Source organism: Pantoea sp. WMus005 (genome assembly GCF_013415305.1).
GTDB lineage: Bacteria > Pseudomonadota > Gammaproteobacteria > Enterobacterales > Enterobacteriaceae > Pantoea > Pantoea rara.
In genome coordinates this window covers 114,273-229,615 of sequence record NZ_JACBXU010000006.1, presented here as the reverse complement: position 1 = coordinate 229,615, position 115,343 = coordinate 114,273, and the positions used below count along the sequence as shown (strand labels likewise).

The 115,343-nt window shown below is 56.1% G+C and carries 92 protein-coding genes, 5 tRNA genes, 1 other RNA gene and 1 pseudogene (1 of these 99 only partly in view); 22 read left to right on the top strand and 77 right to left on the bottom strand.

Annotated elements, in window-relative coordinates; translation table 11 throughout:
* A protein-coding gene (locus tag HZZ01_RS19290) for an IMPACT family protein (RefSeq protein ID WP_179899051.1) crosses the window boundary here: on the bottom strand, positions 1 to 151 show its start. Its footprint begins 467 nt before the window's first position; 151 of the gene's 618 nt are visible here — the first part of the coding sequence; its start codon is at positions 149 to 151; its stop codon lies beyond the left edge, outside the window.
* On the bottom strand, positions 151 to 1,482 hold the full coding sequence (gene pepQ / locus HZZ01_RS19285; protein ID WP_179899050.1) for a Xaa-Pro dipeptidase: 1,332 nt from the start codon (positions 1,480 to 1,482) through the stop codon (positions 151 to 153). The genes HZZ01_RS19290 and pepQ overlap by 1 nt, the downstream gene beginning before the upstream one ends.
* A 187-nt stretch (positions 1,483 to 1,669) precedes the next feature.
* Between pepQ and fadB the strand changes: the two genes are divergently transcribed.
* On the top strand, positions 1,670 to 3,853 hold the full coding sequence (gene fadB, locus HZZ01_RS19280; protein ID WP_179899049.1) for a fatty acid oxidation complex subunit alpha FadB: 2,184 nt from the start codon (positions 1,670 to 1,672) through the stop codon (positions 3,851 to 3,853).
* A gap of 10 nt (positions 3,854 to 3,863) precedes the next feature.
* Complete coding sequence (fadA, locus tag HZZ01_RS19275) at positions 3,864 to 5,027, top strand: acetyl-CoA C-acyltransferase FadA (RefSeq protein WP_179899048.1); 1,164 nt, start codon at positions 3,864 to 3,866, stop codon at positions 5,025 to 5,027.
* An 80-nt stretch (positions 5,028 to 5,107) separates the two neighbouring features.
* On the opposite strand, the gene fre is transcribed toward fadA, so the two are convergent.
* Entirely contained in the window at positions 5,108 to 5,809 is a 702-nt protein-coding gene (gene fre / locus HZZ01_RS19270; RefSeq protein WP_179899047.1) for an NAD(P)H-flavin reductase, read from the bottom strand.
* A gap of 41 nt (positions 5,810 to 5,850) precedes the next feature.
* Positions 5,851 to 7,335 carry a 4-hydroxy-3-polyprenylbenzoate decarboxylase gene (gene ubiD, locus HZZ01_RS19265; protein ID WP_179899046.1) on the bottom strand — a complete coding sequence of 495 codons (1,485 nt, stop codon included), beginning with the start codon at positions 7,333 to 7,335 and terminating at the stop codon, positions 5,851 to 5,853.
* A 239-nt stretch (positions 7,336 to 7,574) separates the two neighbouring features.
* Here ubiD and rfaH point away from each other — a divergent pair, with 239 nt between their 5' ends.
* Positions 7,575 to 8,063, top strand: a complete 489-nt coding sequence (rfaH, locus tag HZZ01_RS19260; RefSeq protein ID WP_008926459.1) for a transcription/translation regulatory transformer protein RfaH — start codon at positions 7,575 to 7,577, stop codon at positions 8,061 to 8,063.
* Here rfaH and tatD read toward each other — a convergent pair.
* The 10 genes from tatD to udp all read right to left on the bottom strand — a co-directional run bounded on the left by tatD (position 8,060) and on the right by udp (position 17,469).
* Positions 8,060 to 8,842, bottom strand: a complete 783-nt coding sequence (tatD, locus tag HZZ01_RS19255; protein WP_179899045.1) for a 3'-5' ssDNA/RNA exonuclease TatD — start codon at positions 8,840 to 8,842, stop codon at positions 8,060 to 8,062. The genes rfaH and tatD overlap by 4 nt on opposite strands.
* An 88-nt stretch (positions 8,843 to 8,930) precedes the next feature.
* Entirely contained in the window at positions 8,931 to 9,689 is a 759-nt protein-coding gene (tatC, locus tag HZZ01_RS19250; RefSeq protein ID WP_179899044.1) for a Sec-independent protein translocase subunit TatC, read from the bottom strand.
* Entirely contained in the window at positions 9,689 to 10,312 is a 624-nt protein-coding gene (gene tatB / locus HZZ01_RS19245; protein WP_179899043.1) for a Sec-independent protein translocase protein TatB, read from the bottom strand. The genes tatC and tatB overlap by 1 nt, the downstream gene beginning before the upstream one ends.
* Positions 10,313 to 10,315: 3 nt before the next feature.
* On the bottom strand, positions 10,316 to 10,570 hold the full coding sequence (gene tatA, locus HZZ01_RS19240; protein ID WP_136196620.1) for a Sec-independent protein translocase subunit TatA: 255 nt from the start codon (positions 10,568 to 10,570) through the stop codon (positions 10,316 to 10,318).
* Between the two features lie 109 nt (positions 10,571 to 10,679).
* A complete protein-coding gene (ubiB, locus tag HZZ01_RS19235; RefSeq protein ID WP_179899042.1) occupies positions 10,680 to 12,317 on the bottom strand; it encodes a ubiquinone biosynthesis regulatory protein kinase UbiB in 1,638 nt (545 codons plus the stop codon).
* Positions 12,314 to 12,919 (bottom strand): SCP2 domain-containing protein, encoded by a 606-nt coding sequence (locus HZZ01_RS19230; protein WP_179899041.1) that lies wholly within the window; start codon positions 12,917 to 12,919, stop codon positions 12,314 to 12,316. Before HZZ01_RS19230 ends, ubiB begins: the two co-directional genes overlap by 4 nt.
* Before the next feature lie 11 nt (positions 12,920 to 12,930).
* Positions 12,931 to 13,689 (bottom strand): bifunctional demethylmenaquinone methyltransferase/2-methoxy-6-polyprenyl-1,4-benzoquinol methylase UbiE, encoded by a 759-nt coding sequence (ubiE, locus tag HZZ01_RS19225; RefSeq protein ID WP_008926452.1) that lies wholly within the window; start codon positions 13,687 to 13,689, stop codon positions 12,931 to 12,933.
* 75 nt (positions 13,690 to 13,764) lie between these two features.
* Positions 13,765 to 15,264 carry a DNA recombination protein RmuC gene (gene rmuC / locus HZZ01_RS19220; protein WP_179899040.1) on the bottom strand — a complete coding sequence of 500 codons (1,500 nt, stop codon included), beginning with the start codon at positions 15,262 to 15,264 and terminating at the stop codon, positions 13,765 to 13,767.
* 85 nt (positions 15,265 to 15,349) lie between these two features.
* Complete coding sequence (locus HZZ01_RS19215; protein WP_179899039.1) at positions 15,350 to 16,618, bottom strand: tetratricopeptide repeat protein; 1,269 nt, start codon at positions 16,616 to 16,618, stop codon at positions 15,350 to 15,352.
* 89 nt (positions 16,619 to 16,707) lie between these two features.
* On the bottom strand, positions 16,708 to 17,469 hold the full coding sequence (gene udp, locus HZZ01_RS19210; protein ID WP_179899038.1) for a uridine phosphorylase: 762 nt from the start codon (positions 17,467 to 17,469) through the stop codon (positions 16,708 to 16,710).
* A gap of 304 nt (positions 17,470 to 17,773) precedes the next feature.
* Here udp and HZZ01_RS19205 point away from each other — a divergent pair, with 304 nt between their 5' ends.
* A complete protein-coding gene (locus HZZ01_RS19205; protein WP_179899037.1) occupies positions 17,774 to 18,607 on the top strand; it encodes a dienelactone hydrolase family protein in 834 nt (277 codons plus the stop codon).
* 52 nt (positions 18,608 to 18,659) lie between these two features.
* Here the strand turns inward: HZZ01_RS19205 and metE are convergent, their stop codons facing one another.
* Positions 18,660 to 20,930, bottom strand: a complete 2,271-nt coding sequence (gene metE, locus HZZ01_RS19200) for a 5-methyltetrahydropteroyltriglutamate--homocysteine S-methyltransferase (RefSeq protein WP_179899036.1) — start codon at positions 20,928 to 20,930, stop codon at positions 18,660 to 18,662.
* Positions 20,931 to 21,074: 144 nt separating this feature from the next.
* On the opposite strand from metE, the gene metR reads away from it, so the two are divergent.
* Entirely contained in the window at positions 21,075 to 22,001 is a 927-nt protein-coding gene (gene metR, locus HZZ01_RS19195) for an HTH-type transcriptional regulator MetR (RefSeq protein ID WP_179899035.1), read from the top strand.
* Between the two features lie 83 nt (positions 22,002 to 22,084).
* Positions 22,085 to 22,564, top strand: a complete 480-nt coding sequence (locus HZZ01_RS19190; protein WP_179899034.1) for a DUF1456 family protein — start codon at positions 22,085 to 22,087, stop codon at positions 22,562 to 22,564.
* Between the two features lie 321 nt (positions 22,565 to 22,885).
* Here HZZ01_RS19190 and HZZ01_RS19185 read toward each other — a convergent pair whose 3' ends face one another.
* Positions 22,886 to 23,746 carry a carboxylate/amino acid/amine transporter gene (locus HZZ01_RS19185; protein ID WP_179899033.1) on the bottom strand — a complete coding sequence of 287 codons (861 nt, stop codon included), beginning with the start codon at positions 23,744 to 23,746 and terminating at the stop codon, positions 22,886 to 22,888.
* 375 nt (positions 23,747 to 24,121) lie between these two features.
* Between HZZ01_RS19185 and glpT the strand changes: the two genes are divergently transcribed.
* Positions 24,122 to 25,462 (top strand): glycerol-3-phosphate transporter, encoded by a 1,341-nt coding sequence (gene glpT / locus HZZ01_RS19180; RefSeq protein WP_179899032.1) that lies wholly within the window; start codon positions 24,122 to 24,124, stop codon positions 25,460 to 25,462.
* A gap of 47 nt (positions 25,463 to 25,509) precedes the next feature.
* Here the strand turns inward: glpT and yigL are convergent, their stop codons facing one another.
* Complete coding sequence (gene yigL, locus HZZ01_RS19175; RefSeq protein WP_179899031.1) at positions 25,510 to 26,310, bottom strand: sugar/pyridoxal phosphate phosphatase YigL; 801 nt, start codon at positions 26,308 to 26,310, stop codon at positions 25,510 to 25,512.
* A gap of 52 nt (positions 26,311 to 26,362) precedes the next feature.
* The gene (pldB, locus tag HZZ01_RS19170) at positions 26,363 to 27,355 is read right to left on the bottom strand and encodes a lysophospholipase L2 (RefSeq protein WP_179899030.1); all 993 of its coding nucleotides are present in this window, start codon (positions 27,353 to 27,355) and stop codon (positions 26,363 to 26,365) included.
* Between the two features lie 112 nt (positions 27,356 to 27,467).
* On the opposite strand from pldB, the gene rhtB reads away from it, so the two are divergent.
* Complete coding sequence (gene rhtB / locus HZZ01_RS19165) at positions 27,468 to 28,091, top strand: homoserine/homoserine lactone efflux protein (protein WP_003854387.1); 624 nt, start codon at positions 27,468 to 27,470, stop codon at positions 28,089 to 28,091.
* Positions 28,092 to 28,160: 69 nt separating this feature from the next.
* On the opposite strand, the gene HZZ01_RS19160 is transcribed toward rhtB, so the two are convergent.
* The 4 genes from HZZ01_RS19160 to pldA form a co-directional block, all read right to left on the bottom strand.
* A complete protein-coding gene (locus tag HZZ01_RS19160) occupies positions 28,161 to 28,970 on the bottom strand; it encodes a DUF1460 domain-containing protein (RefSeq protein WP_179899029.1) in 810 nt (269 codons plus the stop codon).
* A gap of 211 nt (positions 28,971 to 29,181) precedes the next feature.
* Positions 29,182 to 29,805 carry a threonine export protein RhtC gene (rhtC, locus tag HZZ01_RS19155; protein WP_179899028.1) on the bottom strand — a complete coding sequence of 208 codons (624 nt, stop codon included), beginning with the start codon at positions 29,803 to 29,805 and terminating at the stop codon, positions 29,182 to 29,184.
* Between the two features lie 12 nt (positions 29,806 to 29,817).
* On the bottom strand, positions 29,818 to 31,647 hold the full coding sequence (gene recQ / locus HZZ01_RS19150; protein ID WP_179899027.1) for an ATP-dependent DNA helicase RecQ: 1,830 nt from the start codon (positions 31,645 to 31,647) through the stop codon (positions 29,818 to 29,820).
* A gap of 24 nt (positions 31,648 to 31,671) precedes the next feature.
* Complete coding sequence (gene pldA, locus HZZ01_RS19145; RefSeq protein WP_136196090.1) at positions 31,672 to 32,550, bottom strand: phospholipase A; 879 nt, start codon at positions 32,548 to 32,550, stop codon at positions 31,672 to 31,674.
* 194 nt (positions 32,551 to 32,744) lie between these two features.
* On the opposite strand from pldA, the gene HZZ01_RS19140 reads away from it, so the two are divergent.
* Both HZZ01_RS19140 and rarD read left to right on the top strand, forming a co-directional pair.
* Positions 32,745 to 33,215 carry a thioesterase family protein gene (locus HZZ01_RS19140; protein WP_179899026.1) on the top strand — a complete coding sequence of 157 codons (471 nt, stop codon included), beginning with the start codon at positions 32,745 to 32,747 and terminating at the stop codon, positions 33,213 to 33,215.
* A gap of 23 nt (positions 33,216 to 33,238) precedes the next feature.
* Positions 33,239 to 34,144, top strand: a complete 906-nt coding sequence (rarD, locus tag HZZ01_RS19135) for an EamA family transporter RarD (protein WP_179899025.1) — start codon at positions 33,239 to 33,241, stop codon at positions 34,142 to 34,144.
* Here rarD and HZZ01_RS19130 read toward each other — a convergent pair.
* From HZZ01_RS19130 to HZZ01_RS19090, 10 genes are all read right to left on the bottom strand, one after another.
* Entirely contained in the window at positions 34,109 to 35,167 is a 1,059-nt protein-coding gene (locus HZZ01_RS19130) for an AbrB family transcriptional regulator (RefSeq protein WP_179899024.1), read from the bottom strand. The two genes, rarD and HZZ01_RS19130, sit on opposite strands and share 36 nt — an antisense overlap.
* A 97-nt stretch (positions 35,168 to 35,264) precedes the next feature.
* Positions 35,265 to 36,218 carry a magnesium/cobalt transporter CorA gene (gene corA, locus HZZ01_RS19125; RefSeq protein ID WP_179899023.1) on the bottom strand — a complete coding sequence of 318 codons (954 nt, stop codon included), beginning with the start codon at positions 36,216 to 36,218 and terminating at the stop codon, positions 35,265 to 35,267.
* Between the two features lie 178 nt (positions 36,219 to 36,396).
* Positions 36,397 to 36,453, bottom strand: coding sequence for a YsgD/CorL family protein (gene ysgD / locus HZZ01_RS21215; protein ID WP_369690086.1), 57 nt, complete (start codon positions 36,451 to 36,453; stop codon positions 36,397 to 36,399).
* A gap of 67 nt (positions 36,454 to 36,520) precedes the next feature.
* Positions 36,521 to 38,683 carry a DNA helicase II gene (gene uvrD / locus HZZ01_RS19120; RefSeq protein ID WP_179899022.1) on the bottom strand — a complete coding sequence of 721 codons (2,163 nt, stop codon included), beginning with the start codon at positions 38,681 to 38,683 and terminating at the stop codon, positions 36,521 to 36,523.
* A 155-nt stretch (positions 38,684 to 38,838) separates the two neighbouring features.
* Positions 38,839 to 39,555 carry a 5-amino-6-(5-phospho-D-ribitylamino)uracil phosphatase YigB gene (yigB, locus tag HZZ01_RS19115; RefSeq protein WP_179899021.1) on the bottom strand — a complete coding sequence of 239 codons (717 nt, stop codon included), beginning with the start codon at positions 39,553 to 39,555 and terminating at the stop codon, positions 38,839 to 38,841.
* Entirely contained in the window at positions 39,552 to 40,457 is a 906-nt protein-coding gene (gene xerC, locus HZZ01_RS19110) for a tyrosine recombinase XerC (protein ID WP_179899020.1), read from the bottom strand. The genes yigB and xerC overlap by 4 nt, the downstream gene beginning before the upstream one ends.
* Positions 40,454 to 41,158 carry a DUF484 domain-containing protein gene (locus HZZ01_RS19105; protein ID WP_179899019.1) on the bottom strand — a complete coding sequence of 235 codons (705 nt, stop codon included), beginning with the start codon at positions 41,156 to 41,158 and terminating at the stop codon, positions 40,454 to 40,456. The genes xerC and HZZ01_RS19105 overlap by 4 nt, the downstream gene beginning before the upstream one ends.
* Positions 41,155 to 41,979: a diaminopimelate epimerase gene (gene dapF, locus HZZ01_RS19100; RefSeq protein WP_179899018.1), complete on the bottom strand. Its 825-nt coding sequence runs from the start codon at positions 41,977 to 41,979 to the stop codon at positions 41,155 to 41,157. The genes HZZ01_RS19105 and dapF overlap by 4 nt, the downstream gene beginning before the upstream one ends.
* Before the next feature lie 28 nt (positions 41,980 to 42,007).
* Complete coding sequence (locus HZZ01_RS19095; protein WP_179899017.1) at positions 42,008 to 42,208, bottom strand: lipoprotein; 201 nt, start codon at positions 42,206 to 42,208, stop codon at positions 42,008 to 42,010.
* A 147-nt stretch (positions 42,209 to 42,355) separates the two neighbouring features.
* Positions 42,356 to 44,914 (bottom strand): class I adenylate cyclase, encoded by a 2,559-nt coding sequence (locus HZZ01_RS19090; RefSeq protein WP_179899016.1) that lies wholly within the window; start codon positions 44,912 to 44,914, stop codon positions 42,356 to 42,358.
* Between the two features lie 317 nt (positions 44,915 to 45,231).
* Here HZZ01_RS19090 and hemC point away from each other — a divergent pair, with 317 nt between their 5' ends.
* The 4 genes from hemC to hemY are packed head-to-tail and all read left to right on the top strand — an operon-like array spanning position 45,232 to position 49,256.
* Positions 45,232 to 46,173: a hydroxymethylbilane synthase gene (gene hemC / locus HZZ01_RS19085; protein ID WP_179899015.1), complete on the top strand. Its 942-nt coding sequence runs from the start codon at positions 45,232 to 45,234 to the stop codon at positions 46,171 to 46,173.
* The gene (gene hemD / locus HZZ01_RS19080) at positions 46,170 to 46,898 is read left to right on the top strand and encodes a uroporphyrinogen-III synthase (protein WP_179899014.1); all 729 of its coding nucleotides are present in this window, start codon (positions 46,170 to 46,172) and stop codon (positions 46,896 to 46,898) included. Before hemC ends, hemD begins: the two co-directional genes overlap by 4 nt.
* A gap of 25 nt (positions 46,899 to 46,923) precedes the next feature.
* Positions 46,924 to 48,057: a uroporphyrinogen-III C-methyltransferase gene (gene hemX / locus HZZ01_RS19075; protein ID WP_179899013.1), complete on the top strand. Its 1,134-nt coding sequence runs from the start codon at positions 46,924 to 46,926 to the stop codon at positions 48,055 to 48,057.
* A 2-nt stretch (positions 48,058 to 48,059) separates the two neighbouring features.
* A complete protein-coding gene (gene hemY / locus HZZ01_RS19070; RefSeq protein WP_179899012.1) occupies positions 48,060 to 49,256 on the top strand; it encodes a protoheme IX biogenesis protein HemY in 1,197 nt (398 codons plus the stop codon).
* A gap of 754 nt (positions 49,257 to 50,010) precedes the next feature.
* Here the strand turns inward: hemY and HZZ01_RS19065 are convergent.
* The 17 genes and pseudogenes from HZZ01_RS19065 to trxA form a co-directional block, all read right to left on the bottom strand.
* Positions 50,011 to 50,087, bottom strand: a tRNA-Pro gene (locus tag HZZ01_RS19065).
* A 20-nt stretch (positions 50,088 to 50,107) separates the two neighbouring features.
* A tRNA-Leu gene (locus HZZ01_RS19060) sits at positions 50,108 to 50,194 on the bottom strand.
* A 16-nt stretch (positions 50,195 to 50,210) separates the two neighbouring features.
* Positions 50,211 to 50,286 (bottom strand) — tRNA-His (locus HZZ01_RS19055).
* A gap of 98 nt (positions 50,287 to 50,384) precedes the next feature.
* Positions 50,385 to 50,461, bottom strand: a tRNA-Arg gene (locus tag HZZ01_RS19050).
* 158 nt (positions 50,462 to 50,619) lie between these two features.
* A complete protein-coding gene (gene wecG / locus HZZ01_RS19045) occupies positions 50,620 to 51,360 on the bottom strand; it encodes a lipopolysaccharide N-acetylmannosaminouronosyltransferase (protein WP_179899011.1) in 741 nt (246 codons plus the stop codon).
* A gap of 24 nt (positions 51,361 to 51,384) precedes the next feature.
* On the bottom strand, positions 51,385 to 52,728 hold the full coding sequence (gene wzyE / locus HZZ01_RS19040; protein ID WP_179899010.1) for an ECA oligosaccharide polymerase: 1,344 nt from the start codon (positions 52,726 to 52,728) through the stop codon (positions 51,385 to 51,387).
* Entirely contained in the window at positions 52,725 to 53,792 is a 1,068-nt protein-coding gene (locus HZZ01_RS19035) for a TDP-N-acetylfucosamine:lipid II N-acetylfucosaminyltransferase (RefSeq protein ID WP_179899009.1), read from the bottom strand. The genes wzyE and HZZ01_RS19035 overlap by 4 nt, the downstream gene beginning before the upstream one ends.
* On the bottom strand, positions 53,789 to 55,039 hold the full coding sequence (gene wzxE / locus HZZ01_RS19030) for a lipid III flippase WzxE (RefSeq protein ID WP_179899008.1): 1,251 nt from the start codon (positions 55,037 to 55,039) through the stop codon (positions 53,789 to 53,791). The genes HZZ01_RS19035 and wzxE overlap by 4 nt, the downstream gene beginning before the upstream one ends.
* Complete coding sequence (gene rffA, locus HZZ01_RS19025) at positions 55,039 to 56,169, bottom strand: dTDP-4-amino-4,6-dideoxygalactose transaminase (RefSeq protein ID WP_179899007.1); 1,131 nt, start codon at positions 56,167 to 56,169, stop codon at positions 55,039 to 55,041. The genes wzxE and rffA overlap by 1 nt, the downstream gene beginning before the upstream one ends.
* Entirely contained in the window at positions 56,156 to 56,863 is a 708-nt protein-coding gene (gene rffC / locus HZZ01_RS19020) for a dTDP-4-amino-4,6-dideoxy-D-galactose acyltransferase (RefSeq protein WP_179899006.1), read from the bottom strand. Before rffC ends, rffA begins: the two co-directional genes overlap by 14 nt.
* A pseudogene (locus tag HZZ01_RS19015) lies at positions 56,841 to 56,960 on the bottom strand (glucose-1-phosphate thymidylyltransferase 2 RmlA2); the annotation flags it as partial. The pseudogene HZZ01_RS19015 and the gene rffC, both read right to left, overlap by 23 nt.
* Before the next feature lie 83 nt (positions 56,961 to 57,043).
* Positions 57,044 to 58,303: a UDP-N-acetyl-D-mannosamine dehydrogenase gene (gene wecC / locus HZZ01_RS19010; RefSeq protein WP_179899005.1), complete on the bottom strand. Its 1,260-nt coding sequence runs from the start codon at positions 58,301 to 58,303 to the stop codon at positions 57,044 to 57,046.
* A complete protein-coding gene (gene wecB / locus HZZ01_RS19005) occupies positions 58,300 to 59,430 on the bottom strand; it encodes a non-hydrolyzing UDP-N-acetylglucosamine 2-epimerase (RefSeq protein ID WP_292985190.1) in 1,131 nt (376 codons plus the stop codon). The genes wecC and wecB overlap by 4 nt, the downstream gene beginning before the upstream one ends.
* 10 nt (positions 59,431 to 59,440) lie before the next feature.
* Positions 59,441 to 60,490 (bottom strand): ECA polysaccharide chain length modulation protein, encoded by a 1,050-nt coding sequence (gene wzzE, locus HZZ01_RS19000; RefSeq protein WP_179899003.1) that lies wholly within the window; start codon positions 60,488 to 60,490, stop codon positions 59,441 to 59,443.
* A gap of 30 nt (positions 60,491 to 60,520) precedes the next feature.
* On the bottom strand, positions 60,521 to 61,600 hold the full coding sequence (gene wecA / locus HZZ01_RS18995) for a UDP-N-acetylglucosamine--undecaprenyl-phosphate N-acetylglucosaminephosphotransferase (protein WP_179899002.1): 1,080 nt from the start codon (positions 61,598 to 61,600) through the stop codon (positions 60,521 to 60,523).
* A gap of 280 nt (positions 61,601 to 61,880) precedes the next feature.
* On the bottom strand, positions 61,881 to 63,140 hold the full coding sequence (rho, locus tag HZZ01_RS18990) for a transcription termination factor Rho (RefSeq protein WP_099257334.1): 1,260 nt from the start codon (positions 63,138 to 63,140) through the stop codon (positions 61,881 to 61,883).
* A 351-nt stretch (positions 63,141 to 63,491) separates the two neighbouring features.
* Positions 63,492 to 63,824, bottom strand: a complete 333-nt coding sequence (gene trxA / locus HZZ01_RS18985; protein ID WP_003851963.1) for a thioredoxin TrxA — start codon at positions 63,822 to 63,824, stop codon at positions 63,492 to 63,494.
* A gap of 117 nt (positions 63,825 to 63,941) precedes the next feature.
* On the opposite strand from trxA, the gene rhlB reads away from it, so the two are divergent.
* Both rhlB and gppA read left to right on the top strand, forming a co-directional pair.
* Positions 63,942 to 65,234, top strand: coding sequence for an ATP-dependent RNA helicase RhlB (gene rhlB / locus HZZ01_RS18980; RefSeq protein ID WP_090966423.1), 1,293 nt, complete (start codon positions 63,942 to 63,944; stop codon positions 65,232 to 65,234).
* A 6-nt stretch (positions 65,235 to 65,240) separates the two neighbouring features.
* Entirely contained in the window at positions 65,241 to 66,725 is a 1,485-nt protein-coding gene (gene gppA, locus HZZ01_RS18975) for a guanosine-5'-triphosphate,3'-diphosphate diphosphatase (RefSeq protein WP_179899001.1), read from the top strand.
* Between the two features lie 50 nt (positions 66,726 to 66,775).
* Here gppA and rep read toward each other — a convergent pair whose 3' ends face one another.
* Complete coding sequence (rep, locus tag HZZ01_RS18970; RefSeq protein WP_179899000.1) at positions 66,776 to 68,797, bottom strand: DNA helicase Rep; 2,022 nt, start codon at positions 68,795 to 68,797, stop codon at positions 66,776 to 66,778.
* A 75-nt stretch (positions 68,798 to 68,872) separates the two neighbouring features.
* Between rep and ppiC the strand changes: the two genes are divergently transcribed.
* The gene (ppiC, locus tag HZZ01_RS18965; RefSeq protein WP_179898999.1) at positions 68,873 to 69,154 is read left to right on the top strand and encodes a peptidylprolyl isomerase PpiC; all 282 of its coding nucleotides are present in this window, start codon (positions 68,873 to 68,875) and stop codon (positions 69,152 to 69,154) included.
* Here the strand turns inward: ppiC and HZZ01_RS18960 are convergent, their stop codons facing one another.
* Positions 69,155 to 71,215, bottom strand: coding sequence for an AsmA family protein (locus HZZ01_RS18960; protein WP_179898998.1), 2,061 nt, complete (start codon positions 71,213 to 71,215; stop codon positions 69,155 to 69,157).
* A gap of 63 nt (positions 71,216 to 71,278) precedes the next feature.
* The gene (gene pdeH / locus HZZ01_RS18955; protein WP_179899058.1) at positions 71,279 to 72,052 is read right to left on the bottom strand and encodes a cyclic-guanylate-specific phosphodiesterase; all 774 of its coding nucleotides are present in this window, start codon (positions 72,050 to 72,052) and stop codon (positions 71,279 to 71,281) included.
* Between the two features lie 280 nt (positions 72,053 to 72,332).
* Between pdeH and HZZ01_RS18950 the strand changes: the two genes are divergently transcribed.
* Both HZZ01_RS18950 and HZZ01_RS18945 read left to right on the top strand, forming a co-directional pair.
* Positions 72,333 to 73,265, top strand: a complete 933-nt coding sequence (locus HZZ01_RS18950; RefSeq protein WP_179898997.1) for a sugar kinase — start codon at positions 72,333 to 72,335, stop codon at positions 73,263 to 73,265.
* Positions 73,266 to 73,789: 524 nt separating this feature from the next.
* Complete coding sequence (locus tag HZZ01_RS18945; protein ID WP_179898996.1) at positions 73,790 to 74,662, top strand: alpha/beta hydrolase; 873 nt, start codon at positions 73,790 to 73,792, stop codon at positions 74,660 to 74,662.
* Between the two features lie 2 nt (positions 74,663 to 74,664).
* Here HZZ01_RS18945 and HZZ01_RS18940 read toward each other — a convergent pair whose 3' ends face one another.
* The 8 genes from HZZ01_RS18940 to bcsR form a co-directional block, all read right to left on the bottom strand.
* A complete protein-coding gene (locus HZZ01_RS18940; RefSeq protein WP_179898995.1) occupies positions 74,665 to 76,155 on the bottom strand; it encodes a pitrilysin family protein in 1,491 nt (496 codons plus the stop codon).
* Between the two features lie 245 nt (positions 76,156 to 76,400).
* Positions 76,401 to 77,690, bottom strand: a complete 1,290-nt coding sequence (locus HZZ01_RS18935; RefSeq protein ID WP_179898994.1) for a dicarboxylate/amino acid:cation symporter — start codon at positions 77,688 to 77,690, stop codon at positions 76,401 to 76,403.
* Positions 77,691 to 77,915: 225 nt separating this feature from the next.
* Positions 77,916 to 79,922, bottom strand: a complete 2,007-nt coding sequence (gene hmsP / locus HZZ01_RS18930; RefSeq protein ID WP_179898993.1) for a biofilm formation regulator HmsP — start codon at positions 79,920 to 79,922, stop codon at positions 77,916 to 77,918.
* A 116-nt stretch (positions 79,923 to 80,038) separates the two neighbouring features.
* The gene (bcsC, locus tag HZZ01_RS18925; protein WP_179898992.1) at positions 80,039 to 83,506 is read right to left on the bottom strand and encodes a cellulose synthase complex outer membrane protein BcsC; all 3,468 of its coding nucleotides are present in this window, start codon (positions 83,504 to 83,506) and stop codon (positions 80,039 to 80,041) included.
* Positions 83,499 to 85,787, bottom strand: a complete 2,289-nt coding sequence (gene bcsB / locus HZZ01_RS18920) for a cellulose biosynthesis cyclic di-GMP-binding regulatory protein BcsB (RefSeq protein WP_179898991.1) — start codon at positions 85,785 to 85,787, stop codon at positions 83,499 to 83,501. The genes bcsC and bcsB (HZZ01_RS18920) overlap by 8 nt, the downstream gene beginning before the upstream one ends.
* 4 nt (positions 85,788 to 85,791) lie before the next feature.
* Entirely contained in the window at positions 85,792 to 88,395 is a 2,604-nt protein-coding gene (gene bcsA, locus HZZ01_RS18915) for a UDP-forming cellulose synthase catalytic subunit (protein ID WP_179898990.1), read from the bottom strand.
* Entirely contained in the window at positions 88,392 to 89,123 is a 732-nt protein-coding gene (gene bcsQ, locus HZZ01_RS18910) for a cellulose biosynthesis protein BcsQ (RefSeq protein ID WP_179898989.1), read from the bottom strand. The genes bcsA (HZZ01_RS18915) and bcsQ (HZZ01_RS18910) overlap by 4 nt, the downstream gene beginning before the upstream one ends.
* Positions 89,123 to 89,320, bottom strand: a complete 198-nt coding sequence (gene bcsR / locus HZZ01_RS18905) for a cellulose biosynthesis protein BcsR (protein ID WP_179898988.1) — start codon at positions 89,318 to 89,320, stop codon at positions 89,123 to 89,125. The genes bcsQ (HZZ01_RS18910) and bcsR overlap by 1 nt, the downstream gene beginning before the upstream one ends.
* Before the next feature lie 202 nt (positions 89,321 to 89,522).
* Here bcsR and bcsE point away from each other — a divergent pair, with 202 nt between their 5' ends.
* Genes bcsE through bcsG form a run of 3 tightly spaced genes read left to right on the top strand, consistent with a single transcriptional unit; the run spans position 89,523 to position 92,913 of the window.
* Positions 89,523 to 91,058 (top strand): cellulose biosynthesis protein BcsE, encoded by a 1,536-nt coding sequence (gene bcsE, locus HZZ01_RS18900; protein WP_179898987.1) that lies wholly within the window; start codon positions 89,523 to 89,525, stop codon positions 91,056 to 91,058.
* Complete coding sequence (gene bcsF, locus HZZ01_RS18895; protein WP_179898986.1) at positions 91,058 to 91,246, top strand: cellulose biosynthesis protein BcsF; 189 nt, start codon at positions 91,058 to 91,060, stop codon at positions 91,244 to 91,246. The genes bcsE and bcsF overlap by 1 nt, the downstream gene beginning before the upstream one ends.
* Positions 91,246 to 92,913 carry a cellulose biosynthesis protein BcsG gene (bcsG, locus tag HZZ01_RS18890; protein WP_179898985.1) on the top strand — a complete coding sequence of 556 codons (1,668 nt, stop codon included), beginning with the start codon at positions 91,246 to 91,248 and terminating at the stop codon, positions 92,911 to 92,913. Before bcsF ends, bcsG begins: the two co-directional genes overlap by 1 nt.
* 114 nt (positions 92,914 to 93,027) lie before the next feature.
* Here bcsG and HZZ01_RS18885 read toward each other — a convergent pair whose 3' ends face one another.
* From HZZ01_RS18885 to HZZ01_RS18805, 17 genes are all read right to left on the bottom strand, one after another.
* Positions 93,028 to 94,035 carry a glycosyl hydrolase family 8 gene (locus HZZ01_RS18885; RefSeq protein WP_179898984.1) on the bottom strand — a complete coding sequence of 336 codons (1,008 nt, stop codon included), beginning with the start codon at positions 94,033 to 94,035 and terminating at the stop codon, positions 93,028 to 93,030.
* An 8-nt stretch (positions 94,036 to 94,043) separates the two neighbouring features.
* Complete coding sequence (gene bcsD / locus HZZ01_RS18880; RefSeq protein WP_179898983.1) at positions 94,044 to 94,487, bottom strand: cellulose biosynthesis protein BcsD; 444 nt, start codon at positions 94,485 to 94,487, stop codon at positions 94,044 to 94,046.
* Positions 94,487 to 98,302 (bottom strand): cellulose biosynthesis protein BcsC, encoded by a 3,816-nt coding sequence (locus HZZ01_RS18875; protein ID WP_179898982.1) that lies wholly within the window; start codon positions 98,300 to 98,302, stop codon positions 94,487 to 94,489. Before HZZ01_RS18875 ends, bcsD begins: the two co-directional genes overlap by 1 nt.
* Before the next feature lie 11 nt (positions 98,303 to 98,313).
* Positions 98,314 to 101,343: a cellulose biosynthesis cyclic di-GMP-binding regulatory protein BcsB gene (bcsB, locus tag HZZ01_RS18870; RefSeq protein ID WP_179898981.1), complete on the bottom strand. Its 3,030-nt coding sequence runs from the start codon at positions 101,341 to 101,343 to the stop codon at positions 98,314 to 98,316.
* Complete coding sequence (bcsA, locus tag HZZ01_RS18865; protein WP_179898980.1) at positions 101,340 to 103,451, bottom strand: UDP-forming cellulose synthase catalytic subunit; 2,112 nt, start codon at positions 103,449 to 103,451, stop codon at positions 101,340 to 101,342. Before bcsA (HZZ01_RS18865) ends, bcsB (HZZ01_RS18870) begins: the two co-directional genes overlap by 4 nt.
* A 52-nt stretch (positions 103,452 to 103,503) precedes the next feature.
* Positions 103,504 to 104,307 (bottom strand): cellulose biosynthesis protein BcsQ, encoded by an 804-nt coding sequence (bcsQ, locus tag HZZ01_RS18860; RefSeq protein ID WP_179898979.1) that lies wholly within the window; start codon positions 104,305 to 104,307, stop codon positions 103,504 to 103,506.
* A complete protein-coding gene (bcsO, locus tag HZZ01_RS18855) occupies positions 104,298 to 104,873 on the bottom strand; it encodes a cellulose biosynthesis protein BcsO (protein ID WP_179898978.1) in 576 nt (191 codons plus the stop codon). The genes bcsQ (HZZ01_RS18860) and bcsO overlap by 10 nt, the downstream gene beginning before the upstream one ends.
* A 518-nt stretch (positions 104,874 to 105,391) precedes the next feature.
* Positions 105,392 to 106,414 (bottom strand): dipeptide ABC transporter ATP-binding subunit DppF, encoded by a 1,023-nt coding sequence (gene dppF, locus HZZ01_RS18850; RefSeq protein WP_179898977.1) that lies wholly within the window; start codon positions 106,412 to 106,414, stop codon positions 105,392 to 105,394.
* Positions 106,404 to 107,390 (bottom strand): dipeptide ABC transporter ATP-binding protein, encoded by a 987-nt coding sequence (gene dppD / locus HZZ01_RS18845; protein WP_003851998.1) that lies wholly within the window; start codon positions 107,388 to 107,390, stop codon positions 106,404 to 106,406. The genes dppF and dppD overlap by 11 nt, the downstream gene beginning before the upstream one ends.
* 12 nt (positions 107,391 to 107,402) lie before the next feature.
* Positions 107,403 to 108,305 (bottom strand): dipeptide ABC transporter permease DppC, encoded by a 903-nt coding sequence (gene dppC, locus HZZ01_RS18840; protein WP_013359639.1) that lies wholly within the window; start codon positions 108,303 to 108,305, stop codon positions 107,403 to 107,405.
* Between the two features lie 9 nt (positions 108,306 to 108,314).
* Entirely contained in the window at positions 108,315 to 109,334 is a 1,020-nt protein-coding gene (dppB, locus tag HZZ01_RS18835; RefSeq protein ID WP_136197060.1) for a dipeptide ABC transporter permease DppB, read from the bottom strand.
* A 171-nt stretch (positions 109,335 to 109,505) separates the two neighbouring features.
* Positions 109,506 to 111,116, bottom strand: coding sequence for a dipeptide ABC transporter periplasmic-binding protein DppA (gene dppA, locus HZZ01_RS18830; protein ID WP_179898976.1), 1,611 nt, complete (start codon positions 111,114 to 111,116; stop codon positions 109,506 to 109,508).
* An 858-nt stretch (positions 111,117 to 111,974) separates the two neighbouring features.
* Positions 111,975 to 112,104: non-coding RNA, RtT sRNA (locus HZZ01_RS18825), on the bottom strand.
* A gap of 34 nt (positions 112,105 to 112,138) precedes the next feature.
* Positions 112,139 to 112,215, bottom strand: a tRNA-Pro gene (locus HZZ01_RS18820).
* A 125-nt stretch (positions 112,216 to 112,340) separates the two neighbouring features.
* Positions 112,341 to 114,032 carry a kdo(2)-lipid A phosphoethanolamine 7''-transferase gene (gene eptB / locus HZZ01_RS18815; RefSeq protein ID WP_179898975.1) on the bottom strand — a complete coding sequence of 564 codons (1,692 nt, stop codon included), beginning with the start codon at positions 114,030 to 114,032 and terminating at the stop codon, positions 112,341 to 112,343.
* Between the two features lie 319 nt (positions 114,033 to 114,351).
* The gene (locus tag HZZ01_RS18810; protein WP_179898974.1) at positions 114,352 to 114,780 is read right to left on the bottom strand and encodes an organic hydroperoxide resistance protein; all 429 of its coding nucleotides are present in this window, start codon (positions 114,778 to 114,780) and stop codon (positions 114,352 to 114,354) included.
* 95 nt (positions 114,781 to 114,875) lie between these two features.
* Positions 114,876 to 115,340, bottom strand: a complete 465-nt coding sequence (locus tag HZZ01_RS18805) for a MarR family winged helix-turn-helix transcriptional regulator (protein WP_179898973.1) — start codon at positions 115,338 to 115,340, stop codon at positions 114,876 to 114,878.
* Between the last annotated feature and the right edge of the window lie 3 nt (positions 115,341 to 115,343).

The window sequence follows — 115,343 nt, the reverse complement described above, 5'->3', positions numbered from 1 at the left end:
GGGCGGCAGGATGCTCGCTTTTAACCTGCTGGACAAACGCGCGCGCGGCCTCTGCACCCTCGGTGTGCGCCAGTAGCGTAATGAAGCGACTCTTTTTGATTGTCTCCTCACTGCTGCTCACTGGCACAGCGGGAATGTCAAAGGCCTCCATCAGGCCAGATGCAGATCGCGGGTCATGTTCTCAACGCGATGCGCATGGATCACCACGTTATCCTCGATACGAATCCCGCCATAAGGCCGAAGCGCATCAATGGCCTGCCAGTTAAAGTGCTGACTGAAACGGCCTGCACGCAGCGGCGTCAGTAACGAGTCAATAATATAGAAGCCCGGCTCAATGGTTAATACCATGCCCGGTTGCAGCACGCGGGTACAGCGAAGATAAGGATATTGCGCTGGCGCGGCGAGATGGGTGCCCTGCTCATCCTGCATAAACCCGGCAACGTCATGTACCTGCAGACCCAGCGGATGCCCCAGGCCATGTGGCATAAACGGACCGGTCAGATCTTCAGCCACCAGCGCTTCTTCGCTGATTCCCTGAACCAGCTCAAACTTCAGCAACATCTTCGCAATACGCTGATGCATCTGAAGATGATAATCGGTGTAGCGTACGCCTGCTTTCAGCGTGGCTATCAGGGCCAGCTCTTCAGCGTTCATCGCCTCAACCATTCTGGCATAGAGCGAACTGCTCTGCGCAGCATAGCTGCGGGTCAAATCAGCGGCGTAACCAAGATACTCAGCGCCCGCATCAATCAAAAAGCTATGGCGTTTCGCCGGTGGCTGATGATCCAGCCGTGTGTAGTGCAGCACCGCAGCGTGTTCATTCAGCGCAATGATATTGCCGTAAGGCACATCGGTATCGCGATGACCGGTCGCGGTCAGATACGCCTGATTGATATCGAACTCGCTTAAGCCTGCCGAGAACGCCTCTTTCGCTGCGCGATGACCGGCAACCGCCAGCTTCTGCGCCTGGCGCAGGCAGGCAAGTTCATAATCTGTTTTGATGCTGCGATGGAAATGCAGGAAGTCGATCACCGCTTTGGGATTGATATTGCCGGAGGGGATACCGAGCTGCGCCGCACGCGCGTTGACCGGGCCAATGTAGGCGACATTATCACGCTGGGCAGGCAGTAACTGCGCAATCTCATCCGCATTTTTCAGGCCGACAACCTCGACATCTCCGGTCCAGAAGCTATCCGGCAACGGTTCAACGTTATGCCAGTAATCCACCGGAGAGTAGAACCACAGTTTCGGTTTGTTCACACCATCAATCCAGAGCCAGCAATTAGGCACCTGCGTCACCGGCACCCAGGCCTTGAACTGCGGATTTACCTTAAACGGATAGGTGTGGTCATCCAGAAACACCGTCAACAACTCACCGGAATGGATCAACATCGCATCCAGTTTGTTGCGTGCCAGCACCTGCTGCGCCCGTTGTTGCAACGTGGCGATATGCGCGTGATACAAGGTCTTCAGTGAATCCATTGACGTCTCTCCAGTGTCGCGAAATGGCCGCAAGTTTAGCATACCCCTTGCGCAGATGCCGAAGTCGGCGGAGCTGTGATCTTGTTAGCAAATAAACAAAGAGCAGTTTGCAAATAATTAACATCGCTCCCACACTCACGATCATCTGGTATGACCAGATCACCTTTCGCGGTTTCAGGAGACGCACATGCTCTACCAAGGCGCTAACCTTACTCTTCACTGGCTGGACGATGGCATCGCCGAGCTGGTTTTTGACGCTACAGGCTCGGTCAACAAGCTCGATACGCAAACTGTCGCCAGCCTGGGCGAGGCCATTGCGGTGCTGGAGCAGCAGCCAGAACTGCGCGGCCTGCTGTTAAGCTCCGCCAAACCGGCTTTTATTGTGGGCGCGGATATCACCGAGTTCCTTTCTTTGTTTGATGCACCGACCGAAAAACTGAGCCAGTGGCTGAGTTACGCCAACAGCATCTTTAACCGTCTGGAAGATTTGCCAGTACCGACTCTGGCCGCCATTGACGGCTATGCGCTGGGTGGCGGATGCGAATGCGTACTGGCAACCGATCTGCGTATTGCTACTGCGGACGCCCGTATTGGCCTGCCGGAAACGAAACTCGGCATCATGCCCGGCTTTGGAGGCAGCGTGCGATTGCCGCGTCTGCTGGGGGCCGACAGTGCGCTGGAAATTATTGCAGCGGGCAAAGATGTCGATGGCAATGCTGCCCTGAAACTCGGTCTGGTCGATGCGGTGGTGGCTCGCGAGAAACTGCGCGAGGCGGGTATCACGATGCTCAAAGCGGCCGCCACTGATGGCAGCTGGCGTGCGCGCCGGGCACCGAAACTGGCTCCGCTGAAACTCAGCCCGATTGAAGCAGCCATGAGCTTCACGATTGCAAAAGCGATGGTGCTGCAGACCGCAGGTAAACACTATCCCGCTCCGCTGATGGCAGTAAAGACTATTGAAGCGGCGGCCAGTCTTGGCCGTGATGATGCGCTGAAACTTGAAACCGCGGCATTTGTGCCGCTGGCGCAGTCTGATGAAGCCCGCGCACTGGTCGGCATCTTCCTCAACGACCAGTATGTGAAAGGCCTGGCGAAAAAGCGCGGCAGCGAAAGCGGCGCACCGTCTCAGGCGGCGGTACTGGGCGCAGGCATTATGGGTGGCGGCATCAGCTACCAGTCTGCGTGGAAAGGCGTGCCGGTCAGAATGAAAGATATTAACCCACAGGCGTTAACGCTGGGAATGAATGAAGCCAGCAAGTTACTTAATAAGCTGCTGGAGCGCGGCAAAATCGACGGCAACAAACTGGCCAGTGTGATCGCCACTATTCAGCCCACACTGGATTACGCCGGTTTTGACCAGGCCGATGTGGTGGTGGAAGCGGTGGTTGAGAACCCGCTGATCAAAGCTAAAGTGCTGGCAGAAACCGAACCGCATCTGCGTGAAGACGCAATTCTGGCCTCCAATACCTCGACCATTCCTATCAGCCAGCTGGCGCAGGCGCTGCAACGCCCGGAAAACTTCTGTGGCATGCACTTCTTCAATCCGGTGCCGCGTATGCCGCTGGTTGAAGTGGTTCGTGGCGAGAAAACCAGTGAAGCGACGCTGAGTAAAGTGGTGGCCTGGGCCAGTAAAATGGGCAAAACGCCGATCGTGGTGAATGACTGTCCGGGCTTCTTTGTGAACCGGGTGCTGTTCCCCTACTTCGCTGCTTTCAGCCTGCTGCTGCGCGACGGCGCTGATTTTCGTCAGATTGATAAAGTGATGGAAAAACAGTTCGGCTGGCCGATGGGTCCCTCATGGCTGCTGGATGTGGTAGGCATCGATACCGCACACCACGCGCAAAGCGTCATGGCGGATGGTTTCCCGGATCGTATGAAGCATGACTATCGCGATGCGATAGACCTGCTGTTTGATGCCGGTCGTTTTGGCCAGAAAAATGGCAAAGGCTTCTGGCGCTGGGAAGAGGATAAAAAGGGCAAACTGAAGAAAGTGCCGGATGCAGAGGTGGATACACTGCTGCAACAGGTCTGTCAGCCTGCGCGGGTCTTCAGTGACGAAGAGATTCTGAACCGCATGATGCTGCCGATGCTGAATGAAGTGGTGCGCTGCCTGGAAGAGAAGATTATCGCTTCGCCGGCAGAGGCGGATATGGCACTGGTCTATGGCCTCGGCTTCCCGCCGTTTCGTGGTGGTGCTTTCCGCTACCTCGATACCCTGGGCAACAGCAATGTGGTCGATCAGGCCCGGCGCTACAGCACGCTCGGCGGCCTGTATGCCCTGCCTGCGCTGCTGGTGCAGAAAGCCCATCAGCATGAAAGCTGGTATCCCGCCGCCAAACCGATTGATGAAGCCGCGCTGAAAAGCGCCTGAGGGCAAGAAGATGGAAAATGTGGTGATTGTTGATGCGGTGCGCACGCCAATGGGACGTTCAAAAGGCGGCGCTTTTCGTAACGTGCGCGCTGAAGATCTCTCTGCGCATCTGATGCGCGAAATTCTGAGCCGCAACCCGGCGGTGAACCCGGCCTCGCTCGACGATATCGTCTGGGGCTGCGTACAGCAGACGCTGGAACAGGGATTTAATATCGCGCGTAACGCCGCGCTGCTGGCCGAAATTCCGCACTCCGTACCGGCCACTACCGTCAACCGGCTGTGTGGTTCTTCCATGCAGGCGCTCCACGATGCGGCCCGCGCCATTATGGTTGGCGATGCGCAGTGCTGCCTGATTGGGGGCGTGGAGCATATGGGACACGTGCCGATGAATCACGGTGTGGACTTTCATCCCGGCCTCGGCCGCACCGTCGCTAAAGCCGCGGGCATGATGGGCTTAACCGCCGAGATGCTGGCGCGTATGCACCATATCAGCCGTGAGCAGCAGGATGCGTTTGCCCTGCGTTCGCACCAGCGCGCATGGCAGGCCACTCAGCGTGGGGATTTCGCGACAGAGATTGTCGCCACCTATGGTCACGACAGCGACGGCATTCTCAAACGCTATGATTTCGACGAGGTGATCCGCGAGGAGACCAGCGCCGAAGGACTGGCGGCGCTCAAACCTGCCTTTGATCCGGTGAATGGCACCGTCACGGCGGGAACGTCGTCGGCGCTGTCAGATGGCGCGGCCGCCATGCTGATCATGAGTGAATCACGTGCCCTTGAACTGGGGCTGACGCCACGCGCACGTATCCGCAGCATGGCAGTGGTCGGCTGTGATCCGTCAATCATGGGCTACGGACCGGTACCGGCCAGCAAACTGGCATTGAAACGCGCTGGACTGAGCGTCAGTGATATCGACGTGTTTGAGCTGAACGAGGCCTTTGCCGCGCAGACACTGCCCTGCATCAAGGACTTAGGTTTGCTGGAGATGATGGATGAAAAGGTCAATCTGAATGGCGGCGCGATTGCTTTAGGCCATCCGCTGGGCTGCTCCGGTGCGCGCATCAGCACTACGCTGCTGAACATTATGGAACGACGCGATGCCCGATTTGGTCTCGCCACCATGTGCATCGGACTGGGTCAGGGTATCGCGACCGTATTCGAACGTCTGTAATACGTTGAGTCTTACTTTGTCAGATTTACCCGCCGTAAACCGGCGGGTTTTTTCTGTCTGCTACAGGCTGCTACCGGAAATCAGATAAAGGCAAACGCATCGCCATACATCTGTGTTTCCACTGCGCCACGCTCGGCACAAAAACGATCGCGGGCAATCTTCGCCATCTCAAAACGTCCGGCGATGTAGATCTCATGCTCGCTCAGCGTGCTGAAGTCCTGCATCACGGCCGTCAACACCGTGCCTGAACGACCCTGCCAGCCCGCTTCTGGCTGCTCGACGACCGGAATTACTTTCAGATTCGGGTGCTTCACCGCCAGCGCATCCAGCTCGTCCATATCGTACAGATGCTTGAGTTCACGTCCGCCCCAGTAAATGGCGATATCGCGCTCTGGCTGTTCTGCCAGTGCAGTAAGCAGAATGGAACGGGCATAGGAGAAACCGGTACCGCCTGCAATCAGTATCAGCGGTTTTGTGCTCTCTTCGCGCAACCAGGCATCACCATGGGGCATATCAACCGTGATCTGGCGGTCGTTACGGATGCGATCCATAACGGCCATGGCATAGAGGTTAAGATCGGACGCCCCGATATGCAGCTCAATGATATCTTTTTCCATCGGCGTTGAGGCCAATGAGAACGGACGCTTATCGCGCTCATCCATCACTACCATCAGATACTGTCCCGCGCGAAAACTGAATTCCGCTTCAGGGATCAGGCGAACGCGATAGACCGTGTCGGTAATCGCCTCAACTGAAGTTACTTTACAGCTTAACGTTGTCATGCGTTCCCTCTGTCGGGTCGTCTTTATGGTTGTGCTCGCCATCAACGCTGTGGCGGCTGATCTAAAATACCTAGCTCATCCCAGATAGCATCAATGCGCGCGGTGACCGCAGGATCTTTAACAATAGGGGTACCCCATTCACGCTGCGTTTCACCTGGCCACTTGTTGGTCGCATCCATCCCCATCTTCGATCCCAGCCCGGAAACAGGCGAGGCGAAATCGAGATAGTCGATCGGGGTATTTTCCACTAATACCGTATCGCGGGCCGGATCCATACGCGTGGTGATCGCCCAGATCACGTCGTTCCAGTCACGCGCATTAACGTCATCGTCACACACAATAACAAATTTGGTGTACATGAACTGCCGCAAAAACGACCAGACGCCAAACATGACACGTTTGGCATGCCCTGCGTACTGCTTTTTAATGGTCACAACCGCCAGGCGGTATGAGCAACCTTCAGGCGGCAGATAGAAGTCCACGATCTCCGGGAACTGCTTCACCAGAATCGGCACCAGCACTTCATTCAGCGCCACACCCAGCACCGCAGGTTCATCCGGTGGACGGCCAGTGTAGGTAGAGTGATAAATAGGCTTATGGCGCTGCGTAATGTGCGTCACCGTAAACACCGGGAAGCTATCTACTTCATTGTAGTAGCCTGTGTGGTCACCGTAGGGTCCTTCCGGTGCCATATCGCCCGCTTCGATATAGCCTTCCAGCACAATTTCCGCGCTGGATGGCACTTCAAGATCGTTCGAGAGGCATTTCACGACTTCGGTTTTATTGCCGCGCAGCAGCCCGGCAAACGCATATTCTGACAGCGTATCCGGCACTGGCGTGACGGCACCCAGAATGGTGGCGGGATCGGCACCCAGCGCCACCGACACTGGAAAACGCTCGCCCGGATGCGCTTTCGTCCACTCCAGAAAATCGAGCGCGCCGCCACGGTGCGACAGCCAGCGCATAATCAGGCGATTTTTGCCAATCACCTGCTGCCGGTAGATGCCGAGATTCTGCCGCTCTTTGTGCGGCCCGCGCGTCACGGTCAGTCCCCAGGTAATCAGCGGTGCCGCATCGCCAGGCCAGCACTTCATCACTGGAATACGCGTCAGATCGACTTCATCGCCGCTGAACACCTCTTCCTGACAGGGTGCATTGCGCACGCGTTTAGTCGGCATGTTCAGGACCTGCTTAAACTGCGGCATCTTATCGAACAGATCCCGGAAGCCTTTTGGCGGCTCCGGCTCTTTCAGGAAGGCCAGCAGTTTACCCACTTCACGCAGTGCGCTGACCTCCTCCTGGCCCATGCCCATTGCCACGCGCTTTGGCGTACCGAACAGATTGCACAGTACCGGCATGTCATACCCTTTCGGGTTTTCGAACAGCAGAGCGGGGCCACCGGCACGCAGGGTGCGGTCGGCAATTTCGGTCATTTCCAGTTCAGGGTCAATCGACTGGGTAATGCGCTTTAGCTCACCGCGCTGTTCGAGCAGCGCGAGAAAGTCTCTTAAATCATGATATTTCATGCGGCTTTAGCTTTCCGGCCAGAGTGAATCGGCCATTATAGGTCTGATTAAGCGGATATGCTGAGGTTTATACGGCAGCCTGTTAAGCTGATAGCCTTTTCCCGCCCCTGTTCTGCTGCCAGCTGCCATGTTAAGAAAAGTCTCAGTTTATTTTCTCTGCGGGACGCTTTACCCTGCCCCTGCGCTATAACTCTGGCAACAGGTTTGCTATTCTTAGCGTCCATTCAATGGGAGCAGTTATGGAATCCTGGTACTTACTCTATTGCAAACGTGGACAGCTATTGCGCGCGAAGGAGCATCTGGAGCGGCAGGAAGTGCATTGCCTGAGTCCGATGATCGCTCTGGAAAAAATCGTGCGCGGCAAACGCACCACGGTGAGTGAGCCACTCTTTCCAAACTATCTGTTTATCGAATTCGATCCGGAAGCGATTCACACCACGACGATCAGCAGCACGCGCGGTGTCAGTCACTTCGTGCGCTTCGGCACCACGCCCGCGACCGTGCCATCGGCCGTGATTGAAGCACTGGAGACCGACGTCCCACAGATTCTGCTTGATCCTGAGACCCCCCAAAGCGGCGATGAAGTGGTCATCACCGAAGGAACGTTTGAAGGGTTGCGCGCTATCTTTGCCGAACCGGATGGTGAAACACGCTCGATTCTGTTGCTTAATCTGCTCAACAAGCAGGTAATGCGCAGCGTGGATAACAAGCAGTTCCGCAAGCTTTAAGCCAGTCTGAACAACGTCCGCGCATTCTGATCGATGCGGGTCGCCAGCTCGTCGACATTCTCGCCACGCCATGTCGCCACCTGATGCACAATATGCGGTAAAAAGCAGGGTTCATTCCGGCGTGAGGTCGGGCGTGGACGCATATCGCGCGGCAGCAGATAAGGCGCATCGGTTTCCAGCAACAGACGATCGGCCGGAATCAGTGGCAGCATTTCGCGCAGCTCCAGACCACGACGCTCATCGCATACCCAGCCCGTAATCCCTACCGATAATCCCATGGCCAGACAGGCTTCCAGTTCGTCACGCGTGCCGGTGAAGCAGTGGATCACTGCACCTGGCAGTTTTGACAGCCAGGGTGCAAGCACTGCAGCGAAACGCGCATGGGCTTCACGGCAGTGAAGAAACACCGGCATATTGAGTTCCGCCGCCAGAGCCAGCTGCGCGTCAAATGCATACTCCTGCTGCTCATGCGCCGACAGATTGCGGTTGAAATCGAGTCCGCACTCACCGATAGCCACCACTTCCGGTTTTTCAGCCAGGCGACGCAGGGTGCTGGCAATTTCCGTGGACCATTCGCTGGCATGATGAGGGTGAATGCCTGCGGTGGACCAGCAGAAGTCAGGTTGAGCTTCAGCCAGTCGCTGAGCATGCTGGCTCTCCAAGGCATTCGTGCCAGTAATAAGCATCCCGGTGACGCCCGCATCACGCGCGCGTTTAACCACCTTTTGCCGGTCGGAGGCGAATTGCGTGCTGGTCAGGTTTACACCGATATCAAACATAATTTTTCCCACTGTTTATAAACAAAAACCGCCCATCAGGGCGGTTTGGCTTGATCGCTTCCCGCCTGTGCGGGTAACGCTGTCAGCATCAGGAGTCGCTGTTCTCGTCCTCATCCTGTGACCGGCGGCCTTTACCCACATAGTAACGGGAAAAGAATACGCCGACTTCAAACAGGCAGTACATCGGAATAGCGAGCAAAGTTTGGGAAAAAACATCCGGCGGTGTGAGCATCATCCCGACAACGAAAGCGCCGACCAGAATATAGGGACGTTTCTTCTTCAAATCTTCCGGGTTGGTGATTCCGGTCCAGCAGAGCAACACAATCGCCACGGGTACTTCAAACGCCACACCAAATGCCATAAACAGCGTCATGACAAAATCGAGGTATTTGGCAATATCCGTTGCGACGGTGACGCCGATGGGGGCGGTCTTGGTGAAAAAACCAAATGCCAGCGGGAAGACCACAAAGTAGGCAAAAGCGACGCCGAAATAGAACAGGAATGTGCTGGAAAAGAGCAGTGGCATAACCAGCCTGCGCTCATGCCGGTAAAGCGCCGGGGCGACAAACGCCCAGACCTGATAGAGGATAACCGGCACCGCAAGAAATACCGACACAATGATAGTCAGCTTAATTGGGGTGAAAAACGGTGAGGCCACATCGGTCGCGATCATGCTGGAACCGACCGGCATCTGGCTGATCAGGGGTGCCGCGACCAGCTGGTAGATGTCATTGGCGAAGAAAACCAGCACCAGAAAAATCGCTAATACCGCGATGATGCAATTCAGTAGTCGCTTACGCAGCTCAATCAGATGACTGATGAGCGGTTGGGTATCTTCAACGGCCATTATCGTTCATCACTTGCAGAAGAGGAGGGTGCGGAAGTACGCGCAGAATCTGTCGGTCTGGCAACATCAGCAGCGGGTACCTGTGCCGGCGCACTGGCCACGGCAGAGGGTGCAGCAGAAGGTTTTACAGCCGTGCCAGAGTCTGAAACGGGAGCGGGTGCCTGTGGCGGGGCGCTGGCCTGATGTTCTGCAGTAGCCGGCGTCGCCGAAAGCTCAGCAGTGTCAGGCTCAGATGCGTGCACCGCCTCAGAAGTACGCTCAGGCGCAGGCCTGTGCTGGGCTGAATGAATGGTGTTTGCCTCGTCTTCCTCTTTTTCAATGTCGATGCTCTGACTGACCGAGCGTTTCATTGAATCCGCCGTTTTACGCAGCTCTTCCATCGACTCTTTCAGCTCAGGTGAGAGCGTGCCGCGGCTCGCTTCCTCCACCTTTTTCAGGCTATCCTGCAGCTCCTGCAGCTTGAGCTCCTGCGCGAGCTCATGTTGTACATTGGCTGCCAGCGAACGAATCGCCCTGATCCAGCCGACTACGGTTTTCACCGCAACCGGTAAACGTTGCGGGCCGAGTACAATCAGCCCGATAACGAACACCAATACCAGTTCACTAAAACCAATATCGAACACGGTTTACACCTGCTTGTCGTTCTTGGCGTCTTCTTTGGTAGCCGAAGTTTGCTGTTTATCAGCCAGCGTTTTAGCCGCGAAGTCAGCATCCTGCTCTTTCGGTTGATCCTTTTTATCATCCTCGTCACCCATGGCTTTTTTGAAGCCACGAATCGAAGACCCTAAATCTGAACCCAGATTACGCAATTTATTGGTACCGAACAGAAGTACAACAATGACGGCAATGATTAACAATTGCCAGATACTGATACCGCCCATGATATAGCCTCTAATATTCTGTGAAAACGATGAGGTAATGCACCACAGAGAGCCCTTTTCAACCGGGCCTGAGCCAGCGACATTACCTTTTTTTAGACGGACGTGACAATCAGTTTGTCTTACGCCAGCCGATTAACCAGGAGACGATTCCCGCTGCCATCAAGACAGCCGGGAAAAAGTCCCAATCCGGTCGGGTGAGCAGCACGGCCGTTCCGCTTAACAGCAACGTTGCACCGACACCAAACAGGTAACGCGCCTGATGATGGCGGACGCGCTGCGCGTTCATATCGCCCACTAATTTATCGACACTGTGCCGTAAAAGTTTGTGCTGGCGCAGGCTGTCGTAAAAGAGTTCTGGCAACTCGGGCAGCTTCTCAGCCCAGAATGGCGCTTTCTCTTTCACCGCACGAATAATGGCAGGCAAACCGACCTGATCCTTAATCCACTCTTCCAGGAACGGCTTGGCCGTCTTCCACAGATCGAGCTGCGGATAGAGCTGACGGCCAATGCCTTCCACATAAAGCAGCGTTTTTTGCAGCAGGACCAGCTGCGGCTGCACTTCCATATTGAAGCGGCGTGCGGTGTTAAACAGGTTCAGCAGCACATGCCCAAAGGAGATTTCAGCAAGCGGTTTTTCGAAAATCGGTTCACAGACCGTACGAATCGCAAACTCGAAATCTTCAACGTTGGTATCGGGCGGTACCCAGCCTGAGTCAACGTGCAATTCCGCAACCTTACGGTAGTCACGGTTGAAGAAGGCGATAAAGTTTTCCGCCAGATAACGCTTATCTTCTTTGTTCAGCGAACCCACGATACCGCAGTCAATGCCGATATATTGCGGGTCTTCCGGACGTTCGTAGCTGACAAAGATGTTGCCCGGATGCATATCCGCATGGAAGAAACTGTCGCGGAAGACCTGGGTGAAGAAGACCTGCACGCCACGCTCAGCCAGCAGCTTCATGTTTACGCCATGACGTTCCAGGGTAGCAACATCTGAAATCGGAATGCCATAGATACGCTCCATTACCATCATGGTTTCGCTGCAATAGTCGGAATAGACCTCCGGCACATAGAGCATGCGGCTATCTTCAAAATTCCGGCGCAGTTGAATGGCGTTGGCCGCTTCACGTAGCAGGTTTAGCTCATCAAGCAGGGTTTTCTCATAATCGCGCACCACCTCGACCGGACGCAGACGGCGGCCATCCGGCAGCAAACGTGGAACCCAGCGTGCCAGGCGATAGATCAGCCTCATGTCCGCTTTAATCACCGGCAAAATATCGGGGCGAATCACTTTGATCACCACTTTCTTGCCCGTCGATTTCAGCGTGGCGGTGTGAACCTGCGCAATAGATGCCGACGCCAGTGGTTTAATATCAAAATCATCAAACCAGGTTTCAATCGGCGCACCCATTGAGGCTTCAATCTGCGCTTTAGCTTTGACGCCATCGAAGGGCGCAACCCGGTCCTGCAGGATCGCCAGTTGATCGGCGATCAGCGGCGGGAAGAGATCCCGACGGGTCGACAGCATCTGGCCAAACTTGATCCAGACTGGGCCCAGTTGCTCCATCGCCATGCGCATACGTGCGCCGATGGGCTCATGCTGATGCAGATTCGGGATCCAGAAAACAGAGCGACGCCACAGGCGAAACAGGAAAGTGAGGCGTGTCTGAGGTATCAGTTCATCAAGGCCATAGGTCAGGAACACCTTCATGATCAGATATAATCGGCGGATCTCTCCAAAACTCATTTTGCCTCCAGCTGCGCCAGACGCGCATTAAGCGCTTCAAGCGAACGTTCCATCGCGTCGACCTCCTCAGAAAACCAGGCTAATTCCAGTGAGCCAGGCGCAACACGCCACTCTTCGGTTAAGGCCTGTCCGAGATAATCCTGGCGACGCTGCACTTCACCTTTGAAAAAACGGAATGCCTGTTGAGAGCGCTGGCTGATGCCCTGTGCGGCGATATCGCCCACCCAGGGCGCCAGGTACTCTGCCGGATCCAGCTCTGCCAGATCCATCAGCGCGGAGAATTGCTGCACTACCTGCAGATCGCCTTCAACCTGCAGCTCACCGCTGCGTATCAACGGCGTCAGCTGCTGGCGATCGCGCAACTTCGGCAGGGTTTTCAGCGAGGTGATCACTGTGCAGTCACTGCGATCCTGCCAGTCCGCTAACACATCCAGTTGCTGTTCACTGAAGACCAGCACCAGCGGATAAGAGAACTCATCCAGGCGCAGCGTCAGCACTTTGCCATTCAGGCGCTGGCGCGCCGGTTTCAGGCCGCGATCGCGATAGAGAATACGGTTCAGCGCCGTTTCCAGGCCCGCGGTAATCAAGGGCGTCAGATTCATTACCATCTCACTCAGAACTTAAATCCACGATGCAGCGCGACAATGCCGCCGGTCATATTGGAGTAAGTGGTATTTTCAAAACCGACATCGTTCATCATCGCTTTCAGGGTCTCCTGATCGGGATGCATGCGGATCGATTCGGCCAGATAGCGATAGCTCTCTGCATCCTGCGCCACCAGCTGTCCGATACGCGGCAGAATGTGGAACGAGTAAGCGTCATACGCTTTGCTCAGCGGATCCAGTACAGGCTTAGAGAACTCCAGTACCAGCAGACGTCCGCCCGGCTTAAGGACGCGGAACATAGAGGCCAGCGCCTTCTCTTTTTCCGTGACGTTGCGCAGACCAAAGGAGATAGTGATGCAATCAAAATAGTTATCGGGGAAAGGCAGAGCTTCTGCGTTGGCCTGTACGTAACTCACATTGCCAACCACGCCCTGATTGCGCAGCTTTTCACGGCCCATCTTCAGCATGGAGCTGTTGATATCAGCCAGGACAACCTGACCCGTTTCGCCCACCAGGCGAGAGAATTTAGCGGTCAGATCGCCGGTACCGCCGGCCAGATCTAACACGCGCTGACCGCGACGTACGCCGCTGCTGTCAATGGTAAAACGCTTCCAGATACGATGAACGCCAAACGACATCAAATCGTTCATCAGGTCATATTTTGCCGCTACGGAGTGAAACACGTCCGCGACTTTGTCAGCTTTTTCGCTTTTGGCGACCGTCTGAAAGCCAAAATGGGTAGTTTCCTGCTGTGATTCATCTGCCATCGGTTTTACCTGCTCCACAAACAATACTTCCCGAAGTGTATCAGAGTCACGGAAGCCAGGCACGCTGCGCCCGTACTATTCGTGGAGGCGTCTCACATGCTGCTCACTCTCATCTGCATCCCTGTCGTCATCTGCATCCTCATCCGCCCGATTTTCCGGCATAGCTCGTTCCGCCAGTTGCGGGTTGATGGGCCGTTTGATCTCCACGCCCAGTGCGCGGAATCCTTCCGTCTGCGCAATCAGGTTGCCGCGCCCTTCTGCCAGCTTTTTCATCGCCTCGCGATAGCTGTTCTGCGCCTTATCAAGACTGTGGCCAATGCCGCTCATGTCATCGACAAACAGCCGCATTTTGTCATAGAGCCGGGTGGCCCGATCGGCAATACGCTGCGCATTGCGGCTCTGATGCTCATAGCGCCACAGATTATTAATGGTCCGCAACGCCACCAGCAGCGTGGTAGGGCTGACCAGCATGATGTTCTGCTGCAGCGCCTCGCCAATCAGCTCAGGCTGGCGGTCAATCGCCAGCAAAAAGGCGGGTTCAACCGGAATAAACATCAAAACATAATCCAGCGATCGTAAGCCGGGCAATTGCTGATAGTCCTTTCGTCCCAGCAGGCGAATGTGTGCCCGCATGGCAGCGACATGCTCCTGAATCGCCTGCTCACGTTCAATCTCATCATCCGCATTAAAGTAGCGCTCATAGGCCACCAGCGTCATTTTGGCGTCTACCACCACATCTTTGCCCTGCGGCAGACGCACGATCACATCCGGCTGCATCCTGCCCTGCTGTTCTGACTGAATGCTCACCTGGGTTTCATATTCGTAGCCTTCGCGCAGCCCGGAGGCTTCCAGTACCCGGCTCAGCACGACTTCACCCCAGTTGCCCTGGATTTTATTGTCGCCCTTCAGCGCTTTGGTCAGGTTAAGGGCCTCCTGCGCCATCTGCGCATTCAGCTGCTGTAACTGCCGGATTTCATGGGTCAGGGTGTGCCGTTCGCGCGCTTCTGCGCCGAAGCTCTCATGCACCTGACGACGAAAGCCATCAAGCTGCTCACGCAGCGGACCAATCAGCCCGTCCAGGCTCTGGCGGTTCTGTTCATCGACGCGACGGCCGCTGTTTTCGAAAATACGGTTGGCGAGGTTTTCAAACTGAGCGCTGAGGCGTTGTTCGCTGTTGGTCAGCAGTCGCTGTTTCTCTTCAGCGGCAAAACGGGTCTCTTCAAGGCGGATGGTCACTTCGCGCAACTCCGCTTCCTGCGCGCTGTTGACCTCCAGCTGATTGCGCAGTTCACGATTGAGCTGTTCACTTTCATTGCGCCAGTAATCAAGCTGTTGCAGCCGCTCATTGGCGCCGCTCAGCGCGCCGTGAAGCTGACGCAGTTCCTGCTCACGCTGCTGCGTCTGCTGCTGAAGCTGCTCGATTTGCTGCTGCTGGCGCTGTTGCGCCTCTTCCTGCAGACGGCGCTCGGTCTGAAAACTGGCGACCTGATGACCGGCCCGTAACTGTGCCAGCATCCAGCCAATCCCTAACCCGGCAAGCGCCAGACAGGCGCTGATGATGATGTGCTGATCCATGATTTCCCCGTGACTCAGGCTGCTGAGGGAAAAGGTAGAGTCGCACTGTATGAATGTCCAGACAATTTTAGCCAGACTCAGCGTCTTACAGAGCCGCCACCGTCAGCTTTCCAGCCTGCCACTCATCAATCAGGAAAAACGGCATCGGCAGCAGCCATTCACCTTTTTTAACCTGTGCCAGATAGTGCCAGGTTGTTTCGCCGGACGTGATCGCGACACGCTGTCTGCTTCCCTCCGCGGCGCTGGATTTGCCGGTCATACTGGCAAAGCCTGCATTACTGCCAACGTGGAAATGCGGCGTATTCCAGCGCACAGGCGTATGGTCAGGCCACGGCTGGGCCTGATGAAACTGAAACAGCTCATCATGGCTCAGGAGGCTTTCACGCACCGTCGGCCACAGCGCAAGCTTAAGGAAATACTGATCGGTGAAGCGTTCGCTTCCCTGATAATGCGCAATGAAATCGCGCATCGCCTGTTCCACACCCCGGAAAACGCCGTGACAGCCGCCCCACATCCCTGCCAGCAGCAGTTCGGTATGGGAGAAGTAGTCACGCATATGGTGGAACCAATAAGGTGACACCAGCCAGGCGTTAACCGCCGCGGCTTCGCGCTCCGAGAGCAGCGAGTCAGCATCGCGCACGATAAAGCGCTTCACCGCCGGATCGTCGAGCACCAGAAAACGCCACAGGGTTGGATACACGATTTTTTCGTGAGACATATCGACCAGCTGGACGTGCGGCTGGTCAAGGCGCTGCCAGACATGCTGCGGCACGCTCTCATCCAGGTAGATGCGACAGACCCAGCCCGGATAGAGCTCAGGGGCGACTTCGACGTTTTTAATCAGGGTTTCACAGTAGCGCGGCTGGTCGCCATACAGGCAGAAGGCGATGACATTCTGCTGCGGCTGACTGAGATCGACAGGCTCAGGTTGTGGAGCGGGAAACGCCATGCGCTGTCCCTGACTGAAACGCGCATCAGAACGCATCAGAGACGCCAGACCGTAACGGGCGACCTCTTCTTTTTTATTCAGCCAGCCACACACTTCGGTCAGGCCATCCAGCCAGGTTTCAGAGGCTGTAGCCTGCACAGCGGGCGGTGACTGATAAATCTTCTGGTAGATTTTGTACGCTTTATTATGCTGACCCAGACGCAACAGACAGAGCGCGTAGTCGCTCAGCACCTGCATCTGATTTGGCATTGAGCGCAGCACCTCTTCGCAGCATTGGGCTGCCAGCGCATAGTCGCCCTGTTGCATGGCGGCACGGAAACGTTCGGCGCTGCGTTCCAGCCGGGCACTGAGTGCGGCAGGATTAGCGCCGGGGAGAGGACGTCGGACAGGAATGGTGTTGCGCATAAACACTCTCAGGTTTAACTGATGATACGCGCCGTTAACGACCAGCAGCAGGTTTTGAGTCTGGACAAAAACCTGCTGCCTGACGCGGCTTACAGCAAGCGACGCGCCGCTTCGACCACAATCTTCACTGCGTCACTTTCTGTCTGTTTCATGGTGACCGCATCCGGGATCTCTTTCTGCGTGCGGTTCACTATCACGCCCGCCACCATGCCGGCTCGCAGACCCTGGCTGGCGCACATGGTTAACAGTGTAGCGGATTCCATCTCATAGTTAAGCACGCCCATTTCCTGCCACTCTTTCATCGAACCTTTGAAGCGACTGACGACACGACCTGAGACGGTGTCGTAACGCTCCTGGCCCGGATAGAAAGTGTCAGAAGAGGCGGTGATACCGATATGGGTCTTTGCGCCACAGGCTTCTGCGGCGGCAACCAGTGCAGTGGTACAGGCGAAATCTGCCACTGCCGGGAATTCCATCGGCGCAAAATGCAGGCTGGCACCGTCCAGGCGAACAGATGCGGTCGTCACCAGTACATCGCCAACATTGATATGTGGCTGGATCGCGCCAGTGGTTCCGACACGCAGGAAGGTGCGCACGCCGAGCTGTGCCAGCTCTTCCACGGCAATCGACGTTGAAGGACCGCCAATACCGGTTGAGCAGATCACAACGGGTTTACCCTCAATTTTTGCCAGCCATGAGGTAAATTCACGGTGTGAGGCGAGATGCGTGGCATCGTCCATCAGTCCGGCAATTTTCTTCACACGCTCCGGATCGCCCGGCACAATCGCCAGGGTGGCGCCCTGCAGATCGGCTTTAGTCAGGCCAAGATGGAAAACGTCAGACTGTGTCATTTTTCAGACTCCTGTTAAGGGAAGGTAGCGCGCCACTTTACGCCAGCACGCCCGATAAATATGTGACAACATTCACTTAAGAAAATGAAAGTTACATTTCTCGCCAGATTAATTGTGACTGATATCACACAATCACATCTTCCTTGTCCGGATAGCCCTTCGCGAGGCTGTGTCTGGGTCAGCGCAATGTTAAAGAGGTGGATGATTTTATTCGCTGCTGATTCTGTTACCCGACACCTGGCGCGCAGGCTTAACAGCCAGGCTATAGTTACGTGATTGCGCAAATGCTTGCACGGAGAGAATAATGAAAACCAGTGATAATATGACACAAAAACCGGCGACGAGCGGCTTTGCCCCTGCCGTGCAGCCCACCGCCTCTACGACCATCATCACCGAAAGCCCGGCCATTCACTCAGGTGAAACCTCAGTGCCAAGCCAGGGCGAAAACATGCCGGCATTTTTTGCAAAGCCCCACGCAGCAGAAGGCCCGTTGCCTGTCGTCCTGGTGGTGCAGGAGATCTTTGGTGTGCATGAACACATTCGGGATATCTGCCGCCGTCTGGCACTGGAAGGCTATCTGGCGATCGCGCCCGAGCTCTATTTCCGCGAGGGCGATCCTTCTGAATATAATGATATCCCGACGCTGTTCAGCGAGCTGGTCAGCAAAGTGCCTGACACCCAGGTGCTGGCAGACCTCGATCATGCCGCTAACTGGGCGGCACGCAATGGCGGCGATATCCGTCGCATGGGCATCACCGGTTTTTGCTGGGGTGGCCGCATCAGCTGGCTCTACGCCGCGCATAACCCACAGCTGCGCGCTGCAGTTGCCTGGTATGGACGACTGACCGGTGAGCGCACGCTGAAGCAGCAGAAGCATCCTATTGATATTGCGGTCGATCTGAGTGCACCGGTGCTAGGTTTGTATGGTGGCCAGGATGACGGCATTCCACTGGAGAGCGTCGAGCAGATGCGCCAGGCGCTGCATGCCGCCAATGCGACCGCCGAGATCATCGTCTACCCCGAAGCGGGACATGCGTTTAATGCTGATTACCGTCCGAGCTACCATGCTGAATCAGCGAATGATGGCTGGCAACGCATGCTGGCCTGGTTCAGGCAGTATGGTGTGGCATCAGAATAGATGAAAACAGGGGCGCTTCTGCGCCCCTGTTTTTTGCCACCATACCCCTTTCCTACGCCGTCTCACCACGCAGTTTCTTCGCCGCCGTCACCATATTCGCCAGCGCCTGACGTGTCTCCGTCCAGCCTCGTGTCTTCAGACCGCAGTCGGGGTTTACCCACAACCGCGCTTCCGGAATTCGTTTCGCCGCCTTCAGCAACAGCGCTTCTATCCACGCCACGCTGGGCACATTAGGCGAGTGAATATCATAGACGCCGGGGCCGATTTCATTCGGATACTCGAAATCTTCAAACGACGCCAGCAGGTCCATGTCAGATCGTGAGGTTTCAATCGTGATCACATCGGCGTCCAGGGCTGCGATGGCGTCCATAATGTCGTTGAACTCGCAATAACACATATGCGTGTGAATCTGGGTTTCATCCCGTGCGACCGCCGCATTCAACCGGAATGCTTCCACCGCCCAGTTCAGGTAGGCCGCCCACTCAGACTGATGCAGCGGCAGACCTTCACGCAGTGCCGGCTCATCAATCTGAATAATCCCGATGCCCGCCTTCTCCAGATCTTCCACTTCATCGCGCAGCGCCAGGGCGATCTGCTTCGCGATGATTTCACGTGACACATCTTCACGCGGGAATGACCAGCAGAGAATCGTCACCGGTCCGGTCAGCATCCCTTTTACCGGTTTGTCAGTCAGCGACTGGGCATAACGGGCCCATTCCACGGTGATCGCCTCCGGACGGCTGATATCGCCGATAATGACGGGCGGTTTCACACAGCGAGAACCGTAACTCTGCACCCAGCCATTCTGAGTAAAGACAAAGCCGTCCAGATGCTCACCGAAGTACTCAACCATATCGTTACGTTCTGCTTCACCATGCACCAGCACATCCAGCCCCAGCCGTTCCTGCTCGGTAATCGCCTGTTTGATGTGCTCCGCGATGCCTGTGCGATAATGGTTACTGTCGAGACGACCCTGCTTAAAGTCGAGGCGCAGGCCGCGAATTTCCGTGGTCTGTGGAAAAGAGCCGATGGTCGTGGTGGGCCATGCAGGCAGATTGAAACGCTGACGCTGCAGCACTGCCCGTACCGGGTATGCGCTCAGGCGTTCACAGTGCTGTGGCGTGATGGCCTCCAGACGCTGGCCCACCGCCACATTATGCACGCGGCGGGAGTGAGCACGGGCGCGCACCGGTTCGCTCCAGGCGTCCAGCGCCGCCGCATCATTGTTGTTAAGTGCCTGACTCAGCAGTGAGAGCTCGGTACATTTCTGCAGCGCAAACGCGAACCAGCTTTTGACTTCATCATCCAGGCGGGTCTCGACGCCGAGGTCGATCGGGCTGTGCAGCAGCGAGCAGGAGGAGCCGATCCACACCTGTTCACGCTGGGTGATCAGCGGTTGCAGACGACTAAACCAGCGGCTCAGATCGGCACGCCAGACGTTACGTCCGTTGATCACACCAAGCGATAGCAGCCAGCTGGCGGGGAGTTGCTGATTCAGCTGCTGAATATCATCACGGCCATGGACCAGATCGACATGCAGGCCCTGCACCGGCAGCTTACGAATCACATCAATATTCTGCCCGATGCTGTCAAAGTACGTGGTCAGCAGTAGCTTGCTGTGGCCCTGCAGTGCGTCATAGGCCAGCTGAAAAGCGTCGCGCCACGTTTGCGGCAGTTCCAGCGCCAGGGCGGGTTCATCAATCTGAACCCATTCGATGCCGCGCTTTGCCAGCGCCGCCAGCACCTGCTGATAGACCGGCAGAATCGCCTCCAGCAGCGACAGACGTTCAAACGGCTCGCCTTTGACTTTACCCAGCCATAGATACGTCACCGGCCCCAGCAGCACTGGCTTGATCTTGTGGTCCAGTGCCAGCGCCTCATCGACCTCGTCCAGCAGCTGAGTCCAGGTCAGTTTAAATGTCTGGCCCTGGATAAATTCCGGCACGAGATAGTGATAGTTAGTGTTAAACCATTTGGTCATTTCTGCCGCCGCCGCAGGCTCGCCAGTCGGGGCGCGACCGCGCCCCACGCGAAACAGCGTATCCAGATCAACGGTGCCCTCCTGGTTCTGATGACGCGCAGGCACATTGCCCAGCATCAGGCTGGTGGTCAGCACATGATCATACCAGGCGAAATCGCCAACCGGCAGCAGATCGACGCCCGCCTCTTTCTGATGTTGCCAGTGTCGCGCTCGCAGTTCGCGGCCCGTCGTCATTAGCGCCTGCTGCGTGCTGTCGCCCGCCCAGTAACTCTCCAGTGCTTTTTTCAGTTCACGGTGCAGGCCAATTCGGGGAAAGCCGAGGGTATGGTTGAGGATAGTCATGTGCTGTTCTCCAGATAATCTTTCACTTTGGCTTAAATGGGCAGCCAAAGATGTTTAGCCGTCCAGATGTTTACACTGCTATACTCTGCGGGTACTGTATGTTGCTCAAGCGCAATATGTTCACTTTCGATGTGAAGGACTCTCATGATCGAACTCAAGCACCTGCGGACGCTTCAGGCTCTGCGCAATACGGGATCGCTGGCGGCAGCAGCAGCCCAGCTTCATCAGACGCAATCGGCGTTGTCTCACCAGTTCAGCGATCTGGAGCAGCGGCTGGGATTCCGCCTGTTCGTGCGTAAAAGTCAGCCCCTGCGCTTTACGCCGCAGGGCGATATTCTGCTGCAGCTGGCAGAGCAGGTGCTGCCACAGATTCAGCAGGCTTTGCAGGCCTGCCATGAGCCGCATCAAACCACGCTGCGGGTGGCGATTGAGTGTCATAGCTGCATTCAGTGGCTGACCCCGGCGCTGGATAAATTCCGTCAGAGCTGGCCGCAGGTGGTGATGGATTTTAAATCGGGCGTGACCTTTGATCCCCAACCCGCCCTGCAACAGGGTGAGCTGGATGTGGTGCTGACCTCCGATATTCTGGCGCGCTCTGGCCTGTTCTACTCACCGATGTTCGATTATGAAGTGCGGCTGGTACTGGCGACGGATCACCCGCTGGCGCAGGTTGAGCAGATTTCGCCGGAAGATCTGGCGGATGAGGTGTTAATGATCTATCCGGTGCAGCGTCAGCGTCTGGATATCTGGCGCCACTTTCTGCAGCCCGCAGGCGTCAGTCCGGCCCTGAAAAGTGTGGATAATACTCTGTTGATGATTCAGATGGTCTCGGCACGGATGGGCATTGCCGCGCTGCCCCATTGGGTGGTGGAGAGTTTTGAGAAGCAGGGTCTGGTCGTGACCCGCACGCTGGGCGATGGCCTCTGGAGCCGTCTTTATGCCGCCGTACGCGAAGGGGAACAGCGTCAGCCGGTGCTGGAAGCCTTTATCCGCTTTGCGCGTCAGCACGCCTGTGAGCACCTGCCTTTTGTGCGCGATGCCGCGCTGCGCGGAGCCGTGTTACAGCGGTAATCCGACCGGCACAAACCTGCGCGAACGCGGACGAAATCCCCTATAATGCGCAGCCTGTCGACTGACCATGAGAAGATCTCACCATGACTAACAATGATATTCTGCGCAGCGTGCGCTACATGCTCAATCTGAGCGATGCCAAAATGGTGGAGATTTTTGCGCTGGCGCAATGTGACGTACCGGTAGCGGATATTCAGGCGTGGCTGAAAAAAGATGATGATGCGGCGTTCCGTCCCTGCCCCGATGTGCTGATGGGCTATTTCCTGAATGGCCTGATCTTCTACCGTCGTGGTAAAAGCGAAGATGCACCTGCGCCGTCGATTGAGCGCAGGATGACGAACAATATCTTCATGAGAAAACTGCGCATCGCTTTTGATCTGAAAACCACCGACATTCCTGATGTCCTGAAGCGCGTGAACTTTACCGTCTCACAGGCTGAGATTGGCGCAATTTTCCGCAAACCGGACCATAAAAACTATCGCGAATGCGGCGACCAGATTCTGCGTAACTTCCTGAAGGGGCTGGCGATGATTCAGCGCCCTAAGAGTGAGAAACCAGCCTGAGTTCGTGCTTTCCAGTCGGAAACGGCGGGTTGCTGCGTAAAGACGGCGTGAATCCATCCCTGGCGCCTCGACCGCCGCATTCTTGCGGCGGACGCTTTACTTCTCAACCCGCCTTCCCCTCCTTCATATTCCTTACGAAACCCTGGTTTGGCAGCGATGATGCTGTGAAGTCTCCAGGGCTGGCACGTCAGAAGAGCGAAGCGTCCGGGCCAGGGATGGCCCGGACGATCCACAGGGATGTGAGATTTCTTCGCGATCGGACGCGCCAGCCCGGGAGGCCGCAGTCCGGCTACAGCAACGGTTTGTCCCAGCACCCAATGATTACCGGTCACTACGCCCCACCACCCAGCGCTTATGCACCCACAGCGAGGCGAGGATCACCAGCGCGCCTGCAATAAAGCTCGGCCAGTGCGGTTTCTCCTGCCAGATAGCCAGATTCACCAGCAATCCGGCGGGAACGTGCATGTTATTCATAATGCCCAGCGTGCCAGCATCGACCTGCGTCGCACCGTAGTTCCACATAAAATAGCCGAGACCGGAAGCGGCGATGCCCAGCCAGACCAGAATGCCCCACTGCAATGAGGTGGTCGGCAACTTCTGCGGATTGCCCCAGGCACACCAGGCGATCACTGCAATTAACACCGCACCCAGATAGAACCAGGAGAATGCCGTGTGCTGCGGCATAGGACGGGTCTCCTGCAAACGCTTATAGCCCACCATTCCCGCCGCAAAGCAGATGTTTGCCAGCTGTACTAATAGCAGGCCAAACCAGAAATGATCGCTGACTTTGTCATAGCGAATAATGGCTGCGCCAGCCACCGCCAGCAGGGCGCTGAAAATATAGCCGATGCGCAGCGGACGACGGCTGATCAGGTCATAAATCAGCGTCACATAGAGCGGCGTCATCACCGTAAACAGCAGGAACTCTGACACGCTAAGATAGAGGTAAGCTTCGAAGCTCAGCAGATACATCACTCCCAGCTGCAGCATCCCGACCAGCATATAAAGCAGCAGCGTTGAAGGGCGATGGCCACGCCAGCGCAGGAACGGTAAAAACACCAGCGCAGCCAGCGCCAGACGCATCAGTACAGAGAACCAGCTGTCTACCTGCCCGGCAAGATATTCGCCAATCAGGCTGAACGAAAAGGCCCACAGAATGGTGGTAATAATCAATAAAAACACGGCGACGACCCTGAAATGAACAGGCTGTCAGTGTAAACAATGTGCCACTTTCAGGCTGTGAAATCTGGTTGACATGTGATTATAAACCAGGCAATCAGAAGGTCTGCTGGATAGACTGCTTACGCTCGGTGACATAACTGTCGACGTAATGGATTTTCAGCCAGATAAAATGCGCGAAATAATCCATGGCGTGATCACTTTCGCTACAGAATGTAATAAAACTGTAACAAATGTGTCATTCATCACAGTACCGTTGTGCAACTAACACTATTCTTTGCGCGAAATGGAACATTCTGTATCCATTTTGTTCTGCTCTTTTCCTGCCCCAACCTGCTGGGAATTAAAAACCATAATGTGCCCTGGAGGGCCTCACTGATGCTGAGCATTTTTAAACCTGCACCACGTCAGCCGCAGGTGGCGGAGGATCACGTTGATCCGCTCTACCGTCGCCTGCGCTGGCAAATTTTCATCGGGATCTTTTTTGGTTACGCGGCCTACTACCTGGTCAGAAAAAACTTCGCACTCGCCATGCCCTATCTGGTGGAGCAGGGTTTTTCACGCGGCGATCTCGGTTTTGCACTGTCCGGCATCTCCATTGCCTACGGCTTTTCAAAATTCATCATGGGCTCGGTCTCTGACCGATCAAACCCGCGCGTATTCTTACCGGCTGGCCTGATTCTGGCAGCAGCAGTGATGCTGATTATGGGATTCGTTCCCTGGGCCACATCCAGCATCATGGTGATGTTTGTGCTGCTGTTTATCTGCGGCTGGTTCCAGGGCATGGGCTGGCCACCCTGTGGACGTACCATGGTTCACTGGTGGTCGCAGAAGGAGCGCGGCAGGATTGTCTCGGTCTGGAACTGTGCGCATAACGTGGGCGGCGGTATTCCGCCGCTGCTGTTCCTGCTCGGCATGGCCTGGTTCAACGACTGGAAAGCAGCACTCTACATGCCAGCGTTTGGTGCGATTGCCATTGCAATTCTGGCCTTTGCGCTGATGCGCGATACGCCGCAATCCTGCGGTCTGCCGCCAGTTGAAGAGTATAAAAACGACTATCCGCCTGACTACGATGCCAGCCACGAAGAGGAGCTGACGGCAAAACAGATCTTCATGAAGTATGTGCTTCCGAATAAGCTGCTGTGGTACATCGCACTCGCCAACGTCTTTGTCTACCTGCTGCGCTACGGCATTCTCGACTGGTCGCCGACCTATCTACGCGAAGTAAAACACTTCACGCTGGATAAATCGTCGTGGGCCTACTTCCTGTATGAGTATGCGGGGATTCCGGGCACGCTGCTGTGCGGCTGGATGTCGGACAAAGTCTTCCGCGGTAATCGCGGTGCGACCGGGGTGTTCTTTATGACACTGGTGACCATCGCGACCGTGGTCTACTGGCTCAACCCGGCGGGCAATCCTGGCGTCGACATGGCCTGTATGATCGTGATTGGCTTCCTGATCTACGGTCCGGTGATGCTGATTGGTCTGCACGCGCTGGAACTGGCACCGAAAAAAGCGGCGGGAACGGCCGCGGGCTTCACCGGCCTGTTCGGCTATCTGGGTGGATCGGTCGCGGCCAGCGCCATTGTCGGTTACACCGTCGATTATTTCGGTTGGGATGGCGGCTTTATGGTAATGATTGCTGGCTGTGTACTGGCAGTTATCCTGCTGTTACTGACCATGGTCAGCGAACATAAGCACAAAAAGACCCTTGCCTGACGGCATGTAAAAAGGGCCGGGTAACCGGCCCTTTTTACGCTGACGGCTTAAGCCAGATAGAGCGTGCGAAGCGTCTGCGGCACCGCATCATCGGCATTCGAACCAATCACCTCCAGCGCTGGCAGTGTATCTTTCAACCGCTGATGGGCATTCTGCATGATATAGCCCTTACCCGCCATGCTCAGCATCTCCACATCATTCATGCCGTCGCCAAAGGCGATGCAACTTTCCAGCGTGTGGCCCAACGTTTTCGCCACGGCTTCGAGCGCATGCCCTTTCGATACGCCGCCCGCCATCACTTCCAGACAGGTCGGCAGCGAGAAACTGACATTAACCCGATCGCCCCAGCGAGCTTCAATCGCCTGCTCCATCGGAATCAGATGCTCGGGATTTTCGCAGGTGAAGAAGACCTTGCTGATGTTATCGGTTGGCAGCAGACCCGGCTCATAGACCTGATAGTTGAACACCGACTCACGGAAATAGTCCTGTTCCGCCGGGCTTGAGCGGCTGACAAACCACTCATCGTCGCGGTAAACGTGCGTCAGAATATCGCTGTGATGATATTGCAGGCCAAACAGATCGCTGGCGATATCCTCATCCAGATTATGGCTGAACACCAGCTCGCCCGCAGCGTTGTGCACGCGCGCACCGTTTGAGGTGATCATATAGGCCGGAATCGCCAGGCTGTCGCGCATCTGTCCGACATCAATATGATGACGGCCAGTGGCGAACACAAAGTGAATATCTTTCGCGACCAGTTGTTGCAGCGTTTCACGCGCAAAAGGGGTCAGACGATGTTCGGGGGAGAGCAGCGTGCCATCCAGATCGGATGCAACGATGTGATACATGAAAACCTCGGGTATTTGATTCTGCCGGCTTTAACCGGTCGGATATATAACGTCAGTGGTGCGATGAAAAGAAGTCGACCACTGCATTGAGTGCTTCAGCGCGCATCTCGTCCTTTTCAAACAGGATCTCATGACGCGCACCGTCGATCACCCGTGGCTTATTGCCCTCACACGGATGACCCGCCGCTGCCATCGCGGCGCAAAAAAGGTCCTGCGAACGATTGTCGACCACCCGATCATCGCTGGCCTGTAACAGCAGCAATGGCGTGGTGATCTTATCAACCTGACTGATAATGTTCCGACCCGCATGGACGCCTTCGCGTACCCAGTGATAAGTCGGTCCGCCCACGCGAATCGCCGGATCGTCCGCATAAAAACGCAGGTTTCGCCGGTAACGCTCGGTGCTGTGCGTCAGCCGGTTAATACCAAACGGATGCGCGCGCCAGCGTCCGGTGCCCAGCGCATAGCCATCGCGCATGGCCGGACGTTTCTCCGCCCAGTCCAGGATCCGATGGGCAAGGAATGAGGGCAACGGCAAGGCAATGCCAAACATCGGTGCCACTAACGCTGCCGCATGAAATGCCTGCGGCTGGCGTGCCAGAAACAGCGTTAATATTGCGCCGCCCATCGAGTGAGCCAGCGCATAGCGCTGCTGGTAATGGCCGCTGACGATCTCTTTCAGATAGAGCGTCTCAAGATCGTCGACATAATGGGTAAATTCCGCTACGTGACCACGGTGTGTATCTTCCAGCAGGCGATCGGAACGCCCCTGACCACGATGGTCCAGAATCACCACATCAAATCCACAGTGAAACAGATCGTACGCCAGCTCAGGATATTTTATGTAACTCTCGATGCGTCCCGGCACAATCAGGATCACACGCTTGTGTTGCGGTGATGTGAAGCGGACATAGCGCAGCGTCAGATTACCCACACCGGTAAACTCACGCTCTTCACGGCTGTGCCAGAAATCGAGCAGCGGCCCGGTGGCGAAGGCAGCAAACGCTTTTTCCCGTCGCAGCCAACTGGCTTTATGTTGATTCATTCGCCCTCCTGATGACCGGATACAGAGTCCTGCATGCCCTGCGCAGGCCATAGCGCCGCGCTTATTTCTGGCGTATTGTGTCACAATTCCGCTACTAAAGAGAGCCTGACCCATGACCATCGAATGGTGGCTGACCTACCTGCTTACTACCACAATCCTGAGCCTGTCGCCCGGTTCCGGCGCAATCAACACCATGAGTACCGGTATCAGCCACGGCTATCGCGGCACGGTAGCGTCCATCTCCGGTTTGCAGGTCGGCCTGGCACTGCACATCGTGCTGGTCGGTATCGGTCTGGGCGCGCTGTTTTCTCAGTCGCTGCTGGCATTTGAAATTCTGAAATGGGCCGGTGCAGCCTACCTGGTCTGGCTGGGTATTCAGCAATGGCGCTCCGCGGGTGGCATCGATCTGGATGCGGTCGCCAAAGCGATGCCGCGTCGTCGCCTGTTCAAACGCGCCGTACTGGTTAACCTGACCAACCCGAAAAGTATCGTCTTTCTGGCCGCCCTGTTCCCGCAGTTTATCCAGCCGCATCAGCCGTTGTTTATGCAGTATCTGGTGCTGGGCGTAACCACCGTAGTGGTCGATATCATCGTGATGATTGGCTACGCCACGCTGGCCACACGCATTGCTGGCTGGATTAAAGGCCCAAAACAGATGAAGTTAATGAACCGTATTTTCGGTGGGCTGTTTATGGCTGTGGGCGCGCTACTGGCCAGTGCCAGAAAGATCGCTTAAGACCTTATACGCCGACACACTGAGGTCGGCGCAAACACTTCCTGTTTAATCCCTTCTTCCCAGGTGCAGCTACGGCGCAGTCAGTGGCACTGCACGCAACACCATGATGCCAGGCTTCGACCGCATATATTCCCTGAATGGCGCATCGACAACTTTGCGATTAGCAGCCAGCGAAGAGGCGTTCCTGAACCACAACCGGCCATCATGTCGGACGGCAATCCCGGAATGTGAGACATCCAGCCCCTGAGCAGTGGTGTAAACCCCAATATAATCGCCGGTCTGGATCTGCTTCAGCACCTGCAGGGTTATCGCGCGGGCCGGAATGTAAGTTATGCGACGTGGAATCACCCCCAGACCGGGCAGCCGTTCTTTTCCGCTGGTCTCACGATTCAGTTGCTTCACCACCGTCACCGCATCCGGGCTAAGCGTGCGGGTGATGTCATCGGCATTGCGCGGGCTCTCAGCGAACCAGTCCGTAAAAAAGTGGCGACGTTCCAGGTAGCTGACTTTACCACCCGCGTAGCGGGTGCGAATCAGGTTAGCTTCAAAGCTGGCGCGATCGTGGCTGCGGCTCAGCGCCTGAACGTAATCAAGCAGCGTGAAACAATCTACTCCGTTGAAATTTATCACCAGCGCTTCTGGCGTATCGGGCGAGCCGATCAGCGTATCCGCCTGGTAAGGTGTCTCGAGAAAAGTGGCTGAGATCTGGTTAATCCTTTCACCCTGTGGCTGAGCTGACGTCCCAGGTGCCTGCGCCAGTATAGCCGACACACTGTCCCTTTTCGCCGGAACAGGGGCGGGGGAATGGGCAGCATCAGGCGAGGCGCAGGCGCTGATGCAGGCCGTGATTAACAGCAGTAACAGGGGTTTTACTCTCATCATCATCTCCATGAAAAATAGTCCGTCGGTACGACCATACCGGAGGTGATGTTTTCTTTAATTAACGAATGATGACTATTTATCTGCGGTTGCGACAGAGAGGCATCAGCAGGCGCAGAGTGTGACAGTCGTCACACAGGCGACGTTCAGAGAGAGGCGACAGCGCGTGACATTTCTGCCGGATGCGCAATGCGCTCTCCGGCATAAGGGCTCAACGGGAAATAATGAGGTGGATACCAAAACCGGCAAACAGGACGCCTGCCATGCCATCAACCCATTTCGCCAGTCGCTGATACCGGGTGCGGATCCACGGCAGTGCAAAGATGGCCGCCACCAGAGTAAACCAGGCAAAGGTTTCACCGACAATCAGCAGGAACAGACCCCAGCGCTCAGCCGAACCGACATCGTCGCCGACAAACAGCGAGAAGACGCTGCCGAAGTAGATAATCGCTTTGGGATTCGACAGGTTGGTCAGCAGGCCCTTGAGGAAGCTCATTCCACGTTTCGGCAACTCAACTACCGGCTCATCCTGTTGCGGCTGTTTATGACGCTGACGTGCCGAGCACATCAGCTGCCAGCCCATCCACAACAGATAAAGTCCCCCGCCGACCATGATGATCTGGTGCAGCCAGGCCATTTTTTCCAGAATCAGATGTAGCCCCATCAGTGCCACGCCCGCCCAGACCACGATGCCAAGCGTAATGCCCAGCACACCCATCATCGCCTCCTTGCGTGAGCGGCTGGCGGCAGTCTGTGACACAAAAAAGAAATCGGGGCCGGGGCTCATCAGCGCCACCAGATGAACCAGCGCCACGGTTGCGAATAACATCAGCATGGTTGGTGTCCTTTATTCGTCATCATCAAGATGCTCTTTGATCATCACCAGGAAAGGTTTGCCAAAGCGCTCCAGTTTGCGGTGACCCACGCCGTTGACGCTGAGCATCTCCGACGCGCTGACCGGCATCTGTTCTGCCATCTCTATCAGTGTGGCGTCATTGAACACCACGTAAGGCGGAATATTCTCTTCGTCGGCGATCGCTTTACGCAGCTTACGCAGCTTGGCAAAGAGTTTGCGATCGTAGTTGCCACCCTGAAACTTCGCCGGACTATTGCTTTTTGTTTTCGCGGTGATTAAACGCGGCACTGCCAGCATGAGAGGCACTTCACCGCGCAGCACCGGGCGTGCTGCTTCGGTCAGCTGTAGCGCTGAGTGCATAGCAATATTCTGCGTCACCAGCCCCAGATGGATTAACTGGCGTAACACGCTGACCCAGTGTTCATGGCTCTGATCTTTGCCCAGCCCATAGACCGGCAGTTTGTCATGGCCCTGCTCACGGATACGCTGATTATTGGATCCGCGCAGCACCTCAACGATATAGCCCATACCAAAACGCTGGCCTACGCGGTAGATGCCGGAGAGCGCTTTTTGCGCTTCAACCAGACCGTCATAACGTTTAGGGGGATCGAGACAGATATCGCAGTTGTCACACGGCTGCTGGCGACCCTCACCAAAGTAGTTCAGCAGCACCAGACGACGGCAGGTCTGTGCTTCGGCAAACGCGCCCATCGCGTTGAGCTTGTGGCGCTCAATATCCTGCAGCGGTCCCGGCACTTTCTCTTCCAGGCATTTACGCAGCCAGGCCATATCGGCCGGGTCGTAGAGCATCATCGCTTCGGCTGGCAGGCCATCACGTCCGGCTCGTCCGGTTTCCTGATAATAGGACTCGATGTTGCGCGGAATGTCGAAGTGGACCACAAAACGGACGTTGGGCTTGTTGATGCCCATGCCAAAGGCCACCGTCGCCACCACGATTTGCAGATCATCACGCTGGAAAGCTTCCTGTACCCGGCCACGCTGTTCGCTGTCGATTCCGGCATGGTACGCCCCGACGCTGAACCCCCGGCTTTGCAGTCGCGCAGCGGTGTCTTCCACCTTCGCCCGACTGTTGCAGTAGATGATGCCGCACTTGCCGCGCTGATCCTGAACGTAACGCAGCAGCTGATCGGTGGGCTTGAATTTCTCTACCAGCGTGTAGCGAATATTGGGCCGGTCAAAGCTGCTGATCTGGATCAGCGGATCCTGCATATGCAGCAGGTTAACAATGTCGTTGCGGGTGGTTTCATCGGCGGTCGCGGTCAGCGCCATCACCGGTAATTCCGGGAAGCGTTGACGCATCTTCCCAAGCGCGCCATATTCCGGGCGGAAATCGTGGCCCCACTGAGAAATACAGTGCGCTTCATCCACCGCCAGCATCGCCGGTTGCCAGTGCGCCAGACTTTCCAGGAAATTATCCATCATCAGGCGTTCAGGGGCGATATAGAGCAGCTTAACCCGACCCGTACGGCAGTCAGCCATCACCGCCTGCTGCTGATCGCGCGTCATGGTGGAGTTGAGATAGGCTGCCGCCACGCCATTCGCCAGCAGCTGATCGACCTGATCTTTCATCAGCGAGATCAGCGGCGACACCACCAGCGTCAGCCCCTCGCGCACCAGCGCCGGGATCTGATAACAGAGCGATTTACCGCCGCCGGTGGGCATGACCACCAGACAATCGCGCCCGCTCAGCGCCTCATTAATGATCGTCTGCTGACCGGGACGAAAATGCTGGTAGCCGAAGGTATCCTGCAATACCTGCTGCGCCAGCGCTTCCTGATTAAGAACTGCCGAGGTTGCCACGCGATTCCTGTCTTACGTTAGGGATTAAAACAAGTCGTTAAGTGTTACACCCACACCCAGACGCGTCTGGCGATGGTTGTAATCGATCAGTGATTCACCGTAACCGCTAAATACCTGAGTATAGAAGCGGACATGCTCACTGATAGGATAACTCCAGCCCATCGTCGCGCCGCCATAACCGCTGTTCCAGTTATAATTGCCTTCGACGCTGAAGATACTGTCGCCGAGCCGGTAGCCCACTTTGGCACGGTAGTAACCCATATATTTGGTGATATCAGGGTTATCATCGCTGCTCTCCCCTTCCGGGATGCGATACCAGGGTTTGATTTCCGCCAGGAAGTTACCGTTTTCTGCCATCAGACGTGCATAGACGCGGTTCCAGCTACGTGAGGTGGGATCGCTTCGTCCATTAGATTGGTGATTCAGACCCAGTTCGATATCACGCAGTGTCCAGCCACCCAGCGAGTAGTCGGTCGCCCAGCCCAGGAAAATCTGCGGCTCATAGTTGGTCTCACGGAAGGGCGAGGACTCCGCGCTATTCGACAGCTGCCACCAGGAGCGCTGGGTGTAAGAGGCTGCCAGCACCGAGTTGTCGCCCAGAATACCGCGCCACAGTGGAAACGCCAGGCTGAGCTGGAATTTCACTTCATCTTTGCGGGCATTCTCTCCCCAGTTATAGGAAGAGATCGCCTCTTTATTAAGGTCGCTGGTATAGGTGTAGAGCAGATAGTTGTTCTCGTAAGGATAGAGAACAAACGGGTTATCATGCTTCTCAAGCAGGTTAGCAATAATGCTGCCCTGCACCTGTGGCGCGTCGTGAACCTCTTTAATCCGGGCTTCATCCGCCTGCGCCAGTGCAGGAAATATCAACATTGCCGCCAGCAAGGCGCGATGCTTACGCATATAATTCTCCGGTGAGCAGCTGCGTATCAGAATAACTGAAAGGGTGTCGTAAAAAGCAGGCCATTCTACACGCAAATGGCAGTGAGCATGAGTGCTGATTTCTTAAACTGGAAACACCCTCGCAGGCGGAATAGAATACACAACTCGTTTATGTTACGCGCCCCTCTGGCCCGATTTTTTCAGGACACATCATCATGTCATCACCCGTGCTGACACAGCAGGACGCTCGCCAGCTCGTCGGCGAAATTTTCGTTTATCACATGCCGTTTAATCAGGCACTGGGCCTGGAGCTGATGCGTCTTGATGCAGACTACGCAGAAATTAGCTTCAATAACAAAACCATGCTGGTAGGCAACCAGGCGCAGCAGATTCTGCACGGTGGCGTTATCGCATCGGTGCTGGATGTCGCCGCGGGTATGGTCTGCGTCAGTAATGCGCTAACGCGTCAGGAGAGCATTACTGAAGCCGATCTGCGCCAGCGTCTTTCGCGTATGGGCACCATTGATATGCGTGTTGACTATCTGCGTCCCGGACGCGGCGAACGCTTCACTGCGACCAGCAGCCTGCTGCGCGCCGGTAACAAAGTCGCCGTGGCTCGCGTAGAGCTGCACAATCAACAGGGCGACTATATCGCTACGGCTACCGCCACCTATCTTATCGGCTAATCATGCCACTGAATGGAACGCATATGGATACGCAACAAACCCGCCAGGGCGTTGGCTTTGCACTGGGTGCTTACTTTATCTGGGGCATCGCACCCGCTTATTTCAAGCTGGTGAAACAGGTTCCCGCGACAGAAATCATGACGCACCGGGTGATCTGGTCTGCACTCTTTATGCTGTTACTGATTACGCTGAGCCGCAGCTGGCCAGGCGTTCGCAGCGTGCTGCGCCAGCCTAAAAAAGTGCTATTGCTGGCGCTGACGGCCGTAACGATTGGCGGCAACTGGCTGCTGTTTATCTGGGCAGTCAACAATCAGCATATGCTGGAAGCCAGCCTGGGTTACTTTATTAACCCGCTGATTAACGTGGTGTTCGGCATGCTGTTTCTGCGCGAACGTTTTCGCCGCCTGCAGTGGCTGGCCGTGCTGCTGGCAACCGTCGGCGTGCTGGTGCAGCTGTGGCAGTTTGGATCATTACCGATTATTGCGCTGGGCCTGGCGCTGAGCTTTGCCCTCTACGGTCTGATGCGCAAAAAGATTCAGGTCGATGCGCAGAGCGGCATGTTGATTGAAACCCTGTGGCTGTTTCCGCTGGCGGCAATTTATCTGTTTGGCTTTGCCGACAGCGCCACCAGCCATTTATCCGCTAATCCGCTGAGTCTCAACCTGAAGCTGATCGCGGCCGGCATTGTCACCACCATTCCGCTGATGCTGTTTGCGGCGGCCTGCAGCCGGCTGCGCCTCTCCACTGTGGGCTTTTTCCAGTACCTCGGTCCGACGCTGATGTTTGTGCTGGCAGTGGTGTTTTACGGTGAAACCATCACGCCAGACAAGCTGGTCACTTTTGCCTTCATCTGGCTGGCGCTGCTGGTGTTTGTCTGCGATGCAGTGGCATTTTCATTCCGTTCCCGTTCCCGTGCGCGCGTAGCGTGAAATAAAGCGCGCTAAAGCCGGGCCGGTCAGCAGGATGGTAAAGAGACGCAGGGTCTGCATCGCCATCACAAACGCCATGTTGACCTGGGTTCCGGCCGCAATAATCGCCACCGTGTCCAGTCCGCCTGGACTGGTGGCGAGATAAGCCGTCATCAGATCGATACCCAGCATGTGCGTCAGCATCCACGCCAGCCCGCCACACAGCAGCATCAGCCCGAAGATGGAAGCCAGCATCTGCGGCAGCGTGCGCAGTGCCAGCAGAAAGATCGGACGGGTGAAACGCAATCCCACGCTCCAGCCAATCAGCGCATAGGCCACAGCCAGCAGCCATTCCGGCACCTGTAATACCGCCATATGACTGCTGTTCAGTGCCGCACCCGCCAGCGCGGGCAGCAGCAGCGCGCCAGAAGGAATGCGCAGTCGTGTGCCCAGCCACGCGCCCGTCAGCATCACGACCAGGGTAATAGTAAAGCCGCGATTCAGCGCGGGGAACCAGAGCGGCGAAACACTGTGGGCTTCATCGCCCAGTCCGATGCGCGCCACCAGCGCGGCCGCTGAGGCAACAAACAGCACCCGAAGATACTGCATAAAAGCGACCAGCCGGACGTCAGCTCCAAAGTCCCCCGCCATCGCCACCATGGCCGATGCACCGCCGGGCGACGACCCCCAGGCACCGGTCGGGCCAGGCAGATGACTGAAACGTACCAGCAGAAAACCGGACAAGCCGCTGGCCGCCAGCGTCAGCAGTAGCACCGCCAGCACGATCGGCCAGTCCTGAATCAGTGGTGTCAGAATCGAAGGCGACAGGCTCTGGGCAATCATGCAGCCCAGCACGGCCTGAGCAAGCAGAAAGAACCGTCTGTCAATGCGCAGCGTAGCACCCGACAGCCCCATCACCACACCCACAATCATCGGTCCCAGTAACAGCGCGGCGGGCACATGGAAATAGTGCAGCACCGCACCCAGCAATACGGAGATAAGCAGCAGCAGCGTCCACTGCGCACGCAACGAAAAAGCGTCCATAAGAAGTTAATTAATTGTAAAAACAGGAGGGTCAGAGTACGCAGAAATCGGGACGGGAGCCAGCAGAACGGGCCATCTGAGATGGCCCGTGGCTTTTTTAAAGCCAGTTTTTACGCTTGAAGTAGAGATAAGGCGCCAGTCCGGCCAGAATCATCAGGCCGATAGCCGCAGGATAACCGAAGCTCCATTTCAGTTCCGGCATAAACTCGAAGTTCATCCCGTAGCTGGAAGCGACCAGCGTTGGCGGCAGAAACACCACGGAAACCACCGAGAAGATCTTGATGATGCGGTTCTGTTCGATGTTGATAAAGCCCATCGCCGCCTGCATCAGGAAGTTGACCTTCTGGAACAGTGATTCGTTATGCGGCAGCAGCGATTCGATATCGCGCAGAATTTCCCGCGCCTGCTCCAGCTGATTGCCCGGCAACCGCGCTTTACGCACCAGGAAGTTCAGGGCACGCTGAGTATCCATCAGGCAGAGACGTACTTTCCAGCCGATATCCTCCAGTTCCGCGAGCCGCGACAGCGCCTGATCGTACTCTTCGCCCTGCTGACCTTCCATGATCACCCGGCTGAGTTTCTCCAGCGCGCTATAAATGTTTTCAATTTCGTCCGCCAGCTGTTCGATTTTGGTTTCAAACAGGTCGAGCAGCAACTCAAAGGCATTGCCGTCGATGAGGGTCTGGTTACGGGCGCGCATGCGATAGAGGCGGAATGCAGGTAGTTCACGTTCGCGCAGCGTGTAGAGGCGGCCTTCACGGATGGTGAACGCCACGGTGGAGTTACCGGCGTGGTCGTCAGCATCTTCATAGAAGAAGAAGGAGTGGATATGCAGACCGTCTTCATCTTCGAAGAAGCGTGCCGAAGCCTCAATATCTTCCAGCTCAGGCCGTGTTGCCAGGCTCTGACCCAGCTCCGATTGTACGCGGTTACGTTCGCCCTCTTCCGGCTCGATAAGATCGACCCAGACGGAGGTAGTCAGTTTGTCGTTTTCGTCTTCCAGCTCCAGTCGCGTCAGGCGGCTGTGATCCAGTTTAAATGCGCTCAGCATAGCAATACTCCCCATTGCAGACTAAATGGGACAAGGCAGTCCGCCGTTCCTCAACATGGAACGTACGGCCTGAACACGGAAACAGAGTTTCAGAGATAAATCAGTGCTGACTCGTGCGACGGAATCAAAAAGGGAGGTCGCTGATAACCGCTAAGGCTACCCGCGTAAAGAGGTAGCCTTAGATGTTATTCCTGGTATCCAGGTCATTGAGCCAGCATCGACTGGGCGTGTCCAAGGCATTGTCCTCTCATGATAATAGTGGGCGCATGTTACGCTGAGACGAAAAAGCCGTCAACCGGACGCTAAATCGTTTCCAGCTTCGCGTAAGCCGCCACCAGCCACTTGATTCCCTGCCCCTGAAACGCCACCTGCAGGCGGCTGTGCTCACCGCTGCCTTCCAGATTAATGATGGTGCCTTCGCCAAATTTCGCGTGATGAACACGCTGACCCAGCGCGAATCCGCTGTCATTTTTGGTCACCGGAGCACCCATACGCTGATGACTTACCGGACGGCTCACGCTGGCGCGCAGACGCACTTCTTCGATGCACGCTTCGGGCAGTTCGCCGATGAAACGGGAAGGCCGGTGATACACTTCCTTACCATAGAGTCGGCGGGTTTCAGCGTAGGTCAGTGTCAGCTTCAGCATGGCACGGGTCACGCCGACATAAGCCAGACGACGCTCCTCTTCCAGGCGACCGCCTTCATCCAGCGACATCTGGCTCGGGAACATCCCCTCTTCCATGCCGACGATAAAGACCTGACTGAACTCCAGCCCTTTTGCCGAGTGCAGCGTCATCAGCTGAACCGCATCCTGCCATTTGTCTGCCTGACCTTCACCCGCTTCCAGCGCCGCATGAGATAAGAAGGCCTGCAGTGGCATAAGATCTTCATCTTCATCCTGATAGCTGAACTGGCGTGTCGCCGTCACCAGTTCCTCAAGGTTTTCAATACGCGCCTGGCCTTTCTCACCTTTTTCCTGCTCATACATCAGCCACAGACCAGAATCTTTGATGACCCGGTCGGTCTGAACATGCAGCGGTAAATCGGCCGTTTCGGTAGCCAGTGAATCGACCAGCTCACAGAAGCGTTGCAGCGCAGATGCGGCACGGCCAGCCAGCGCGCGGCTTTGCAGCAGTTCGCGCGTTGCCTGCCACAGCGTCATCTGACGCTCACGTGCCGTCTGACGCACCACGTCGAGCGTACGATCGCCCACGCCACGTGTCGGGGTGTTTACCACGCGCTCGAATGCCGCGTCGTCATTGCGGTTCGCCATCAGACGCAGATAGGAGAGCGCATCTTTGATCTCCTGGCGTTCGAAGAAGCGCATGCCGCCATAAATACGGTACGGCATACTGCTTTGCAGCAGCGCCTCTTCCAGCACACGCGACTGGGCGTTGCTGCGATAGAGAATGGCGCAGTCGTTGAGCGCGCCGCCGTTCTCCATCCAGACCTTGATGCGGTTAACCACAAAGCGTGCTTCATCAAGCTCATTAAAGGCGCAATAGATAGAGATCGGTTCGCCATCGCTGCCTTCGGTCCAGAGCTCTTTACCCAGACGGCCATTGTTGTTGGCGATCAGGGCGTTGGCAGATTTCAGGATGTTATTGGTTGAGCGGTAGTTCTGCTCCAGACGGATGGTTTCCGCGCCGGGGAAGTCCTGCAGGAAGCGCTGAATATTCTCGACCTGTGCACCGCGCCAGCCGTAGATCGACTGGTCATCATCGCCCACGATGATGACACGACCACTGTCGCCTGCCAGCATCCGAATCCAGGCGTACTGAATGTTGTTGGTATCCTGAAACTCATCCACCAGAACGTTGGTGAAACGCTCGCGGTAGTGATTAAGGATGTGCGGTTTGTTGAGCCACAGCTCATGGGCGCGCAGCAGCAGCTCGGCGAAGTCGACTAAACCGGCACGGTCACAGGCTTCCTGATAGGCCTGGTAAATGCGCAGCCAGGTCTGCTCAATGGGGTTGCCGTAACTTTCAATGTGCTTTGGCCGCAGGCCTTCATCTTTTTTACCGTTGATGTACCACATGCCCTGACGTGCAGGCCACTGCTTGTCATCCAGGTTCATGGATTTAATCAGGCGCTTGAGCAGACGCAGCTGGTCTTCACTGTCGAGAATCTGGAAATCCTGCGGCAGACCGGCGTCAAGGTGGTGGGCGCGCAGTAAGCGGTGCGCCAGACCATGGAAGGTCCCGATCCACATTCCGCCCTGACTGGTGCCGATCAGATGCTCGATACGGTGACGCATCTCCGCGGCCGCTTTGTTGGTAAAGGTCACCGCCATAATCGAATAGGGTGAGCAGTTCTCCACGGACATCAGCCAGGCAATACGATGCACCAGCACCCGCGTTTTACCACTGCCCGCACCTGCCAGCACCAGCAGGTTACTGCGCGGAGCCGCAACGGCAGCGCGCTGATTGTCATTCAAACCATCGAGCAGTTCAGAAACGTCCATAAGCACCGTTTACCAGAGAAAAAGCGTCGTCGTCGCGCTGTTTATTCCACCTGCCGCAAGGCATTATCACTGCCAGTCAGGCGGCAACACAGATGCCGGAAAAAGTACGGCGGCAAGGCAGAAAAAAAGGAGACGACTGGATAAATTTACAGCCATTATAGCAGTGAGGTGAGTGATGCCAACCGCGAAATTTCGACATGCGGCAACAGGCGCGCAGCCGGGATATGCATCAGGTTGCCCTGCCGCAGGTTTATCCAGCAGGCCTGTAATCCGCAGCGCAGTGAACCCGCGACATCGGTGGTGAGGTCATCACCCACATGCAGAATATGGTGTGGTGCGATATCAAGGCGTTGCGCGGCAAGCTGATACATATCCTGCCACGGCTTAGCGCGTCCATCCGGCCCGGCCCGCAGCGTAAACTGAAAGTAATGCGCAATACCCATTTTTTCAGGGCAGGCATTACCGTTGGTGACCGCCACCAGCGGGATTTTTTCCGCCAGCACTTTCAGCGTCTGATGCGTCTCATCCGGCATCTCGACCTGACTCCGCCACGCATGGAAGACCGCCATTACGTCTGCTGCACCCGCTGTCGCTTCAGCGGCAGAGAGGCCGACATTCAGCATCGCCAGCTCTACCGAACGGCGTCGCCACTCCGAAACATCATGATAGATTTCAGGCTCACGCTGCAGCAATTCGTCACGCAACTGCTGATAATCCTGCGGCGTGAAGTCACGCAGCGCCGGATGATAGGCCTGCAAAGCGGCATGGGATTCAAGGGTGGTGCGACGGATCACCGGGTAGTTATCGTAAAGCGTGTCATCAAGGTCGAAGGTCATGGCTTTTATGGCCGACAGCGGACGATAAAACTTCATTCGTTCTTTCCTCGTTTGGCGCGGGGATGCGCAGCGTCATACACCGAAGCCAGATGCTGGAAGTCGAGATGGGTGTAGATCTGGGTCGTCGACAGATTTGCATGCCCCAGTAACTCCTGCACGGCACGCAGGTCGCCGCTGGATTCCAGCAGATGCGTGGCAAAAGAGTGTCGCAACTTATGTGGATGGATATGGCTCGCTACACCCTGTCTGATGCCCCATTCGGCAAAGCGCTTCTGCACGTTTCGTGGCGAAATGCGGTTGCCGCGCGTCGACAGAAACAGCGCATCATCCTGACCGCCGAACGTTTCACGCAGCGGCAGCCAGTGCTGGATCCAGGTGACCGCCGTGCGGCCAATCGGCACCCGGCGCTCTTTGCTGCCCTTACCCACGACCCACACTTCACCGGAATCGAGATCGACATGGCGGCAATCCATATTTACCAGTTCAGAGAGACGCAGACCGCCACCATACATCACTTCCAGCATCGCCCGGTCGCGCACCGCCAGCGGATCGTCAAGGTCGATCTCCAGCAGCTGATTCACTTCATCAACATCGATATTTTTAGGAAGATGGCGCGCTTTACGTGGCGTCATTACCCCTTTGGCAGGATTAGCGGAGAGCAAACCCTGACTCACCTGCCAGTCGAGAAAACTCCGGAGAGCGGAGAGGCGCAGCGCAAGGCTGCTGGCAGAGAGGCCGGCGCGACGGCTGCGTGCCGCCATACTGCGTACCTGCGCTGGTTCCAGTGATGTCCAGCTGCTGAGCTTCATCTCATCCGCAATCGCCAGCAGCGCGGCAAGCTGTCGCGCATAGCTGCTCTGGGTTAACGGACTAAGCTGGCGCTCCACTTTCAGGTAGCGCAGAAATCCATCGACGGCTTCCTGCAGCGTGCTGCTCATGCGCGTTCAACCCAGCGGGAAAGCAGACCAGGCATCATCTGTGACAGGTACTGTAACAGCAGTGTCCCCATGCCCGATTGGTAGTGCTGGCTATCGCGACTGCTGAACACCAGCACGCCGAGATCGCCCTCTTCGCCTATCAGCGACATGGCAACCGAACCGATCGCTTTGGCCTGCGGCAGCAGCAGCAGCAGTTCCGGCCCATTAATATTACCGAGATAGTGATGCTGGTTGCCGAAGCGCTGAATACGCAGCGGTTCAAACGCCTGACGCGACAGGCTCAGTTGAAAGAAATCGGAGGGTGCGCCCAGCAGCCATTTATCGCTGAACAGCCGCACATTGGCACCCGCCAGGCCCAGCTCGCGCGCCCAGCGATGCAGGCGGTTGAGCATATCCTGCAGCGAGTCAGCTGCGGCCAGATGGCTTTCCAGCGAAAGCAGACGGTCAAACAGTTCGTGGTTCGCGCTGGCCTGTTCCATCAGCAGGGTGATCTCTTCTTCCAGCTGCTGGATGTGGTTGCGTTGCCGTGCCATATGCCACTCGACCAGTGAGACGCTGCCGCGCACCGGGTGCGGCACGGCCATCTGTTCAACTTCGCGGGCATTGCGAATGAAGAAATCGGGATTCTGCCGCAGATAATGACTGACGGCCTGATCGTCCAGCAGAACCGAGGTGTCAGCCTGCTCTTCGATATTTTTCATAGATGAATAAACCCATCGTAGACGTGTGTCGCAGGTCCGGTCATGTAGAGCGGCTGACCGGCACCTTTCCAGGAGATATGCAGCGTGCCGCCGGGCAGATCGACACGGACGTCAGGTGCCAGAATGCCCTGCTGAATGCCGCATGCAACGGCAGCACAGGCGCCACTGCCGCACGCCTGTGTTTCACCCGCTCCGCGTTCGTAGACGCGCAGGCGGATATGTTCGGGATTGATGATCTCCATAAAACCGACATTGACGCGATCCGGAAAACGTTCGTGGCTCTCCAGAATCGGGCCCAGCAGTTCAACCTGGGCGGTTTTAACACTCTCCACCTGGATGACGCAGTGGGGATTACCCATCGACACCGCACCCATCATCACCGTCTGCTCGGCCACGCGCAGAAGATAAAGATTTTCGGCTTTGTTCGCGCGGAACGGCACCTGCTGAGGCTCAAAGTTGGGCTCGCCCATGTTCACGCGCACCTGATCGTCAGGCGTCACAGTCAGGACCATGCGGCCATTCTGGGTGCTGACCCGGATATCGGTTTTGTTAGTCAGCCCTTTAAGCTGAACAAAGCGGGCAAAGCAGCGCGCGCCGTTGCCGCACTGGGCCACTTCACTGCCGTCGGCGTTGAAAATGCGATAGTGGAAATCGAGATCGGGATCGTAAGGCGGTTCAACAATCAGCAGTTGATCAAAACCAATCCCCTGATGGCGATCGGCCAGCCGACGGATCAATTCCGGTGAGAAGAAGACGTTTTGTGTCACCGCATCCACAACCATAAAATCGTTGCCGAGACCGTGCATTTTGGAGAACTGCATTTTTTGCTCCGCCGGATAAGCCATCAGATTAGTTCGCTTGTGAGCCTGAATTACCGGTAACCAGCCCACCCACATCGGCTTTAGTCGCATCCGCTTTCTGGCGTTCGGTCGGCGCTTGTTGTTTCTTCGGCTGATCCTTCGGTGGGAAGTAGAGCGGTCCTTTCAGACCACAACCTGCAAGGCTGGTTACTGCCAGTGTCATGGCCAACAGGCTTATTACTTTCTTCATTCTTTATGCTCTTCATGTCCTTTACCTGGATGCTTATCATCGCAGTTGAAGGTGGAAAAGCAACAGGAAATCCCCGCTAATAGCGTGAACCGGGTGACAAGCCAGAAAGATAGCGGCTACCTGCAGAACGCAGGCAGCCCGTCAGCATCAATGCACCTGATAGCGCGGTTGATAGTCGCCGTTGTCGTTGTCAGGCTGCGTCGTACACAGCTGCGTCAGCGTCTGACTACGGAACGGAATGACCTGGAAGCGCTCACCCGTGTTCACAATCTGATAGAACTGCGGCAGGTTGAAGTTGATAAAGCTCGATCCATAGGTAAAGCGATCGTGTGATGAAGAGTAGAAGCGGCTGACGTCGCGCACCAGCTCCTCCTTGCTGCCTTCACAGTGATGATAGACCTCAACCCGATTAGTCTCATCGAGAATATAGATATTGAAGCCGCGCTCATCCGTGGTGTTTTCAAAGAAGAACTGAATGATGCCTTCGCTGGCATAGCCGTTGACCACCGGTGGCAGTGGCGTCTGGTTCGTTTCGACCTTGATCGACAATCCGTGCAGTTTGTTGTTAGAAATCGCGCCATAAAATTCCACCGCGTTTTCCAGTTTCTGCACAGAGACACTCATGCGTTCAAAGAACAGGCCCCAGGTTTCGCCTGCCATGCGCAGCGCTTTAAAGCGGCCTGGCTCCTGACGTGTGCTGGAGAGACGCAGCTCAATGCACTCTGAGACCAGCTGCTGCACGCGCGTGCGGATCAGGCCGCGCAGATGCTGGCTGTAACAGAACACTTCCACCGTATCCGGCGGTGCGGCATCCTGATGCATCTTGCCGAGAATGGTTTTCAGCCCTTCGATCATCGCCTGTTCACCGCTGAAGTGCAGTGTACGCACCTCATTCCAGGAGTTGCGATAGAGCAGATCGATACTGCCAATCAGACACTGCTGCTGCTGGCCAAAGCTAAAGACATCCAGTTTGCGGAAGTCGAAGTGCACCACCTGATTGCGGAAGGCTGCCGTCGGATCGTGCTCAAGGTTAACAATAATCGCCAGGTGACGTATTTCGCACGGGCTGTAGAGCGCTTTTGGTGTCGGCGAAGGCAGACGCAGCGGGAAATGGCTGGAAACATCGTTAACCAGCTCCTGCAGACGCGCCAGATCGCAAATCTCATTGCCTTTAATATGCAGCCGGGTTTTGCGGGTCAGCAGACCATTGAACCACGCCCACGCCACCAGCTTGTTCAGGTAGCGGTTATATTCCAGCGGCTGATGGCTGATGATCGAATTCATATCCGGTGCCTGGTTATAGAGATACCAGCCGGAACGGTTGGCACGGCCAGGCGGCACATGAATAAAGGTCAGATTCGGTTCAGAGAGATCAGGCGAAATCTGCGGATTTACCAGCGTCACTTTGCCCGGCAGCGCTTCAAATGCGGCATACAGTTTACGGGTCAACACACCGATATCCTGCGGGCTGGCGCTGACGCTTAAGTTATTGCGACGGGCAAAACGGATCAGGTTGCGATAGCTCTGCATCATCGCATCCAGCAATTCGTTATGGGCTTCACGTACCCGCTCGATTTTCCACTCGGCACGGTTGTCCAGAATGGCGATCTTCTCTTCGTTCCAGCCCCACTCTTTTACCAGCTGCGATAAAATTTCACGACGCCAGCCGGTGCGATGCTGATGATCTTCGGTGCTGAGCTTTTCACACACTTTGAGATAGAAGCAGCGACGCACCAGGTCAAGGCGCGGCTGATCGTCAACGCTGGTCAGGTAGTGCGTCACGCGCTCCAGCATCATGCAATAAGGATCCAGTCCAAAGCAGATGATTTCACCGTCGTGCAGGCGCTGTTTGATATCCATCGCCAGCAGCTGCGTGTTCGGGTATTCCCAGCTGTAGGCTTCCAGCAGCAGCGTTTTCAGCACGGCTTTATAAGGCGAGTCGATGCTTTTATAGAGCTGCCACAGGCTGGCACCGAAATACTCTTCGGCTGATAGCGTGCCGAGGCCGCCCAGATCCAGCCACTCATTAGGCGTCAGCACGCCTTTGGCGTACAGCGACATCACATAGTCGTCGTAATGATGCTCTTCTTCGCCAGGCACCATATTCCACAGGATGCGTTTGCCCGCCATACGAACCGCGGTACGATAAAACTCATCCAGCAGTAAAATGTGTTGGGTTGAGCCGCAATCTTCACCGCCCAGGCTGCCGCTTTCATTGTGACGGAAGCGGTTCTCATCAATCAGGAAGAAACTGACTTCCACGCCCATTGAAACGCACCACTTTTGCAGCAGCGTGCATTTGCGCTGCAGATTCAGGCGCTCTTCATTATCAAGCCAGGATTGATGGCAGACCCAGATATCGAGATCCGAGACGCTGTTCTGGCCGACCGAGGAGGTACTGCCCATGGAATAGATCGCCGTGATCGGCATTTCGCCTTTCGGCGCATCAGCGTGGCGCAGGTCGCTGTCGCCGGTAAGATCGGCCAGCAACTGGCGCTGATTTTCATCAGGCGTGTAGAAGCTGATGCCATGTGGAACGCTACCTTCAAGGTAACCCGGCATCTGAGGATGTTGATAATGTAATAAGGTTGGCAGCAGACTGTAGACGCGCTGGAAAGCGGGTCCCATGGCAGCCAGCGCACGATCAACGCGCAGCTGGTTAATTGCATCCAGTCTCTGTTTCAGTGTCTCAATGTAGAGGTACAAGACGTTTCGCCTGATTGTCCCAGTGTTTAAGCACCCTGTTTCCACGCTCTGCCGCTTATTAAAGTAAAAAAGTGGGCAGATAATTGCTGGAAACGTGATCAATCTAACACTCGCCAGATTGACCGTAAAGAAAGTTGCGCTACTTAACAGTTTAGCACGTTCTTACCAGCTTCCCGCCTTTTCAGCACTGGTTCCCACGTTATGGCTTGATAAACCGGGCCTGAAACCACGCGCAGGCCGTTTTCAATCCGTTGAAACTGACAGTATTCACCCAGAGATGATAGGATATTCAGTGAACGATAAAAATGGTTAACAGCATGTTAGACAAAATTTTCAGAATTGCTACAAGACAAAGCCCGCTCGCATTATGGCAGGCACATTATGTACAGCAACGCCTCATGAGTGCCCATCCGGGATTGCGCGTTGAGCTGGTGCCTATGGTCACGAAAGGTGACATTATCCTTGATACGCCGCTGGCGAAAGTGGGCGGCAAAGGGCTGTTTGTCAAAGAGCTTGAGCTGGCGATGCAGGATGGCCGTGCCGATATGGCCGTGCACTCAATGAAGGATGTGCCGGTCAGTTTTCCTGAAGGTCTGGGCCTGGTGACCATCTGTGAGCGCGATGATCCGCGCGATGCGTTCGTTTCTCATCATTATGACTCTATTGACGCGCTGCCACAGGGCGCCATTGTTGGCACATCCAGTCTGCGTCGTCAGTGCCAGATTAGCGCGCGCCGTCCGGATCTGGTTATCCGCTCGCTGCGAGGCAATGTCGGCACCCGCCTCGGCAAGCTTGATGCCGGTGAGTATGACGCGATTATTCTTGCCGTCGCCGGGCTAAAACGTCTGGGACTGGAAGACCGCATTCGACAGGCAATGCCTGCCGAAGTTTCTCTGCCCGCCGTGGGTCAGGGTGCAGTTGGCATTGAATGCCGTCTGGACGATAGCGTCTTAATTAACCTGTTACGGGCGCTGAATCACGATGACACCGAAGTCTGTGTCAGAGCGGAACGCGCCATGAATACCCGCTTAGAGGGCGGCTGCCAGGTGCCCATCGGCAGTTTCGCGGTGCTGGAAGGCGATGACCTCTGGCTGCGCGGCATGGTCGGCGCACCGGATGGCCAGGTGATGGTCAGCGGCGAACGCCGTGGTCCACGCGCGCAGGCAGAACAGATGGGCATTTCACTGGCCGATGAGCTGCTGAATGGCGGCGCCCGTGAAATCCTGAAAGAAGTTTACCAGGGGCAGCCGCCGACATGACCATCCTGGTGACGCGCCCGGAACCCGCAGCGGCAGAGCTGGTGTCACGCCTGCATGCCCTTGGCAAACAGGCGTGGAGCCTGCCGCTGATTGAGTTTTCGCCGGGCGCTGACCTCGCCTCTCTGCCCCAGAAGCTCGCCGGACTTCGTGCTGGCGACCTCGTCTTTATCCTTTCTCAGCAGGTTATTCACTACGCACAGCACGCGATCAAAGCATGGCCTACTGAGCTGGACTATTATGCAATTGGTCGTAGCACTGCGCTGGCGTTTCACACCGTCAGCGGACAGCAGGTGACCTGGCCTCATGCTCATGAAACCAGTGAGGAATTGATCAAAATAAACACGCTTCAGCAGATTGCCGGTAAGCGTGCGTTGATCCTGCGTGGCGATCCCGGTCGCGAATTACTGGCAGAGACATTAACCCGGCGAGGGGCTGAGGTCACGTTTGCTGCCTGTTACCAGCGCTGCCAGAAGCATTATGATGGGCCAGTCGAAGGCCGCCGATGGCGCAATCGCGGTGTCTCTGTGCTGGTGGTGACCAGCGGTGAAATGTTACAACAGCTCTTTTCGCTCTTCCCCGCAGTTGATCGCGAGGAATGGCTGCTCCACTGCCGGCTGATTGTCGTCAGTGAACGTTTGGCTACCCTGGCCGCTGGATTAGGTTGGCAGGATATTCAGGTAGCCGATGGTGCCGATAACGATGCGCTGCTGCGCGCGTTACGCTGAACTTTAACAATGGGATGTGCCACATATGACGGAACAAAAAGACTCCTCCGCCATGGTTGAAGAAACCACCCCAGCGGTCGACCGCTCTCCTTCCAGCAACAGCACACCAGCGCGTAATGCGAAAAATGGTGGCATGGTGTTGGGAGCCGTTGCGATTGTCATTGCGCTGGCGATTGGTGCGGGTTTATACCTTAACGGGAAACATCAGGCTGATTTACAGGCACAAACCAATCAGAAGCTGAGCGATCAATTAAGCGCGTTGCAACAGCAGTCCAGCAGCGATAAGCAGCAGCTGACACAGCAACTGAGTGGCGCTGAAACCGCGTTGCAGACTGCCCAACAGCAGCAGAGCGCATCAGCAAAAGAGCTGGAAACCCTGCGTGAAAAAGTGGCCGTCATCTCAGGTAACGACGTGCGCAGCTGGTTGCTGGCACAGGCGGACTATCTGGTGAAACTGGCGGGCCGTAAACTCTGGAGCGATCAGGATGTCACGACCGCCGCTGCACTGCTGAAAAGCGCCGATGCCAGCCTGGCCGATATGAATGATCCCAGCGTAATGAATGTGCGTCGTGCGCTGACTCAGGATATCAGCAACCTCTCTTCCGTTACGCAGGTCGACTACGACGGCGTGATCCTCAAGCTGAATCAGTTGTCGAACAATGTCGATAATCTGCGTCTGGCCGATAATGACAGCGATGATGCGCCGATGGACAGCGATGGCGGCGAACTCTCAGGTTCCGTGCGCGAATGGCGTCAGAACCTGGTGAAAAGCTGGCATAACTTTATGGATGATTTTATTACTATCCGCCGCCGCGATAACACCGCACAACCGCTGCTGGCACCGAATCAGGATGTTTACCTGCGTGAGAATATCCGCTCGCGTCTGCTGATTGCTGCTCAGGCCGTACCGCGCCATCAGGATGAGATTTATAAACAATCGATCGACACCGTGTCCGCCTGGGTGCGCGCCTGGTACGACACCAATGATGCCGCCACTAAAGCCTTCCTTGCTCAGCTGGATGAGCTGAGCCAGCAGAATATCAATATGGATCTGCCGGATAACCTGGAAAGTCAGCCATTGCTGGAACAGCTGATGCAAACCCGCGTGCGGAACCTGTTAGCGCAACCGTCTGCCGCTGCTAATCAGCAGGGAGGCTAAGCATGCTTAAGGTATTTATCCTCTTTATCCTGCTGATTGCGGGCGTCGTGCTGGGACCCATGATTGCCGGTCATCAGGGCTATGTGTTGATTCAGACCGATAACTGGAATATCGAAACCAGCGTTACCGGCCTGGTGATTATCCTCATCCTGAGCCTGCTGGTGATTCTGGCCGTGGAATGGCTGCTGCGCCGCGTGCTGCATACCGGAGCACGTACCCGTGGCTGGTTTACCGGACGTAAACGCCGCCGCGCCCAGCGTCATACCCAGTCGGCGCTGATGAAGCTGGCAGAAGGCGACCACCGTCAGGTGGAAAAACTGCTCTCTAAAGATGCCGATCACGCCGATGTGCCGGTAGCCAACTATCTGCTGGCAGCCGAAGCCGCCCAGCAGCGTGGTGATGAAATTCGTGCCAATCAGCATCTTGAGCGTGCTGCTGAGCTGTCGGAAAGCAACACCATCCCCGTGGAAATTGCCCGCGCACGTATTCAGCTGGCCCGTAACGAAGATCACGCTGCACGTCACAGCATTGACCGATTGCTGGAAGTCGCTCCGCGTCACCCTGAAGTGCTGCGCCTGGCCGAACAGGCTTATGTCCGCACTGGCGCCTGGAGTGCACTACTGGATATTCTGCCTGCTATGCAGAAGTCACAGGTTGGCGATGAACTGCATCGCGATGCATTACAGCAGCAGGCCTGGCTGGGTCTGATGAATCAGGCGATGGCAGACCAGGGCAGTGATGGCCTGAAGCGCTGGTGGAGCACGCTGAGCCGCAAGACCCGTCAGGATACGACCCTGCAGGTAGCTATGGCGGATCATCTGATTGAGTGCAACGATCACGACACCGCGCAGTCGATCGTACTGGATGGACTCAAACGTCATTATGACGATCGTCTGGTGTTGTTGATGCCTCGCATCAAAAGCGGTAATCCGGAAGCGCTGGAGAAGGCATTACGCCAGCAGATCAAACAACATGGCGCAACGCCGTTGCTGCACAGTACGCTGGGACAGTTGCTGATGCGTCATGGCGAATGGCAGCAGGCGGCTGACGCGCTGCAGCAGGCGCTGGCACAGCGTCCGGATGCCTTCGATTATGCGTGGCTGGCAGATGTGTATGATCGCCTGCATCGTCCGGAAGAGGCCGCGAAAATGCGCCGTGAAGGATTGCTGCTGACGCTGAAGAATAATCCTAACGTCTGATATTTCAGACAGGATAAAGCCGGGCTCGCCCGGCTTTTTTGTGCCTGCAATCTGCCAACCTGTTTTTGCAGGCAAAAAAAACACCTGCCATTGGCAGGTGTAAGATCAGGTCGGTAAGACAACCGGGAGGTACCTGACTCAACGTGGTGTCTGTTAACCCTGTAAGACTTACGCGATACAGGCAGGCAGACAACAGGTACCTAAAATTGGCTCTGCATCATTCCCAGGTTTATGTCGCATCAGCAAACATAAGAGGTGGAATGAGCATCTACAGCAGAAGTATTGCACAAGCCGTGCCAGGTTAAGGTTTATTTTTAAAGTTACTATAAATCAACAGCTTAAGTTGATCGCTAAATCTTTCTTCAGCGACTTACGGCAGAAAGTGTCGGTATCAGGTGACAGTAGGCATTTTCTCTGTCTCTGAATGGAGACAGCAAGGTCGGTTTCTCTGTGAACTCAACAATAACAATGACTTATTTGTCGGCAATTCACGACGCTGTCGCTCCTGCTCGTATTGCGAACGGAATCAAAGCATCGTAACTCTGGTTACAATGGATAAGCTCACAAGCTGCCCGCGCTCACCGCTGTACGGGCTTCAGGGAGTATAGGCCTTTCCGATCTGACCGTGTTCTCTAAGCAGGTTCGCACTGATAGCAACGCTATCTGGCTGTACCCGGCCCAGCCTCCTTCGGCGGTCCTTATCCTCTTTTCTGCAGACGAAAAAAAACCCGTCTTTTCAGACAGGTTTCTAAAATGGTCGGCGAGAGAGGATTCGAACCTCCGACCCACTGGTCCCAAACCAGTTGCGCTACCAAGCTGCGCTACTCGCCGATTTTTTTAACTGTTTTGCCTGGTGCGAAGAGAGGGACTTGAACCCTCACGTCCGTTAAGACACTAACACCTGAAGCTAGCGCGTCTACCAATTCCGCCACCTTCGCGTTTCCCAGCAAAATCTGGGGTGGCTAATGGGACTCGAACCCACGACAACTGGAATCACAATCCAGGGCTCTACCAACTGAGCTATAGCCACCACAATACTTAATGTCACAAGTTTAAAACCTGCAGCATTTAAATCTCTACTGCCAACCGCGGTAAATCAACCACCGAAGCTCATGCGCACAAACGATATGGCGCGCCCGACAGGATTCGAACCTGAGACCTCTGCCTCCGGAGGGCAGCGCTCTATCCAGCTGAGCTACGGGCGCGTAGCGCCGTTGCGGATGTGCATACTAGAGATAAGCGCCCACTGTGTCTAGTGCTTTTTAAATAAAAAGACGCGTTTGATTACGCTTTGTGCACTTTCTCGACAAATAGTGCATTTCCTCACTCACAACGCCTAAAAATGCGGCATTTATCAGCAATATCAGAGATCGCCGCGCCAGTGATAGCGCAAATATTTAAGCAGTTTTAATTGCCTGCGCAGGCGGCTCGGCTGTCGAATCAGACGATAGAGCCATTCCAGCCCCAGTCGCTGCCAGATTTTAGGGGCGCGCTTCACATGGCCGGTGAAAACATCGTACGTTCCGCCCACGCCCATATAGAGCGCTTCAGGCCAGTGCGCACGGCACGCCAGCATCAGCAGCTCCTGACGTGGCGATCCCAGCGCTACGGTCACCAGCTTCGCGCCGCTGGCTGCAATTCGGGCAAACAGCGCATCCTGATCGGCTGGCGCAAAATAGCCATCCTGCGCCCCGACAATATTCACATTCCACTGTCGGCGTAACTTATTACAGGTCTCATCCAGCACCTGCTGACGGCCGCCGATTAGAAACACCGGCGTCCCTTCCCGCCCGGCGCGCTCCATCAGCGCTTCCCATAAATCTGCACCCGCAATGCGCTGCACTGACGCCTGCGGATACTTTTTACGAATCGAACGCACAATGCTGATGCCATCGGCGTAGGCATATTCCGCCTGCGCCAACAGCGTGCGTAATCCCTCATCCCGCTCAGCGGTCAGGATTTTCTCCGCATTAATAGCGACTAAAATACCGCTGCGAACGCGCTGCGGCGGCATCAGAAAATTTACCGCCGACGGCATGTTTTCGAAGCCATACAAATCAACGCCGCGAATACGGTACTGCGGCGTCTCAGTTAACGTTTTCATATCTCTCATCAATCCAGAGGTTAATCAGAGCGGGCTGTGCAAAACCCGCCTGCTGCGGTCGCGAATTAAGCCTGCGCGATCAAGAAACCAGAAAAGTAATTTAGCCATGCCCAGACAGGCAGCAAAAATGATACAGAAAAACACTACGCGAGAGCCGAATGCATCAAGACCTTCGCGAGCCAGTACGATCATGTTAAACACCGCGCCAAAACAGAAGCTTTGCAGGATGGCGCCCGTGTACCGGTTGGTTTCAAGGCAGCCACGCTGGTAGATCGCATCAAAGGCTTTAATAATCATCCCTACCGCAACGGCACCGAGTGGAATTGCCCAGACGCCGCCCATCACCACCAGTGACCCGATTAGTGTGGGTGAAATCGCCAGACCAGAATGGTTGTTCAGCACGTCCCAGGTGAAGTAGTTCGCACTGTTTAATACCGCCAGTGGCCGATCCGGCCAGAGCCAGGATGGAATGAAAACGTAGAAATCACGCCACAGCGGTGCCAGCCCCTGAAACTCAATGCGGGCGTAGTTATCCAGCAGCAGGGCGAGATTCTCCCACGGCGAGAAAGTATCACGCGTCAGATAGAGGAAGGTATAAAACGCTTCATCACCCATTACGTCGAGGTTATAGCGGCGCAGCGCCAGCCAGAACATCCCCGCAATCGCCAGTACGCCCGCTGTTGCCAGCATCCACAATGTGATCCAGCCACGGGTAATCCCGATGAACAGGAACAGGGCAAACGCAATAATGATATTGGCGCGGGTGCCGCCCACCAGTGCGTAGGTCAGCAAACCGAAGGCAACCGTTACCACCAGGAACAGCAGCCAGTTGCGGCGCGTCGGACTCAAAAAGTAGGGAATCAGCATCGCCGGGATAAAGAAATAGAAGAAGCGCTTGAGCGCCACACCCGACACTTCGCTGGAGAAAATCTGGTTATAGGCGGTCAGACGGAACAGCAGAAAACCGTTGTGAATGAAGAACACCGTCACGGTTCCCAGCGCCACCAGCGCCAGAATTATACAGGTCAGGTGGGTTTCAACCCGATTCATCTGCAGCCAGGGCTTCGCAGGAGGCGCACTGGCAGGTTTCAGACGCACTTTATAACTGACGTAATAAATGGCGTAAAACGCCGTCGCCGACAGCAGCGCCTCCAGCAGATTCTCCACCGGCACCACCTCAACATTAAAGCGAAACACCAGCACGGAGGTCAGTGGGAAGCCGAAATAAAAGGTCAGTAAGAACAGCAGCGTGAAGAAGAGATGGAAGTTAAAACGGACGCGCTTAAACTCTCGCCAGGTCAGCGTCAGAATAAAAACCAGCGACAGCAGATAGACCACCAGCAGGCCACCAAACTGCATCAGACTCATGACAATTCCCCTTCGCTGAGCTGTAACGCTGCCCGCCAGCCTGCCAGATAAGCCGGCGCAAAAAAGGCGATTGCCTGTTTATCACAGCGCATCAGTTGACGGCGAGCCTCGGCGATCACTGCGGGCGACAGCGTGTCTTCGCTGAACAATACCGGAAGCTGCTGTTCTGCTACATCACGCCAGAACGGATTTTTGCGGGTCAGTATAAACGGCACGTTGGCCTGGATCAGCAGACAGAGTGTTCCCACCCCCTGCTGACGCTCAAACATAAAATAGCCGACATGGCAGCGCGCCAGCAGCGCTAAGTAATCATCAAAGGCCAGATTTTCCCGCATCAGATTCACCTGTCCGTTCGGGAAGAGCGCCTCTGCTGCGGACTGAATCTGGCTGATGTAAGCCTCATTGCCTGGCGGATAGCCTAGCGGCACCTCGATACGCACCTGCTCGCCAAACTGCGCGTGAATCGCTTTTAAGCCTTCGATGTGCCGGTTACTCGGATCGCCCGAGTTGCCCAGCAGCAGCGTAAACGGCTCTGACGGCGCAGACTCAACGGCGGTGGCGGGCATTCGGGTCGGGAAATAAAGCAGTGAACCGGGAACGCGGCGATGACGCTGCTGGTAATGATGCAGGTCGCCACGGGTCGCGAAAACCTGTGCAACCCGCCCCTGCGCTATACGACGAACCAGATAGAACAGGCGAAACTTCAGGCTGCGCGAATCTTCATAGAGATCGGCGCCCCAGACATGCCAGAAAAGCTGTGAACGGCGCAGCCTGCCGCTGAGTAATGCCAGCCAGATCCACGGATTAAACTGACCGTGACAGAAAAAACGCTGCTGACGATTTCTGGCTCGCTGCAGCAGCGCCTGCGACAGCGCTTTCTTGCTGGTGAAGCACTCGATCTGCAACGCACTGAACGGAGCAAGGCTCTCAGGCCGCTGGGTCACCACCATAAAATGACGTGGCGAAGCCACAGGCTGCTCAACGCTAAGTACATCGTTGAAAAAGCGCAGCACCGTAAGATTGTGGTGGGGGATGTCCGATCCTAAAACGTGAATTAAAGTCATTTTTTCCGGCAGTAAACAATAAAAGCGCCACAGCACAAGGTGAAGTAAGCCATATAGGTAAACATATAGGCCTGCGCCGCACCCGTCGCGCCCTGTAACGGGATCAACCAGCGTGAAAACAGGGTCAGCAACAGAAACTGGCTGATCTCAGTCAGAACATAAAAGCGCAGTGAGGCTTTGGCGATAACCAGATATCCGAAAACATAGGCACCGACTTTAAAAACATCGCCGCACAGCTGCCAGACAAAGAGATCGCGCATCCCACGAAATGCCTCAGAGAACAGCAGGCTGATGGCAAAATCCCGCAGCACCCAGACGCCAAAGCTGGCAACCGCCACGGCGGGCAGTACAAAGCGCAATGCACGGCCAATCTCACGCGCGATGTCGCGTTTATTGTCGAGCCGCGCCAGCGTCGGCAGCAGCCAGACGCTAAACGTCGCGGTAATAAACTGCAGATAGGCATCGGAAATGCTGGTGACGCCCTGCCACAATCCGACCTGCGCCCATCCTTCCTGCTCTGCCAGCAGGTTACGCATCAACACCCAGGCGACCGGCAGGGTCACGGCCGTGATCAATGCCATCAGGGTATATTTTGCCAGATTGCGTGCCAGCTCAGGATGCCATTGCGGGCGCAGCCAGCTCAGCGGCAGCGGCGCGCGACGTTTCAGCATCATCAGCGCAGGCGGCAGCAGCAAGGCTGGCACCAGCGCGAGGCCAATCAGCGCTCCCTGATAACCCCCCAGCCACCAGCAGAGTACATAGCCCGCCACGCCAGTCAGGCTGCCGAGAATCAGTGCCAGCGCATTACCGCGCGCGTCGCGGTAGCCCTTCAGCAGCGCCAGGGTAAAGTTGGCCCAGGCGATACCGAGCTGAAGAAAGGCGACGACGCGGATGACACCCTGATAGCGGTCGTGGCCAAACAGCGCGGTGCTGACAGGTGCTGCCGCCAGCAGAAACAGCAGCGCCAGCACGCCAGAAAAGCCAAGCACCATGGTCGATGCCGTGCCCACCATCGCCCGCAATTGACCGGGCTGCTGCTGATACTGCGCCACATAGGTAGTAACGCCGTTAAAAATGCCCGCGCCCGCCAGCACACCCAGCACGGTGATCAACTGACGGAAATTCCCCGCCTGGCCGACCCCCTCAGGTCCGAAGCTGATCGCCAGCAACTTGACCACCAGCAGACCGGCCACAATTTTTACCAGCGTAGACGATGCGGTCCACACTGAGGCTCTGGCTAATGACATCAGGAAAAGAAGCTCAGCAGTGAGCTGATAACCGTGCTCTGGTTATTGTCGGACAGGTTATAAAACAGCGGCAGGCGCAGCAGACGTTCACTTTCCTGCGTGGTATAGCGGTCGTCGCCGACAAACTGCGAGAAACGCTCACCAGCTGGCGAACTGTGCAGCGGAATATAGTGGAACACCGTCAGTATCTCGGCTTCTTTCATCCAGTTGATCAGCGCCTGGCGATCGTCCTGATCGCGCAGTTTGATGTAAAACATGTGCGCATTGTGTTCACAGCTGGCGGGGATCACCGGCAGGCTGATTCGACCCTGAGCCGCCAGCGGCTGGAGTGCCTCATAATAGCGCTGCCAGATGCGTAACCGCTGCTGGTTGATGCGCTCAGCGGCTTCCAGCTGCGCCCAGAGGTAGGCCGCCTGCAGATCGGCCATCAGGTAGCTCGACCCCATATCGCGCCAGGTATATTTATCGACCTGACCCCGGAAGAACTGGCTGCGGTTAGTGCCTTTTTCCCGCACAATCTCGGCGCGCTCGACCAGGCCGGCGTCGTTGATGAGTGTCGCGCCACCTTCGCCACCGGCAGTGTAGTTTTTGGTTTCGTGGAAACTGAAGCAGCCAATGTGACCGATGGTGCCAAGCGCGCGCCCTTTGTAGCGTGACATTACCCCCTGCGCTGCATCTTCAATCACAAACAGGTTATGCCTGGCCGCCAGCGCCATAATGGTGTCCATTTCACAGGCCACGCCTGCGTAATGCACTGGCACGATGGCGCGGGTTTTTTCAGTGATGGCGGCTTCGATTAGCGTTTCATCAATGTTCATAGTGTCCGGGCGCACATCGACAAACACGATGCGCGCGCCGCGCAGTACAAAGGCGTTGGCGGTTGAGACAAAGGTGTAGCTCGGCATAATGACTTCATCGCCAGGCTGCAGATCGATTAACAGCGCCGCCATCTCCAGCGAAGCGGTACATGAAGGCGTCAACAGCACTTTTTTGCTGCCAAAACGCTGCTCCATCCACTGCTGACAGCGACGGGTAAATCCGCCGTCGCCGCACAGCTTGCCGCTGTTCATCGCCGACTGCATATACTCGATTTCTGTGCCCACAATCGGGGGCGCATTAAATGGAATCATGACCTTTCCTGTAAAACCAGTAGGCAGTGCTGTCGAGCCGGGCACCGCTGCGTAAATAGAGGCGCATCGCCGTGAGATTACTGAGCTGTGTAGCAACCCGAAGCTGAGCCAGCTGTCGTACCCGCGCCCAGTCCGCCGCCGCCAGCAGCAGTCGCTGACCCAGTCCCTGGCCCTGTGCGTCAGGCAGCACGCCCAGCAGACCAATGCGGGCATCGCCGTCCACCGCGCGCAGCGACACAAATCCCTGCAGCTGACCGGTGGCGTCACTGGCTACCAGGCACTGATCGTCAAACGTTCCACGCACCGCATTCTCAATCCACTGCGCATAGAAGCGTCCGCTGGCGTCTGGCGCATACCAGGGCGCGCGAAAACGGCTCTGGCTGAAAAGCTGCGACGCTGCATCGCGCAGTAGCGGGATTTGTGCTTCACGCGCAATGCGAATCCCCGCCTGCCGCTCCGTCTCTTTAACCGCCAGCGTCAGGTCTGCTTCGCCTTCAGCCAGCTGGAACTGATGCTGTTGCAGCGTATCAATCAGCGCCGTCTCACTGGCCGCGACTTTCATCTGCATCAGCGCACAGGGATGATGCAGTGCCTGTTCCAGCGGCATATCACCCTGCGGCTCCAGCCGCACAGTCTCAACACCGAAGAATGCGCTTTCCCAGCTTAGGGGATTAATACTGACGTGGACGGGCATGTAATAAATCCAGCAGGTATTGGCCGTAGCCGGTTATTGTCAGCGCTTTACCGGCGGCACGCAGCTTGTCATCACTGAGCCAGCTGTTACGCCAGGAGCCGATCATGCCAGCCGTCTAAGCGGTAAAACGCACCAGAGCCGAGCCGATAAAACCGGCACCGCCCGTGATCAGAAAGCGCTTCATCGCCAGACACCTTTGGTGTCGACGATCCAGTTCTGCTGAACGTCGGCGGCATCAATGGCGCGGAAGCCACGGTGATCGACCAGCATCACCAGAATATCAGCCTGGGCCAGCGCCTGCTCGCAGGAGACCAGTTCGGCCCTATCCGCCAGAGCGTCCGCAAGTTGCTCAATATGGGGTTCAACCACCCAGGTTGTGCCGCTGTGCCATTCAGCAATGTTCTGCGCCACACCTACGGCCGGGCTTTCGCGCAGGTCGTCGATATTCGGTTTAAAGGCCAGGCCAAAGCAGGCGATAGTGATATCGCTGGCGCGTTTGCCGGTCTGCGTCAGACAGTCCGCCAGCGCAGTTTTCACCTGGTCCAGCACCCACTGTGGCTTGGCGTCATTCACCTCACGCGCGGTGCGGATCAGGCGGGCTAATTCAGGATTCTGCGCCACGATAAACCAGGGATCAACGGCGATACAGTGGCCACCGACGCCCGGGCCAGGCTGCAGAATGTTGACGCGCGGATGGCGATTCGCCAGCGCAATCAGTTCCCAGACGTTGATGCCCTGATCGGCACAAATCAGCGACAGCTCATTGGCAAAAGCGATATTCACGTCACGGAAGCTGTTTTCCGTCAGCTTACACATCTCGGCGGTGCGGGCGTTGGTCTCAACGCATTCGCCTTTTAAAAACAGCCGGTAGAGTTCGCTGGCGCGAGCGGAACAGGCCGGCGTCATGCCGCCAATCACCCTGTCGTTGTTGATCAGCTCAACCATCACCTGGCCGGGCAGCACGCGCTCCGGGCAGTAGGCGACAAAAATATCGGGCGCCTCTCCGTGCTGCGGAAAACGCAGGTCGGGACGCGCCGCCGCCAGCCAGTCAGCCATCTGTTCGGTACTGCCCACTGGTGAGGTTGATTCCAGGATGACCAGATCGCCCTTCTTCAGAACCGGCGCGATCGACTCCGCCGCCGCTTTCACAAAGCGAAGGTCGGGCTGATGTTCATCTTTGAAAGGCGTCGGTACGGCGATCAGAAAAGCGTCAGCGGCTTCAGGCTGCGTAGTGGCGCGCAGGTCGCCACGTGTGACAGCCGCATGCACCACCTGATCTAAATCGGGTTCCACGATGTGGATCGCGCCACGATTGATGGTTTCAACGGCACGCGCATTGATATCCACGCCCACCACTTTTTTTCCCTTTGAGGCAAAAACGGCTGCCGTCGGCAGCCCAATGTATCCCAGTCCAATCACGGAGATGGTTTCAAAACTCATAATTCGGCTCTGTTATCTTTTAAGGCTTGTAAAATTCGACCACAGGCTTTGCCATCGCCATACGGATTATGGGCGTGGCTCATAGCCTGCCAGGCAGCGTCGTCACTCAGTAATTGGCTGACACTGGCCACGATTCTGGCAATATCTGTTCCCACCAGTTTGACGGTACCGGCATCGACCGCTTCAGGCCGCTCAGTCGTGTCACGCATCACCAGAACCGGTTTACCCAGCGAAGGGGCTTCCTCCTGAATGCCACCGGAATCGGTAAGAATCAGCCAGGCGCGGTTCATCAACCAGACAAAGGGCAGATACTCCTGCGGTTCAATCAGGATAATATTCTCAATGCCGCTGAGTATCCGGTTAACCGGCTCGCTGACATTAGGGTTGAGGTGTACCGGATAGACAATCTGCGCTTCGGGATGCTGGCGGGCGATCTGCGCCAGCGCACTGCAGATACGTTCAAATCCACCGCCAAAGCTTTCTCGCCGGTGGCCGGTGACCAGCACCAGTTTCTTATCCGGATCGAGAAACGGATAGCGCGCCGCTAACTGTGCATTCAGATTGCTGTCATCCAGCACCCTGTCGCGTACCCATAGCAGCGCATCAATGACCGTATTCCCGGTCACGATGATGCGCGCATCGGGCAAATTTTCCTGCAACAGATTCTGCCGCGATTGTGAAGTTGGCGTGAAATGCAGACGGGCAAGATGGCCGGTGAGCTTACGGTTACCCTCTTCCGGCCACGGCGAGGCGAGATCGCCGGTACGCAGACCGGCCTCAACATGTCCTACGGGAATTTGCTGATAAAAAGCCGCCAGGCTCGCCGCCAGCGTTGTGGTGGTATCGCCATGCACCAGCACGATGTCCGGTTTGAAGTCGAGCAGGACAGTTTTCATGCCCTCTAAAATGCGGCAGGTAATCTCGGTCAGCCCTTGCTCAGGACGCATAATATTGAGATCGTAGTCCGGTTCCAGCTTGAACAGACGCAGCACCTGATCGAGCATTTCGCGATGCTGTGCAGTGACGCATAGCCGCGATTCAAAAGCGGGATCCTGCGACAATGCCTGAACCAGCGGCGCCATTTTAATCGCTTCGGGGCGAGTACCAAATACCGTCAGAACTTTCACACTGTTTCTCTCACTCATGCGTGTCTGACATCAGACGCGGACGACGTGCCAGCGCCACTCCTGCGCCTGTTAATGCCCCAACGGCACCCCACATAATCATCATGAACAGACGTCGCGGACTGTCACGTGATACCGGCTCTTCCGGCGTACGCAGGTAACGGTAGGTCTGGAACTTGCTGTTCAGTTTTGGCCCGGTCTGCAGCGTGGTCAGCATGGCTCTGTTCTGATCATAGCTGATATCAAAGCTCGGCCCGGTGGCGCGCAGGGTATCAAGTTGTCCCTGTAAAACAGGCTGGCCCAGCAGGAATAGATCGCTGTCCGCCAGGTTCTCACCGACTTCGCGCGTCTGTTTCTCATTGATGCCCTGCTGGCTGGCGATCTTCAATGCCTGCTCCAGCCGATGCTGCTGGCGCTCAAAGACCGCGTTAGCCACATCTTCCTGACGTTTCACCTGCGCCTGCAACTGGTCGCTACGCGCCCGCCAGGCGCCTTTTAACTCATCATTCAGATGACGCGCGGCGCGCTCACTGGCGTAGGCGATGTACTGACGCAGCAGATTGTTGGCGTCGCCAGCGGTTTCCGCTTTGAGTTTGACGTTATCAGGCAGGTTATGTGCCGCGTCAGCGGGCGTGAACAGAATATTGCCGATCATATCGTCGAGCAGCGCGGCATCGTTATGTGCATTGCCGGTTTTACGACTTTTGAAGTAATCCGTCTGCTGCCAGAACTCACGACGTGTATCCCACGAGGCGAGTTGCATGGTGAACTCCTGATAGACCTGATCCATCACCGTCGGTGACGGCGCAGCCAGGGTCAGGGCGTTGTTACGCACATCCAGATTGGTCAGGAACTGCTGCTGCGCATAGTAAGAACCCAGCATGTTCACCGTGGGACGATCGGTGATCGCTGTGGTGCTCCAGACCTGTTTCAGCAACAGTGTCACCAGCCAGGCGACCAGAGCAAATAGCAGCGCCAGCCCGACAATCCAGCGCTTGCCACGCCATAAACGGCAGCTCAGGCCGCGAATATCCAGTTCGTTGTCCACAACGTCAGAATGCATGGCAGAGGTATCCTTTAATCAGCATCGGGTTCATTTGTTTTTTGCATCGCGGTAATGACTCAGGCGACGCTTGATGCGCCGGATACGTCGCGCCACGCGCCACGCATGTTTCAGGCAGTAGCCATAAACCATAAAGGCGCCCAGGAACAGCAGCAGCATCACCCACTCCGGGATGAACGCCAGATACTCACCCAGCACACCGATACCGGCAAGGATGGCCGCCGCCACGGTGATCAGCACAAAGGCCTGACGCGAGGTAAAGCCGGCGCGCATAATCAGATGGTGGATGTGCTGGCGGTCAGCCGAGAACGGACTCATGCCTTTACGCAGGCGACGATACATAATCGCCACCATATCCATCAGCGGAATGGCGATAAGCCACAGGGCGGTAACGGGCGTAATGGGATGGCTCAGACCCTGCGTTGTTTCCAGCAGAATCCAGATAATGGTGAACCCGATCATGGTACTGCCGGCATCGCCCATAAAGACTTTGAAGCGACGGCCAAGGAAACCGAGGTTAAGCAGAATATAAGGAAGCGTGGCGGCAATCATCGCAAAACACCACATCGCAAGGCTGGTCTGGCCGTCGAAGTAGAGGATGATACCCATAGCGGCAAAGGTGACAGAGGAGAGTCCGCCCAGCAGACCATCGATCCCATCCACCATATTAAAGGCGTTGATCGCGGCCCAGACGGCAAATAGCGTCAGCACATAGCCAAAGGGTCCGACAATAAGCTCGAACGGGCCGGCGATAAAGCCCAGGCTAAGCAGATAGAGTTTTGCGCCAAACATCATCACCAGGGCAACAATGGCCTGTACTACCGCGCGGAATTTGACGCTGATGTCGAAGCGGTCGTCCAGTGCACCAACCAGCACCAGAACACCGGCGCAGCCCAGATAAAGCAGCGCATGTGGCAGGTAATAGTTGGTAATGGCAAACGTGAAGCAGATACCTGCGAACACAGAAATGCCGCCCACCAACGGAATGGCGCCATGATGGCGTTTACGTGAGTTAGGCTTATCAACTAAACCAATTTTTTTAGCTGCTTTTCGAGCAAAAAAGAGGAAAGCCAGGGAAAAAAGAAAAATTAAACCAAGCTCAGTACTCATAGTGAGTAAATTCACGTTAAACGCTCTCAGCTAACATCCCGCACAACAATACGCGAAAAAACGCGCCGATCGCTGTGTCGGATTCCGAATTCTGCATAAAGAGACAGACGAATGGTCAAAAATTCGCCATCACTACCACAGTCATTATAAATGCTCCTGCCAGTGTTCAATCCTATAGCTCACAAATGAAAAACGCCACGTTGAGACGTGGCGTAAGGTCGATTTTCTACACATTTGAACTAAAAAAGCCGAATCTGTGGTCCGGCCTGGCAGTATCGGATTATGAACGCTTCATCATGTCGAAGAATTCATCGTTGGTTTTGGTCATCGCCAGCTTGTTGATGAGGAATTCCATTGCGTCGATTTCGCCCATTGGGTGAATGATTTTACGCAGGATCCACATCTTCTGCAGCTCTTCCTGGGAAGTAAGCAGCTCTTCTTTACGTGTACCGGAGCGATTGTAGTCAATCGCAGGGAAGACACGTTTTTCAGCAATTTTACGGGCGAGATGCAGTTCCATGTTACCGGTACCTTTAAACTCTTCGTAAATGACTTCATCCATCTTCGAACCGGTATCAACCAGCGCGGTCGCGATGATGGTCAGGCTACCGCCCTCTTCCACGTTACGTGCAGCACCAAAGAAACGCTTTGGACGATGCAGTGCGTTGGCATCCACACCACCGGTCAGGACTTTACCTGAAGCAGGAACTACGGTGTTGTAGGCACGCGCCAGACGTGTGATTGAGTCGAGCAGGATGATGACGTCTTTCTTGTGTTCAACCAGACGCTTGGCCTTCTCGATCACCATTTCAGCAACCTGAACGTGGCGTGAAGCTGGCTCATCGAAGGTTGAGGCGATAACTTCACCTTTCACCAGACGCTGCATCTCCGTTACTTCTTCCGGGCGCTCATCGATCAGCAGCACCATCAAAGTACAATCCGGATAGTTGTATGCCAGGCTCTGCGCAATGTTCTGCAGCAGCATGGTTTTACCGGCTTTCGGCGGTGCCACGATCAGACCACGCTGACCACGACCGATCGGCGAAGCCAGATCCAGTACGCGAGCGGTTAAATCTTCCGTTGAGCCATTACCCCGCTCCATACGCAGACGTTTATTTGCGTGCAGCGGCGTGAGGTTTTCGAACAGAATCTTATTACGCGCGTTTTCCGGCTTGTCGTAGTTAACTTCGTTAACTTTCAGCAGCGCAAAATAACGTTCACCTTCTTTTGGTGGACGGATTTTGCCAGAGATGGTGTCACCCGTGCGGAGGTTGAAGCGGCGGATTTGGCTGGGAGAAACGTAGATATCATCAGGGCCGGCGAGGTAGGAGCTGTCTCCGGAACGGAGGAATCCAAATCCATCCTGAAGAATCTCCAGCACGCCATCACCGAAGATGTCTTCGCCGCTTTTCGCGTGCTGCTTCAGGATTGAAAAGATAATGTCCTGCTTACGCATGCGAGCCTGATTTTCCAGCCCCATATTTTCGCCGAGAGTAATCAGCTCAGCAACCGGCGTATTCTTTAATTCGGTAAGATTCATAGTGATGGGTTCTTAAACTCGGGGTAATACTCGGAATGTTTGTCGTGAGTGGTATGGCAACTAATCCATGCCGTTAATGGCTCTTTTCGGCTCTTCCCGACGATCATCGTATGGAATGGCGATCGGTATGCAGGGAGATGTCCGAATGTGATGCCAGAGTTGGAGCTAACCGTAAGATTGCTGAACCGTTCTATCTTTATAAGGTACAGGGCGACAGGGTTCAACAAGGGAAAACTTTAGATGCTAACTACAAGGTAAGTTCGTAATGCAGTGTTGGTAACTTAGCACGCCTGAAAGTGAACGTCCAGCAGCAGGAGATAAATTCACCACTGCCAGACGTTCAGTCCTGAATTACGCCAGATTGGCGTTCAGGAACTCTTTCAGCTGGCCTTTAGACAGCGCGCCCACTTTGGTCGCGGCGACTTCGCCATTTTTAAACAGCAGCAGCGTCGGGATACCACGAATGCCATACTTCGGTGCCGTGCCTGGGTTATCATCAATATTCAGCTTAGCGATGGTCAGCTTGCCATCATACTCTTCTGCAACTTCATCAAGGATTGGCGCGATCATTTTGCAAGGACCACACCATTCAGCCCAGAAATCTACCAGTGTAACGCCGTCGGCTTTCAGCACGTCGGTGTCGAAACTGTCATCAGTCAGATGAACGATTTTATCGCTGCTCATGTTTTACTCCACAAGATTATGCCTGGCGAATTGGCGTAAAATATACCAATGTTGGTTGACTTTATTTCATCGGATACGCTTTCGTAAAGCGATAGTAAGCTGATATTCTACCACACTATGAGCAAAACACACTTAACTGAACAGAAGTTTTCCGACTTCGCCCTGCACCCAAAAGTGGTGGAAGCCCTTGATACTAAAGGCTTTCAATACTGCACGCCGATTCAGGCGTTAGCTCTGCCTTTTACGCTTTCAGGGCGTGATGTCGCAGGCCAGGCGCAAACCGGTACCGGCAAAACGATGGCGTTTCTGACGTCAACGTTTCATCATCTACTCTCTCATCCTGCGGCGGAAGGTCGTCAGGTTAACCAGCCAAGGGCATTAATTCTTGCGCCGACGCGTGAACTTGCTGTGCAGATTCATGCAGATGCAGAACCCCTTACCGCCTCAACCGGCCTGAAACTGGGTCTCGCCTATGGCGGAGACGGTTATGACAAACAGCTGAAAGTGCTGGAGCAGGGCGTTGATATTCTGGTGGCTACCACCGGTCGCCTGATCGACTACGCGAAGCAGAATCACGTAAACCTCGGTGCCATTCAGGTCATGGTGCTGGACGAAGCCGATCGCATGTTCGATCTTGGCTTTATTAAAGATATCCGCTGGCTGTTCCGTCGCATGCCGCCGGCAACTCAGCGTCTGAGCATGCTGTTCTCAGCTACCCTCTCCTACCGCGTGCGTGAACTGGCGTTTGAGCACATGAACAGTGCTGAATATGTGGAAGTGGAACCGGAGCAAAAAACCGGCCATCGCATTCAGGAAGAGCTTTTCTACCCGTCTAACGAAGAGAAAATGCGCCTGCTCCAGACCCTGCTGGAAGAGGAGTGGCCCGATCGCGCCATTATCTTCGCCAACACTAAGCACCGCTGTGAAGATGTCTGGGGCCACCTGGCTGCAGATGGACACCGTGTCGGCCTGCTGACTGGCGACGTTGCTCAGAAGAAGCGCCTGCGCATTCTGGATGACTTCACCAAGGGTGATGTGGATATTCTGGTCGCGACGGATGTTGCGGCTCGCGGTCTGCATATCCCGGCTGTGACCCACGTCTTTAACTACGATCTGCCAGATGACTGTGAAGATTATGTTCACCGTATTGGTCGTACTGGTCGTGCGGGTGCCAGCGGACACTCAATCAGCCTGGCCTGTGAAGAGTACGCGCTGAACCTGCCTTCGATTGAAGAGTATATTGGCCACAGCATTCCGGTCAGCAAGTACAGCAGCGAAGCGTTGTTAACCGATTTACCGCCACCTAAGCGCCTGCAACGCAGCCGTACCGGCAGTGGCCCGCGTCGCGGGGGAAATAACGCCAATCGTCGCGGTGCTCCACGCAATAACAACCGTAAACGTTCAGGTTAGGGCACCATGCTAAGCGCATCGTCACTTTATGCAGCGATTGATTTAGGATCTAACAGCTTTCATATGTTGGTGGTGCGCGAGGTCTCTGGCAGTATTCAGACCGTCGCAAAAATTAAGCGCAAGGTTCGCCTTGCTGCCGGTCTGGATAAAAATAACCTGTTGTCAGCCGATGCGATGTCGCGTGGCTGGCATTGCCTCAGACTCTTCTCTGAACAACTGCAGGATATCCCTCCCGATCAGATTCGCGTAGTGGCGACCGCTACGCTGCGTCTGGCTGCCAATGCGCAGACCTTCCTCGACACGGCTCAACAGATTCTCGGCTGTACTATCAACGTCATCAGCGGTGAAGAAGAGGCGCGCCTGATTTATCAGGGCGTGGCCCATACCACCGGTGGGTCCGACCAGCGTTTAGTGGTTGATATCGGCGGCGGCAGTACCGAGCTGGCCACCGGCGATGGTTCGCATGCGTCGGTGTTGTTCAGCCTGTCGATGGGCTGTGTGACGTGGCTGGAGCGCTTCTTCAGCGATCGACACCTGGGAAAAGAGAATTTTGAGCAGGCCGAACAGGCGGCGCGTGAGATGATCCAGCCCGTTGCAGCGCAACTGCGTGAGCAGGGCTGGCAGGCCTGTGTCGGTGCATCAGGCACGGTTCAGGCGCTGCAGGAGATCATGGTGGCGCAGGGCATGGATGAGCGCATCACGCTGAATAAACTGCAGCAGCTGAAGCAACGCGCCATCCAGTGCGGCAAACTGGAAGAGCTGGAAATCGAAGGGCTGACGCTGGAACGGGCACTGGTGTTCCCCAGTGGCCTGTCGATCCTGATTGCCATCTTCCAGGAGCTCAGCATTGATAGCATGACGCTGGCGGGCGGCGCACTGCGGGAAGGACTGGTCTACGGCATGCTGCATCTGCCCATCGACCGCGATATCCGGACCCGCACGCTGCACAACGTCCAGCGCCGTTTCAGCATCGATGTTGAGCAGGCAGACCGCGTGCGTCAGCTGGCAGAAAGTTTCTTCCGTCAGGTTTCTACACCGTGGAAGCTGGATCAGCGCTGTCGTGAGCTGCTGCTCAGCGCCTGCGCGATCCACGAAATCGGCCTGAGCGTTGACTTCCGTCATGCGCCACAGCACGCGGCGTATCTGGTACGTCACCTCGACCTTCCCGGTTTCACACCGGCGCAGAAGAAGCTGCTGGCCTGCTTGCTGCAAAACCAGAGCGGCAGCATCGACCTGGCATTGCTGACTCAGCAAAACGCCCTGCCGCCGCGTCTGGCGGAACGGATGTGCCGTCTGCTGCGACTGGCGATTATTTTCTCCACCCGCCGTCGCGATGACACTCTGCCTGCTGTGCGGCTACAGGCAGACGACGATGCCCTGCATCTGACCCTGCCCGCAGGCTGGCTGGAGGCGCACCCGCTGCGCAGTGAACTGCTGGAGCAGGAAAGCCACTATCAGTCTTACGTCCACTGGTTATTAACGCTATCGTAATCTCGTAACCCTACCCGCCTGAGGCGAATCTTCTTCGCCTCACGCCAGATTTAACTCTTTTTCGCCTTATCCAGCATCGCTCTCAGCCCCGCGACCCGACTCTGCCCGGTTTTCATGCGCTCTTCCGCACTGACCACTTTGCGTTCGGTTTCCCATTGCAGATCGTCCTGCGGCAGTTCCAGCAGAAAACGACTCGGTTCTGGCCGGACTAACTCGCCATATTGCCGGCGTTCGCGACACAGGGTAAAGGTCAGCTCTTTCTGCGCCCTTGTGATCCCCACGTAAGCCAGGCGACGCTCCTCTTCGATATTGTTCTCATCAATGCTGCTCTGATGCGGCAGGAGTCCCTCTTCCATGCCCACCAGGAACACATAGGGGAACTCCAGCCCTTTGGAAGCGTGCAGCGTCATCAGTTGCACCTGATCCAGCTCTTCATCGCTTTCACCGCGCTCCATCATGTCGCGCAGGGTAAAGCGCGTCACCACCTGCGCCAGAGTCATTGGCTCATCAATATCACTGCCTTCCAGCATTTCGGTCATCCACTGAAACAGCGTGTTGACGTTCTTCATCCGCATTTCGGCAGCTTTTGGACTGCCGGAGGTTTCGAACAGCCAGCTTTCGTAGTCGATGCCGCGAATCAAATCGCGTACCGCGTTCACCGGCTCCCGTTCGGTGAGCTGGATAATCTCATTCAGCCAATGGGTGAAGCGCTGCAGATGCTCCAGACCACGGCCGCTCAGCGTCTGCCCCAGGCCGACATCGAAACTGGCGTTGAACAGGCTTTTGCTGCGCAGATTGGCCCACTCACCTAGCTTCTGCAACGTAGCCGGGCCAATTTCGCGGCGTGGTGTATTGATGATACGCAGAAACGCGCTGTCATCTTCAGGATTGGTCAGCACGCGCAGATAGGCGAGCAGATCCTTGATCTCCGGCCGGGAGAAGAACGAGGTGCCACCAGAGATGCGATAAGGGATACGGTTCTGCATCAGAAACTTTTCAAAGGTTCGCGACTGATGGTTGCCGCGATAGAGAATCGCGTAATCTTTGTACTGTGTTTTGTTGATAAAGTGATGCGCGATCAGTTCGCCGGTCACCCGCTCCGCTTCGTGCTCTTCGCTGTTAGCGGTCAGCACTTTCAGTTCGCTGCCCTGCCCCAGCTCGGAAAACAGGCGTTTTTCAAAGACGTGCGGGTTATTCGCAATCAGGATATTCGCCGCTTTCAGTATGCGCTGCGAAGAGCGGTAGTTCTGCTCCAGCTTCACTACCTCCAGCGCCGGGAAATCCTGGTTCAGCAGCACCAGATTCTGCGGCCGCGCGCCGCGCCAGGAGTAGATGGACTGATCATCGTCGCCGACCACTGTAAAGCGCGCACGTGCGCCAACCAGCAGTTTGACCAGCTCATACTGGCTGGTGTTGGTGTCCTGATATTCATCCACCAGCAGATAGCGGATACGCTGCTGCCAGCGTTCGCGCACCTCCTGATTACGCTGCAGCAGCAGCGTCGGCAGCAGGATGAGGTCGTCGAAATCGAGCACATTGCATGACTTAAGATGCTGGCTGTAGAGGGCGTAGCAGTGGGCAAAAATAGTATCCTGCTGCGAGCGCGCCAGCGCGACGGCACCCTGCGGATCGATCAGATCATTTTTCCAGTTTGAGATGGTGGAGATGAGCTGCTGTAGCAGCGTCTTATCCTCTTCCAGCCACTCTTTTGTCAGCTCTTTCAGCAGAGCAAGCTGATCCTGATCGTCGAACAGGGAGAAGTTAGACTTCATGCCCAGCGCCGCCGTTTCGCGTTTGATGATCTCCAGTCCCAGCGTATGGAAAGTCGAGATCAGCAGGCCGCGTGCCTCTTTGCGGCCCAGCGTCTGCGCCACACGCTCTTTCATTTCTCGCGAAGCCTTATTGGTAAAGGTCACTGCAGCAATATGGCGCGCCTGATAGCCGCATTCACGAATCAGGTGGGCAATTTTATTGGTAATCACGCGGGTTTTGCCCGATCCCGCGCCCGCCAGCACCAGACAGGGACCGGTAACAAATTCGACGGCACGTTGTTGGCTGGGGTTTAAACGCATAAAAGAAATCGCCTGATTGAATCAAAAGAAAGGGGTTTATACTGGGCGGCAATTATACACAACCGAGATACCAACATGGCGAAAACCGCGGCGGCTTTACACATCCTGGTCAAAGAGGAAGCGCTGGCAAAAGAGATTCTGGCGAAACTAACGAAAGGCGGCAATTTTCAGGAGCTGGCAAAGAAACACTCAACCTGTCCTTCCGGCCGGAAAGGGGGCGATCTGGGCGAGTTCCGTCAGGGACAGATGGTGCCGGCCTTTGATAAAGCGGTCTTTACCTGCCCGCTGCTGACGCCTTACGGGCCGGTAAAAACCGGCTTTGGTTATCACATTATCAAAGTGCTCTACCGCAACTAGTTACTTCTTCTGCTTCATCTGCTGCAGGACGGTGCTGCACTGGTTGTCTTCATTATCACTTGGCGAGATCAGTGCCAGCAGCGCCGCTGCCGGACCCACAACCGCACCCAGCGCCACGGCAGCGGCACCACGCGCCAGCAGCGGTCCCGCTTTCACGCCCGCATCAGGATTTTTAAAGGTGCCACGCACATAGAGCGGCGAGCGCAGCGTCACAATGCGGATGCCTTTACTCTCCGGATTCACCGACAGATCCAGCCGCTCACTGGCGAAGTTTGCGTTGCCGGACACATTGATAATCGCGTTCTCGGTATCAAACACAAACAGGTTAGGCGTTGCCACACCATTCTGCAGCTTGAGATCGGTGGCGGCGCAGTTGATGCGCACCTGATCATCGCCAAACAGTTTGCCAACCACGTAGTTACCGACGTTGAGTCCGGCAATTTCCATCAGGCTGCGGCTGATCAGTCCATCATTCATCAGCAGTTTGAGTTGACCGTTACTGGTCGCCAGCAGATCGGCCACGGAGTTACCGGTGCCGGTAAAGCTGGCATCGCCGTTAAGCTGGCCGCGGCTGTTCTTCATCGCCTCCACCTTCGGGAAGAGCTGACGCAGCTGCAGCTTACGGACATGAAGATCAACCCGACCACGCATCGGCGAGTGATCGCCCTCCAGCCGGATAGTGCTGTTGAGATTGCCGCCCGCCACACCAAAGCGCAGCGGGTCCAGCAGCAGATCGCCGTTTTTCAGCTGTAAGTGGGTATAGAGATCGCTTAACGGCAGTGAATTACTGTGTTCAATCCGTTTGCCGCTGAACTTCACGTCGGCGTCCATCACGTCCCAGTTTTTGGTCTCGAACTTATCGTGCGGCAGCACGCGGTCGGCGGGCTGATTCGATTTCTCACCGCGACGGGCTTTGGCCTGCGCGGTTTTATCACTGCCTTTGCCGGAGTTCACGCCAATCAGCGGCCCCAGATCGGCCATACGCAGCTGCTCAGAGGCTAGCTCGCCACTGAGTGTCGGGCGAGGTTTGACCTGACTGTAGATCAGCGAACCATGAATATCGCTGTCGCCGATGTGCCCATTGAATTTCTCATAGCGGTAGACAGCGCCCTTTTCGCCACTGAATTTAGCAATCAGATGGCCGTCGGTTTCATAGGGCGGTGTGTCAGGCAACAGGACGCCGGTCAGGCCATAGAGATTCGCCAGCGTATCTCCCGAGAAGCGCAGTCGCACGTTAAGCCCGCCGAGATTCATCGGGTCCTGCAGACCGCCGGTCACCTGAACGCGCGTGGTGCCGTTGCGCACATCGGCCTGAATCGGAAACGGGGTGTTCTGACTGCGTAGTGAGAGCATGCCGCCAATCTTACCGTCGCCGCTGAGTGACTCATTGTTATAAGTGCCTTTCGCCTGCCAGCCAAAGACGAAGTCGCCTGCGCCCTTCTGCTGGTCATTGCCTCCGGCAATCTGCGTATAGGGCACCGGTTTGCCCAGCGGATTGACCTGCACCGTGACATCGGCATGGTTAATGGCGTCGCGATAACGGATTTGTCCCTGATCAAACAGAATATTATCCAGACGGAAGGACCAGGCAGACGGCGCGGCACTCTTCTCATCTTTGCCGCTATCGGCAAGCGTAAAGGTCCAGTTATTCTTTTTATCGGCGGTCTGGATCAGTCGGGCATCAGGACGCTGCAACTTAATCCACGGGATGAAGAGTTCTTTGTGCAGCAGCGACAGCGGCGACAGGGTGGCGTCGACACGCTGCAGATGCACCATGGTGACGTCAGAAATGTCAGGCGGATTACCCAGCATAATATCTTCCGCATGGATCTGCGGCCACGGCACCCAGCGCCGCCAGCCAGCCTCGTCGCGATTTCGTGCCCAGTCGATGCCCAGATCCCCGCGTATCGCAAAGGGACGGTTTAACTCGGTTGAGACTTTCTGATTGATGGTGGGCTTCAGGCGATTCCAGTCAAAGGTCGCGATGATGACGATAATCACCACGATCAACAACACCAGAATTCCTGCTATCCAACTGACTATTTTTCCAGTACGCGACATTACGCTTTCTCCTTGCACATTCACGGTCTGCGTTAAAGATAGTCGAGACCGCGCGCAACGGCATCAGGGAAGCTGGAGAGTGAGATGATTCAATTCGGAAAAGGGGATCGGACGCGAAAAGTAGTAGCCCTGCGCAGCAACAGCGGGCGATGCTTTGACCTGCTGCCACTGCGCTTCCGTCTCCACGCCTTCAACAATGACGCCATGGCAATATCGATTGATCAGCGCCAGCAGCATGGAAAAAAGGTCGCGCCCTTCATGGGTCGTGCCCAGCATGATAAACAGGTCGCGCGACAGCTTGATGTAATCATATTTCAGTTCAGTCAGCGCCGAAAAATTCGCCATACCCGAACCGAAGTCATCCAGCCACAGCGGTCCCAGCTCAGGTATTTTTGCCACCTTCTCTTCCAGCGGCAGCGCCTGATGCTCGGTGAGTTCAAAGCGTATCCAGGGCAGCCGGGCAATAAGCTGGCGAATAGCAGGTCGATGCTGAATGGCGAGCAGTGAGGGACCGTCAATGTTGACCGAGGCGACGACATCATTGCGTTCAAAAAACGCAGTCCATTCTGCGAGCAGTTCAAGCTGCTCATACACGACGTTCAGGCGCTGAGCAATGTCGAGTCCGGCAAACCAGGCTTCAGGCGAGAGATTCCGCTCTGGCGCCATGGGATGATAAACGGCGGTCAGCAGTTCAATGGCGAGTAACCGACCGGTTACCCGATAGATCGGCTGAAACCGATAGCGTCGATGACATTGCTGCCAGAAGAGCGAGGTTTCCGGCGGAAGATTAAGGTCGGTTGAAGACGGCAGCCATTGGCTAAAGCTCTCCATCACTATGCTATTTTCCTGGTTGGTAACAGGCCCCCAAACGGGTGGCTGCAGCGATTATCAAAAGTGTCTGTGATAAAGAGATGAACGGCCTGGCGATATGAAGCGGCGAGTTTATCAGCCGTTCCGCTAACATAATCGGCTAAACAGGCCGATGTTAGCCGCTCTTATCAGCCAGAATGGGGCCGTTTCCGACCTTAAGTTAAATTAAAACAGCGTTTTAAAAACATTTGACGTCTGCCATACCAGACGCGAGACTAGGGCGATATTTCACTACAGGTCTGAAACCATGACGCAGAAGAAAATCGCCATCATTGGCGAATGCATGATTGAGCTGTCCGAAAAAGGTGAGAACATTAAACGTGGCTTTGGCGGCGATACACTCAACACCGCCGTTTATCTCGCCCGCCAGGTTGATGAGCAGCAATTGCGGGTCGATTATGTCACTGCGCTGGGGACGGATTCGTTCAGCGATCAGATGATCGCGGCCTGGCAGCAGGAGAAGGTGAATACGGATCTGATTCAGCGCCTCGATAATAAGATGCCGGGCCTGTATGTGATTGAAACGGATGACGATGGCGAGCGTACTTTCTGGTACTGGCGCAGTGATGCTGCCGCGCGTTACTGGCTGGATAGCCCGCAATCTGCGGACATAGCCGAACAGCTGTCGCACTACGATTATCTCTATCTTAGCGGGATCAGTCTGGCGATTCTGCCGCCTGCCAGCCGTGAGAAGCTGATGGCGCTACTGGCCCGTTGCCGGTCAAATGGCGGCAAGGTGATTTTTGATAACAATTACCGCCCGCGTTTATGGGCCGATCGGGCCACTGCGCAGGCTGCTTATCGCGCGATGCTGAACTGTACCGATATCGCCTTCCTGACCCTGGATGATGAGCATCTGCTGTGGGGCGAAGAGCCGCTGGAAGAGGTTATCGCCCGTACCCGTCAGGCCGGTGCCAGCGAAATCGTGATTAAGCGTGGTGCCGACTCCTGTCTGGTGGCCACCGGCGACACGCCGCTGATTGATGTACCTGCGGTGCGTCTGGCGAAAGAGAAAGTGATCGATACCACCGCTGCCGGTGATTCATTCAGTGCCGGGTATCTGGCGCGCCGTCTGACTGGCGCCTCAGCTGAGTCTGCTGCACAGCGCGGACACCTGACGGCCAGCACCGTGATTCAGCATCGCGGCGCGATTATTCCGGCAGAGGCGATGCCTGACTGACAGGCAGAGCGGCAATACAGGCACTGATAATGCCGATGCCATAAAAATGCGCCCCTGGGCGCATTTTTTTTGCTGGCAACCTGTGGCTGGTTCGCTGTCCGGACAAGACGGGCAACTCAGGAATGGCTGATGATGAGACTGGCCCTTAAGTCTCTCAAGCAAGGCGGCTGTAACCCTGGCGCTAAAATCATTATGTCGCCTTAACAGCAGACAGCGTGATATCCGGTAAATTGCGACGAGTAAAGCGGACCGTGCCAGCCATTTACCTTAAGCTGCAAAATAGTAATTAATAACGGACTTCATGCGGCAATCCTCTTTAACCTCGCTTATAATTTAATGATTAAAATTAATCATTTATACAAACAGATCCATCACCAGGCATAGTCCGAATATGGTCAGATTTGCCTTTTTCGGATGGACGACCGCCTGAAAAAAGACCATCTTTTAATCAAAAGACAGCAGGACGCTGTTCTCTCCGGCCGCGAACAAAACAATTAAAATATTCCCCGCATCAGGATCTATTTATGCACACAGAGATTATTAATATCTGGCCACACGGTGATGCGCCAGGCGCCAGCGATTCGCGCGCAGAGCCGCAGATCGTCGATATGGCAAAAGAGTATGAGCCTTACGATCGCGCAGCAACCGGCGTACGTTGCCCGGAGATGGCGATCTGGCATCCGATTGAATCAAACGGGATCACCCTGCTGGTTGCACCAGGCGGTGGCTATCAGCGCGTGATGATCGATCGTGAAGGCAGCGCCCTGGCGACCTTCTTTACGTCGATGGGTTATACGCTGGCGGTCATGACTTATCGACTGCCCTATGACGGGCATCACGAAGGTCCCGATGCGCCGCTGGCTGATGCACAGCGCGCAGTTCGCGTTCTGCGTGATCGTGCACAGCGTGGTCTGAACGGTAAATACATTGTGATGATGGGCTTTTCGGCGGGTGGCCACGTGGCGGCCAGTCTGGGGACCCGTTTCGCAGAGAAACTTTATCCGGTGCAGGATGGCGCAGAGAACTTCTCGCCGCGTCCGGATGCGATGATACTGGTCTATCCGCTGATCAGCATGCGTGATGGCATTGCCCATGAAGGTGCCAGAACCCGCCTGCTGGGTGCGTGGCCGGATCAGAAAACCATTGAAGCCTATTCAATGGAAACCCGGGTTCATCCGCTGGTGCCACCGACACTGCTGATCCACGCCGCTGACGATGATGATGTCTCAGTGAATCACAGCATGGCGTTTTTTGGTGCGCTGCGTGAGCATAAGGTTCCGGCAGAGGTACATTTCTATCAGAAAGGGGGGCACGGATTTGGTATCCGTGGCGTAGCAGATTTGCCCCTCGCCAGCTGGCCGATGTTAGTGACCGAGTGGCTCAGGGCAAAAACCTGATATTACGCAGCTGGCGGAACGTCTTTGACGTTACTATCCGGCGGACTGGCTTCAGTGCTGGTCGCCGGTGCCGCTGGCGGTGACATCACTTTATCCCAGCTGTTTTGCAGGCTCTTCACGTTGGTTTCCGCTTCGCCTTCCGGCTGGATCAGAACCATCATCAGTTCCTGCGTCAGTTGCTGGCGCAGCTCCTGGTTCAACTGTTCACGGGTCAGGCCGGCCAGGAAAGTCTGACGCAGCTTCTGATACTGCTCAGGCGCAATATCGACCACGGCGTTCTGCTGAGATCGCAGGCGCTGGCTCATCAGCACGTCGGTATCCGTGCGGGCATAGGTGGTAAACAGCTTATTCAGCTCCAGCAGCTTCTGCGCCATCAGCGCATCAAATTCCTCCTGCGGAATGCCTTTATCACGCACGTTCGCCAGCTCGCGCGCCACCAGGTTCATATTCTGCGCCAGATTGTCGTTGCGCCCGTCCATGTTGATCGAGCACTGCGCACGCTGATAGAGCACACGGCAATCAAATCCGACCTGTATGCCCTGTGCCTTGCTGTCGCTGAGCGCACGCTGAACATGCCAGAACAGGGCTTCACGGGCCAGGTCGCCCTGCCAGTAACGTTGCAGATTCTGGGAGTCACGAATCGGCTGCCACGGCGTATCCCACACCAGTGAGAGACGATCCTGCGTCATGTTGCTGCTGACCAGATTCACCGGCTCGTGCGGCAGCGGCGACAGAGTCGGCAGTGGCGCAGGCGTTTCACGCTTGCCGGTTAATGCCGAGAAGGTTTTGTTGATCTGCTCAGAGAGGTTGCGGCTGTCGACATTCCCTACCACGTAGAGCGTCATCGCATCCGGGGTGTACCACTGATGATAAAAATCGTTGAGCTGAGTTAAATCGACGGGTGCGCGCGGTTGTGCTGCGGGATCGTGCGCCAGTAGCGCAGAACCTTTCAGGCGGTAGCGCCACCAGACATCCTGAGAATCTTTCGGCCAGGTCGCGACCGGATCGGAGGCTGTCAGCGCGGTATTGACCACCTGTTCAGTGATAGCCATATTGCCCGCCGTGGCCGCCAGCCAGTTCAGCGCCTCTTTCAGCAACTCGGGGCGGTTATTCGGCAGACTCAGATTATATTGGGTGGAATCATAGGAGGTGATGACCGGCGGCAGCGGGTGCTGAGGATCCATCGCCTGTTGCCATAGCGCACGCTGCTGATTGTTATCAAGCGCGGTGTTGTGCACCATCGCCAGGCGCGGCAGCAGATGGCTGAAGCCGGTCTGCTGCGAACTCTCCACCAGCGAACCGGTGTTCACCACCAGCCGCAGTTCAATGCGGTCGCTTGGACGTTGCGGTGTGGCCAGTAACTGCCAGTTAAATCCATTATCCAGCTTGCCTTCCTGCCAGGCCGGATCGGGTTGCAGCGTTTCTGCCTGGAGACCAAAGCTGCCTGCCAGCACTAATCCACCAACCAAAAGTCGAATTCTGGTGCCCTGCATGTGAACCCCTACTCAAATAATTCAAATATCGTTATCACTGGCGCATATTGCCGCTGTTATTAACGAATCGGCTGGCGCCGAATCGCGCTGTTATCCAACAACAAAGTGTTTGACCACAGGAAGCGCAGGATGTCGCGTAACGAAGTGAAAAACGTCAAAAAAACAAGTGGGGTTTATTATGCAAATGCCCGCTGTCAGGGCAAGCGACAGCGGGCATTTGTGGGAATTTAAGTGAAATTCAATGATTAAATTGAAGATTCAGACGCTTTATTCTCCTTATTCCGGCCTGCCAGCGTATCAGTCAGCTGTTTGTGATCAAGCTGGTCGACCCACTTCGCCACCACCACGGTCGCCACACCGTTACCGATCAGGTTGGTCAGCGCACGGGCTTCGGACATAAAGCGGTCAATACCGAGAATCAGCGCCAGACCCGCCACCGGCAGATGTCCCACCGCAGAGAGCGTCGCCGCCAGCACGATGAACCCGCTTCCGGTTACGCCCGCCGCCCCTTTGGAAGAGAGCAGCAGCACCACCAGCAGCGTAATCTGATGGAAGATATCCATGTGTGCATTGGTCGCCTGAGCGATAAATACCGCCGCCATGGTCAGGTAAATCGAGGTGCCGTCGAGGTTAAAGGAGTAACCGGTGGGAATCACCAGCCCGACTACCGACTTTTTGCAGCCCAGCTTTTCCATCTTATCCAGCATGCGTGGCAGCGCAGACTCGGATGAGGACGTCCCCAGCACAATCAGCAGCTCTTCTTTGATATAGGCGATGAACTTAAAGATGCTGAACCCGGCGAACAGACGCGCAATCAGCCCCAGCACAACCACTACAAACAGAATACAGGTGATATAGAAGCAGATGATCAACTGGCCGAGCTGCACCAGTGAACCCACGCCATACTTACCAATAGTGAAAGCCATTGCGCCAAATGCCCCGATCGGTGCCAGACGCATGATCATATTGATAATGCCGAAAATCACTTGTGAGAAGCTTTCAATCACGTTGAAAATCAGCGTGCCGGTTTTGCCCAGACGATGCAGGGCAAAACCAAACAGAATGGCAAACAGCAGTACCTGCAGAATGTTGCCGCTGGCAAAGGCGCCAATCACGCTGTTAGGAATAATATCCAGCAGGAAAGCGACGACACCCTGTTGCTCTGCCTGCTGGGCGTACATCGCCACAGCTTTGGCATCCAGCGTGGCAGGATCAACGTTCATCCCGGCACCTGGCTGCACCACGTTCACTACGATCAGGCCGATAATCAGCGCGATGGTACTGACAATTTCAAAATAGAGCAGCGCAACCGCGCCGGTCCGTCCTACCGCTTTCATGCTTTCCATGCCAGCGATGCCGGTGACCACGGTACAGAAAATTACCGGGGCGATAATCATCTTGATTAACTTAACAAAGGCATCTCCCAGAGGCTTCATCTGGGTCCCTAACTCCGGGTAAAAATGGCCTAACAAAACGCCGATGCCAATCGCCATCAGCACCTGGAAATAAAGGCTTTTAAAAAGTGAGGTTTTCATAAACAGGTGTCCACTAACGCCGTGAGGTGATGTTGTCGGATTCGTTATTGTGACGGTCAGGCAACACAGGCAGCGCCTGACAGTAACCCGAAAATAACACTCTGTTTACGTGATTAATACAGGGTGACAAACGCCCAGGAAACCCTGGGATCGTATTTCTGAACTGAAACGCTTCAGCACGGGGTTTTGTAACTAAAATTCTCGCAAAATCAATGAATCAGGCAATTATTGCGGCAGTGAGGAGTTTTCAATCCACACCTGATTGAATCGGGCCAGAGGCAAGGCTTCAGCATAGAGATAACCCTGTCCGATAGCGATACCACGCGCCAGCAGCCAGTCGCGCTGCTCCGCAGTTTCAACGCCTTCGGCAATCACTTCCAGATGGATAATCTCGGCGATGGCCGCCACGATGCGGACCATGGTGTCGTCATGCGGCAGCGCCGCCACAAAGCTGCGATCCATCTTCAGCTTGTTCACCGGCAATGCTTTCAGCTGATGCAGATAGTTCAGGTTGGAGTAACCCATGCCAAAGTCATCCAGCGCCACAGCGACACCGGTCTGCTGCAACAGTCGCAATATCGACATCGCCTGTTCCGCATTTTCAAGCTGAGCCGTCTCTGTCACTTCCAGCACCAGCGTATCGGGTGCGATGCGATGGCGCGTCAGCAGGGATTGCAGATGGGAGACCACGCCAGTATCACGGAGTTGTACAGCGGACATATTTACACTCAGCGGCAGCATAATGCCCTGTCGCTGCCAGCCTGCCAGAATGCGGCACGCCTCTTCAAATACCCATCGGCCAATCGCGCTGATCACGCCAATCTCTTCGGCGCCGGCAATGAACTCTTCGGTCAGACCATAACTGCCATCTGGCTGGCGCATACGCAGCAGCGCTTCCGCGCCGGTTAACGTGCCGGTGCGCATATCGACCTGCGGTTGCAGATAAAGCGCGAACTGCTCATCGTGCAGCCCCTGCAGAATGTCATGTTCCTGTGTCAGACGTTTCTGCGCACGCTCGGTCAGCGCGGCGTCAAAGAACAGGATCTGATTTTTGCCCTGATGACGGGCCGACATCATCGCCGAGGTCGCGCGGTCAAGCAGCTCATTCGCACTCAGCGGCCGATCGTCGCGCAATGCCAGACCGATGCTGAGGTTAGGGCGCAGTTGCAGCTGATGCAGATTAACCGGCTGATTCAGGCGAATCATCAGATTGCGCGCCAGACGCAGCGCGCGAAACGGATTACTGGCACGCTTCATTAACAGGACAAAGTCGCTGGTCCCGGTCTGCGCCAGAAGAGTATGGTCATCCAGGGTATGACGAATCTTCTCCACCAGCGTTAGCATCAGCGTATCGCGCTGCTCATCGCTCAGTACGCCGTTAGCTTCCTGCAGAGTTTCAATGCGAATCACCATCAGGCCCAGTGGCTGTTCAGGATGACACATGAACTGTTCGACCAGCGCCAGAAACAGGGTACGGTTGGGCAGATCGGTGACGGGAAAATGGGTGGTCAGCCGGCTCATCTCGTCATGTATCGACTCCAGCACCTGCTGATTGCGGTTGTAGCTGCGCACCAGCATGCCGATTTCGTCATCGCGGTGGCTCTGCGGCAGCGACAGTTTGTGCGTCAGAATCGACTGCGGCGGCAGCTCCTGTAGCTCACGGGAGAGATTGCGCAGCGGATGTACCACCAGCCGGTTAATACACCAGCTAATCGCCACAGACAGAATCAGCGCCAGCAGCAGATAGGTGATAATCATGGTCGAGAGCGTGCTGAGGATAAACTGGTAGACGCGCGTCGAGTTAGCCTGCAACACCAGATAGGCCAGTGGCTTCGGCATCCCGGTGTTTTCGACGGAATAGAGCGGCAGAGTAATCTGCACCGGCAGCTCAAACAGGCGGGCGACCAGACGCGGCACCGGTTTTTCCACCTCGAAGTCGGCATGCAGTGCCTGGAACGCATTCGGTAGCACCACATCGGCGCGCGATAAAATACCGGCCGGTTTCAGCGAGTGAAGAATGCGTTCGGCCTGAGAAATATCGGCGCGCAGCACGGCTTCCGACAACGGCTGGCGGACGGTATGCGCGATATTCTCCATCTGCTGGGCGTAGTCAATCCTGCGCTGCTGCACAAAATGAAACAGTTGGATGACGATAAAGATGCTGATGGTGATAACCGCAACCAGCGAAACTGTCGCCATCTGCTTTATCGTAAGTGACCGGCTTACGCGCAAAAATTCTCTCCTGACGATGAAAAAAGCCCAGATAGCAGACAGTACAATGCCCGCCAGTATATCTCATAAACTGACTTTTTTACCGTCTGAAAAGTCCGGCTTTTTCCCGGTCGGGATTATTTAAAATCTGCGTAAGGCACCAGCGGCTGTGGCGGCATGTCCAGATCCCCTTCCCAGCCTCCGGCTGCATAGCGCACATAGAGCAGACCGTGGCTCGGGGTGTAATCTTTCGCCTGCTGAATATCAATACCTGCCCCAACAAACCAGCCCGACGTCAGCCGCCGCTCAACCACCGCCTGTAGCGTGTAGCCGATACCCCCGCCGGCGCTGCTCGCAGAAGAGGGATTGCTGGCAAGTGCAAAGCCAGGATTGACCGGATAACGCTGCTGCGCATCTGTTTTCGAATGTGACCACGAAACTGAACCGCCCAAATCAAATGACCAGTTCTCTGTACGCTGCCGCCAGGTGACCGGCACAGCAAAGGAGAGATATTGCTGCGGACTGTAGTAGCCGCCCTGGCCGAAGGTGTAATCGCTGAGATCCTTCTGATAGTGCCAGAGCATGCTGTTCAGCCCGACGGTCGCACGGCGGTTATCGCTGTTGATCAGCTTGTAGTAATAGCCGCCCATCAGGCGTTCGCGGCTGTTATCGGCAACATTTTTACCGGTTATCTGATGCGCACTGATGTCGCCCCAGACGCCATGCGCCCCGCCCTGATCGTAACTCAGCCCGATGCTGCCGCCCGTTGCCACCACGCCGCCCCAGCTTTTACCCCCGCTGGCTGCCGGATCGCGCGTCCCGGCATAGGAAAGCAGCGAACTGGCAATCGGCCTGCGTGAGGCGGTCAGCGTCACACCCAGCTGTTTCACATCGGTTTTCCAGCTCAGGCCGCCTGTCCAGTTAGTGACTTCGAAACCCAGCGGCGTAGTGCCGAGGTCGGCAGACCAGATCGCATTATGCCAGCCAGCGGCCAGCGCCGTGCCTTTGTCTCGCTGGTGAGTCTGAGAATTACAGCCGCCGGAATTCGCATCGTCACAGCTGCCAAACTGTTCGTCGAAGCTGCCATTACGGGTGGTAAAGGTTCCTGCGGAGACGTCAACCTGGTCGAGCCGGAAAAAGCCGCGCCCACTGGCAAACGGATGTTCCGCCTGCAGCATGGTGGTGTGCGCCGTAAAATCAGAGATGCCGCCCGTGCCGCTGTTGCGTGAATAGTCCTGCTGCACCGTCAGTGTGGTCTGCTGCTGACGATAGAGATCGGCCGTGTCGCTGCGCAGGCTGCGTTTCAGCCAGTCATCCTGCGGATCGCTGCGGGTGGCGCGGCTGATATTGCCACTGCTATCCATACCGCTGGCCGTCATCGCCTGACGATAATCGGCCAGCGCCTGTTCAGGCTGCTGCTGCACACGCTCAAGCCGTGCCGCATCACGAAACACCAGTGCCTTGTCCTGTGAAGGCGGCAGCGAGGCGGCGCGCTGTTTCAGATCGGTAAACAGCACCGCAGCCCGCGTGGTTTCACCCACCGCCTGCCACGCCAGCGCAGCACGGCGATCTGCCTTCACAGTCGCCTGCACCGGCGGTTGTTGCGCCAGAGCCAGTCGTGCTTCGCTGATGCGCTGCAGGGCTACCAGCGCATCAATCCGTCCCAGTGCCGCATCGCCGTTGCCCGGCTCACGCGACAGCACCTGCTGATAGCTCGTCAGCGCCTGCTGCGCATCACCGCGTGCCAGTGCCCAGTCGGCCAGCGTCAGGTCGCGTCGGCTGGAAACCGGCTGCTGATGAAGCAACGTCACCGCCGCCTGCTCCTGACCTGCGGCACGCAGTGCCTCGGCCTGCGCAAAGATCTGATTCTGATTCAGGCGATCAGCCAGCTGGCGCATATCGCTGCTCCACTGCGCATCAGGCAGACGATGCAGCGTGGCCATAGCTTCGCTGTCGTTATCGTTGCCCGAGAACCAGAGTGCGGTCGCGTAAAGTGCAGTCGCGTCCTGCGGATGCTGCTGAAGGACCGCGCGCATCACCGCATTCGCCTGCGGTACGTCACCACTATTACGCAGCGCGCCAGCCAGCCGGTAACTGAGCCAGACGTCATCCGGTGCCAGCTCCCGTGCCTGGCGATATTTATCTGCGGCCTGCGACCAGCGAGCCTGCTGCGTCAGTGCATCCGCCTCAGCGCGCAGGCTATCGCTGCGCAGCGTCCGGATGGTATCGGCCAGCGCGCGCTGTTGTGCGACGGGTAAGGTATTAATAAATTCCAGCTCGCGGGCGGGTGACGCCGCCTGATAAAGCCCGGCCAGCCGACGCACTGCGGTGATGTTCGTGCCATCAAGCCGTCGCGCATTCTGCCAGAACTGTTCAGCCGCGGCCGTATCTTTGCGCGCCATCGCCACATCGCCCAGGCCAATCAGGGCATAGCTGTCGCTACTGTCATACTTTTGCGCTGCGCGATAGTACTGTTCTGCACCTTCAATGTCCTGCTGCGCCAGCGCTTTATCACCCTGCTCTATCGCCAGCCAGTAGCGATTGCTCTGCAGCAGCGCCTGCCATTTGCCGATCAGTGTGCTCTGCTGACCCGCTTTGATGGCGCGTTCCAGCCAGATAATCGCCGCTTCGCGGTGACCCGCGCGGGCCTGGGTCTGCCCCATTGCACCCATTAATTCGGGATCATCGGGATTGGCTTTCAGCGCCCGATCAAGGGTGACCATTGCGTTGTTAACATTGCCTGCGTCAACCAGCGCCAGGGCACGCGTCCGTTCGCGGTAAGCGGGATCGGCCAGCATCGTCTGCTGCTTCGATAGCGCCTCCGTGCCCTGCTGATAGGCATCACCCTCAGTGAAAACGGCCAGATAAGCCTTTAGCTGTGCCACGCTGTTATCGCTGACTGGCTGATCCCTGATCTGCTGCAGCCAGAGATCGGCGGCGGCGGCACGCCCGCCATTGCTGTTTGCCAGCTTTTTCAGTTGAGCGATGGCCTTTTCTGGCTGCTGTTGCGTAAACGCCATACGGGCAATCTGTAGCTCAACCCCGATATTGCCCGGATAGCGCTGTTCCAGTGCCTGGAGCTGCTGATAAGCCCTATCCTCCTGACCGGGAAGACGCGCCAGCAGCCGCCAGTACTCCAGAGCGGTGTTCGGATCGGGAAAGACGCCGTTGAACAGCGCATCGTAGGCACTTTTCGCCTCCGTCAGGCGGCCAGACGTGGCCAGCAGGCGCGCCTGCTGCAACTGCTGCCGTCCATCGGATGACGTCAGCGCCAGGCCGACGGCTGATTCACGCGTCTCTGCCGAGTCTGGTGCGACCTTTTTCAGTTGATCCAGCAGCAACTGTGCGCCGGGAATATCGCCCTGGTGCAGCGCCAGCCGCAGACGCGCTGCCAGCACCTGCGGATTATCGGGATCGATCTTCTCAAGCCGATAGAGCGATTGCTGTACCAGATCGTATTTATTGGTCGACTCGCCGGTGCGGACCTGCGCCAGCAGCCACTCGACCGGCGAGACTTCTGGTCCGTCAGTCGGTGCGGCCAGCCCCGGCAGCGCACTTAGCGCACCGAGCAGCATGCCCGCCCGCAGCACCTGAGCGTTATTCATCTTCATCCAGTAAACGACGACGGGTAATAATTCGCATCAGACGCCAGGTCATCAGCGCGAACAGCACCACCACAAAGAGTGCGCAGAGTGCCAGCCAGAAGGGATGGGTCGAGAGTAGCGACCAGAGACGCTCCCACCACGGCAGATGACCGACGTAGTAGCTCTCGCCAACCCGCAGACTGTTAACTCCTGACTCGCGGATAATCGCGGTGGAGCCAGACATTGCGCCACGCTTATTGCTGTCACTCATTGCCTCGTTGAGCAGTTGCCAGCCACGCGGCGTGCCATCCGCGAGCAGTGCAACCACGCTGCGCTGATCGTAAAACGGTGACTGGAAGCCGATCACCGTTGCCAGCGGGCCGCGGGAGCTGATGGCAACGGTGCTTTCTGCCGTCTGATCGCGACCACTTTGCGGATTCATCGGCGGCGTGATCCGTCGCACGGGTTCTTTCAGCCAGCTGGCGGTGGCATCGACCAGCGCCGGGATCCGCTGTTCATCCTGAAGATCGTTGGGGATGACACCGATCATCAGCAGATCCACATCCTGCTTCTTCGCCGTGGCCCAGTCATCGGTCAACTGAACGCGCAGTGCCGGATAGCCGGTCTGTGCGCCACTATTGCCCATCGCATTCAACAATGTGCTGACCTGCTGGACGTCTGGTTTTGGCGGCATCAGCACCAGAGTTTGCGCCAGATCGGCATAACGGCTGAACGGGAAGCCCGCATTTGCCCAGGCACGCAGTGACGGCATTTCGATGTAGTGGCGATAGCCAGAAAAATCGATGCTGGAACTGTCGTCCACCACCACATGATGGCCGACCGGCGTCACGGTTTCACAACGCCCGTCAGCGTTGCCACCAATAAAGGTGTTGGCATAGTCAAAATCGAAGCGCAGCTGGTTCACCACACCCAGACGTAAAGCCGGAATCAGCAGTTCATGGTTTTTGTCCAGCATTCCCTGAATCAGGGGAATATGCAGCAACTGCTGACCGGCCGTGTTTTTAGGCGGTAGCGGATAATCCTGGATGAACTGATTATTCAGGTTCACCGCCAGCCGTGAGCCATCCGACTGGAAAGGCGCGGTATAGCGATAGCTCAGATCCATGTCAATGCCGCGCGCGCGAACCAGAAAAAGATCGGGCGGCAGATTCAGCGTCAGACTGATGGGATTAGGCTGCACACCGTCAGACTGCAACTGATTCTCATACTGCGTCAGCTCAGCAAAAGTAGTGCGACGATCGGTTCGTACCCAGTTGGGTGCATCATACGCCTGGCGTGGGGAGAGCAGCTTAACGCTGTCGATTGTTGAGATGTCACCGCGCAGCAACAACTCACCCTGCGCAATGCCCTGTACCGCTGTCAGTAAATCGTCGTCGTTGCGTCCCAGGATCAGCAGCATTTTTTCATAGGGACTGTCAGGCTGACTTATTATCTCCACGGTCGGCTTCTCGACCGGCGGCAAATCTTTCAGGAAATCCGGGCGCGCATCATTGGTGGCAAACACCACGGCATGCTGCTGTTGCGGCAGCTGATTGTAGAGCACCGGAAAGCGCTGTCCGCGCCAGGCGGCTTTGCTGCCGAACCAGGAGGCGAGAATCGCTGCAGCCCGCTGCTGCTTTATATCCGGATGGGCGGCAAACACCATCGGCAGGGTCAGCGGTCGCGTATCGCGTGTATCAAAAAAGGGTTCAGGAAAATGGGAAAGGTCATTTTTCAGCGGCAATTTTTGCAGCGTCAGATCGATGCCGCTCTCTTTGCCGATATCGAGCCAGATGGTGCTGTTGGCCGGATTTTCGCAGATATTGGCGTAGTGGCCGACCAGCTCAAAGCGCACGCGGTTAAAGTCGGCAATATAGCGAGGATCGATCGCCAGCTGCGTTTTAATCTCTTTACCCGGCTGGTCCGGCGTGATGGTGATCAGACCGATCAGCTCATCGTTGAGATAAACCTTCAGCTGCGACAGCACAGGTAGCAGCGCAGGCGAGGGCCGGTAGGTGAGATTAAGCAGCGCACGCGTTACCACCTCATCGCTACGCACCCCAAACTCGATCTGCCCGCTGGTACGCGTTCCGCTCAGCGTCATGCTGCCCGGCGGCGGTGCCAGCTTAACAAAACTCAGTTGACTGTTACGCAGCGGCGCAGCAGGCTGCTGCGGCAAAGATTGCACTGCGGTTTCTCCGGGGATACTGACCGGCATATTTTCCTGTGCCAGGGCGCAGCTCAGTGTTGTGGAACCCAACAGCAGCGCAGCGACCCACCTGTTTACTCTCGTTATCGTCATATCATCAACTCAATGCGTTTTTTGAAGCTGGCACACGTCCGATGCCTTGCGGCAACAGCGAAGCCAGCCAGCTCACCCCAGCGGTAAGCAGGTTAAACAGCCGACGTAACTGCGGCGGGCCATATTCCGCCAGGCGCAGGTAACCTTTGAAACCGAGAATCATGATATCGGCGAGGCTTTGCACCGGTTTATCTTCCGGAAAACCGTCCTGCCACAGCGCCCAGGTATCAGCGCGGGCGAAGGTACACTGGATAAATTCAATATGCTGCTGGGTGGTCAGCTGATGGAGGCGGACGCCAGCCCGATGGCCAAAGACACGCTGCACCTGACAGGGGAAGCTGAACTCCTGCTGTCCACGCCGCAGCAGCAGCCACACTTTTTCATTCTCCCGCAGGGCGTCCGGTTCGCGTAGCTCCAGCCCGACGCCGCCATCCGAGTAGTCACGCAGTGTACAGGGCAACATATGGCCATCTTCGCGTGCGATGGCAGCCGGCATGGCGATCTCTACGCGGTGCGCCTCGCGGATCTGCCGTGCTTCAACCGAAACCGCCACCGCACCACCAAGAATAATCATGTTGTAGAGCACCCAGATCAGGCTTACGCAGACGGTCAGTATCTCGTTGGCCGGACCATGCTGCATGCGCCAGAACGCCATCAACACGCCCGCCACATTGAGCAGCACCAGCAACATATAGGGCTTGGTTATCACCCAGTCCAGATGCTGCTCCTCTACCAGTCCGCCTTTTGCGGTGACGTTAAACTTACCCTTGTGAGGATTGAACAGCGCCACGGTGGTCGGGCGGGCGATATACCAGGCCAGCACCGTCTCGTAAACTTCGCTCCAGAAAGAGTGACGCCAGCGCCCCTGAATACGCGAGTTGGTGAGGCTGGTATGCAGCATGTGAGGTAAAACATAGATGGCGATCGCCAGCGCAGGCGCATAGATGATGTAGGCATGGCAGAGTAAAAACGCCAGCGGTGCCAGCAGGAAGATCAGCCGCGGAATGCCGGACAAAAAGTGCAGCATGGCATTGGCATAGCAGAGCCGTTGCACCCACTTCAACCCCTTACCAAACAACGGGTTATCAAGGCGGAAAATCTGTACCATCCCGCGTGCCCAGCGAATACGCTGCCCGATATGCGCTGACAGGCTTTCGGTCGCCAGCCCGGCCGCCTGAGGAATGCGAATGTAGGCCGAGGTGTAGCCACGCCGGTGCAGACGCAGCGAGGTATGGGCATCTTCAGTCACGGTTTCTACGGCAATACCGCCAATCTCTTCCAGCGCGGTGCGGCGCAGAATGGCGCAGGAGCCGCAGAAGAAGGTGGCGTCCCAGGTATCGTTACCGTCCTGCACCAGCCCGTAAAAGAGCGAACCCTCGTTCGGCGTCCGGCGAAACCGCCCGAGATTGCGCTCAAACGGATCGGGTGAAAAGAAGTGATGCGGCGTCTGCAGCATCGCCAGCCGGGGATCTTTGATAAACCAGCCCATGGCCATCTGTAAAAAAGCGCGTGTCGGCACATGGTCGCAGTCAAAGATCGACACGAAGTCGCTGCGGCAGTACTTTTTCAGCGCGTGGTTGATGTTGCCCGCCTTGGCATGTTCGTTAGAGGGACGCACCACATAATGAATGCCAATGCTGGTGGCAAACTCGCGGAATTCCGGTCTGTTGCCGTCGTCGAGCAGATAGATATTCAGGCGATCTTTTGGCCAGTCGATACCCAGCGCAGCATAGAGTGTCGGTCTGACAACGCTGAGCGGTTCGTTATAGGTCGGCACCAGCAGGTCCACCGATGGCCACTGCGAACGGTCAGCCGGCATGGAGACGGGCTGCCGGTTAAGCGGCCACAGCGTCTGGAAATAGCCCAGCACCAGTACCACCCAGGCGTAGGTCTCTGCTGCAATGAGCAGCAGCCCGAAGATCAGGCTCAGCGGATCGTCCCAGTTCAGCGTCGAGGTATAGCGCCACCAGAGGTAGCGGCATGACACGGTCAGGGACAGCACGATCAGCATCATGGTAGGAAAACGACCCGGGATGCGCCGGACCAGCATCGCCAGCCCCCAGAGCAGTACGACAAAAATAAACTGCGTCATCAGACCAAAGGGCTGGCTGATACAGATCAGCGCCAGCACGGAGGCAAAGAGAGCCATCACGACAAAGAGGCTGCGTCGCATCAGCGGCGACAGGCGCTTCAGTCGCTGTTCGATACGCGTATCAATGCTCCGGGTTTGCGAGCGGGCAATAACATTGTCCAGCCAGCGATAGCCGTGCTGGCGCCAGCCAGAAAGTGCGCTCAGGCCTTTCACGCCATCGCGGGCGCCTGCCTGGGGTAGCCGGATCACCATCAGCCAGAGTGTCTGAATCAGATAACGTAAGATATCCAGCGGACGCGGACGTTCCGGTGAGATGTGCGGATAGAGGCGGCGGCGCTGCTGAATCACGCTCTGCCAGCCCGGGCTTTCGAAGCGCAGCAGCATCAGGCCCAGAACAGACCAGAAAAGATGAAGTGCACTGGCGAAGCGGGAAGCGCCATTGCCTCGCGCGGTGGTATAGCCCCGATGCAGCGATTGCCAGGCGGGCGCAGTTAACAGCCAGCGCAACGGATTCAAGAACTCACTCCCTTCAGATTGAGCAGCAGCCAGTTAGCCAGCGTGATGATCTCCTCGCTGGCTAACGCATGTGGCCGGTATTCACCGACAGGCTGCTTCATCATCAGCGCTTCTGCCAGCGCCTCATCGCGATGGATCATTAGCGGTATCAGCTGCGTCAGTGACGCCATCCAGAGCTGATGCAGATCCTGCTGCAGACGGCTGTTGGCGTTAAACTGATTGATAACAAAGCGGGTTCGTGCCGGAAAGCGGTGCTGACTAAGGCGCAAATGACAATTGGCGTCTGGCTGGGTGACGCACAGTATGCCGTCCAGCTGCGGATAGAGTGTTTCATGCCACGGCAGAGAGTCGGCAGGCAGATCAAAAATAATCCACTGATAGCGTGCCTGCAGGTCCGGCAATGCGTGGAGCAGCGGTGCGGCGACCGCTTCATTCTGACGGGTAATAGTCAAAGAATGCTGATGAGAAAGCACACCATGCGGCAGCAAATCAGGCCCCTGGGGATAGCGCAGCGCGCTGTGCTGCCAGTCACCCCCTTCGCACAGGGCTTTCATCCAGCCATTCTCCTGCTGAGCGGGCAGATTGAAATGCACGCCGAGCTGACTGATCGGCGAGCCATCGATCAGCAACACCCGCTCGCCGAGCGCCGCCAGCGCCCAGCCTACGCCGGCACAAAGAGACGTCGTCCCGACACCGCCCCGCACGCCCTGAAGCGCTATCAGCGGCATCAGTGAGATTGCTCAGGCTGGCTGGGAACCGTTTCCGCTATCAGCGGCCAGCGCGACACAATCTCTTTCAGGCGTTCTTCGCGCGCAATGTCGACATAGCGAAAAGCGTGCAGAGAAAAGGCATCACGCAAAGCACTAATATCATCCTGACGATCGCCATCATCAGCCTCAGGGATATGAAGATTTTGGTTTTTCATTATTGTTCGCCAAAGATAAAACAATGTCAGACTCAGAATAGCCGTCTGTGCGTAAAAAAGAGGTTGAAAAACCTTTTCCAGAAACGCTGCATTTGCCGGACGTTGTGAGCCATTCTGTCATTAGCAATGTTTAAATTTCTCAGGTTACATCCTGGCCTGTCTATAATAAGCTAGCCTGGACTGGAAAAATAACGAATTCAATATGAAAAATTCTTTTTCGCTAGGGCTGTTGCATGTTCAGCCTGAATTAACGGCATTGCAAACGCCTGGCTGTTATTGGGTGACGTGTGCACGGCAGGATGACGCCCGCACGTTTATTCGCCAGGTGATTTCACATCAGCAGGCCGTCACGCTGATCAGCGCTGATCAACCGCCTCGTGATCTCCTGACGCCTGACCCGATCGGCGGTCCCGACCGTATACCGCTGTTTTCTCTTTCCAAAAGCAAACGAAGTCTTTTGCAGCTGGAAAGTGATTTTCTGCGCACGCTCGGCAGTAAAAATGGACTGGTGATATTTAACAGCAGCGCGGCGCAGTGGGATAAGCTTGATGACGCCGAATTAAGCCGGTGGATAAAGGGTATGCGCCGCACGCTGCATAAAAGAAAGCTCACGCTTTTAATCATCACCTCCGGCACCACCATAATAAATCTGAGTAATAATCTTCAGCGTTATTTTCGTCAGCTTGATGGCGTTGCGCATTTGAGCTTTCAGCAGGACAGCTGGCAATATCGAATTAACTGGTGGTATGCCGCCGAACGCCTGCTCGCCGATCGTGCAATACGTCTGGGCTATGAAGAGGATCGTTTCTTTACCTTAAATGAAAAGCAGGAACCGTTGAGCCTTAATGACGAACAACATTATCTCGCGGACAAAGTCGTGCTTGAGGGCGCACCTCCGCTTTCACGCCAGTGGCAACTGTTTGATGATAATGAGCAGGTCTGGTTCCGCGCACAACAGGCCAATGCCGCGACGGTGATTTTCAGTCTGACCCGCAGCGACTATATCAGCGAACTGGCGAAAATGGTGCACAGCCTGCGTCGTGCTCGCGGCAACGGAATGAAAATTGTGGTACGTGAGATGGGTGCCAGCCTGCGCTATAGCGACGAGCGCCTGCTGCTGGCCTGCGGAGTCAACACCATTGTGCCGGCTAACGCAGCCATGTCGCGCTTTCTGACCACACTGGAAGGTCTTCAGGGACAGGTGTTTAACCGTCGCGTTCCCGCCAGTCTTGAGGCGTTAACCGCCTCGCTGCAGCCGCTGCATGAGAAAGGCTACCTGCGGCTTGACGCCTTCTGTCAGTCAGTCAGCCAGTTGATCAGTAATACCTTACTGCCGGAAAATGATAAGGGCCTGCTGGTGGCATTGCGGCCAGTGCCGCAGCTCAAACCCCAGCAGATCCTGACGCTCTGTAAGCCGCGCCGCTTCGGCGATCTGGTCACGGTGCTGGAAGATCGCGTGATACTTTTTCTCTCCTCCTGCCGCTATAACGATCTTGATAAGGCATTGAAATATATATTTTCACTGCCTCATGATGAGCTGTTTGCAAACCGGATGGTCTGGTTCGAGGATAATCAGATTCTTGCGGAAGTCAGCAATATCAAAAAACTGACGCCGATGGCGATTCAGGACCTGATGCCAGCCCCGGAGACGGCGCGCGCCGCCATTGAGAGCCGGAGCGAAACGCTGGCACGCTCAGCACCGCTGCCCATCATTTTATTGCCGGAGAACAAAGCCTGATGAATCTGATGGACTGGGTACAGATTGCGCTACTGATCCTTTTTATCCTGCTGATTTTAAAGCCGTTATATCATCAATGGTTACCGCGTCGCTGGAACGGCATCATGAATCGCCTGTTGCCTGCACGCGCGCTTAAATCGGAAGGCCACTGGCAGCGAAAATCCTCTGAAACGGATGCAAAAAATTAATGAATAGTGATCAACCTGTGGCGGCCTCCTCTTCCAGCTTCTGGTCTTCCTGGCGCGGACTGGGTGGCTGGAATTTTTACTTTTTAGTGAAGTTCGCCCTGCTTTGGTACGGCTATCTCAACTTTCACGCCCTGAGCAACCTGGTGTTTCTCGCCTGGCTGCTCTTACCGCTGCCGTCGTTACGTCTGCATCGCCTTCGCCACTGGGCCTCAATCCCTATTGGTTTCGCACTGTTATGGCATGACACCTGGCTGCCGGGACTCAGCAGCATCCTCAGCCAGGGCGATCAGCTGGCGGGCTTCTCTGCCGCCTATCTTCTCGATCTGGCAGACCGGTTTATCAACTGGCAAATGGTGGGTGCGCTCTTTGTCCTGCTGGTTCTCTATCTTTTTGTTGCGCAGTGGGTTCGTATCACGGTGCTGGTTTCGTTGATGCTCATCTGGCTCAACGTGCTGACCATCGCGGGTCCGGCAATGTCGCTGCTGCCGACCCGCGCAGCCACTCCGCAGGTGGTCCTGAATCAGACGCCCGCCGCTGCCAACAGCCAGGCCGCTCCCGTGCCGGACGGACTCGATCAGTCAGCCGCGCCCACCAGTGCCAGCCTGACCGCCTGGCTCAGCCGTTTTTATGAGAGTGAGCGCAAGCGTGTTACCCATTTCCCTGACAGCCTGCCTGCCGATTCGCAGCCGTTCGACATTCTGGTTATCAACATCTGTTCACTCGCCTGGTCGGATATGGATGCCTCGCAGCTGCGTAATCATCCCCTGTGGCAGCACTTTGACATTATGCTGACGAACTATAACTCCGCCACCAGTTACAGCGGGCCGGCGGGGATTCGTCTGCTGCGTGCCAGCTGCGGTCAGACCTCGCACAGCGATCTCTACAAACCCACTGATTCACGCTGCTATCTGTTTGATAATCTGGCGAAACTGGGCTTTAAAGAGCAGCTGATGATGGATCATACCGGGGTGTTTGGTAATTATCTCAAAGAGTTGCGCGAAGGCGGGGATATTCAGGCACCGCTGATGTTGCAGGCGGGCATTGCGCCGGAACTGACCTCATTCGACGGCTCGCCAGTGCTCAACGATGCTCAGCTGATGCAGCGCTGGCTCGACGATCGCAGCAAAAGCAGCGATGCCCGCAGCGCCACCTTCTATAACCTGATCCCGCTGCACGACGGCACCCGTGAAATGGGCAGCACCAAAACCGCCCCGTGGAAGCCGCGCGCTCAGTTGCTGTTTGATCAGATCGACGCCTTCCTCACTCAGCTGGAGAAGTCGGGCCGTCGGGTGATGGTGCTGGTGGTGCCGGAGCATGGTGCAGCATTGCAGGGTGACAAGATGCAGATGTCGGGTCTGCGCGACATTCCCAGCCCTGACATCACGCATGTGCCGGTAGGGATTAAGTTTGTTGGCATGAAAGCCCCGCATCAGGGACAGCCTCTGAATATAGATGCACCGACCAGCCTGCTGGCAATCTCAGAAATTGTCTCCCGCGTGGTGGATGGGCAGGTCTTTAATGCGCCGAATGTGAATATGTCGGTGCTGACGGACAAGCTGCCGCAGACGCCAGTGGTGTCGGAAAACGACGGTGCTGTGGTGATGATGTATCAGGGCAAGCCCTGGATCAGGCTCAACGGCGGCGACTGGGTGCGCTATCCGGAGTAACGCATCACCGCCGGAAAGCAGAAGTGCGGGTCAGGCGCCGCTTAGCGCCTGACCCAATTTTATCGTGTTACTGTCGGCAGCAGAACGCGGCCAGCGCCGCCGTTCTGCCTGTTATCAGCGCTTCTCCTGAAACGCCTGCCAGGTCAGCAGCTGCAGACTGGCAGAAAAGTAGTTCTGATCCGCAGCCAGCTTATCGCTCAGATAGCCGGTCTCATTCAGCGTCAGATCACGCACCGCCAGCAGACCGCCCTCAAGATGATAAGGAGCAGGCGCATTTGCCAGCACATCGAACCAGGCGGGGGTCAGCATACGGCTGTAACCCTGCCAGACGCGCTGAAACGGCACCAGCGCCAGACTGTGCGGGTCATACCACCAGATGTTCAGCGGTACGCGAATCGCGTCGTAACTGAAGCGGTTTGAGTAGCCTACCGCGGGTGCAACCGAACCGTCGGCATTCAGCGCAACCCAGTCCAGCGGCAGACCGGTTTTGCCAAAGCTCAGCTTACCCAGCAGATCAAAACCATCATTAATCAGCTTATCCCAGACCTGCAGATGACTGCGCTCGCCAAACTCCCGCCACGCCTGAAACAGGAAATAGGAGGGGTTAAGCACCACATAGCTGGTTTTATTGAAACCCTGCGCGCCCGGCAGCAGGACGGTATGGCCGCCAAAGCTCGTGACATCCCGCTTGATGATCGCGTGCTGAATACGGTCAGACGCCTGCTGGTAGCTCTCCACCTGCCATTTCTGAGCAGCGCGCTGTAGCGCCCAGGCCAGCAGTACATCACCATCCGAGGCGTTATTTTTGTCGGCAACCGGGTTGTCACTGCCTGGCACATAGCGCCAGTAAAAGAGATCGGTCTGTGGATTTTGCAGCTGGGTGCGCGTCCACTGCCACAGCCGATCGAAGGTGGCACGATCGTTGTTGGCCACCGCCAGCAACATGCCATAACCCTGACCTTCGGTGTGACTGACATTGTTATTGGCGGTGTCCGTGATCCGCCCTTCCGCGGTCAAAAAGCGGCTTTTAAACGTGTCCCAGCCGCTGGCACTCGCCTGCGCGCTGCAGGCCAGCAGTAAAACAGAGCAGATCCAGCCCATCCAGAATGGCTTACGTTTCATTTTCGATCCTATTGATATCGATAGTGCAGCGTGCTGCCATCGTTGAGTTCAAGCGTCACCGGCACAATCCTGCTGCCGCCCTGGCCCTGTAACCAGCCTGAGAAAAGTCCGGCCATGACTGCACCAAACGCTGCCTGCCAGTCAGCTGGAGAGTGGATATTGTCGCCCGCAGGTAAGGCGTGATACGCAATCAGGAGCGCCGTCTCTTCTGGCTGAAGCTGCACAAAGCCCCAGTTAAACCGCGCCAGCTGCAGATTGGCTTCACGCTCCAGATCCTGCACGGTGCGCGACTCTGGCAAAGGATAGCGGGTCGCCAGCGATTCCCCCATCTTATAGAGAAAGGCTTCCGCCTCCTGCTGACCGGCGTTGGCGATCATTCCGTCAATCAGTACGCTGACGAGGTCAAACCAGCCCGGCTGATAAGGATGTAATACCCCCGAATGCTCACTCATTACTTCTCTCCGAACAGGTAACGGACATAGAGCTGCGCGCTGCTTTCGTTGTAGTCACCAAAGGTGTCATAACCCAGCTGGCCGCCAATCGTTACATCGTTATTGAGTTTGTAGTCCGCCCCGGCGTGCAGGTTGTAGCCGATGCCATTTTTGCTGCCACCAGAGTAGTAAGCGTCTTTCACGTTGCCGCTGGCGGCAAGGGATTCCAGCTCTGACTGCAGGCTGGCATTCGCAGGGAAGTACGCGCTCTTATCCTGACTGTAGGTCTGATAACCAGCCGCACCGCCAATATTCACTTTTAAATCGTCAAATTTGCGTGAGAACTCTATCGGGAACGAGACCGACGCGTAGTTCTGCGGGCTGAAGTAGCCGCCTTGTCCGTAACTGAAGTAGCTGAGGTTCTTCGAGAAGTCCATCCACGCCAGGCTTATGCCCACTTTCAGCTCGCGGTCGTCCGTGTGGAATGGACGGACATAGGCGCCTGCGGTCGCCTGCAGGTTGTTGTTGCTGGCCACATTCTCGCCCGTGTAGCTGTAAGCCCCTCCCCCCACATAGAACCCTGCATCGCCATTGTCATAGCTTAACAGGCCATTAGCGCCATTCTTCGTAACACGCCCCCAGCGTTTGCCGCTGGCTTTATCTTCTGCGCCGACGTAAGAGAGCAGGCTGTCAGTAATCGCGCGACGCTCACCGGTCAGGATCAGCGTCAGGAAGTCGGTGAGTTTCGGTGACCACTGTACGCCCCCGACCAGCGTACTGAGATCCTGGCCCAGCGGCGTACTGCCGATATCCACTTTATAACTGTCGCCCTTCAGCGCCAGATTCAGCTCCACACCAGAAGCGGTTTGTGAATCGGTGGTGGCATTGGGCAGATCATTCACTGTCGCACCGCCTGCGGCCACCACTCTGCCCTGGCTCAGCGCATTGGTGCCGAAACGACGCCAGGCATCGGCAGCGCCACTGCCTGCCGTGAGCGAGACCGGCGTGGCGGTGAAGTCGACGCGCGCCGTTCCAAACGGCACGGTAGAGAAGGTCAGCGGGGCTTTCGCTTCAGTCAGCTTACTTAACCCGGCATCGCCATCACGACTGCGCACCTGCACCCTACCCTGACTCCAGGTGCCGGTTTTCTCCTGCAGCGAATCCATCATGGTATCGACGTCGTGCATAACCTGTGACTGCTGAGAAACGGTTTCGCTGCCCGCAGCCGGTTCGCCCTGCGTTGTCACGTCTGTTGCAATGCCCGCTGGTGCTGCCTGCCACGGCAGCACCGTGCCGTAACTGGAGGGTGAACGTCCCACCGGCGAAGTGTTGCGATTGATAAATGGATTATCCGCCAGTGCCAGGCCGCCCACAGTTGGCACGCTGCCGGGCTGCGCGCCCTGCAGGCCAATCAGCTGCCCACGTGCAGAACGCAGATACGTCATCGCCTGTGAATGCTCGCCATTGGCTTCCGCTACCCGTGCCAGCAGCAGCAGTCGATCCGGCGTCTGCGTCGTGGTGTTGAGGCCGCGACTCAGCGCATTGGCGCGCTGCACATTGTTCTGCGCCAGCGCAACGTTAATGGCCCCGACGCGCGCATCCTGCGTCGGCGTATCCTGAGTCATCAGGTAGTCATAGACGACGCCCGCATCCCGGTTCATCTTGCCGTCCTGGTAAAGACGGGCCATCGCGAACATCAGATCGCGGTTCTGCGGATCCTGCTGCAGCGCGCCTATCAGCTTGTCATACGCCACCGCGTACTGACGTTGCTGCCGCAGGCGGTCCACTTCATTAATCAGATAGCCGTTGCGGATACCGGCCAGTTGCGTCGGGGTACTGCGCGCCTGCAGTTCCGGGTTACTGAGGAAGCGCTGCGCCTCACTGCCAAGGCCCGCCTGATTCAGCACCGCCATCTGTGCGGCATAATCGCCCGCATTGCCCTGCACGCCGCGTTGCAGGTTAGTCCGCACCACCGAAACCGCGCTGGTGAGATCGCCCGCCTGCGCCAGCTTCTGCGCCAGGTTTCCGGCATCAACCGGGTTGGTCGGTGGCGTGACTGTGAGCGCTTTCAGGGTATTGCCAGCGGCGGCCGTCGCACCCTGTGCCAGGTACTGATCGGCGGTGCTCATCTGCAGATTAAAATTAACCCGCTGCGCCAGTTCACGCATCGCCGCCGTTTTCGCATTAGCGGGAATGCGCGCCAGCAACGCGCTGGCCTGCTGCCAGCCGCCACTTTCGCTGGCATTGAGCGCACCAGCATAAAGCTCGCTGGTGCTGGCCCCACTGCGCATCACTGGCTGCATCACGTTAGCCGCCAGCAGCGTGTCACCCTGCTGACGATAGAGCCGGGCTAAATCGAGCCGCAGCCAGCCATCCGAGGGATAGCGCTGAATGCCCTGCTGCAGCGTCGCGATGGCAGCGGCGTTGTTACCGGCTGCCAGCTGACGTTTCGCCTGCTGACGCAGCGCATCGGCTTCATTAGCCCGTGGCGTGACACTCTGACGAACGCTGTCCGGCAGCGCTCCCAGCAGCGTACTGGCTTCGGCACTCCGATTCTGCTGACGCAGAACGTAGAAGAGTCCTTCTTTGGCGCTGCGGTTATCCGCATCGCTTTGCAGAATGGTGCGGTAGATCTGCTCTGCCTGCTGTGGTTGATTGGTGCGGCGCAGCACGTCGGCGCGGAACAATCTGGCAGCCAGCCCTTTTTCGCCGTCAGCCTGCACCAGCGGTTCACTTAAGGTCAGCGCCTGCGCTGTGTCTCCGCTTTTCAGCGCCTGCTGGGCGCTGGCCAGTTGAGCATAAAAGCGAGCATCGTCCGCCTGCTGCTGACGCGATGACCCCTGATCGCCGCCGAGCTGAGCAGACCGCTGCAGATAATCTGCTGCTTCCTGATAACGTCCGGCTCGCTGGGCCACATAGCCCATGCCCGCTAATGCATCAGCATCCTGCGGATTCGCACCCAGCACTTTTTCAAAGCTGGACTGCGCACCGCCGACGTCACCGCTGTTGAGCGCACTGAATCCGGCCCCTTTTTCTGCGCCACCCACGTTTTTACGGTAGTAGTCGATCACCGCAGAGTCCTGCGGATGACGCTGCTGCCAGGTCTGATAGCGTGCCGCATCTGACGGCTGTGGACCAAGCCATAGTAGCGCCTGGCGCAGTGAGCGATCGGCATCCTGATTACCACTCGCCAGCGAACTCAGCACCTCAATGCCTTCGCGACGGGTCGGTTCCTGATAGGTCAGCGCTTTACCCAGCGCCAGCCGCGCGCCGGTGTCCTGCGGATGCTGAGCCGCAAACTGGCGCAGTGCCTCAACCGCCTGGGGCAGCAGCGTCCGGTCCCCCGCCATAGTGAGATAATATTCCGCCGCGACGCTCGGTGGCGGCTCATTGCCGGTGAAGGTATTGCGCCAGGTCTGTAACGCCGCCGGAATATTGCCGCTGCGCGCCTGCTGACGCGCCAGGGAAAGCTGCGCCTGCGGAATGGTCTGCATCTGGCGCGCGTTATCCAGTTCGCCGAGGTGCGGATCGTTGGGGGAGACCTGGCTAAGCCGGGTGCGATACTGCGCTGCCGCAGCAGTGTCGCCACCCTGCTGTGAATAGAGCGCCAGCAGGTAAAGCGCCTGGCTGTTGCCGGGTTCAACCATCAGCACCTTTTGCAGCGAGGCTTTCGCCAGATCATCATGCGCTTTCTGATGCCAGTAAGAGGCCTGATCGAACAGCGCCTGCAACGCCGGATTGGTGCTTTCAGCCGCCAGCAGCGGCTGTGACAGAGCCAGCGCGCTGCCCAGCAGCAGCGCCTTACGGATACCGGCACTCAACAGATTGGTTTTCATTGTTATTATCCTTACTTCCGGCCGGAATCACGATCTTGTTTTGGGTTCAGACGCCGCCACGCATGACGCTTCAGCATCACCCAGACCGCACTGCCCACCAGCGCAGAGAGCAGCATCGCCGCTACTGCCAGCAGCACCGAATGCTGGTTGGCATACCACATCACCATCATGTACCAGGGCATTTCGCCGCTCGGGAACTGCGCACCAACGCGGAAACTGCGGATGCCGTTTTCATCGGTAATAATCGCGGTATCGCCACGAATACCGGCGTTAATCTGCGCCGAACTCAAATCGTTATGCAGTCGCAGCAGCTGATCGTCGCTGGTTGCCACCGTCATCACGACCAGTCGATCGTGATTCCACGGCGATCGGTAGCTGAGGAAGCCTCGCCACGCTTCGTTGGAGGAGAAGTAACGATCGGCATCCAGTTGCTGAAGGCTCCAGTCGCCGGTCAGCCAGCCGCGTATTTTTTCCAGCGTGTCAGGCTCTTTCACACCTAAGGTGCTGCTGGTGGCGTCATACGGTGAGGACGCCAGCATCGCCTGATTAAAGGCGCTATTGCCGGTGGTGCTGACCGCCAGCACATCGCTCTGCTGCAAGCGCGCCAGATGGGTGCCACCATTCGGCAGACCAAACAGCACCTGATTCTGCGTCAGCGCCACGCCGGTCGCGGTTCCGGCCCGCGCCGCCAGATCCAGCAGTGTTGAAAGTTCGGCATTACCGGGCGTTTCCGGCAGCAGCAGCGTTGTCTGGCCGAAGTCAGCCAGCCGTGAGAAGGGGAACGAAGCACCCACAAAGTAAGCGAGGTTCGGCAGCATGCTGAAGTGGCGGGTATGGCTGAGATCGATCCACGAGTCCTCTTCAATCCGGCTATTGATGTTGTTGTTCAGGAGCACACCGCAGGGCGCATCGGCCCGGGGTTTGATATTGAAGTAGAGCGCCAGCTGGTTGTCGCCATAGATCAGATAGGGTTCGAGATTCAGCTGATACTGCTCCTGACGCGCATCACCGCCCAGACGGTGCCAGGCGCTCTCCAGCAGGCCAACTTTGTTCACCGTCAGGTTGCGCAGAAAAGTGCCGTTGAGCATGACGTTAAGGAACGAGTTGTCCTCATCAATCCAGCTTTCGGACGGGAAGCGATAATGCAGATTAACCGGCACCGTGTCGCCATCCCACAGGAACAGGTCAGGCGCGGCGCGGAAGTTAACACGCAGGGCATCATGCCAGATGCCGCTACTGGTCAGACTCTGATCTTTACGCAGCAGTTCGCTCAGGCGAACCGGACGGTCAGTGTTAATCCAGCGCGGGGCATCGTAAGGCTTGCGGTTGCTAAGGGTCTGTACAGGGACCTGCAGCTGGCTCTCATCGGTGGTAAATGGCTGCGTCAGACGGTTCGCCGCCTGACGCAGCTGGTCGTCATTGTTGCCACTGACCAGCAGGAGCTTGTAAACCGGGTTATTGGGATTATCCACCACCTGCAACATTGGGCCGTTACTGGCCGGGAACGTCAGGGTGCCGATCCGATCGCCAGGATGACCAAACAGGATGCCGTTGTTTTCCGGCAGTTCGCCGCGCACCACCGGAAAACGGATGCCGCGATAATCACTCTGAATGCCGAGCCAGGAAGCGACCAGTGCCGCCGCGCTGACCGCATCGGGTGAGAGGTTACTGACAAAGCCCATCGTGATAGTGGACGCCGTCATCCGCTGAGGATCCAGGAAGGGACGGGGGAAATTACGCAGGCTGGTACCGATATTGAGTTTCTGCCCCTCCAGGTGCAGCGAAGTATTCGGCAGGATGGTGACCTGATACTGCTGCGCGCTCTCTTTCTCGCACAGCAATTTGTCCGCATCATTAATTTTAAAACTCAGGTTGTTACTGGATACCACCATCGCCGCAGGAATATCCAGCTCATAGTCACTGACGTCACTGTCAGTCGCACCCAGCGGCAGCGTGCCGAGCGGCTGGCCATTCAGCATCAGCTGCAGCGACGTATTGCGTGCCGCCAGTGCGGCTGAGACGCGCAGCGTCAGATTAAGGCGTGCATTGGTAATGACTTCATCGCCTGGCAGCGTAAAGGTGATGCCCGACTGTAGCTGCCCACCGGTGAGCGTAATACCGCGCGACTGACCCATCTGGGCCACTGAAACCACGCTACTGATGGGCTGATTGATCGCCGCCGCGATCGGCAACTGCGGTTCGGCAACCGGCGCAGTTGCCTGGCCTGGCGCGTAGGGCACCGCACTGGCGGCCGCTTCCAGCGCCGGATCGGCACTGCCCAGGCCTTGCGGCAGTGGCACTGCGGACAGCGCGCTGCTGTCCTGGGTCACGGATCCGCTGCTCGTCACGGGTGCGGCGGTCGAAGCGGAGGCAGGCGCCTCTCCGGTCGCGGATGTTGCCTCATTGATCGCTGAAGATGGCTGAGCCGGTGATGCCGCCTCGCTACCTGGGCTGTAAGAGGGATTGACCGACGGTGGCGTGGTATCCGGTGATGCACTCTGCGGCACCGAAGCCGGTGCAGTTTCTGCCGGCGATGTCGCAGGGGCCGGGTTTACAGCCGATGGCACTGACTGCGTTGTAGCCTCTCCACCGCTGACCGGTGCCGCCACCGGATCTGAACCTGTAGCCGGTGTAAAATCCTTATTTCCAGGTGCAGCAGATTGCGTCGCAGATTCCGCATCGCTGGCCGGAGCCTCGTTAATTACCGGCGCACTGGCTGCGGCTCCGGCTGACGGCGTGGCTGGAACGGCTTCCGGTGGCGTCGGAGCAGAACTGTTTACCGGTGCACTGACTGCGGCCCCGGCTGACAGCGTGGCTGGAACGGCTTCCGGTGGCGTCGGTGCAGAACTGTTTACCGGTGCACTGACAGCAGCCCCGACAGGCTGCGAGGGGGACGCGGCATCAGACGGCGTCGGCGCTGAACTGTTTACCGGCGCGGTACTGCTGTTATCAATCGCAGCCGGCGTTTCTGCACCAGCGGGCGTCAGCCATAACGCTGCGGTCAGTGAACTGGCCAGCAAAGTTTGCGTCAGGATCTTCATGCCGCGCCATCCTCTTTCGCCGCCGCGGCAAGCGGGTCGACTTTTTTACGTTTATCGTGGCGACCTTTCCAGGTCAGCCAGAACAGCTCAAATACGGTACGGATAATGGTGCCCAGCGAAATCAGCGGGTTGTCCTGCTTATATTCCGGCTGAATCCAGGCATCCGCACGCGCCAGTACCACACGCACCAGTTCGCGGCGACGCGCCAGCGGCATCGCCTCAAAGCGCAGACGGATGCTCTCCTCATCACCGGAAATCTTACTCACAGGAATGGTGATCGCGCCGGATTTCAGCAGCAGATCGATCTCTTCAATCTCATCTGTTTCATGACGTCCATCCGGCGCGTCGAGTTGCGCACCGCCCATCGAAAGGTTGCTGGTCTGAGTGCGCGATGAAATACCGCTGGCGTAGTGAATAATCGCCGGGATTTGCACATCAACGCGGATGGTTTTACGCACCTGCTTGGTTTCGCGGGCCACGGCAATCGCCGCCATCAGAATGATCAGACTGAAGATCGCCCAGCCAACGTTGAGCGCGATAACGTAGGGATCGACACCAAAATAGTCATGCATCACGGCACGTACCACGCCCGCCACAATGCCGATGGTTAGCAGCAGCGCCACAATCACGTGCGGACGCACGATGTGGAAATCGAAGAAGCCCTGATCCAGCACGCCGCCTTTATCGGTGACGTTGAACTTGCCATGTTTGGGCGACAGCAGGGTCAGGATGGTCGGGATCACCAGATGGAAGCACATTACCGTCTCATAAATTTCACCCCAGAAGGTGTAACGGAAACGGCCATTCATGCGTGAGTTTACGTAGAGCGACATCACCAGGTGCGGCAGCACGTAGGCAAAAATCAGCGACGCCGACGAATGAATAATATTCAGGTTAAACAACAGGTAAGCCAGCGGCGCGGTCAGGAAGGCGACGCGCGGAAGCCCGAACTGGAAGTGCAGCATGGCGTTGAGATAGCAAAGACGCTGCTGCCACTTCAGGCCACGGCCAAACAACGGGTTATCAACGCGGAAAATCTGCGTCATGCCGCGTGCCCAGCGGGTACGCTGAATGATATGCAGACCCAGACGTTCGGTCGCCAGACCGGCAGCCAGCGGGATCGACAGGAAGGCTGAACCCCAGCCCAGGCGCTGCATTTTCAGGGCGGTATGCGCATCTTCAGTGACGGTTTCAACGGCAAAGCCGCCTATCTCTTCCAGCGCTGAACGACGGATCACCGCACAGGAGCCACAGAAGAAGGTGGCGTTCCAGTTGTCGTTACCCTGCTGCACCGGGCCATAAAAGAGTGAGCCTTCGTTTGGAATGCTGCGCGCAGCGCGCAGGTTACGCTCAAAGGGATCGGGCGAATAGAAGTAGTGCGGCGTCTGCAGCAGTGCCAGTTTCGGATCTTTCAGGAACGGCCCTACTGTCGCCTGCAGGAAGGTGCGGGTCGCCACATGGTCACAGTCAAAGATGCAAATCAGTTCACCTTTGGTGATTTTCATCGCATGGTTAAGGTTACCGGCTTTGGCATGTTTGTTATCGTCACGGGTGATATAGCCTACCCCGACATCCGCCGCAAAGCGGGCAAATTCGCTGCGCTTGCCATCATCCAGCAGATAGACCCTGACTTTGTCGCGTGGATAGTCAATACACTGCGCCGCCAGTACGGTGTCGCGCACCACATCCAGACTTTCATTATAAGACGGCACATAAATATCGACCGTCGGCCACAGACGGGTATCGTCCGGCAAAGGTTCAATCGTGCGCTTTAATGGCCAGGTGGTTTGCAGGAAGCCAAGAATTAAGATCAGCCAGACGTAAAGCTCCGCCAGATATAAGCCAATCCCTAAAATAGCCTCAACTTCAGAATTAAAGTGCAGCGTCTCGGTGGTACGCCACCAGATATAGCGGCTGGACATCAGTGCAGAGAGAATCACCATCACCACAGTTATTTTGCGGCTTTTGCTAAAACCCAATAAAAACATCATGCCAATGCTGATCAGACCAAAAATATACTGTTTCTGGCTGTCCATCGGCGTAATGATAATTACCGCAGCAACGGGTGCAAGCACCAGCAGCAGCAGGTAAAACCCGATTTTACTCATGATTCACCCTGAGAAGAGCTATGTAAGTCAGTCGCCTGGCAGAGCCTGCCGACTAATAGTGGTGTGTGCGGATAGGGGCCTGAACTTCGCCATTACCCACAGTGATATTGAGAATGCTGCTGACACGCTTCGCGATCAGTTCAATATCAAATGCCGCCGCAGAGGCAGGACTGAAATCGTAAACAGACTGCTGGGAAGCATTGGCTTCACCCACGCTTTCATCACGGTGAACCACGCCCAGTAAGTTATCGCCCAGACGCTGCTGCATAAACGCGGTAACATCGCGATTAATATTCCGGCGGTTGTCACACTGATTGAGGATAAAAAAGTGACCCTGCTTATTATTAAGCGGTTTACCGGTCATCCGGTTCTCTTCTATCTGCGGTAATAACGACACTGACGCGGTATCCGCTAACATCACCACTAAATGCATATCGGCCAGCGCCGTCATTGCTTTAAGGGCGGGGCCTGGGCCAGGCGGGAAATCAGCCACAATCACCAGGCCGGGATAATTGAGCACCGTATCCAGACCGCGCTTAATAAAATGGGGATCTTTCATCAGGTTTTCTTCGAACCGTTCACGTTGGGGCTCGGTGACGTCGCCATAAGGCAGGACAAAAATATTGCCGCCGGTGGTGAGAATCGACTGACTCCAGTCCGCCTGCTCATCTGATCGCGCCACAAATCCACGGCCATCATGAAGTGGCACGCCAAAGTGAAGACGCAGTGCATTTTGCACATCAAAATCGATGGCCAGAACTTTGCTACCGGAACGCGCCAGACTCCAGGCCAGATTCGCCGCCAGCGTGGTTTTTCCCACACCTCCCTTCGGCGAGCACACACAAACTAACGGCATAGCGCAATCTTCTCCAGTAGCGGTTTGAGTAAGGTTTCTTTCGGCAGAGTCATATCGCGCGAACGGAACAGCGCACCAAACCGCCCTGGATCAGAATGGGATGCGGTGGGCGGAATAACCGGCTGGAGATCCGCCACCGTGGCGGGCCGGACGGGCTCAGCACGCGGTGAAGGCGCCGCCACGTTTTGTCGTGGCGACGGCGGAAAAAGTGACGAAGGGCCACGTTCAGCCGGACTGGCTGCTGGCAGGTTGCTGCCTGACAGGCTATCGAGAATCGACGTGCGGGCAGCCATTGCCGGTTGCACACTGAGTGTAACGTGTCGTGCCGGTGCCTCAGGCGGTGGAGAGGTGAACTCATCGCCGCGCAGTGGCTGAGGTTGCGGCAGGTCAATGCGCTGCCCGCTACCTAATGACGTCTGTTGTTCCTCTTTCGCCAGCTGGCGAATCAATGCCCATTTACTGTGTTCCGCCGCTTCCTGCGTCTGGCCAGACATATCTTTAAAGTCGATGTCGAGCGTTTGCGTTTTCTCTTTAAAACGCTGCAAATCATCGTAATTATTCTTCATTGGTCGTGGCCTGCAACAAGGGGCGAATTTTCCAGGAATATAGCACATCCCCTTAATGTGAGTCAGAAAAATCTGATTACAAAAAAAGCATATTCAATAAAACAACTTAATCATAAAGATTCATTAAGGGCATAATTACGGCAGTATTGAGACATTACCCCTTATAATTAATAAGTGATGTTTAAGTTAAATTAGTTAGCACTGTTTTAATAATTTTTCAGAAAATGCCGCTCTGGCAGCGCCTGGTACAGCCAGTCCGGCGACTATAAAAAGGGTTCAGAAAAAATAAAGCGGCTGCACGCAGAGATAATCGCTTAACACTGCAATAAGAGCGGGATGATATTTAACTTTTTCAGCAGCAAATATCGCCTGCAAAAAAACAGGTTAAGCCTGATAACGAAAGAAAATGGGGAATAACACGAAAACGATGACTGACCCGCCAGCAGTGCGGGTTGCAGCTGAATTGAGATAAAAAAAGGCTCCAGAAAGGAGCCCTGAGCTGGGGGTCAGGTGATTGCTTAGCTGACTTTTTCTGCCACACCGACTGGCTGATTCTCATCCTGATCAACCGCGAAACAGGCAATTTGCTGCCCGCCGTAGTTTTTCAGCTTCGGCTGCAACTGCACGCAGGTGCTAAAACGCCGGTGGCAGCGCGCATTAAAGGCGCAGCCCGGTGGCGGATTGAGCGGACTGGGCAGCTCGCCGGTCAGCTTAATGCGCTCGCGACGGTCATCAGGATTAAGACGCGGCGTCGCTGACAGTAAAGCCTGCGTATAAGGATGACGCGGATTGGCGAAAATCGCCTCTTTGCTGCCCTTCTCGACACAACGGCCGAGGTACATCACCATCACCTCATCGGCAATGTGTTCCACCACCGACAAATCATGCGAGATAAAGACGTATGAAAGTCCCATATCCTGCTGCAGATCCATCATCAGGTTCAGCACCTGAGCACGCACCGACACGTCGAGCGCTGAAACAGGCTCATCGGCTATCAGTACGTCCGGATCGAGCATCAGCCCACGCGCGATAGCGATACGCTGACGCTGGCCGCCTGAGAACATGTGCGGATAGCGGTCGTAATGCTCAGTTTTCAGGCCGACTTTCGCCATCATCTCCAGCGTCTTCTCCCGGCGTTCCGCGCGGGTCAGCTGGGTATTGATCACCAGTGGCTCTTCCAGAATCTGGCTCACTTTTTTACGCGGATTGAGTGAGCCATACGGGTTCTGGAACACGATCTGGATTTTCTGGCGACGCAGCTTCTGCGCCTGGGGATCGTGTTTCAGCAGATCCTGGCCATGCCAGTAGAGCTGCCCTTCGGTCGGGGTTTCAATCATGGTCAGCAGGCGACCCAGCGTAGATTTACCACAGCCTGACTCGCCAACGACCGCCAGCGTTTTGCCGCGTTCCAGATCAAAAGAGACGCCATCCAGCGCTTTGACCAGACGTTCCTGACCAAACAGCCCCTTTTTCACCGGGTAGTGCTTCTTCAGATCAATCGCCTGTAACAGGAACTGATCTTTCTTGATTTCATGACTCATAAGTGGGTCTCCCGGCATCGTCCAGCGGATAGTGACACTTGGACTGGCGTCCTGGAATAGTGCGCAGTTCGGGTTCTTCCTGACGACAAAGGTCAGTTGCATAAGGACAGCGTGGATTTAGCAGACAGCCAACCGGGCGATCATACTTGCCCGGCACCACGCCCGGCAGTGAAGCCAGACGGGCTTTATCCGCCGCAAACTCCGGCAGCGCGCGCAGCAACGCCTGCGTATAGGGATGGCGCGGCGCTTTAAAGATATCGGTCGCTTTGCCGCTCTCCACTACCTGACCGGCATACATCACGATAATGTGGTGCGCCGCCTCTGCCACTAACGCCAGATCGTGCGTAATCAGGATCAGCGCCATGTTCTCCTGCCGCTGTAACTCCAGCAGCAGTTCGATGATCTGCGCCTGGATAGTCACGTCGAGTGCCGTCGTTGGCTCATCGGCGATCAGCAGCTTTGGCCGGCAGGCGATTGCCATCGCAATCATCACTCGCTGGCTCATGCCGCCCGACAGCTGGTGCGGATAGACATCAAGACGTGACGCAGGATCAGGAATACCGACCTGATTCAGTAGATCGATTGCCCGCTGACGCCGGGTGCGTTTATTGCCGCCCTGATGCACCTTGATCGCTTCCATGATCTGGAAACCCACGGTGTAGCAGGGATTCAGGCTGGTCATCGGGTCCTGAAAAATCATCGCCACTTCAGCGCCCACCAGCTGGCGGCGCTCGCGTTCGGAGATGTGTTGCAGGTCGCGCTGGTTAAACTCCAGCTTTTCAGCCATCACTTTGCCGGGGAAATCGATCAGGCCCATGATTGCCAGTGAACTCACTGATTTACCGGATCCGGACTCGCCCACAATACCGACAACCTGGCCCTGCTCAACCTGATAACTGATGCGGTCAACCGCACGGAACGGTGCTTTATCGTCGCCGAAATGCACCGATAGTTTGTCTACATTTAATAACGCCATCTCGGTGCCTCTTTACTGCTTGAGTTTCGGGTCGAGGGCATCACGCAAACCATCGCCCATGAGGTTAAATGCCAGCACGGTAAGCAGAATGACCAATCCAGGGAAGGTCACCACCCACCAGGCACTTTGCGCATACTGCAGAACGTCGGAGAGCATGGTGCCCCACTCCGGCGTTGGCGGTTGCGCACCCATACCGAGAAAGCCCAACGCCGCCATATCGAGAATGGCATTGGAGAAACCTAATGACGCCTGCACGATCAGCGGTGCAAGGCAGTTAGGCAGAATATTCACGAACATCTGGCGCAGCATACCGGCGCCAGCCACGCCGGACGCGGTCACATAGTCGCGGTTCACTTCCACCAGCACCGCCGCGCGTGTCAGACGGATATAGTGCGGCAGTGCCACAAAGGTCAGCGCAATGGAGGCGTTAACGATCGAGGGGCCAAAGATAGCAACCAGCACCAGCGCCAGCAGCAGACTTGGCAGCGCCAGCATGATGTCGACCACACGCATGATGATGGCATCGACCACGCCGCCGAGATAACCGGCCAGCAGGCCAAATATCACGCCGAAAATCAGTGACAGCACCACCACCAGACAACCCACCAGCAGCGACAGGCGCGCACCGTACATCAGACGCGACAGCACATCGCGGCCCACGTCGTCGGTGCCCAGAATGTAGCTCCAGTTACCGCCTTCCTGCCAGACCGGCGGATGCAGCAGCGCATCGCGGAACTGCTCAGCAGGTGCATGCGGGGCCAGCACATCGGCAAAAATGGCGCACAGCAACACAATGATGATGTAGACCAGGCCCACGACGGCGCCTTTGTTACGTTTGAAGTAGTGCCAGAATTCCTGAAACGGGGTCATCGGCTTGGGTGCAACGGTAACGCTGCCGGGATCAACAACAGACATGATGCCCCCTTATTTCTTGTGACGTATGCGCGGGTTAACCACGCCATACAGCAGATCAACCAGCAGGTTGACCACAATAATCAGTACTGCTGTCAGCAGCACCCCGCCCTGCACCACCGGATAGTCACGGCGCTGCAACGCTTCAATCAGCCAGCGGCCCAGACCCGGCCACGAGAAGATGGTTTCGGTCAGAATCGCTCCAGCCAGCAACGTGCCGACCTGCAGGCCGATCACCGTCACCACCGGCAGCATGGCGTTTCGCAACGCATGCACGACGATGACGCGCATCCGCGTCAGGCCTTTGGCGCGCGCCGTACGGATGTAATCTTCACCCAGTACTTCGAGCATCGCCGATCGCGTCATACGCACAATCACCGCCAGCGGAATGGTGCCTAGCACGATGGCAGGCAGAATCATGTGCATCACCGCATCGTGGAAGTCGCCCGGCTCACCCCAGAAGAAGGTGTCGATCAGCATAAAGCCGGTCAGCGGCATGGTGTCATCCAGGAAGACGGTGTCGCCGACCCGCCCGGAAACCGGTGTCAGGTTGAACTGAACCGAGACCAGCATAATCAGCATGATGCCCCACCAGAAGATCGGCATGGAGTAGCCGGTCAGCGAGATACCCACAGCGGTGTGATCGAAAATTGACCCGCGCTTCACCGCCGCCAGAACCCCAACCGGGATGCCAATGGCGACGGCAAAAATCATGGCGCAGATGCCGAGTTCCAGCGTCGCTTTGAAACGCGGAACAAACTCATCCCACACCGGGATGCGACTCTTGAGTGAAATGCCCAGGTCGCCATGTAATACGCCGTTAATATAGTGCAGGTACTGTTTCCACAGCGGCTGATCCAGACCTAACAGCGCCATTAACTGTGCATGGCGTTCAGGAGAAATACCGCGTTCGCCCGCCATGATCAGTACCGGATCGCCGGGAATCATGTGAACAAATGCGAAGGTGAGTAATGTAATGCCGATAAACGTTGGGATGACAAGGCCCAGACGTCGGAGTATGAACTGCAGCATAATCCGGGTTCTCTCTTGTCCGCGCGACCGTCGCCGCGAGGGTAGTTATTGCTTACATCTGACGATCGGGTAGGCCCGACCGCGACGCAGACAGGCCGCGCCTCTACCGTTTCCAGTAAAACAGGGAGAAAAAGCCGGGGCGACGCGCAGCCGCCCCGGAAAAGGCGACAATTATTCTTTAATGTCTACCTGAGCAAAGTAGTGTCCGCCCAGCGGATCGACTTTATACCCGGAGACTTTCTTGCTGACCGGTTCGTATACCGTTGAGTGCGCGATCATCAGCGCCGGTACCTGGTCATGCATTACAACCTGTGCCTGTTTGTAGTACTCAATGCGCTTCGCCTGATCGGCAGTAGCACGTGCTGGCTGGATCTGGTCCTCGAAGGATTTATCACACCAGCGTGAGTAGTTAGAGCCATCTTTAGCCGCTGAACAGCTGAACAGGGTGGCCAGGAAGTTATCCGGATCCCCATTGTCGCCGGTCCAGCCCATCATGACGGTCTGGTGCTCGCCTGCTTTGGCGCGCTTCAGATATTCGCCCCACTCGTAGGTCACGATTTTGGCTTTCACGCCAATCTTCGCCCAGTCGCTCTGGATCATCTCAGCCATGCGGCGTGCATTCGGGTTGTAAGGACGCTGAACCGGCATCGCCCACAGATCGATTGAGAAACCTTCCGCCATGCCCGCTTCTTTCAGCAGCGCTTTGGCTTTCTCAGGATCGTAAGCGTAGTCTTTCACTTCGTCGTTATAGCCCCACATCGTTGGTGGGATCAGGTTTTTAGCAGGCTGACCTGCACCCTGATAAACGGCTTCGATAATTGCCTTTTTGTTGACCGCCATGGTCAGTGCCTGACGCACTTTCAGGTTATCCAGCGGTTTTTTCTCAACGTTGTACGACAGATAGCCGACGTTCAGGCCAGCCTGCTCATACAGGTTGATATTTTTGTCCTGCTTCATACGCGCGATGTCAGCCGGGTTTGGATACGGCATTACCTGACATTCGCCCTTCTGCAGCTTGGCGTAACGCACCGACGCGTCCGGGGTGATGGAGAAGACTAAGCGATCGATTTTTGGTTTGGTGCCCCAGTAATTCGGGTTAGCTTTGTAAAGGATGCGCGAATCTTTCTGGTATTGCAGCAGCTGGAACGGGCCCGTACCGACCGGGTTCAGGTCGACGTTTTGCGGGGTGCCCGCTTTCAGCATGTTGTCTGCGTACTCTTTCGACAGAATCGAGGCGAAATCCATGCCGAGGTCGGCGAGGAACGGCGATTCAGGACGGGTCAGCACGAAGCGAACGGTGTTGTCGTCCACTTTCTCAATTTTGCTGATCAGCTTAGGCATGTCCATGCCTTCGAAATATTCATAGCTGCCGCCGGAGACGCCATGATAGGCGTTGTTTTTATCCAGCTGGCGCTCAAAGGTAAACACCACATCATCCGCGTTGAAGTCGCGCGTCGGTTTGAAATCTTTGGTGGTCTGCCACTTCACGCCTTTACGCAGGTGGAAGGTGTAGGTCTTACCGTCTTCACTGACATCCCACTTCTCTGCCAGTGCAGCGTGCAGTTCGGTGGTGCCGATAGTGAACTCAACCAGTCGGTTGTAGATCTGACGTGAGCTGGCATCGTAGGTGGTGCCCGAGGTGAACAACTGCGGGTTGAAGCCTTCCGGAGAACCTTCAGAACAGTAAACGAGGGTTTTTGCCTGAACACCGGCGGCGACAGTCATAGCAATCAGGCTCAGACCGACCTTCAGCATCCCGGATTTAGCCAGGGAGTTGATCATGCTTTTGCTCCATTGTGATGTGATGTTGTGTGTATTGCCTGACCTCTGATTTTTTTATGCGGTTCAGGCGTACCACCGAACAGGTGGTTAACACGCGCGACGTTTTTTTGTTTTTCCCGATGCAGATGATGCATTCAGAAAATTCCGTAACTGCGTGTTTATTGACGCATCAATTTGTCAACAGTTGCAAAGAACGTCAATACAACTGTTAGTTATTTACACAGAGTGTGAGGGATAGCATGCAACGGTAATAAAAACTCTTTCAGCTCAAAAGCCATACAATGCACAGCGCCACTGGCCTGAATTCCGTGGATTATGCTGGATTGCCGTTCTATCACTAGTGATTCTCACCGCTAAAAAACTTAAAGCTTTTACCGGCAAATGTTGAATAACTGAACGATTCACCGTGCGTTATGACGTTCACCCAGAGGAATATGCTGGCAAAGAAGCATAAGAAATCAGCATGTTGCCGCTTTCGGTCATAAGAAGAATGTGTCGCGAATTATGATCGCATCTCTTCTGTGGCAAGGCCTGACGGCGTAAACGCAGTGATAATCACGGGAGTAAGCGAAATGTACGACGAATGGAATTTACTGGAACTTTCTGGAAGGTATCGGGGCGGGCAACAAAAGATGGCAAGCGAGAGTGGCATTAAGATGGAGATTGCTTTGGGAACACGAACAGATCGGAAAGGCGCTTAAACCCTCCCTGCCATGCTCGGCGCGGCTCATCCCTGGCCCGTGATGCTTTGCTGCAGGCGTATGCTCCCTGAAGCTTGAACAGCGCTAATTCTTTGCCTGCAAATCACTTTTCTTCAGACGAAAAAAAACCTGTCTTTTCAGACAGGTTTCTTAAATATGGTCGGCGAGAGAGGATTACCCTGCTCTTCGAGCAGCGCCCTTCGGGCCGTTGCTGAAGCAACGTTGTCTCGCTGCGCTCGGCTCAAACCTCCTCTGTCGGTTCTCATCCTCTTTTTCTACAGACGAAAAAAAACCTGTCTTTTCAGACAGGTTTCTTAAATATGGTCGGCGAGAGAGGATTCGAACCTCCGACCCACTGGTCCCAAACCAGTTGCGCTACCAAGCTGCGCTACTCGCCGATGGGGGCGCATGTTACTGCTACCCCCGATCAGCGTCAACCGCTTTTTATGTTTTTGCCCTCAATCGCCTGGAAAGCATGCGGTTACCGGAAATTAACCGCCTGCCCTGCCCTTTTTGCTCACTATTACAGCGCTTTAGCCTGGTCTTTAGCGGGTGCCTGACACCAGTTATTGGCCGGGTTAATGCCGCCATCTGGCGAGGTATAACCCAGACAGCCCAGAATGGTATCGTACAACTCAACGTGGCGATGAGTCCGGCCTACACGCTGCTGTGCCTGCAGACGCTCAAAGTTGCTGCGGTTCTGACTGTCTTCCAGATACTTATCTGACGCCCAGACCATCATCGGTACGCGGAACTGCTCAGGCGGAGCCATCTCACGCGGCGTGCCGTGCAGGTGCATATTCTCACTAATCGACTCACCGTGGTCGGCGGCATAGAAAACGATCGCCTTTTTATCACGCAGCTGATCCAGTACGCTATCCAGCATACTATCGACATACAGCACCGAGTTGTCATAAGCGTTGATCAACTGCGCTTTACTGCAGGTCTCATCGACGCCCATACACTCCGGCTGATACTTCGCGAAGCTGCGCGGATAACGCTGTGAGTAGAGGTAGTGCGACCCTTTGGTGTGCAACACGATCAGGTGTTTACCTTTCGGAAAACGATCCAGTGACGCTTTCATCTCTGGCACCAGCAGCATGTCATCCACCGATTTGCCCTGATTACGCTTCTCTGAACCAATCTGCTCACGGAAGGCAAAGTTGTTGGCATTGATGTTGTCGTAGAACCAGACTTCGCTCTGCATCGCAAACAGCTCAGAGGTGAAGCCCAGCTCTCTCATCACCGCAAACACGTTCTGCTCTTTCAGCGTGCGGCCAGGGTTATCCATGGTGCCGCCTTCGCGCACGAACATGCAACGCAGCGACAGCTTGGTCGCGGTATCACAGGACTCGCCCCGGAACGCCACCAGGTTCTTCTCTTTCGACAGCTTTGGCGTTGTATCACGCTCGTAGCCGAGCATCCCCATGTGATCCCAGCGGGTGGTCTCGCCAATCACAAACACCACATAGGTGTCGTCCAGTCCGGCAGGGGCAACGTAGGTAAACTTCTTCGCCGGATCCAGCAGTTCCTCGCTATTCAGCGACTCATCCATGCGAGTCCAGGCAAACAGGCCCACAGCCGCCAGCCAGTTCGAAGGCAGATAAGAGTGTGCCACCACACCGCCATAGCTCGGCAGATCAATGTTGGTGATCTCTTCATTATGCTTCTGCAGCTTGTCCAGAAAACGAATCGGCAGCCAGACCAGCGCCACGCAAAGCAGCATGATCACGGTTGGCTTGAGACGCTGTCCCGGCGTACGCAACTGTTCATTCAGCGTCATGCTCAGCTTATTATACCAGATCATCAGTAGCGGCAGCGCGCTGACCAGCACCATCCACAGAATAAAATGGTAGCCAATCACTTCTTTAGAGAGATCAGTGTCGGTGGTCATTACCGAAGCAACAATGCCGTAGCCAATCACGACGTTAAAAAACGCCATGTAATAGGCAGCAGCAACAGAAATAAGCACTATCAGTGTGGCCAGCACGCGATAAAACCACTTTCCACCCAGCGACAGCAGCCGCATCAGGAAGAAAGTCAGCAGCACAATGGCTACCACTTCCGTCACGGCAGTCAGCCAGTTCGTTATCGTAGAGTGCTTAAGAAAACCATCGAATCGACGATAGAAAATCGGTAAATTCAGTAAGATACCGAGATAGAGCGCCAGCAATAGCGATAACTTTTGCTGAGTCAGGGTTTTAATGTAATTCATGAAAAAAGGTGTTTCTCCGGTGTGAAGCGCTTGACCAAATCTTTTATGTGACTGCCGAAACGCGGCAGAGTTCGCTGAATAAGCGGACCGGACAAGATGAAGGAAAATTCTGAACGGATTTACAGGCTATAACGCGAGGTGGCTCAGTAAAACATGGGTGGGTTTCATAGACCAGATAATAATCGTTGTCGATCTGATTAGCACATTTTTTGTACGTAGCGGGAAGTATGACCGGACATGCTGACGCAGTGAGGCGGGAGTGAAAAGATTTAATAACAGGCAAAAGTGCGGGCCTGATGATTTCAGGCCCGCAGCATACTTAACGAATGATGTTCAGCGTGACGTCGATGTTGTTGCGGGTCGCGTTTGAGTAAGGACACACGATATGCGCCGCATCAACCAGCTTCTGCGCGTCGGCTTCGTCCATTCCTGGCAGATGAATGTTCAGCGTCGCTTCGATACCAAAACCATCAGGGATCGGGCCGATACCCACTTCGCCTTCGATCCAGGCGTCTTTCGGCATAGCAATTTTGTCGCGGCCGGCAACAAACTTCATCGCACCGATGAAGCAGGCAGAGTAGCCCGCAGCAAACAGCTGCTCAGGGTTAGTCACTTCGCCGCCTGCACCGCCCATCTCTTTTGGCACGCCCAGTTTCACGTCCAGTACACCGTCAGAAGAGGTTGCACGGCCATCACGACCACCGGTTGCTTTGGCTTTGGCGCGGTAAACCACTTGTTCTAAAGACATGACATTTCTCCGTTACGCTATTTAATCGCCCGCTACTTATTTAAACGTAATCAGGCGGTGAGGATCAACGGGTGCAGCGCACCCGTCAGCAATATTTATCGTGACTGATTCAGGTTATCCCGCAACCCATCCAGCTGTAATTTTAGTGCCAGCAGGGCGTCATCGTCACAGGCTGTAGCACATTTAACCGCTTCAGGAATCGCTTCGGCCTTAACGCGCAGCGCACGGCCAGAGTCAGTCAGCGTCACAGCGACCTGACGTTCATCCTGACGGGTCCGCTGTCGGTTAATCAGACCTGCGCTTTCCAGCCGCTTCAGCAGTGGCGTTAATGTGGCAGAGTCTAAAAAAAGCTGCTCGCCAATCTCTGACACCGTAACATCATCCTTCTGCCACAACACCAGCATCACCAGATATTGCGGATAGGTAATGTCGAGCTGGCTCAGCAACTGGCGATAGACTTTATTCATCGCCAGATTGGCAGAATAAAGCGCAAAGCAGAGTTGCTGATCGACCAACAGTGGCATCGGTTTCACTTTTTTGTCATCTTGATCAGAGTTCATAGG

What these genes read in the sequence shown, in the direction of transcription:
- trxA (WP_003851963.1), bottom strand. Translation starts at nt 63,824, where the DNA reads ATGAGCAGCGATAAAATCGTTCATCTGACTGATGACAGTTTCGACACC.
- HZZ01_RS19160 (WP_179899029.1), bottom strand. Translation starts at nt 28,970, where the DNA reads ATGAGAGTAAAACCCCTGTTACTGCTGTTAATCACGGCCTGCATCAGC.
- fadB (WP_179899049.1), top strand. Translation starts at nt 1,670, where the DNA reads ATGCTCTACCAAGGCGCTAACCTTACTCTTCACTGGCTGGACGATGGC.
- wzxE (WP_179899008.1), bottom strand. Translation starts at nt 55,039, where the DNA reads ATGTCATTAGCCAGAGCCTCAGTGTGGACCGCATCGTCTACGCTGGTA.
- uvrD (WP_179899022.1), bottom strand. Translation starts at nt 38,683, where the DNA reads ATGGACGTTTCTGAACTGCTCGATGGTTTGAATGACAATCAGCGCGCT.
- HZZ01_RS19095 (WP_179899017.1), bottom strand. Translation starts at nt 42,208, where the DNA reads ATGAAGAAAGTAATAAGCCTGTTGGCCATGACACTGGCAGTAACCAGC.
- rffC (WP_179899006.1), bottom strand. Translation starts at nt 56,863, where the DNA reads ATGCCCGTCCACGTCAGTATTAATCCCCTAAGCTGGGAAAGCGCATTC.
- rarD (WP_179899025.1), top strand. Translation starts at nt 33,239, where the DNA reads ATGGATACGCAACAAACCCGCCAGGGCGTTGGCTTTGCACTGGGTGCT.
- HZZ01_RS18950 (WP_179898997.1), top strand. Translation starts at nt 72,333, where the DNA reads ATGACGCAGAAGAAAATCGCCATCATTGGCGAATGCATGATTGAGCTG.
- HZZ01_RS19105 (WP_179899019.1), bottom strand. Translation starts at nt 41,158, where the DNA reads ATGAAAAATATCGAAGAGCAGGCTGACACCTCGGTTCTGCTGGACGAT.
- HZZ01_RS18875 (WP_179898982.1), bottom strand. Translation starts at nt 98,302, where the DNA reads ATGAAAACCAATCTGTTGAGTGCCGGTATCCGTAAGGCGCTGCTGCTG.
- corA (WP_179899023.1), bottom strand. Translation starts at nt 36,218, where the DNA reads ATGCTGAGCGCATTTAAACTGGATCACAGCCGCCTGACGCGACTGGAG.
- wzyE (WP_179899010.1), bottom strand. Translation starts at nt 52,728, where the DNA reads ATGAGTCTGATGCAGTTTGGTGGCCTGCTGGTGGTCTATCTGCTGTCG.
- HZZ01_RS18935 (WP_179898994.1), bottom strand. Translation starts at nt 77,690, where the DNA reads ATGAAAACCTCACTTTTTAAAAGCCTTTATTTCCAGGTGCTGATGGCG.
- bcsF (WP_179898986.1), top strand. Translation starts at nt 91,058, where the DNA reads ATGAATCTGATGGACTGGGTACAGATTGCGCTACTGATCCTTTTTATC.
- hemY (WP_179899012.1), top strand. Translation starts at nt 48,060, where the DNA reads ATGCTTAAGGTATTTATCCTCTTTATCCTGCTGATTGCGGGCGTCGTG.
- dppA (WP_179898976.1), bottom strand. Translation starts at nt 111,116, where the DNA reads ATGATCAACTCCCTGGCTAAATCCGGGATGCTGAAGGTCGGTCTGAGC.
- bcsQ (WP_179898979.1), bottom strand. Translation starts at nt 104,307, where the DNA reads ATGCCGTTAGTTTGTGTGTGCTCGCCGAAGGGAGGTGTGGGAAAAACC.
- wecG (WP_179899011.1), bottom strand. Translation starts at nt 51,360, where the DNA reads ATGAAAACGTTAACTGAGACGCCGCAGTACCGTATTCGCGGCGTTGAT.
- ubiB (WP_179899042.1), bottom strand. Translation starts at nt 12,317, where the DNA reads ATGAGTTTTGGAGAGATCCGCCGATTATATCTGATCATGAAGGTGTTC.
- HZZ01_RS18940 (WP_179898995.1), bottom strand. Translation starts at nt 76,155, where the DNA reads ATGCAGGGCACCAGAATTCGACTTTTGGTTGGTGGATTAGTGCTGGCA.
- hemX (WP_179899013.1), top strand. Translation starts at nt 46,924, where the DNA reads ATGACGGAACAAAAAGACTCCTCCGCCATGGTTGAAGAAACCACCCCA.
- bcsQ (WP_179898989.1), bottom strand. Translation starts at nt 89,123, where the DNA reads ATGCCGCTGATAGCGCTTCAGGGCGTGCGGGGCGGTGTCGGGACGACG.
- HZZ01_RS19190 (WP_179899034.1), top strand. Translation starts at nt 22,085, where the DNA reads ATGACTAACAATGATATTCTGCGCAGCGTGCGCTACATGCTCAATCTG.
- bcsR (WP_179898988.1), bottom strand. Translation starts at nt 89,320, where the DNA reads ATGAAAAACCAAAATCTTCATATCCCTGAGGCTGATGATGGCGATCGT.
- HZZ01_RS18945 (WP_179898996.1), top strand. Translation starts at nt 73,790, where the DNA reads ATGCACACAGAGATTATTAATATCTGGCCACACGGTGATGCGCCAGGC.
- HZZ01_RS18960 (WP_179898998.1), bottom strand. Translation starts at nt 71,215, where the DNA reads ATGTCGCGTACTGGAAAAATAGTCAGTTGGATAGCAGGAATTCTGGTG.
- fadA (WP_179899048.1), top strand. Translation starts at nt 3,864, where the DNA reads ATGGAAAATGTGGTGATTGTTGATGCGGTGCGCACGCCAATGGGACGT.
- gppA (WP_179899001.1), top strand. Translation starts at nt 65,241, where the DNA reads ATGCTAAGCGCATCGTCACTTTATGCAGCGATTGATTTAGGATCTAAC.
- rep (WP_179899000.1), bottom strand. Translation starts at nt 68,797, where the DNA reads ATGCGTTTAAACCCCAGCCAACAACGTGCCGTCGAATTTGTTACCGGT.
- bcsO (WP_179898978.1), bottom strand. Translation starts at nt 104,873, where the DNA reads ATGAAGAATAATTACGATGATTTGCAGCGTTTTAAAGAGAAAACGCAA.
- hemD (WP_179899014.1), top strand. Translation starts at nt 46,170, where the DNA reads ATGACCATCCTGGTGACGCGCCCGGAACCCGCAGCGGCAGAGCTGGTG.
- wecA (WP_179899002.1), bottom strand. Translation starts at nt 61,600, where the DNA reads ATGAGTACTGAGCTTGGTTTAATTTTTCTTTTTTCCCTGGCTTTCCTC.
- tatD (WP_179899045.1), bottom strand. Translation starts at nt 8,842, where the DNA reads ATGTTTGATATCGGTGTAAACCTGACCAGCACGCAATTCGCCTCCGAC.
- bcsD (WP_179898983.1), bottom strand. Translation starts at nt 94,487, where the DNA reads ATGAGTGAGCATTCGGGGGTATTACATCCTTATCAGCCGGGCTGGTTT.
- dppC (WP_013359639.1), bottom strand. Translation starts at nt 108,305, where the DNA reads ATGTCTGTTGTTGATCCCGGCAGCGTTACCGTTGCACCCAAGCCGATG.
- rmuC (WP_179899040.1), bottom strand. Translation starts at nt 15,264, where the DNA reads ATGGATCAGCACATCATCATCAGCGCCTGTCTGGCGCTTGCCGGGTTA.
- HZZ01_RS19130 (WP_179899024.1), bottom strand. Translation starts at nt 35,167, where the DNA reads ATGGACGCTTTTTCGTTGCGTGCGCAGTGGACGCTGCTGCTGCTTATC.
- ubiD (WP_179899046.1), bottom strand. Translation starts at nt 7,335, where the DNA reads ATGAAATATCATGATTTAAGAGACTTTCTCGCGCTGCTCGAACAGCGC.
- bcsB (WP_179898991.1), bottom strand. Translation starts at nt 85,787, where the DNA reads ATGACGATAACGAGAGTAAACAGGTGGGTCGCTGCGCTGCTGTTGGGT.
- wzzE (WP_179899003.1), bottom strand. Translation starts at nt 60,490, where the DNA reads ATGCATTCTGACGTTGTGGACAACGAACTGGATATTCGCGGCCTGAGC.
- yigB (WP_179899021.1), bottom strand. Translation starts at nt 39,555, where the DNA reads ATGAAGTTTTATCGTCCGCTGTCGGCCATAAAAGCCATGACCTTCGAC.
- bcsB (WP_179898981.1), bottom strand. Translation starts at nt 101,343, where the DNA reads ATGAAGATCCTGACGCAAACTTTGCTGGCCAGTTCACTGACCGCAGCG.
- fre (WP_179899047.1), bottom strand. Translation starts at nt 5,809, where the DNA reads ATGACAACGTTAAGCTGTAAAGTAACTTCAGTTGAGGCGATTACCGAC.
- HZZ01_RS19035 (WP_179899009.1), bottom strand. Translation starts at nt 53,792, where the DNA reads ATGACTTTAATTCACGTTTTAGGATCGGACATCCCCCACCACAATCTT.
- HZZ01_RS19205 (WP_179899037.1), top strand. Translation starts at nt 17,774, where the DNA reads ATGAAAACCAGTGATAATATGACACAAAAACCGGCGACGAGCGGCTTT.
- rhlB (WP_090966423.1), top strand. Translation starts at nt 63,942, where the DNA reads ATGAGCAAAACACACTTAACTGAACAGAAGTTTTCCGACTTCGCCCTG.
- tatC (WP_179899044.1), bottom strand. Translation starts at nt 9,689, where the DNA reads ATGGCCGTTGAAGATACCCAACCGCTCATCAGTCATCTGATTGAGCTG.
- HZZ01_RS18885 (WP_179898984.1), bottom strand. Translation starts at nt 94,035, where the DNA reads ATGAAACGTAAGCCATTCTGGATGGGCTGGATCTGCTCTGTTTTACTG.
- bcsE (WP_179898987.1), top strand. Translation starts at nt 89,523, where the DNA reads ATGAAAAATTCTTTTTCGCTAGGGCTGTTGCATGTTCAGCCTGAATTA.
- rffA (WP_179899007.1), bottom strand. Translation starts at nt 56,169, where the DNA reads ATGATTCCATTTAATGCGCCCCCGATTGTGGGCACAGAAATCGAGTAT.
- yigL (WP_179899031.1), bottom strand. Translation starts at nt 26,310, where the DNA reads ATGTATCACATCGTTGCATCCGATCTGGATGGCACGCTGCTCTCCCCC.
- dapF (WP_179899018.1), bottom strand. Translation starts at nt 41,979, where the DNA reads ATGCAGTTCTCCAAAATGCACGGTCTCGGCAACGATTTTATGGTTGTG.
- pldB (WP_179899030.1), bottom strand. Translation starts at nt 27,355, where the DNA reads ATGAATCAACATAAAGCCAGTTGGCTGCGACGGGAAAAAGCGTTTGCT.
- metE (WP_179899036.1), bottom strand. Translation starts at nt 20,930, where the DNA reads ATGACTATCCTCAACCATACCCTCGGCTTTCCCCGAATTGGCCTGCAC.
- dppB (WP_136197060.1), bottom strand. Translation starts at nt 109,334, where the DNA reads ATGCTGCAGTTCATACTCCGACGTCTGGGCCTTGTCATCCCAACGTTT.
- bcsC (WP_179898992.1), bottom strand. Translation starts at nt 83,506, where the DNA reads ATGAATAACGCTCAGGTGCTGCGGGCGGGCATGCTGCTCGGTGCGCTA.
- wecC (WP_179899005.1), bottom strand. Translation starts at nt 58,303, where the DNA reads ATGAGTTTTGAAACCATCTCCGTGATTGGACTGGGATACATTGGGCTG.
- rhtB (WP_003854387.1), top strand. Translation starts at nt 27,468, where the DNA reads ATGACCATCGAATGGTGGCTGACCTACCTGCTTACTACCACAATCCTG.
- bcsA (WP_179898980.1), bottom strand. Translation starts at nt 103,451, where the DNA reads ATGAGTAAAATCGGGTTTTACCTGCTGCTGCTGGTGCTTGCACCCGTT.
- rfaH (WP_008926459.1), top strand. Translation starts at nt 7,575, where the DNA reads ATGGAATCCTGGTACTTACTCTATTGCAAACGTGGACAGCTATTGCGC.
- hemC (WP_179899015.1), top strand. Translation starts at nt 45,232, where the DNA reads ATGTTAGACAAAATTTTCAGAATTGCTACAAGACAAAGCCCGCTCGCA.
- dppF (WP_179898977.1), bottom strand. Translation starts at nt 106,414, where the DNA reads ATGAGTCATGAAATCAAGAAAGATCAGTTCCTGTTACAGGCGATTGAT.
- dppD (WP_003851998.1), bottom strand. Translation starts at nt 107,390, where the DNA reads ATGGCGTTATTAAATGTAGACAAACTATCGGTGCATTTCGGCGACGAT.
- tatA (WP_136196620.1), bottom strand. Translation starts at nt 10,570, where the DNA reads ATGGGCGGTATCAGTATCTGGCAATTGTTAATCATTGCCGTCATTGTT.
- xerC (WP_179899020.1), bottom strand. Translation starts at nt 40,457, where the DNA reads ATGAGCAGCACGCTGCAGGAAGCCGTCGATGGATTTCTGCGCTACCTG.
- bcsG (WP_179898985.1), top strand. Translation starts at nt 91,246, where the DNA reads ATGAATAGTGATCAACCTGTGGCGGCCTCCTCTTCCAGCTTCTGGTCT.
- HZZ01_RS19215 (WP_179899039.1), bottom strand. Translation starts at nt 16,618, where the DNA reads ATGCGCAACACCATTCCTGTCCGACGTCCTCTCCCCGGCGCTAATCCT.
- ubiE (WP_008926452.1), bottom strand. Translation starts at nt 13,689, where the DNA reads ATGGCAGATGAATCACAGCAGGAAACTACCCATTTTGGCTTTCAGACG.
- udp (WP_179899038.1), bottom strand. Translation starts at nt 17,469, where the DNA reads ATGACACAGTCTGACGTTTTCCATCTTGGCCTGACTAAAGCCGATCTG.
- HZZ01_RS18805 (WP_179898973.1), bottom strand. Translation starts at nt 115,340, where the DNA reads ATGAACTCTGATCAAGATGACAAAAAAGTGAAACCGATGCCACTGTTG.
- metR (WP_179899035.1), top strand. Translation starts at nt 21,075, where the DNA reads ATGATCGAACTCAAGCACCTGCGGACGCTTCAGGCTCTGCGCAATACG.
- ppiC (WP_179898999.1), top strand. Translation starts at nt 68,873, where the DNA reads ATGGCGAAAACCGCGGCGGCTTTACACATCCTGGTCAAAGAGGAAGCG.
- pepQ (WP_179899050.1), bottom strand. Translation starts at nt 1,482, where the DNA reads ATGGATTCACTGAAGACCTTGTATCACGCGCATATCGCCACGTTGCAA.
- pldA (WP_136196090.1), bottom strand. Translation starts at nt 32,550, where the DNA reads ATGCGTAAGCATCGCGCCTTGCTGGCGGCAATGTTGATATTTCCTGCA.
- HZZ01_RS19140 (WP_179899026.1), top strand. Translation starts at nt 32,745, where the DNA reads ATGTCATCACCCGTGCTGACACAGCAGGACGCTCGCCAGCTCGTCGGC.
- rho (WP_099257334.1), bottom strand. Translation starts at nt 63,140, where the DNA reads ATGAATCTTACCGAATTAAAGAATACGCCGGTTGCTGAGCTGATTACT.
- eptB (WP_179898975.1), bottom strand. Translation starts at nt 114,032, where the DNA reads ATGAATTACATTAAAACCCTGACTCAGCAAAAGTTATCGCTATTGCTG.
- HZZ01_RS19230 (WP_179899041.1), bottom strand. Translation starts at nt 12,919, where the DNA reads ATGAATCTGACGCCCTTGATTACCGCGGGCCTGGAAACGGCGCTGAAC.
- HZZ01_RS18810 (WP_179898974.1), bottom strand. Translation starts at nt 114,780, where the DNA reads ATGTCTTTAGAACAAGTGGTTTACCGCGCCAAAGCCAAAGCAACCGGT.
- rhtC (WP_179899028.1), bottom strand. Translation starts at nt 29,805, where the DNA reads ATGCTGATGTTATTCGCAACCGTGGCGCTGGTTCATCTGGTGGCGCTG.
- glpT (WP_179899032.1), top strand. Translation starts at nt 24,122, where the DNA reads ATGCTGAGCATTTTTAAACCTGCACCACGTCAGCCGCAGGTGGCGGAG.